114 protein-coding genes, 6 tRNA genes, 2 pseudogenes, 1 riboswitch and 1 other annotated feature (1 of these 124 running past the window's edge) are annotated in these 115,343 nt (G+C 40.7%); of the genes and pseudogenes, 106 read left to right on the forward strand and 16 right to left on the reverse strand.

What is annotated here, in order from left to right; translation table 11 throughout:
- Positions 1-87: 87 nt before the first annotated feature.
- From DWX96_RS05375 to aroB, 10 genes are all read left to right on the forward strand, one after another.
- Positions 88-160 (forward strand) — tRNA-Thr (locus DWX96_RS05375).
- A gap of 27 nt (positions 161-187) precedes the next feature.
- A tRNA-Tyr gene (locus DWX96_RS05380) sits at positions 188-269 on the forward strand.
- Between the two features lie 28 nt (positions 270-297).
- A tRNA-Met gene (locus DWX96_RS05385) sits at positions 298-371 on the forward strand.
- Positions 372-376: 5 nt separating this feature from the next.
- Positions 377-449 (forward strand) — tRNA-Phe (locus DWX96_RS05390).
- A 21-nt stretch (positions 450-470) separates the two neighbouring features.
- Positions 471-543 (forward strand) — tRNA-Lys (locus DWX96_RS05395).
- A gap of 294 nt (positions 544-837) precedes the next feature.
- Positions 838-1,005 (forward strand): hypothetical protein, encoded by a 168-nt coding sequence (locus DWX96_RS14420; protein WP_022242825.1) that lies wholly within the window; start codon positions 838-840, stop codon positions 1,003-1,005.
- A 75-nt stretch (positions 1,006-1,080) separates the two neighbouring features.
- Positions 1,081-1,560, forward strand: coding sequence for a hypothetical protein (locus DWX96_RS05400; protein WP_147337966.1), 480 nt, complete (start codon positions 1,081-1,083; stop codon positions 1,558-1,560).
- Positions 1,561-1,644: 84 nt separating this feature from the next.
- Positions 1,645-2,106, forward strand: a complete 462-nt coding sequence (locus tag DWX96_RS05405) for a GNAT family N-acetyltransferase (protein ID WP_118056956.1) — start codon at positions 1,645-1,647, stop codon at positions 2,104-2,106.
- 39 nt (positions 2,107-2,145) lie between these two features.
- Complete coding sequence (locus tag DWX96_RS05410) at positions 2,146-3,054, forward strand: NAD-dependent epimerase/dehydratase family protein (protein ID WP_330416147.1); 909 nt, start codon at positions 2,146-2,148, stop codon at positions 3,052-3,054.
- 141 nt (positions 3,055-3,195) lie between these two features.
- A complete protein-coding gene (gene aroB, locus DWX96_RS05415; protein WP_117842331.1) occupies positions 3,196-4,311 on the forward strand; it encodes a 3-dehydroquinate synthase in 1,116 nt (371 codons plus the stop codon).
- A 101-nt stretch (positions 4,312-4,412) separates the two neighbouring features.
- Here the strand turns inward: aroB and DWX96_RS05420 are convergent, their stop codons facing one another.
- A complete protein-coding gene (locus DWX96_RS05420) occupies positions 4,413-5,432 on the reverse strand; it encodes a LacI family DNA-binding transcriptional regulator (RefSeq protein WP_118056957.1) in 1,020 nt (339 codons plus the stop codon).
- A gap of 201 nt (positions 5,433-5,633) precedes the next feature.
- On the opposite strand from DWX96_RS05420, the gene DWX96_RS05425 reads away from it, so the two are divergent.
- The 5 genes from DWX96_RS05425 (at position 5,634) to DWX96_RS14240 (ending at position 10,679) form a co-directional block, all read left to right on the forward strand.
- On the forward strand, positions 5,634-6,896 hold the full coding sequence (locus DWX96_RS05425; RefSeq protein ID WP_118056958.1) for an extracellular solute-binding protein: 1,263 nt from the start codon (positions 5,634-5,636) through the stop codon (positions 6,894-6,896).
- A gap of 54 nt (positions 6,897-6,950) precedes the next feature.
- The gene (locus tag DWX96_RS05430; RefSeq protein WP_117842335.1) at positions 6,951-7,844 is read left to right on the forward strand and encodes a carbohydrate ABC transporter permease; all 894 of its coding nucleotides are present in this window, start codon (positions 6,951-6,953) and stop codon (positions 7,842-7,844) included.
- Complete coding sequence (locus DWX96_RS05435; RefSeq protein WP_022242817.1) at positions 7,837-8,682, forward strand: sugar ABC transporter permease; 846 nt, start codon at positions 7,837-7,839, stop codon at positions 8,680-8,682. The genes DWX96_RS05430 and DWX96_RS05435 overlap by 8 nt, the downstream gene beginning before the upstream one ends.
- Positions 8,683-8,689: 7 nt before the next feature.
- Complete coding sequence (locus DWX96_RS05440; protein ID WP_118056959.1) at positions 8,690-10,468, forward strand: glycoside hydrolase family 13 protein; 1,779 nt, start codon at positions 8,690-8,692, stop codon at positions 10,466-10,468.
- Between the two features lie 73 nt (positions 10,469-10,541).
- Complete coding sequence (locus DWX96_RS14240) at positions 10,542-10,679, forward strand: hypothetical protein (RefSeq protein ID WP_158561817.1); 138 nt, start codon at positions 10,542-10,544, stop codon at positions 10,677-10,679.
- Between the two features lie 79 nt (positions 10,680-10,758).
- On the opposite strand, the gene DWX96_RS05445 is transcribed toward DWX96_RS14240, so the two are convergent.
- Entirely contained in the window at positions 10,759-13,080 is a 2,322-nt protein-coding gene (locus tag DWX96_RS05445) for a GGDEF domain-containing protein (protein WP_118056960.1), read from the reverse strand.
- Positions 13,081-13,248: 168 nt separating this feature from the next.
- Between DWX96_RS05445 and DWX96_RS05450 the strand changes: the two genes are divergently transcribed.
- Positions 13,249-13,322 (forward strand) — tRNA-Pro (locus DWX96_RS05450).
- Between the two features lie 217 nt (positions 13,323-13,539).
- Positions 13,540-14,013: a methylglyoxal synthase gene (locus DWX96_RS05455; protein WP_117947404.1), complete on the forward strand. Its 474-nt coding sequence runs from the start codon at positions 13,540-13,542 to the stop codon at positions 14,011-14,013.
- Between the two features lie 104 nt (positions 14,014-14,117).
- On the opposite strand, the gene DWX96_RS05460 is transcribed toward DWX96_RS05455, so the two are convergent.
- Genes DWX96_RS05460 through DWX96_RS05465 form a run of 3 tightly spaced genes read right to left on the reverse strand, consistent with a single transcriptional unit; the run spans position 14,118 to position 15,233 of the window.
- Positions 14,118-14,558: an Hsp20/alpha crystallin family protein gene (locus DWX96_RS05460; protein ID WP_118056961.1), complete on the reverse strand. Its 441-nt coding sequence runs from the start codon at positions 14,556-14,558 to the stop codon at positions 14,118-14,120.
- Between the two features lie 31 nt (positions 14,559-14,589).
- Positions 14,590-14,715 (reverse strand): hypothetical protein, encoded by a 126-nt coding sequence (locus DWX96_RS14740; RefSeq protein ID WP_022242811.1) that lies wholly within the window; start codon positions 14,713-14,715, stop codon positions 14,590-14,592.
- A 50-nt stretch (positions 14,716-14,765) separates the two neighbouring features.
- The gene (locus tag DWX96_RS05465) at positions 14,766-15,233 is read right to left on the reverse strand and encodes an Hsp20/alpha crystallin family protein (RefSeq protein ID WP_117698326.1); all 468 of its coding nucleotides are present in this window, start codon (positions 15,231-15,233) and stop codon (positions 14,766-14,768) included.
- A gap of 382 nt (positions 15,234-15,615) precedes the next feature.
- Between DWX96_RS05465 and DWX96_RS05470 the strand changes: the two genes are divergently transcribed.
- Positions 15,616-16,989 carry a sodium-dependent transporter gene (locus DWX96_RS05470; protein ID WP_118056962.1) on the forward strand — a complete coding sequence of 458 codons (1,374 nt, stop codon included), beginning with the start codon at positions 15,616-15,618 and terminating at the stop codon, positions 16,987-16,989.
- 181 nt (positions 16,990-17,170) lie between these two features.
- Here DWX96_RS05470 and thiT read toward each other — a convergent pair whose 3' ends face one another.
- Positions 17,171-17,827: an energy-coupled thiamine transporter ThiT gene (gene thiT / locus DWX96_RS05475; protein ID WP_118056963.1), complete on the reverse strand. Its 657-nt coding sequence runs from the start codon at positions 17,825-17,827 to the stop codon at positions 17,171-17,173.
- 34 nt (positions 17,828-17,861) lie between these two features.
- A riboswitch (TPP riboswitch) is annotated at positions 17,862-17,961 on the reverse strand.
- 256 nt (positions 17,962-18,217) lie between these two features.
- On the opposite strand from thiT, the gene DWX96_RS05480 reads away from it, so the two are divergent.
- The 18 genes from DWX96_RS05480 to DWX96_RS05565 all read left to right on the forward strand — a co-directional run bounded on the left by DWX96_RS05480 (position 18,218) and on the right by DWX96_RS05565 (position 42,675).
- Positions 18,218-21,016 (forward strand): hypothetical protein, encoded by a 2,799-nt coding sequence (locus tag DWX96_RS05480; RefSeq protein WP_118082974.1) that lies wholly within the window; start codon positions 18,218-18,220, stop codon positions 21,014-21,016.
- Positions 21,017-21,433: 417 nt separating this feature from the next.
- Entirely contained in the window at positions 21,434-26,341 is a 4,908-nt protein-coding gene (locus tag DWX96_RS05485) for a GBS Bsp-like repeat-containing protein (RefSeq protein ID WP_118082976.1), read from the forward strand.
- Positions 26,342-26,637: 296 nt separating this feature from the next.
- Positions 26,638-26,907 (forward strand): TM1266 family iron-only hydrogenase system putative regulator, encoded by a 270-nt coding sequence (locus DWX96_RS05490; RefSeq protein ID WP_022242806.1) that lies wholly within the window; start codon positions 26,638-26,640, stop codon positions 26,905-26,907.
- A complete protein-coding gene (gene hydE, locus DWX96_RS05495) occupies positions 26,897-27,952 on the forward strand; it encodes a [FeFe] hydrogenase H-cluster radical SAM maturase HydE (RefSeq protein ID WP_118056966.1) in 1,056 nt (351 codons plus the stop codon). The genes DWX96_RS05490 and hydE overlap by 11 nt, the downstream gene beginning before the upstream one ends.
- An 85-nt stretch (positions 27,953-28,037) precedes the next feature.
- A complete protein-coding gene (hydG, locus tag DWX96_RS05500) occupies positions 28,038-29,456 on the forward strand; it encodes a [FeFe] hydrogenase H-cluster radical SAM maturase HydG (protein ID WP_117842320.1) in 1,419 nt (472 codons plus the stop codon).
- Between the two features lie 13 nt (positions 29,457-29,469).
- Positions 29,470-30,660: a [FeFe] hydrogenase H-cluster maturation GTPase HydF gene (gene hydF / locus DWX96_RS05505; protein WP_118056967.1), complete on the forward strand. Its 1,191-nt coding sequence runs from the start codon at positions 29,470-29,472 to the stop codon at positions 30,658-30,660.
- Positions 30,661-30,683: 23 nt separating this feature from the next.
- The gene (locus tag DWX96_RS05510; RefSeq protein ID WP_118056968.1) at positions 30,684-31,151 is read left to right on the forward strand and encodes a YbaK/EbsC family protein; all 468 of its coding nucleotides are present in this window, start codon (positions 30,684-30,686) and stop codon (positions 31,149-31,151) included.
- A gap of 5 nt (positions 31,152-31,156) precedes the next feature.
- A complete protein-coding gene (locus DWX96_RS05515; RefSeq protein ID WP_118056969.1) occupies positions 31,157-32,335 on the forward strand; it encodes an MFS transporter in 1,179 nt (392 codons plus the stop codon).
- A gap of 35 nt (positions 32,336-32,370) precedes the next feature.
- Positions 32,371-32,916, forward strand: coding sequence for an RNA polymerase sigma factor (locus DWX96_RS05520; protein ID WP_118056970.1), 546 nt, complete (start codon positions 32,371-32,373; stop codon positions 32,914-32,916).
- A complete protein-coding gene (locus tag DWX96_RS05525; protein ID WP_118056971.1) occupies positions 32,913-33,662 on the forward strand; it encodes a DUF4367 domain-containing protein in 750 nt (249 codons plus the stop codon). The genes DWX96_RS05520 and DWX96_RS05525 overlap by 4 nt, the downstream gene beginning before the upstream one ends.
- A gap of 109 nt (positions 33,663-33,771) precedes the next feature.
- A complete protein-coding gene (locus DWX96_RS05530; RefSeq protein WP_118056972.1) occupies positions 33,772-34,203 on the forward strand; it encodes a hypothetical protein in 432 nt (143 codons plus the stop codon).
- Positions 34,204-34,322: 119 nt separating this feature from the next.
- Positions 34,323-35,225, forward strand: coding sequence for a TraX family protein (locus DWX96_RS05535; RefSeq protein ID WP_118056973.1), 903 nt, complete (start codon positions 34,323-34,325; stop codon positions 35,223-35,225).
- 337 nt (positions 35,226-35,562) lie between these two features.
- Entirely contained in the window at positions 35,563-36,726 is a 1,164-nt protein-coding gene (locus DWX96_RS05540) for a starch-binding protein (RefSeq protein WP_158561818.1), read from the forward strand.
- Positions 36,727-36,782: 56 nt separating this feature from the next.
- Positions 36,783-38,009 carry an extracellular solute-binding protein gene (locus tag DWX96_RS05545; protein WP_147337967.1) on the forward strand — a complete coding sequence of 409 codons (1,227 nt, stop codon included), beginning with the start codon at positions 36,783-36,785 and terminating at the stop codon, positions 38,007-38,009.
- A gap of 4 nt (positions 38,010-38,013) precedes the next feature.
- On the forward strand, positions 38,014-38,913 hold the full coding sequence (locus DWX96_RS05550; RefSeq protein WP_117947383.1) for a carbohydrate ABC transporter permease: 900 nt from the start codon (positions 38,014-38,016) through the stop codon (positions 38,911-38,913).
- Position 38,914: 1 nt separating this feature from the next.
- Entirely contained in the window at positions 38,915-39,757 is an 843-nt protein-coding gene (locus DWX96_RS05555; RefSeq protein WP_117698341.1) for a sugar ABC transporter permease, read from the forward strand.
- Between the two features lie 17 nt (positions 39,758-39,774).
- Positions 39,775-41,583 carry a glycoside hydrolase family 13 protein gene (locus tag DWX96_RS05560; RefSeq protein WP_118056975.1) on the forward strand — a complete coding sequence of 603 codons (1,809 nt, stop codon included), beginning with the start codon at positions 39,775-39,777 and terminating at the stop codon, positions 41,581-41,583.
- 66 nt (positions 41,584-41,649) lie between these two features.
- A complete protein-coding gene (locus tag DWX96_RS05565; protein WP_117947381.1) occupies positions 41,650-42,675 on the forward strand; it encodes a LacI family DNA-binding transcriptional regulator in 1,026 nt (341 codons plus the stop codon).
- Positions 42,676-42,849: 174 nt separating this feature from the next.
- Here DWX96_RS05565 and DWX96_RS05570 read toward each other — a convergent pair whose 3' ends face one another.
- The 3 genes from DWX96_RS05570 to DWX96_RS05580 form a co-directional block, all read right to left on the reverse strand.
- Positions 42,850-44,844 carry a 2-isopropylmalate synthase gene (locus DWX96_RS05570; RefSeq protein ID WP_118056976.1) on the reverse strand — a complete coding sequence of 665 codons (1,995 nt, stop codon included), beginning with the start codon at positions 44,842-44,844 and terminating at the stop codon, positions 42,850-42,852.
- An 86-nt stretch (positions 44,845-44,930) separates the two neighbouring features.
- Positions 44,931-45,161 (reverse strand) — a binding site (T-box leader).
- Between the two features lie 76 nt (positions 45,162-45,237).
- Positions 45,238-45,933 carry a zinc ribbon domain-containing protein gene (locus tag DWX96_RS05575; protein ID WP_118056977.1) on the reverse strand — a complete coding sequence of 232 codons (696 nt, stop codon included), beginning with the start codon at positions 45,931-45,933 and terminating at the stop codon, positions 45,238-45,240.
- A gap of 409 nt (positions 45,934-46,342) precedes the next feature.
- Complete coding sequence (locus DWX96_RS05580; RefSeq protein ID WP_118056978.1) at positions 46,343-47,161, reverse strand: hypothetical protein; 819 nt, start codon at positions 47,159-47,161, stop codon at positions 46,343-46,345.
- A gap of 159 nt (positions 47,162-47,320) precedes the next feature.
- Between DWX96_RS05580 and putP the strand changes: the two genes are divergently transcribed.
- From putP to DWX96_RS05760, 36 genes are all read left to right on the forward strand, one after another.
- Positions 47,321-48,892 (forward strand): sodium/proline symporter PutP, encoded by a 1,572-nt coding sequence (gene putP / locus DWX96_RS05585; RefSeq protein ID WP_118056979.1) that lies wholly within the window; start codon positions 47,321-47,323, stop codon positions 48,890-48,892.
- 410 nt (positions 48,893-49,302) lie between these two features.
- Complete coding sequence (rpsJ, locus tag DWX96_RS05590) at positions 49,303-49,614, forward strand: 30S ribosomal protein S10 (protein ID WP_117698348.1); 312 nt, start codon at positions 49,303-49,305, stop codon at positions 49,612-49,614.
- 92 nt (positions 49,615-49,706) lie between these two features.
- Positions 49,707-50,390, forward strand: coding sequence for a 50S ribosomal protein L3 (gene rplC / locus DWX96_RS05595; protein WP_022242791.1), 684 nt, complete (start codon positions 49,707-49,709; stop codon positions 50,388-50,390).
- 27 nt (positions 50,391-50,417) lie between these two features.
- A complete protein-coding gene (rplD, locus tag DWX96_RS05600; RefSeq protein WP_022242790.1) occupies positions 50,418-51,038 on the forward strand; it encodes a 50S ribosomal protein L4 in 621 nt (206 codons plus the stop codon).
- Positions 51,038-51,337, forward strand: a complete 300-nt coding sequence (gene rplW / locus DWX96_RS05605) for a 50S ribosomal protein L23 (protein ID WP_022242789.1) — start codon at positions 51,038-51,040, stop codon at positions 51,335-51,337. The genes rplD and rplW overlap by 1 nt, the downstream gene beginning before the upstream one ends.
- 68 nt (positions 51,338-51,405) lie before the next feature.
- Positions 51,406-52,248 (forward strand): 50S ribosomal protein L2, encoded by an 843-nt coding sequence (gene rplB, locus DWX96_RS05610; RefSeq protein WP_022242788.1) that lies wholly within the window; start codon positions 51,406-51,408, stop codon positions 52,246-52,248.
- A gap of 18 nt (positions 52,249-52,266) precedes the next feature.
- Positions 52,267-52,548, forward strand: a complete 282-nt coding sequence (gene rpsS / locus DWX96_RS05615; protein WP_022242787.1) for a 30S ribosomal protein S19 — start codon at positions 52,267-52,269, stop codon at positions 52,546-52,548.
- A 27-nt stretch (positions 52,549-52,575) separates the two neighbouring features.
- Positions 52,576-52,962, forward strand: a complete 387-nt coding sequence (gene rplV / locus DWX96_RS05620) for a 50S ribosomal protein L22 (RefSeq protein ID WP_022242786.1) — start codon at positions 52,576-52,578, stop codon at positions 52,960-52,962.
- A 10-nt stretch (positions 52,963-52,972) separates the two neighbouring features.
- Positions 52,973-53,629 (forward strand): 30S ribosomal protein S3, encoded by a 657-nt coding sequence (rpsC, locus tag DWX96_RS05625; RefSeq protein WP_117698349.1) that lies wholly within the window; start codon positions 52,973-52,975, stop codon positions 53,627-53,629.
- Positions 53,629-54,066: a 50S ribosomal protein L16 gene (rplP, locus tag DWX96_RS05630; RefSeq protein WP_022242784.1), complete on the forward strand. Its 438-nt coding sequence runs from the start codon at positions 53,629-53,631 to the stop codon at positions 54,064-54,066. The genes rpsC and rplP overlap by 1 nt, the downstream gene beginning before the upstream one ends.
- Complete coding sequence (rpmC, locus tag DWX96_RS05635) at positions 54,056-54,265, forward strand: 50S ribosomal protein L29 (protein WP_022242783.1); 210 nt, start codon at positions 54,056-54,058, stop codon at positions 54,263-54,265. Before rplP ends, rpmC begins: the two co-directional genes overlap by 11 nt.
- Positions 54,266-54,329: 64 nt before the next feature.
- Entirely contained in the window at positions 54,330-54,587 is a 258-nt protein-coding gene (rpsQ, locus tag DWX96_RS05640; protein ID WP_022242782.1) for a 30S ribosomal protein S17, read from the forward strand.
- 18 nt (positions 54,588-54,605) lie between these two features.
- Positions 54,606-54,974: a 50S ribosomal protein L14 gene (gene rplN, locus DWX96_RS05645; protein WP_022242781.1), complete on the forward strand. Its 369-nt coding sequence runs from the start codon at positions 54,606-54,608 to the stop codon at positions 54,972-54,974.
- A 13-nt stretch (positions 54,975-54,987) separates the two neighbouring features.
- The gene (rplX, locus tag DWX96_RS05650; RefSeq protein ID WP_022242780.1) at positions 54,988-55,299 is read left to right on the forward strand and encodes a 50S ribosomal protein L24; all 312 of its coding nucleotides are present in this window, start codon (positions 54,988-54,990) and stop codon (positions 55,297-55,299) included.
- A 24-nt stretch (positions 55,300-55,323) separates the two neighbouring features.
- Positions 55,324-55,863: a 50S ribosomal protein L5 gene (gene rplE, locus DWX96_RS05655; RefSeq protein ID WP_022242779.1), complete on the forward strand. Its 540-nt coding sequence runs from the start codon at positions 55,324-55,326 to the stop codon at positions 55,861-55,863.
- A gap of 17 nt (positions 55,864-55,880) precedes the next feature.
- Entirely contained in the window at positions 55,881-56,066 is a 186-nt protein-coding gene (locus DWX96_RS05660) for a type Z 30S ribosomal protein S14 (protein WP_022242778.1), read from the forward strand.
- 115 nt (positions 56,067-56,181) lie between these two features.
- On the forward strand, positions 56,182-56,586 hold the full coding sequence (rpsH, locus tag DWX96_RS05665; protein ID WP_117698350.1) for a 30S ribosomal protein S8: 405 nt from the start codon (positions 56,182-56,184) through the stop codon (positions 56,584-56,586).
- Positions 56,587-56,776: 190 nt separating this feature from the next.
- Positions 56,777-57,316, forward strand: a complete 540-nt coding sequence (gene rplF, locus DWX96_RS05670; protein ID WP_022242776.1) for a 50S ribosomal protein L6 — start codon at positions 56,777-56,779, stop codon at positions 57,314-57,316.
- Positions 57,317-57,334: 18 nt separating this feature from the next.
- Positions 57,335-57,703, forward strand: a complete 369-nt coding sequence (gene rplR, locus DWX96_RS05675) for a 50S ribosomal protein L18 (protein WP_117698351.1) — start codon at positions 57,335-57,337, stop codon at positions 57,701-57,703.
- 18 nt (positions 57,704-57,721) lie between these two features.
- A complete protein-coding gene (gene rpsE, locus DWX96_RS05680; RefSeq protein ID WP_022242774.1) occupies positions 57,722-58,231 on the forward strand; it encodes a 30S ribosomal protein S5 in 510 nt (169 codons plus the stop codon).
- 13 nt (positions 58,232-58,244) lie between these two features.
- On the forward strand, positions 58,245-58,424 hold the full coding sequence (gene rpmD / locus DWX96_RS05685) for a 50S ribosomal protein L30 (protein WP_022242773.1): 180 nt from the start codon (positions 58,245-58,247) through the stop codon (positions 58,422-58,424).
- 25 nt (positions 58,425-58,449) lie between these two features.
- Positions 58,450-58,890, forward strand: coding sequence for a 50S ribosomal protein L15 (gene rplO / locus DWX96_RS05690; protein WP_022242772.1), 441 nt, complete (start codon positions 58,450-58,452; stop codon positions 58,888-58,890).
- On the forward strand, positions 58,890-60,206 hold the full coding sequence (gene secY, locus DWX96_RS05695) for a preprotein translocase subunit SecY (protein WP_117698352.1): 1,317 nt from the start codon (positions 58,890-58,892) through the stop codon (positions 60,204-60,206). The genes rplO and secY overlap by 1 nt, the downstream gene beginning before the upstream one ends.
- Positions 60,207-60,323: 117 nt before the next feature.
- On the forward strand, positions 60,324-60,968 hold the full coding sequence (locus DWX96_RS05700) for an adenylate kinase (protein ID WP_022242770.1): 645 nt from the start codon (positions 60,324-60,326) through the stop codon (positions 60,966-60,968).
- A gap of 3 nt (positions 60,969-60,971) precedes the next feature.
- Positions 60,972-61,754: a type I methionyl aminopeptidase gene (gene map / locus DWX96_RS05705; protein WP_022242769.1), complete on the forward strand. Its 783-nt coding sequence runs from the start codon at positions 60,972-60,974 to the stop codon at positions 61,752-61,754.
- Positions 61,736-62,002, forward strand: a complete 267-nt coding sequence (locus tag DWX96_RS05710) for a KOW domain-containing RNA-binding protein (protein WP_022242768.1) — start codon at positions 61,736-61,738, stop codon at positions 62,000-62,002. The genes map and DWX96_RS05710 overlap by 19 nt, the downstream gene beginning before the upstream one ends.
- 19 nt (positions 62,003-62,021) lie before the next feature.
- On the forward strand, positions 62,022-62,240 hold the full coding sequence (gene infA, locus DWX96_RS05715; protein ID WP_022242767.1) for a translation initiation factor IF-1: 219 nt from the start codon (positions 62,022-62,024) through the stop codon (positions 62,238-62,240).
- A gap of 170 nt (positions 62,241-62,410) precedes the next feature.
- On the forward strand, positions 62,411-62,524 hold the full coding sequence (gene rpmJ, locus DWX96_RS05720) for a 50S ribosomal protein L36 (protein WP_003022746.1): 114 nt from the start codon (positions 62,411-62,413) through the stop codon (positions 62,522-62,524).
- A 262-nt stretch (positions 62,525-62,786) separates the two neighbouring features.
- The gene (rpsM, locus tag DWX96_RS05725) at positions 62,787-63,155 is read left to right on the forward strand and encodes a 30S ribosomal protein S13 (protein WP_022242766.1); all 369 of its coding nucleotides are present in this window, start codon (positions 62,787-62,789) and stop codon (positions 63,153-63,155) included.
- Between the two features lie 50 nt (positions 63,156-63,205).
- Positions 63,206-63,598, forward strand: coding sequence for a 30S ribosomal protein S11 (gene rpsK / locus DWX96_RS05730; RefSeq protein ID WP_022242765.1), 393 nt, complete (start codon positions 63,206-63,208; stop codon positions 63,596-63,598).
- Between the two features lie 18 nt (positions 63,599-63,616).
- The gene (rpsD, locus tag DWX96_RS05735; protein ID WP_022242764.1) at positions 63,617-64,210 is read left to right on the forward strand and encodes a 30S ribosomal protein S4; all 594 of its coding nucleotides are present in this window, start codon (positions 63,617-63,619) and stop codon (positions 64,208-64,210) included.
- Between the two features lie 59 nt (positions 64,211-64,269).
- Positions 64,270-65,232: a DNA-directed RNA polymerase subunit alpha gene (locus tag DWX96_RS05740; RefSeq protein ID WP_022242763.1), complete on the forward strand. Its 963-nt coding sequence runs from the start codon at positions 64,270-64,272 to the stop codon at positions 65,230-65,232.
- 131 nt (positions 65,233-65,363) lie between these two features.
- Complete coding sequence (locus DWX96_RS05745) at positions 65,364-65,900, forward strand: bL17 family ribosomal protein (RefSeq protein ID WP_022242762.1); 537 nt, start codon at positions 65,364-65,366, stop codon at positions 65,898-65,900.
- Positions 65,901-66,069: 169 nt separating this feature from the next.
- Positions 66,070-67,503 carry a helix-turn-helix transcriptional regulator gene (locus DWX96_RS05750; protein ID WP_158561819.1) on the forward strand — a complete coding sequence of 478 codons (1,434 nt, stop codon included), beginning with the start codon at positions 66,070-66,072 and terminating at the stop codon, positions 67,501-67,503.
- Positions 67,504-67,729: 226 nt separating this feature from the next.
- Entirely contained in the window at positions 67,730-69,484 is a 1,755-nt protein-coding gene (locus DWX96_RS05755; protein ID WP_118056981.1) for a hypothetical protein, read from the forward strand.
- An 86-nt stretch (positions 69,485-69,570) separates the two neighbouring features.
- Entirely contained in the window at positions 69,571-70,248 is a 678-nt protein-coding gene (locus tag DWX96_RS05760) for a TIGR00266 family protein (protein WP_118056982.1), read from the forward strand.
- Between the two features lie 214 nt (positions 70,249-70,462).
- Here DWX96_RS05760 and DWX96_RS05765 read toward each other — a convergent pair whose 3' ends face one another.
- Genes DWX96_RS05765 through DWX96_RS05775 form a run of 3 tightly spaced genes read right to left on the reverse strand, consistent with a single transcriptional unit; the run spans position 70,463 to position 75,002 of the window.
- Positions 70,463-71,884, reverse strand: a complete 1,422-nt coding sequence (locus tag DWX96_RS05765) for a HAMP domain-containing sensor histidine kinase (RefSeq protein WP_117698357.1) — start codon at positions 71,882-71,884, stop codon at positions 70,463-70,465.
- A complete protein-coding gene (locus DWX96_RS05770; RefSeq protein WP_117698358.1) occupies positions 71,881-72,582 on the reverse strand; it encodes a response regulator transcription factor in 702 nt (233 codons plus the stop codon). Before DWX96_RS05770 ends, DWX96_RS05765 begins: the two co-directional genes overlap by 4 nt.
- A 41-nt stretch (positions 72,583-72,623) precedes the next feature.
- Positions 72,624-75,002 (reverse strand): endonuclease MutS2, encoded by a 2,379-nt coding sequence (locus DWX96_RS05775; protein WP_118056983.1) that lies wholly within the window; start codon positions 75,000-75,002, stop codon positions 72,624-72,626.
- A 214-nt stretch (positions 75,003-75,216) separates the two neighbouring features.
- On the opposite strand from DWX96_RS05775, the gene DWX96_RS05780 reads away from it, so the two are divergent.
- The 10 genes from DWX96_RS05780 (at position 75,217) to DWX96_RS05825 (ending at position 86,431) form a co-directional block, all read left to right on the forward strand.
- Positions 75,217-76,491 carry a S1C family serine protease gene (locus DWX96_RS05780; protein WP_117841531.1) on the forward strand — a complete coding sequence of 425 codons (1,275 nt, stop codon included), beginning with the start codon at positions 75,217-75,219 and terminating at the stop codon, positions 76,489-76,491.
- 13 nt (positions 76,492-76,504) lie between these two features.
- Positions 76,505-77,452 carry a 3'-5' exoribonuclease YhaM family protein gene (locus DWX96_RS05785; RefSeq protein WP_022242746.1) on the forward strand — a complete coding sequence of 316 codons (948 nt, stop codon included), beginning with the start codon at positions 76,505-76,507 and terminating at the stop codon, positions 77,450-77,452.
- Positions 77,453-77,457: 5 nt separating this feature from the next.
- The gene (rlmD, locus tag DWX96_RS05790) at positions 77,458-79,134 is read left to right on the forward strand and encodes a 23S rRNA (uracil(1939)-C(5))-methyltransferase RlmD (RefSeq protein ID WP_118056984.1); all 1,677 of its coding nucleotides are present in this window, start codon (positions 77,458-77,460) and stop codon (positions 79,132-79,134) included.
- A gap of 22 nt (positions 79,135-79,156) precedes the next feature.
- The gene (locus DWX96_RS05795) at positions 79,157-79,561 is read left to right on the forward strand and encodes a hypothetical protein (protein ID WP_055169603.1); all 405 of its coding nucleotides are present in this window, start codon (positions 79,157-79,159) and stop codon (positions 79,559-79,561) included.
- A gap of 25 nt (positions 79,562-79,586) precedes the next feature.
- The gene (locus DWX96_RS05800; RefSeq protein ID WP_118056985.1) at positions 79,587-80,618 is read left to right on the forward strand and encodes a PDDEXK nuclease domain-containing protein; all 1,032 of its coding nucleotides are present in this window, start codon (positions 79,587-79,589) and stop codon (positions 80,616-80,618) included.
- Positions 80,619-81,111: 493 nt separating this feature from the next.
- The gene (locus DWX96_RS05805) at positions 81,112-81,321 is read left to right on the forward strand and encodes a helix-turn-helix domain-containing protein (protein ID WP_118056986.1); all 210 of its coding nucleotides are present in this window, start codon (positions 81,112-81,114) and stop codon (positions 81,319-81,321) included.
- On the forward strand, positions 81,314-82,924 hold the full coding sequence (locus DWX96_RS05810; protein ID WP_118056987.1) for a DNA cytosine methyltransferase: 1,611 nt from the start codon (positions 81,314-81,316) through the stop codon (positions 82,922-82,924). The genes DWX96_RS05805 and DWX96_RS05810 overlap by 8 nt, the downstream gene beginning before the upstream one ends.
- A gap of 180 nt (positions 82,925-83,104) precedes the next feature.
- Positions 83,105-83,341: a hypothetical protein gene (locus tag DWX96_RS05815; protein ID WP_117909149.1), complete on the forward strand. Its 237-nt coding sequence runs from the start codon at positions 83,105-83,107 to the stop codon at positions 83,339-83,341.
- An 11-nt stretch (positions 83,342-83,352) separates the two neighbouring features.
- The gene (locus tag DWX96_RS05820; protein ID WP_118056988.1) at positions 83,353-85,656 is read left to right on the forward strand and encodes a hypothetical protein; all 2,304 of its coding nucleotides are present in this window, start codon (positions 83,353-83,355) and stop codon (positions 85,654-85,656) included.
- Positions 85,657-85,666: 10 nt separating this feature from the next.
- Positions 85,667-86,431: an ATP-dependent helicase gene (locus DWX96_RS05825; RefSeq protein ID WP_118056989.1), complete on the forward strand. Its 765-nt coding sequence runs from the start codon at positions 85,667-85,669 to the stop codon at positions 86,429-86,431.
- Between the two features lie 30 nt (positions 86,432-86,461).
- On the opposite strand, the gene DWX96_RS14945 is transcribed toward DWX96_RS05825, so the two are convergent.
- Positions 86,462-86,677 (reverse strand): ATP-binding domain-containing protein, encoded by a 216-nt coding sequence (locus DWX96_RS14945; protein WP_442970042.1) that lies wholly within the window; start codon positions 86,675-86,677, stop codon positions 86,462-86,464.
- Here DWX96_RS14945 and DWX96_RS05835 point away from each other — a divergent pair.
- The 13 genes and pseudogenes from DWX96_RS05835 to DWX96_RS05900 form a co-directional block, all read left to right on the forward strand.
- A pseudogene (locus DWX96_RS05835) lies at positions 86,650-86,856 on the forward strand (recombinase family protein); the annotation flags it as partial. The gene DWX96_RS14945 and the pseudogene DWX96_RS05835 overlap by 28 nt on opposite strands.
- Positions 86,857-86,953: 97 nt before the next feature.
- Positions 86,954-87,403, forward strand: a complete 450-nt coding sequence (locus DWX96_RS05840; RefSeq protein ID WP_199535173.1) for a replication initiator protein A — start codon at positions 86,954-86,956, stop codon at positions 87,401-87,403.
- Between the two features lie 225 nt (positions 87,404-87,628).
- Positions 87,629-87,865 (forward strand): hypothetical protein, encoded by a 237-nt coding sequence (locus DWX96_RS05845; protein ID WP_118056990.1) that lies wholly within the window; start codon positions 87,629-87,631, stop codon positions 87,863-87,865.
- Between the two features lie 73 nt (positions 87,866-87,938).
- A complete protein-coding gene (locus tag DWX96_RS05850) occupies positions 87,939-88,304 on the forward strand; it encodes a helix-turn-helix domain-containing protein (RefSeq protein WP_117658848.1) in 366 nt (121 codons plus the stop codon).
- 2 nt (positions 88,305-88,306) lie between these two features.
- Positions 88,307-89,033 (forward strand): annotated as a pseudogene (locus DWX96_RS14875) (KilA-N domain-containing protein); the annotation flags it as partial.
- A 661-nt stretch (positions 89,034-89,694) separates the two neighbouring features.
- Positions 89,695-89,859 (forward strand): helix-turn-helix domain-containing protein, encoded by a 165-nt coding sequence (locus DWX96_RS05865; RefSeq protein ID WP_118056992.1) that lies wholly within the window; start codon positions 89,695-89,697, stop codon positions 89,857-89,859.
- Between the two features lie 31 nt (positions 89,860-89,890).
- Positions 89,891-90,622, forward strand: coding sequence for a LytR/AlgR family response regulator transcription factor (locus tag DWX96_RS05870; protein ID WP_158561820.1), 732 nt, complete (start codon positions 89,891-89,893; stop codon positions 90,620-90,622).
- Between the two features lie 67 nt (positions 90,623-90,689).
- Complete coding sequence (locus DWX96_RS05875; RefSeq protein ID WP_158561821.1) at positions 90,690-91,862, forward strand: sensor histidine kinase; 1,173 nt, start codon at positions 90,690-90,692, stop codon at positions 91,860-91,862.
- Positions 91,863-92,022: 160 nt separating this feature from the next.
- Positions 92,023-93,180, forward strand: coding sequence for a hypothetical protein (locus DWX96_RS05880; RefSeq protein WP_118056995.1), 1,158 nt, complete (start codon positions 92,023-92,025; stop codon positions 93,178-93,180).
- A 2-nt stretch (positions 93,181-93,182) separates the two neighbouring features.
- Positions 93,183-93,938 (forward strand): hypothetical protein, encoded by a 756-nt coding sequence (locus tag DWX96_RS05885; protein WP_118056996.1) that lies wholly within the window; start codon positions 93,183-93,185, stop codon positions 93,936-93,938.
- Positions 93,931-94,776, forward strand: coding sequence for a hypothetical protein (locus tag DWX96_RS05890; protein ID WP_118056997.1), 846 nt, complete (start codon positions 93,931-93,933; stop codon positions 94,774-94,776). The genes DWX96_RS05885 and DWX96_RS05890 overlap by 8 nt, the downstream gene beginning before the upstream one ends.
- Before the next feature lie 42 nt (positions 94,777-94,818).
- Positions 94,819-95,412, forward strand: a complete 594-nt coding sequence (locus tag DWX96_RS05895; protein WP_147337968.1) for a hypothetical protein — start codon at positions 94,819-94,821, stop codon at positions 95,410-95,412.
- Positions 95,413-95,416: 4 nt separating this feature from the next.
- Positions 95,417-96,064 carry an ABC transporter ATP-binding protein gene (locus tag DWX96_RS05900; RefSeq protein ID WP_118056999.1) on the forward strand — a complete coding sequence of 216 codons (648 nt, stop codon included), beginning with the start codon at positions 95,417-95,419 and terminating at the stop codon, positions 96,062-96,064.
- 339 nt (positions 96,065-96,403) lie between these two features.
- Here the strand turns inward: DWX96_RS05900 and DWX96_RS14555 are convergent, their stop codons facing one another.
- Positions 96,404-97,336 (reverse strand): DUF3800 domain-containing protein, encoded by a 933-nt coding sequence (locus DWX96_RS14555; protein ID WP_330416156.1) that lies wholly within the window; start codon positions 97,334-97,336, stop codon positions 96,404-96,406.
- A 639-nt stretch (positions 97,337-97,975) separates the two neighbouring features.
- On the reverse strand, positions 97,976-98,818 hold the full coding sequence (locus tag DWX96_RS05910) for an AraC family transcriptional regulator (protein WP_117841541.1): 843 nt from the start codon (positions 98,816-98,818) through the stop codon (positions 97,976-97,978).
- Between the two features lie 169 nt (positions 98,819-98,987).
- Here DWX96_RS05910 and DWX96_RS05915 point away from each other — a divergent pair, with 169 nt between their 5' ends.
- The 5 genes from DWX96_RS05915 to gtfA are packed head-to-tail and all read left to right on the forward strand — an operon-like array spanning position 98,988 to position 106,297.
- The gene (locus tag DWX96_RS05915) at positions 98,988-100,289 is read left to right on the forward strand and encodes an ABC transporter substrate-binding protein (protein WP_118057001.1); all 1,302 of its coding nucleotides are present in this window, start codon (positions 98,988-98,990) and stop codon (positions 100,287-100,289) included.
- Positions 100,286-101,161, forward strand: a complete 876-nt coding sequence (locus DWX96_RS05920; protein WP_118057002.1) for a carbohydrate ABC transporter permease — start codon at positions 100,286-100,288, stop codon at positions 101,159-101,161. Before DWX96_RS05915 ends, DWX96_RS05920 begins: the two co-directional genes overlap by 4 nt.
- A complete protein-coding gene (locus tag DWX96_RS05925) occupies positions 101,161-102,000 on the forward strand; it encodes a carbohydrate ABC transporter permease (RefSeq protein ID WP_442969663.1) in 840 nt (279 codons plus the stop codon). The genes DWX96_RS05920 and DWX96_RS05925 overlap by 1 nt, the downstream gene beginning before the upstream one ends.
- Positions 102,001-102,021: 21 nt before the next feature.
- Positions 102,022-104,829 (forward strand): alpha-galactosidase, encoded by a 2,808-nt coding sequence (locus DWX96_RS05930; RefSeq protein ID WP_118057003.1) that lies wholly within the window; start codon positions 102,022-102,024, stop codon positions 104,827-104,829.
- Positions 104,819-106,297 carry a sucrose phosphorylase gene (gtfA, locus tag DWX96_RS05935; protein WP_118057004.1) on the forward strand — a complete coding sequence of 493 codons (1,479 nt, stop codon included), beginning with the start codon at positions 104,819-104,821 and terminating at the stop codon, positions 106,295-106,297. The genes DWX96_RS05930 and gtfA overlap by 11 nt, the downstream gene beginning before the upstream one ends.
- Positions 106,298-106,327: 30 nt before the next feature.
- On the opposite strand, the gene DWX96_RS05940 is transcribed toward gtfA, so the two are convergent.
- Positions 106,328-106,681 (reverse strand): helix-turn-helix domain-containing protein, encoded by a 354-nt coding sequence (locus DWX96_RS05940; protein ID WP_147403791.1) that lies wholly within the window; start codon positions 106,679-106,681, stop codon positions 106,328-106,330.
- A 158-nt stretch (positions 106,682-106,839) separates the two neighbouring features.
- On the opposite strand from DWX96_RS05940, the gene DWX96_RS05945 reads away from it, so the two are divergent.
- The 6 genes from DWX96_RS05945 to DWX96_RS05970 all read left to right on the forward strand — a co-directional run.
- Entirely contained in the window at positions 106,840-107,307 is a 468-nt protein-coding gene (locus DWX96_RS05945; protein ID WP_118057006.1) for a hypothetical protein, read from the forward strand.
- Between the two features lie 168 nt (positions 107,308-107,475).
- Positions 107,476-108,753 carry a substrate-binding domain-containing protein gene (locus DWX96_RS05950; protein WP_118057007.1) on the forward strand — a complete coding sequence of 426 codons (1,278 nt, stop codon included), beginning with the start codon at positions 107,476-107,478 and terminating at the stop codon, positions 108,751-108,753.
- 88 nt (positions 108,754-108,841) lie between these two features.
- A complete protein-coding gene (locus DWX96_RS05955) occupies positions 108,842-110,350 on the forward strand; it encodes a sugar ABC transporter ATP-binding protein (protein ID WP_117698237.1) in 1,509 nt (502 codons plus the stop codon).
- A 19-nt stretch (positions 110,351-110,369) separates the two neighbouring features.
- Positions 110,370-112,022, forward strand: coding sequence for a galactose/methyl galactoside ABC transporter permease MglC (locus DWX96_RS05960; RefSeq protein ID WP_117698266.1), 1,653 nt, complete (start codon positions 110,370-110,372; stop codon positions 112,020-112,022).
- A 167-nt stretch (positions 112,023-112,189) separates the two neighbouring features.
- A complete protein-coding gene (locus DWX96_RS05965; RefSeq protein ID WP_117841665.1) occupies positions 112,190-113,788 on the forward strand; it encodes a response regulator in 1,599 nt (532 codons plus the stop codon).
- A 71-nt stretch (positions 113,789-113,859) separates the two neighbouring features.
- On the forward strand, positions 113,860-115,343 hold the 5' portion of the coding sequence (locus DWX96_RS05970; RefSeq protein WP_242988743.1) for a cache domain-containing sensor histidine kinase. 340 nt of this gene lie beyond the right edge of the window; 1,484 of the gene's 1,824 nt are visible here — the first part of the coding sequence; its start codon is at positions 113,860-113,862; its stop codon lies beyond the right edge, outside the window.

Here is a 115,343-nt window from a genome sequence, read left to right on the forward strand (position 1 = left end):
AGAGCATCTGCCTTACAAGCAGAGGGTCACAGGTTCGAGCCCTGTAGGTCCCACTTTTCTTGTAGTTATAAGTGTAGCGCAAGATATGCCGATGTGGCTCAATTGGCAGAGCAGCTGATTTGTAATCAGCAGGTTATCGGTTCGAGTCCGATCATCGGCTTTATACAATTTTATATTGTATAGAAATGGGCAGATTCCCGAGTGGCCAAAGGGGACAGACTGTAAATCTGCTGCAAATTGCTTCGGTGGTTCGAATCCACCTCTGCCCATTCTTCTTTTTAGAAGATAATTGAATAACGCGGGATGGAGCAGTCTGGAAGCTCGTCGGGCTCATAACCCGAAGGTCACAGGTTCAAATCCTGTTCCCGCAACTCTTGCCCAGTTAGCTCAGTTGGTAGAGCAGAGGACTGAAAATCCTCGTGTCTCTGGTTCGATTCCGGAACTGGGCATTCTCAGAAAACCTGAGAAATGGGATATTAGCTCAGTTGGTAGAGCACTTGACTTTTAATCAAGTTGTCCGGGGTTCGAATCCCCGATGTCTCAGTAGTTAAAAATGGCGGAAATGCTGATAAATATAGTATTTCCGCCATTTTTGTGAGTAATCGGAAGTAGTGCTAAGTAAGCCTAAATATTCATCTTCACCCCATCTTCAAGGGCATTTTTGAATCCCTTCGTCTTTATTTCATTAAAAAAAGAAAGTCAAAAAGTAATTCATAAAAGAAAGCTAAAGATAAGCTATATACATGCGAAACAATAATAAGTATAATATGATATGTAAATTGTTGTGGGTAAATAGAAGTTAAAAACAAGAAGAACGCAAAAAACGGAGGTATTTTTATGAGAAAATTTAAAGCAGTGGATGCAGTTTGTATTATGGTACTTGCGGGAATTGTAGGTTTCTTTATGGGGGCTTTTTTGGACAATTCAATGGGAGGAGCTATTTTATTTTCGATGGTTGCGGGATTTGCCTGCGTTGTTCATGCAATCGGTGATAGAGAAGAGTGAATGAAGAGGAAGAGTGAACGGAAAAGAAGAGAGAACGCAAAGGAAGTGTAAATGAAAAGGAAGATTAAAAATAGAATGAAAAACAAGATTACAGGGAAAATGAAAAGATTTGGCATAGTATGTATTTTAGTTATAGGGCTATTGCTTACTGGCTGTAATAATAAATTTGCAAAAGAGCAGTACGATTCAGATATTCAGATAGCAGAGGGTGGGGACCGGTATGCTAAAACAAATAGTGTATTGAATAATTATGGAAATAATGTGACATACACCGTTGGAAAATTTGATGGCAGGGAGACACTCTGGGAAGCGAATTGCAGCAGCGCGACGTGGGTAGATATAACGCTTGTGTTTACGCTGGATGAAGGAAAAGCAAAGCTGGTGCAGATTGATGAGGATGGAAATGTGTCAACGGTGGTGGAATGTACGCCGGATTCTGAAGTGAATGAACTGACTACCTATTCTATTCAGTTGAAAGAGGGAAAAAATCGACTGAAGTTCGTAGGATATGATTGTAAGAATGTGACATTTTATATGGAAATCAAAGAATCATAAAAAATTAAGTATTATTTCCTCCGTTCTGTGATATGATACTGCTGTACGAAGAAGACAGAAAAAATGCGACCTGGAGGAATGATTATGATAACATATATGAATGCGTCACGAAGAGATATGGAGAATCTGATGAGTACCCGGCTGGAGATGCTGCGGGAAGTAAATGATTTGTCAGAGGATGATACATTTCCGGATAATCTGGTCGACAGCAGCAGACTGTATTTTGAAGATGGTAATCAGACGACAATTCTGGCAATGGATGGAAGAAAAGTAGTTGGCTGTGCGTCGGTCAGCTATATTGAGGTCATGCCGACATTTACCCATCCTACCGGAAAACGTGGACATATTATGAATGTATATACAAAGAAGGACTATCGTGGACAGGGGATTGCCCACCATATGATGGAACTTCTGATAAATGAAGCCAAATTGCGTGGCGTGACAGAACTGATTCTGGATACAACGGAGAGTGGCAGAGCCTTGTATCATGCCTGCGGATTTACCGAATCTAAAGAATGTATGGTTTTAACAATAGAGCGGGAATAATAAAAATTTCATAGAAACCCATGCACAAGGAGGACAAGTATGACAAGTATGAGAAAAATCTTGGTAACTGGTGGCACTGTATTTGTGAGTCGGTTTATTGCAGAGCATTATGTGGCAAAAGGTGATGAGGTTTATGTGTTAAATCGAAACACCAAACCGCAGTCGGCGGCTGTAAAACTGATTCAGGCAGACCGGCATGCGATCGGTGATGCACTGCAGGGACTGCATTTTGACCTGGTAATTGATACCGCATATACCAGGGAAGATGTGGAGGATTTGCTGAATGCATTGGAAAGTTACAAAGATTATGTTCTTATAAGTTCAAGTGCCGTATATCCGGAATATGCGCCGGCACCATTTACGGAAGAAATACAGCTTGCAGAAAATGTGCACTGGGGTGCATATGGAACAAATAAAATAGCGGCTGAGGCAGCACTGATGCAGAGAAATCCGAAGGCATATATCCTTAGACCGCCTTATTTATATGGACCGATGAATAATGTATACCGGGAAGCCTTTGTATTTGACTGTGCATTGGAAAACCGGAAATTTTATCTGCCACAGGAGGGCGGCATGAAGCTGCAATTTTTTCATGTGGAGGATTTGTGTAGATTTATAGATATTCTGGTGGAAAAACAACCGGAGCAGCATATTTTCAATGTTGGAAATAAAGAAAACATATCCATTCGTGACTGGGTAACTCTGTGCTATCAGGCGGCAGGAAAGCAGCCGGAGTTTGTGGAAGTTCCAGCGGAGGAAGAACAGCGCAATTACTTCAGCTTTTATAATTATGAATATGCACTGGATGTCAGGAAACAGCTTGCACTTATGAAAGAAACAAAGCCATTGGCGGATGGGTTAAAAGAAGCTTATGACTGGTATGTGGCAAATCAGGATAAGGTAAATAAGAAGCCATATATTACATACATAGAGGAACATCTGACATGAAATAGGATATTTCACAAACTGGGAATTTCTTTCGATTAGAGTTTCGGTGGTTGCAGAGAAAAGAGCAAAATAGTATAATAAACGAAATAAAAATCTGAGACAGACGCAGATTTACAAGACACAGGATAGAACGGAGAAAACATGAGCGTATTTCAGGTAGAATTGAAGAAGGTAGTTGATGACAGTTACGAAATCGAGATAGGCTACCAGCTTGAGAACCGGTTAATAGAAGATTTGAAAAACGGTTTGGTTGGAAAGATTAAGAAATTTGCAGTAATTACTGATAGCACTGTAAAGGAACTTTATGCAGATCACATTGTAACATTGTTGCAGGAAGCCGGATATCAGGCAAAAGAATTTGTCTTTGCGGCAGGAGAGACCAGCAAAACCAGAAAGACGAAAGAGGAAGTAGAAGATGCCATGTTAGAGGCAGGTTTCCGGAGAGACTGCTGCATCATCGCCGTTGGTGGTGGTGTGGTAACCGATTTGTCTGGATTTCTGGCAGGAACCTATGGCAGAGGAGTGCCATTCATTAACTATGCTACGACACTTTTGGCGGCGGCAGATGCATCTGTTGGTGGAAAAACCGCAGTAGACACACCACTGGCAACGAATCTGATTGGACTTTTTAACCAGCCGGAGAAAGTATATCTTGACATTGCAGCATGGAAAACACTGCCACAGCGACAGTTATCCAGTGGTATGGCAGAGACAATCAAACATGCCTGCATGGCAGATAAGGAAATGTTTGAATTCCTGGAAAAACATATGGAAGATATTTTTGCGGGAGATAGAGAAGCCTGTGAATACATCGCAAAGAAGAATTGCCAGATTAAATATGCTGTGGTAATGAAGGATGAAAAGGAGCAGGGCTTAAGAGAAATCTTGAATCTAGGACATACGGTAGGGCGTGCCATTGAGACAGTCAGTGACTACAGACTGCTTCATGGAGAAGCACTTTCCATTGGAATGGTAGCTATGACAGAACTGGCACACCGACTTGGTTACATGACAGAAGAAGAAAAAACAGCAGTAAAGAATCTGTTAGAGAAAGCGAAGCTGCCGGTAGAGATTCCGGAATACATTGACCGGGAAGCCCTGGTTAAGAAATTATATACGGATAAGAAAGTCCGGGACGGAAAACTCCGTTTCGTTGTAGAGAAAGGAATCGGTGGAATCGTAGAGTTTGAGGAAGGCGTATTTGCCACACCGGTGGACGAAGCCGTTGCAAGAGATATCATTATGAAAATGAAATAGTGAGCGATGAAAGTTAATGATAAGCTGATTGGCGTATCATTAATTATCATATAATGAGCGCAAAAGGGAACAAGCCCCTGTCAGATTGACAGGGGTATTTTTTATGTCAGTGGTCTGGTGCTTTCTCCCTGGATGATAACAGGAAGCGTTGTATAGCTTTGGATGAGAAGTTCCGGGTTCTGAAGCTTACGGATCATCATGGAGCCAGCCTGCACACCGGTATCATAGACATTGATATCTACAATGGTAAGCTGTGGGTCGATGATGCTGGAATATGGGTAGACGTCAAAGGTAAGTATGGCAATGTCATCCGGGATGGAAAGCTGCCGGTCTTTGACTGCCTGGATGACACCTAATGCGAGGGTGTTATTTTCACATACAATAGCGCGAGGCGGTACAGGCTGTGTCAGCATATCAGAAGTAACGGAATAAGCGTGCTGACGGCTGGAATCAGTATTTCCGGTACGGGAAGCAGGAATATGATAACCCCGGTCTAACATTCCTGCCATGAAGCCTTTCTGACGCTGGGCGGAAATATAATCAGTTTTGCGTTCTCCGATAAAGGCAACATCTGTATAACCACAGGCTATCATGTGGGCAGCGGCATATTCACCGGCAAGGGCGTGGTTGGTATCTACCCAGCACAGCCGGCTTTCAAATCCCGGATGACCGATGATAATATGTGGAAAGCCGGCATCCAGGATGAGATTTGCAATCTCTTTATTAATAGCGGAGCCATGGATGATAAGACCATCGGAGGAACCGCTTGTGATAACTTCACTGACTTTTTCTCCGGGATAGTGTTCTTCAGAAGTGTTGACAAGCGTCAGGGAATAGTTGTTTTCGGACAAGGTATGGTGTACGCCGCACATAATGTCAAACATATGCGGATTCCGATAAGCAGTATCTTTCCCCAGATTGGTAAGATAGACAATATTGGAAGTAGCACCTTTTGCAAAGCTTACAGCCCGGGAGTTAGGGGTATAATGAAGCTTTTCAATTGCTGCATGAACCTTTTCCACAGTGGCTGGGGATATGGTGGTCCAGTGATTTAAAACTTTAGAAACAGTGGATTTGGAAACACCGGCTTCATTGGCAACATCATTGATGGTAACAGACATAAAATACCTCCTGAAAAAATGTATAAATTTACAAATATAGTATAGCGGTTTCCTAACAAAGTCAATCATTTTTGACAAATAGACATTGTAAACAAGGGAAAAAAGTGATAAATATAGACTTAGCAAGAGGAACCAATTGCAGGAAAAAAAGAAAATAAAGAAAACGGTTTCCTAAAGAAACCGGAAAACGGAGGTATTTTTATGAAGAAAAGGGTGTTGAGTCTGTTGCTCTGTACCGCAATGACAATCGGCACATTATCCGGTTGTGGAAAAGAAGCAGGAAATGACGAAGGAAAGACTACAGAAGTACTTGGAAATGATGCAGAGGATGAAATGACAGAAGTAAAAATCTGGCATGATGGGGATGAGAATATCATGCAGACCATTGCGGATTGTGCGAATGAGAAACTGGCAGAGGATAATATCAAGGTTACCTTTGAAAAGAAGAGCGGTCTGACCGACCAGCTTCAGTTATATGGAAATGATGAATCCAACGGACCGGATATGTATCTTTATGCACATGATTCATTGGGAACATTTGCAGAAATGGGGATTTTAGCTCCGATTACGGATGTTATCAGTGAGGATGTAATGGCGGATTTATTACCGATGACCGTAGAAGCAGGTAATTATAAGGATACCCAGTACCTGATGCCGGTTTATTATGAGACATTGCTCTTTATGTATAATAAGGCAAAATGGGAAGGTGATGTGCCGGAAACAACAGATGAACTGTATGATTATATGGTAGCGCATACCGATGTGGATGCAGGAACTTATGCGCTGGTAAATCAGCATTCTACCGCATACAATGTGGCACCGGTGATCAATGGTTTTGGTGGATATATTATTGATAAAGATGCAAATCCTGGATTAAATACACAGGAAACCAAGGATGCTATCGCATACAATCAGAAATTTGCAGCATTGGAGGCAGATGGAGATTACAACACTGTAACTGCATTATTCAATGAAGGCCAGGCAGCAGCAATCATCGGTGGACCATGGCTGGTATCCGGAATCAAGGCAGCGGGCATTGACCTTGGTATTAAATCCTTGGCGGATTTTAAACTTCCGAATGGAAACGGACTGGCACCATATTCAGGTGTACAGAGCATTGGTGTCTTAAAATATGCAGCAGAAAATAAGAAAGAAGCAATTGCAAAAGTATTAGAGACAATTGCAAGTCCGGAAGTAGGTATTGCATTGGCAAATAAATCAAACTGTGCACCGGCAAACAGCAAAGCATATGATGACGCAGATGTTGCTGCAAATGAGATGATTATGGCAATGAAAGCAACTGCAGAAACTGCACAGCCTATGCCAAACATTCCACAGATGAGCGTTATGTGGGGACCGACAGAAGAATTTTTGGCGGCAGTCAACAAATCAGGGGAAGATATTGACACTGCAGCAGAGACTTATCAGCAGGAGGCATTGAATGCCATTGCAGATATGCAGTAAGCAGGAGTTTATTTAGAAGCAATAAAGAGGAAAATTAGGAAGAGAAGTGTGTATATGAAGAACAAACGGAAATTAACACCATGGCTTTACAGTATGCCGGCACTGATATTGATTGGAATGGTTATTGTATTCCCGATTATTTATACGGGCTATATATCACTGACCAATATGAATCTTTTTCACTGGTCAAATTATGAATTTATCGGACTATCCAACTATAGCAGGGCATTATTAAAGGCAGACTCCGGTTTCCTTGGAGCACTGTTTACAACATTACTTTGGACCACATTAAATATGGTGATACAGGTAGTTGTGGCATATTTTATTGCATTGGGATTTCAAAGAGAAGATTTAAAGGGAAAACGTGTATACAAGACTCTTTTGATGTTCCCGTGGGCAATGCCTGCATATGTGTCCATTCTTTTGTGGAGGGTAGGCATTTATAACACAGAGTTTGGTCTTCTGAATAAGATTCTGGTGGCACTTGGCTTTGGAAAGGTAAATTTCCTTTCCACCAATGTGCCGGCATTTCTCTCCTGCATGACTCTAAACCTGTGGATGGCATTGCCGTTTATGATTATGATGATAGACGGTGCACTGTCCAGCATTGACCGCAGCTATTATGAAAGCGCAGAACTGGATGGAGCAGGTTTCTGGTCAAAGAACATCCATATTACCGTTCCGGCAATGAAAGGAATTATTGCACCGGCGGTTATTATGACGACATTTACCACATTTAAGCAGTTTGATATCGTATATCTTCTTACGATGCAGAAGGGAGCATATTCAGGGGCAACCTTACAGACCGTAATTACTTATGCACAGCAGAATGCGTTTGTTTCAAATAACTATGGGCTGTCCTCTGCGGTATCTATTATTATCTTTTTCCTTATCATGGTATTTTCGCTGTTTACCAATCGAGGGGTAAAGGAGGAAAATTATGACTAAGAAAAAGAGAAAACAGATTTTACAGCTTAGCGGTTTACATATTTTTTATATTATACTGTGTCTGCTGGCACTGGTACCGATTTTATATGCGTTGAATCTTTCCTTTGAAAGGGGAAGTGGAGCATTGTCCTCCGGATTATCTTTGTTTCCAAAGGAATTTACACTGGATAATTATAAAAATATACTGACGCAGAAGCCGTTTTTGCGGTGGTTTTATAACTCTGCCGTATTAAGCTTCTTTACAATGGTTATTGCTATCGGATTTGCCATGGTGTCATCTTATGCATTTTCAAGATACCGTTTTAAGGGAAGAAATGGCATTTTAAAATTACTGCTTCTCTTAAATGCATTCCCGCAGATTCTGTCCATGTTTGCATTATTCCGTCTTTTAAAACAGATGAATATGCTGGATACGAAACTGGGACTGGTGATTATTTATGCGGGAAGCATGTGCATTTTCTCTATCTGGAATATGAAAGGGTATTTTGATACCATTCCGATAGAAATCGAAGAAGCATCGAAAATTGACGGTGCATCGGATTTCCAGCTGCTGTGGAAGGTAGTAATGCCGCTGGCTCGTCCGGCAATCATTGTAACTTCTGTGATGGTACTTATTTTTGTATGGAATGAATATCTGTTTTCTACAACATTTCTACTGAATGAAAACAGTTATACACTGGCAGGTGGATTATATCAGTTACAGTCCAACGATTACACCAGAAGCTGGGGAATGTTCTCCGCAGCCGCTATCCTTGTATCTGTTCCGGTGTTGATTATTTTCTTCTGTATACAAAAGTATATGGTATCCGGTCTTACTGCAGGTGGTGTGAAAGGATAGAAATAAAATGGAAAAAGAAGCAATTTTGCATATTCCACTGTCACAATTTGCCTTTGCAGAAAAAGAAGACCGGCTGGTAATAAGAATCCGTTGTAAAAAGGGCGATTTAAAACGGTGCGTGCTGCTTTGGGGAGACCGGGTGGCGATGGAAGAGCCACTTCCGGTGAAACAAAGTGAAATGGAACATGTGGCATCCGATATGCTTTATGATTATTATGAAGTTAAGATTACGTCTCCGTATACCAGGGTATGCTATTATTTCCGGTTAGAGGACGATACAGAAAGCCTTTATTATTATGGAAGAGGATTTGCAGAGAAACTGTCCTGTGGCAGGGCAGAATATTTCCAGTTTCCATATATTAGAAGAGAGGATATTTTAGATATCCCGGAGTGGGCAGAAGACATTGTTATGTATCATATTTTCCCGGACAGTTTTGCAAATGACAGACGGGAACTGACGGAAAAAGCGACAAGGCATATGCTTTTGCCGGATGAAAAAAGCGACAGCAATGGAAAAATTTTACCGGACCGGATTTGCAAGAATCATCTGGGTGGTACACTGAAAGGAATTTGTGAAAACCTTGACTATATCGAAAAGCTTGGAATTAACTGCATTTATCTGAATCCGATTTTTGAAGCAGCGTCTTATCATAAATATGATACCATTGACTATTTTGAAATCGACCCCTGTTTTGGAAATAAAGCGGATTTAAAAGAACTGGTGCAGCAGTGCCACAAGAGAGGAATCCGGGTTATTTTAGATGGTGTATTTAATCATTGTGGAGCAGATTTCTTTGCATTCCGGGATGTGCGGCAGAAGGGAAAAGCATCAAGATATTATAACTGGTTTTATCACCTGCCGGAAACGATACAGTACGCTGATCCGCCGGATTATGAGGCTTTTGCCTATGTAAAGGAAATGCCAAAGCTTAATACCGGAAATCCTGAAGTAGTGGAGTACCTTTGTAATGTTGGAACTTACTGGATTCGGGAAGCAGATATTGACGGCTGGCGCTTGGATGTGGCAAATGAAATCAATCATGAATTCTGGAGAGCCTTCCGTCATGCGGTGAGAGCAGTAAAAGAGGATATGTTTCTAATAGGCGAAATCTGGGAAGAAGCAGGCATCTGGCTTCAGGGAGACCAGTTTGATTCTACGATGAATTATACTTTTTCTTATCTGTGCCGGGACTTTTTTGGAAGGGGAGAACTTTCTGTCAGTGAATTTGATGCCCAGATGCAGCAGATGATTTACCGTTACCCATGGCAGGTGAGCCTGGCACAGATGAATTTTCTGGATTCCCATGATATCCCGAGATTTTTAAGCTATTGCAATGGAAATAGAAAGAGAATGGAGCTGGCATTTTTCTATCTCTTTATGGGGGTAGGCGTGCCGTCAGTATTTTATGGGGATGAGGTATATATTGATGGTACGGAAGAATCAGAATACAGGGCAGCCATGGACTGGCAGAGAGCATCCGGACAATCAGATGAAACTGAACCACAGTCTTTATTGCCGTATCAGGATAATTTAATCGGAAAATTCAAGGAGTGGATAGCACTTCGGAGAGAGCATCTGGCATTACGCAGGGGAAATTATCGCACCATCTATTGTAATGATGTTACCGGTGTTTATGCATTTTCCCGCTGCTATGAAGAAGACCGGGTGCTGGTAGTGCTGAATACAGGCCCTGACAAAGTGGAACTTACTTCGGCAGAAATACAGGAGCTGCAGGAAAAAAATATAGAACTGTCTTCTTATGAAGGAAGACTCGTGGCATTCTGAAAAAGACAAGTGACATTACAAAATACTTGTGTTATACTTTGAAAAACAAAGTGACGCAGGGAGGGTGTTTGCTATGGTTATTTTAATTGGAATTATTATATTTGCAGCCGTTATTGGATTTTATGCCTGTTTCGGACGCAGAATCAATGAAAATATTGGCTCTGGATTCGGAAAAGAGTACATGAAAGACAAATGGGGAATGGACGAATAATGAAAGAATGCCGGGTGGTTTACCATCCGGCATTTATATATGTCATATATATTCTTTCCTTCGGAAGGATGATACGAAATCAGACTTTCTTGATGCTGCTGCGACGTTTTGCTTTCTCCTCGTAGAGGATTGCATCAGAGTGCTTGAGAATGTCTGTTAAGTCCATCTGCGGATTACAGTAGAAGTCGTAGATGCCGACAGAGATTTCTACATAAAAAGGTTTATCGCATACGGCATTAAAAGCATCGCTCTCTGCTTTCAGATTCTTTAAAAGCTGCTCCTTGAAATCCGGTATATCGGTTAAAATAAAGGAAACAAATTCGTCACCGCCCAGTCTTGCAGTAATGGCATCCTTTGGCAGGCATTTACGCAGCCGTTCGGATACTGTGCGTAACGCAAAATCCCCGGCAAGATGGGAGAAGCAGTCGTTGATTTCCTTTAAGTGATCCAAGTCACCAAAAAGAAGATAAGCTTTTTTGCCGGAATTGGATTCAATTGCATGGGATGCCCGTTCCATAAATCCACGGCGGTTCAAAAGCTGGCTTAAATCGTCATATTCAGAGATATAACTTAAGATGCTGTTCTGCTCCTGAATGACTTTCATGGAATCCTGCAATTCTTTCTGAATCTGGCGTTCGCTGGCATTTAACTGGATAAAATGCAGGAGTGCACCAATCTGGAGGCTGCAAATCTGCATAAAGGAAATATCTTTCTGTTCCACTTCGCAAAGCAGCAGACCGAACTGTTCATCTCCGGAAAAGAGGATAAATGATGTATAGCAGTGGCTGTGTTCCTTTGGAAGAAAACTGGAAAATCCATTGGCAGTCGTTACTTTTGGACGTTTGCCCGGTTCATGGTAGACTGATTTTTCATCATGGTAATATGCTGCCAGATAGATTTCGTCCGGATACTCTGCAAGCTCATTTTCCTGATGAATGACCGGTTTGTCAAAGAAGAAAAAGAAGGAACTTTTGACATTCATCAGATGCAGCCGCTCCATGATATGTGTAATCGTTTCTTTGAAATTGGCACCGGAGTTAATCAAATCTCTTGTAAAGGAAGGTACAAACCAGGCTTTCCGGTTAGAATCCATGATTTCTTTTTCTAGCTGGAAGACATCCGCAGAATGAACGTATTGCTGGGTAAAGGATAAAATGCCGGAAAGCTGTGTCTGCAGCAGTTCTTCCTCCGAGAAGTTAATCAGTGTACGGAGTAATGAAGTAAGTTGCTCTAGGAGCATTTCTCCGGAAATATGGGGATATGCAGTAAGCTTTCTCAGATAACGAATCAGAGGCTCGTTGGAGAAGTCAGTTCCCTTCCGGATAAAGATTTCTTCATATATATTTTCAAAATATGCATGTAGAACTTCGGTATAGTAATTACGATCTTTTTCGTATGAAATGGAAGAGAATAATTCCTCAGCCATAGCATCGACCTGCTGGTGTATAAAATCGTGCAGCTGCTCCATGCTGATATGACGCAGTGTGGTAAAGCGGGTGTGCAGCTGGCAGCCGCAGGAGCTTCTCTGGTGAAAAATGGCTGACATCCGGCAGGATTGTGGCTTCTTTCCCTGACAGAGCATAAGCGCATTCTGTAATGCCTGGTAGCTGAACTGGAAGCTGCTGTGGGAAACACTGGTCAGTGGTGGCTCCATGGTTTTTGCGTGGTCAATGTCGTCAAAACCGGTAATGGCAATGTCATGTCCCACCAAAAGGTCTCTTGCAGCACAGACGCGGTATCCTGCCTTTGCCATATTATCATTTGCAAAAGCAATTGCCTCTAATTCCGGGTTGTGGTCTAGAATATATTCCACCTGCTCGGTGACAAGCTCTGAGTAGTTGCCATAGACGACCATATCATTCGTGACCGGAAGCTGATGTTCCGCCATAACATCGCGGTAGGCTTTCAGCCGTTCATTGGAGTCTTTGTTGTTAGCTGGTCCTGCTACAAAAGCAATCTTACGATAGCCATGGACATTCACAAGATGTTCGATACATTGCCGCATGCCGTTGTAGTTGTCAGCAATCAGGTATGGAATGTCAGAATCGTCCGGTGTGTCCTCTAACATCAGAAATGGAATATCTTTATAATGGGAAAGAAAGTCTGCCTTTACCTGGTTGCTTTTAAAAATAGAAAGAGAACCATAGGTAATAATGAGTGCATCTGGTTTGGTAAAATGCACATAATCATAAATCGTATCAAACTGATAATTATAGTCCCCGTCAAAACTGCAGGATAAAATATCTTTACAATATTGTGGCATCTGAGGTCCCATCAGAAAAATAATATTGATATCTTCTTCTCTGGCACAGGTATAGAAGCCTCGAAGTAAGTCTTCTGAGTAGCTGGACTGGGTGTCACCTAACATAATTGCAATTGTTGGTCTCTGGTTGTTCTCCATAATGTGCCTTTCTCTGGTAAAAAAAGTTGCTTCGGCATTGTAAAAGCCGTTCTTATGATTGACTTAAGTATAACATAAAACGATTAAGTAGAAAAGAAAATAAAAATATTACTGGACAAAAAATGTGATATATGCTAATATAGTTGAGCGTGTGAAAGAACTGAATAACGATGCGTGGCTCAGCTTGGTAGAGCGCTGCGTTCGGGACGCAGAGGTCGCAGGTTCAAATCCTGTCGCATCGACGAAAAAAACGAGTACACTGTTAGGTGTGCTCGTTTTTTATATGAAGATTTCTACCCAAACATTGTCTGGAATCATCCTGTCATGTTATAATGAGCGTAAGCAAGTCAACATATAAGCGTGATTGGCGAGCTGCAATTGTTTATCAGGAGTTGATTTTCACTTGATAAATGAAATGGTTGGAAAATAATACAATAAAGGAGAAGACACAATATGAGTATGGAACCGGATTTTCTTACTTTGACAATCGGAAAACAGAAAAATATTGCATTGATTGCCCATGATGGAAAGAAAGCAGAACTGATCCAGTGGTGCAAAGACAATGCAGAAATTTTAAAGAAGCATTTCCTTTGTGGAACCGGAACAACGGCAAAAATGATTACAGACCAGACGGGACTGCCGGTAAAAGGCTATAACAGCGGTCCGCTGGGCGGAGACCAGCAGATTGGTGCTAAGATAGTAGAGGGAAAAGTAGACTTCGTGATTTTCTTTTCAGATCCGCTTACTGCAGCACCTCATGACCCGGATGTAAAAGCGCTGCTTCGTATTGCACAGGTATATGACATCCCGATTGCAAATAATAAGGCAACTGCAGATTTTATGATTCATTCCGAGTTGATGGATGAAGAATATAATCACAATGTGATTAATTTTAATAAGAATATCAGACAGCGGGCATCGACGATAAAGTAATGTCAGCTAAACTACGAGAAACACGCAAAGCGTGTTTCTCACATAAAAAGGAGAGGCGGTGTGAATACTCACACCGCCCCTTTTTCCTTTTAATTATCCTGGTATTATCCCTCAATGGAAATATATTTCTTTTCTTCCACAGCAGGTTTTACTTCTTTCTTCGGAACGGTCAGAGTCAGGATACCATTTTCAAAACCGCCTTTGATGTCATCCTGAGTAACGCCATCTCCGACATAGAAACTACGCTGGTAAGAGCCATAGTAACGTTCTTTACGGATATATTTGCCATCTTTGTCTTTTTCGTCCTTGTTGTCCTGGTGTTTGGCATTGACGATGAGGTATCCGTCTTTCAGCTCAGCCTGGATATCTTCTTTCTTAAAACCTGGAAGTTCAAATTCCAGTTCATATCTGTCGTCAAATTCCTTAACGTCAGTGTTCATGGCAGCGCGGTTGTCTGCAGCAGGAGCATTGTAAGCTCCGAATGGAAATACATCATCGAATATATCATCTACAAAGTTGTTTGAAAAAATACTTGGTACTAACATAAGTCATTCCTCCTGAAATAGTCTATTGTAATTAGTAATAATGTTTCTTGCTTCTGTGAGCTTCTCTGGCTTCCTCAACAGCCTCATGGTCGGCTACATTAATTTTAGCTTTTACTTTCTTCTTTTTTAATGGATGTTTTGGATTTTTGTCTGACATAATAACATGCTTCCTTTCTTAATCTGAATCAGATACTATATAAAGTTCTGTTATCCTTCAATGGCGATGTACTTGTGGTCTTCCACAGCAGGTTTTGCTTCTTTCTTCGGAACGAAGAGTTTTAAAATACCATGTTTAAATTCGCCTTTGATATCCTCTTCGGTAATGCCATCACCCACATAAAAGCTTCGGCTGCAGGCTCCGGAATAACGTTCCTTACGGATATATCTGCCGGATTTCTTATCCTCATTTTTTTCATCCAGGCCTTTGGCAGCGCTGATGGTCAGGTAACCGTTCTCTAAGGAAGCACTTACTTCGTCTTTCTTAAATCCAGGTAAATCGATTACCAGTTCATAACCATTATCTTGTTCCTTGATATCTGTCTTCATCAGACGTGCGGCTCTACGACCGTAAAGTTTTTTCTCAGTTTTTTTCATATCCATGTTATCGTCCATCCATGGAAAATCCTCAAAGAAGTCATCAAATAAATTCTCTCCAAAAATACTAGGCATCAACATAAGTCATCTCTCCTTTTTTAATAAATCATTTTATGCTTGTTTACCTTGTTTCTTTGGAACCGGGATGTTTTAGGAACTCTTTTTTTGTTCCTCTCCTTTGTTCTGACTACGTTATAGCACCAATTATTAGCACTGTCAAGATGTGAGTGCTAATAAAATTGTGAAAAATTTGTGAAAAAACACAAATTGTGCAAAAACAAAGAAAAAACATGGAAATGCACTGTAAAAACAAATGAAATATAAGGAGATATAATGCAGAAATATAGGGGGAAATAAGGGGTAGCATGATAAAAAGGAAAGAATATTGCAGGAACTATGAGACTGTGTTATGATTTCTATAACTTTGCGTCATGGAAATTATGAGTTTAGGAGAAAAAACAAAATGAAGACACAGAATGAGAAAAGAAGTACATTTTCGGGGAAGATAGGGTTTGTATTATCAGCAGCAGGCGCTTCTGTGGGACTGGGAAACATATGGAGATTCCCATATCTTGCGGCAAAGTATGGGGGAGGAATCTTTCTGCTGATTTATATTATACTTGCACTGACTTTTGGATATACGATGATTATGGCGGAGACTTCTATCGGAAGAATGACGAAGAAGAGCCCGGTGGGAGCATATCATACCTTTGGAAAATCCCGCTGGCTCTCTTTCGGTGGCTGGATAAATGCGATTATTCCGGTTTTAATCGTGCCATATTATTCTGTAATTGGCGGCTGGGTAATGAAATATCTGGTGGAATATATCAGGGGAAATGGCAGTAAACTTGCATCGGATGGATATTTTTCCGATTTCATTTCCAGCGGACTTTCCACAGAAATCTGCTTTGCTTTTTTTGCAGTATTTACGTTGGGGATTATCTTTGCCGGCGTCCGGAATGGTATTGAGCGGGTATCCAGATTTATGATGCCGGTGCTGGTTGTTCTTTCTATATTAATAACGATTTATTCTGTGACAAGACCCGGAGCTTTAGAAGGAGTAAAATATTTCCTGGTGCCAAATGTAAAGAATTTTTCATGGATGACGGTAGTAACAGCCATGGGACAGATGTTTTATTCCCTGTCCATTGCCATGGGAATTCTCATTACTTTTGGTTCTTATATGAAGAAGGAAGTTTCTATTGAGGAGTCCACGAAGAACGTGGAAATCTTCGATACAGCGATTGCCATGATGGCAGGGCTGATGATTATTCCGGCAGTCTTTGCATTTTCCGGTGGAAATCCGGAAACACTGCAGGCGGGGCCATCATTGATGTTTATTACGATTCCAAAAGTATTTGACAGCATGGGGCTTGGAACCGGAGTCGGAATTTTGTTTTTTGTACTGGTGCTGTTTGCAGCAATAACAAGTTCTATTGCATTAACGGAAAGTGCAGTATCGACTTTTGAAGATGAACTGGGCTGGGAAAGACGGAAAGCAACGGTAATTGTCGGCATTGTAATGCTTCTTCTGGGAAGTCTTTCCACACTGGGATATGGACCATTGGCGAACGTAAAAATTATCGGAATGCAGATTCTTGATTTCTTTGATTTCCTGACGAACTCCGTGATGATGCCGATTGCGGCTATTGCAACCTGCCTTCTGGTATCAAGAGTGGTGGGAGTGCAGCGGATTGAAGAAGAAGTAACCCGGGGCGGCAGCCCGTTCCGCAGGAAAAAGATATTTACAGTGATGATAAAATACCTTTGTCCGATCTTTGCAGCGATTATTTTAATCAGTTCCATAGCAAATGCTTTCGGCTGGATTCAGATGTAATGAATGACAAATTAAGAAAATACAGAAATGCAACTACGAGAAACACGCTTTGCGAGTTTCTCGAGTTATCGCGGTGCTCGTCAAATCTGCATGCAAGCATGCGATTTTTCTCGCTACTCGCGTAATCAAAAAGAGCGTTCTTTCCTAATTAGGAAAGACGCTCTTTTTGGACAGAATCATATTATGAATTTGCCATATCCTTAACGGCATTCAATGCCTTCTGGACTGGTGGCAGACAGATAATGATTAATGTAATAAGTGCTTCTGCACCAAGGTATGCACCGTTGTAAGCAAGAGAGTATACCACTGCATTCGGGAATTCTTCCGGAGCATACATGCCGAAGAAAATCCAGCCGGAAAGGAATGCGAAGAAGTATCGGCCTAATACACCAGCGATATAACCTTTGATAAGTCCATGTTTGGATTTGCTGAAAAGTCCGGAAAGTCCTAATGCACCAAAGGCGAAGAGGTAGTCCACTAACATCTGTGGAACACTGATGATGTAAGGGTCAACGACTAACTGCAGAATTCCGTAAGCAAAAGCTGCGGTTAAGCCGGCACCCAGACCATACCAGTAACCAATCAGAACGATGAATAACATGCTCAGTAAAGTAACGGAACCGCCCATTGGCATATCGAAAAGTTTAATCATGGAAGTTACCATGGCAAGGGCAATTGCCATAGCTGAAAATGCAAGCTGCTTTGCACTGAATTTCTTCTTTCCACCGAAGATAGCACAGCCAATCAGAAGAATGGCAATCATGATGATAACGAGGGCTGTAAAACCTGCGGTGGTAAGCTGGTAAGATGAGCCGTCGTATGTTGCAAAAATTGACATAAAAAAATCCTCCTTAAAGATGATACTCTGCCAGGAGGTTGTATATGTGCTTCCTTACGCCGGTATTATCCGGTTCAAGTAATAAGGGTCAACGCAGATGCGTTTCTCAGCCAAAGGCGCCCCTAGCAAAGTGATATTTTGTTTTCAGTTTGTAATGGTAACAGTGGTAGTATAAAATGTCAAGTGTTAATTTTCTGAAAAAGATTTTCTAAAAAATGAAAAAATCCGCTGGAAAATATAAAGAAAAAGTAACTTCCGGTCGATAAAAGGTTTAGAAGTGTCTTTTTCTGCGCTTTTTTAGAAAAAAGGGTTACTCTTGAATCTGAAAAGCAAAAGGAATATAGTAAAGATAAAAAGATGAGGAAACAACAAGCAACAAGGAGAGGTTCTATGCGTAAGTACAAGGATGTTGGAAAAAGAATACTGGTATTAGTTTTAAGTGTTTGTATGATTGCAGGCGTTCTTCCGGCAATACCGGCAGAGGCGGCGGATGCATTTCCGAGCAATGGAAGCATTACATTAGGAGCGGATGCAAATGGTGCAACTGCAACCGGAAATGATACCTATACTTATACCGGACAGGAGGTTAAGCCGGCAGTTACGGTCCAGATTGCTGGAGAAACTTTGAAAGAAAAAGAGGATTACTCCGTTTATTACCGTAATAATACCAGCGCAGGAACAGCATATATTGATATCGTTGGTATCGGAGACAGCCACAGATGGCAGACCACCAAGAGCTTTACGATTGCACAGCAGAAGTTAAGCTATATCGGTGTTAATTATAAAGGGGTGGAAGGAACCGGTGAAGACGGATATGTATATTATACAGGAAGTGATGTATTACCGACGATTACAGGGGTGTATGGTATCATAAGCGGTACTCCTACCATGGTAAACCTTTCAGCAGATGATTATAACGTAGAATATACATCCGGAAGCAATACCACAGTAGGAACACATTCCTTTAAAATTGTATTAAAGAGCAGCAGTAACTATACATTTTCCGGAACAATTGCAGAGAACCGTTACAATATTTACTATAATATCGGGGCAGATTCTGTAACTGTTTCCAATGGACTGAGTGATTCTACTTATACCGGAACTGCACAGAGACCGGAATTTACACTGGTTGACAGCCAGAACTCCGCAGGAATCCAGGCGTCTGACTATACCACCAGCTGGGCAGACAATACGAATGCCGGAACAGCGAAGATGACAGTAACAGCGAATTCTTCTTCTCTGTACCGGGGCAGCAAGACCTTTAATTTCCTGATTGGCAAGGCAGATTTAAGTGCAGCAGGCATCAGTGTTTCCTTAAAGAGTGATAAATATTATTATGTAAAGAATAGTAAACCGGATATGACCAATGAGGTAGTAGTGAAGTTGAATGGCGTTGAGATTCCTGCCGGCAACTACAACGTGGCATACCGAAATGAAACTACTGCAGGACAGACCGGAACCAATAACCTGATTATTACCGGAACCGGAAATTTAACCGGAAACGCATTTATCAACTTTGAGATCTATGACAAGCTTGGTAAAGCAGTATTGGATAAAAATGAACTGGAATATAATGGAAAGAAAAATGTGCCAAACATTACCGTTTCCAATACATCCGGTGATGTCATTAGTAATTCCAGATATAAGATTACTTATTATAAAGATGCAGAATATACTCAGGCAGTATCTGAACCGACTTCCATCGGAAGATATTATGTAAAAGTTACCGGTCTTGATTATTATGAAGGAGACCTTGGAACCAAGGCAGAGCCGATTTATTTTGATATTGTAGCAAAATCTTTAGATAAATGTACCTTTAAGCTGGCAATCAACGGAACAGAAGCAGGTGTCATTAATAAAGATACCAGTTATTCCAGTTTCTTTGACGGCAAGAGCAAGGTATTATCCCTGACAGCAACCGATGATGAGGGTAATGCCTTGAAAAAAGGAACGGATTTTGACTATGCTGTTTATCGTGACCCGGAATGTACCGAGCCGGCAGACGATAAGGAAGAGACTACGGGCGTACAGGAACTGATTCATGCAGCAACCTATTATCTTAAGATAACCGGTCTGGATGGCAGTAATTATGCCGGAGGCGAAAGAGTATATACTTATATGATTAAGCCAAAGAACATCAGCCCGACAGATATTGTAATTACAGACCAGACTTATACCGGTAGTGCTGTTGTGCCGGATCCTGCAAATATTACCGTTTATTATAAAGAAGGTAGTAAAAATGTCACCTTGGACAGCCAGTATGTAGAAGTGGTTTCCTGTGAAGATAACATCGAAATTGGAACCAACAATGCAAAGGCTTATATCAGACTGACTGGAGATTATGCACTGGCAGAGGGTGGCGTGAACCGTGGAACCTTCAGTATTGTGCCAAGAAAATTAAATGAATGCGAGTGTAATATCGTTGCAGGTTCTGCAAACTATGATCCGACACAGGTTACCTTTGAATACAATGGCAGCATGCAGGTACCGGCAATCCGTATTACTGATAATAACGGCGCCAAAGGCCTGGTACAGGGCGAAGACTTTAAGGTTACTTATTTTACGGATTCTGCATACAAGAAGGTCATTGCAGAGCCGGTGGACGCAGGTACTTATTATGTATTAATCAGCGGTCTTGGAACTTATGCTAATTTAGGCGGAAGTATCCGTACTTCTTATAAAATCACACCAAAGAACATGAGCACGCTGACCGTAACTGCAAGCAACTGCGGTTATACCGGAGAAGCAGTGGAGCCGGGTATCAGTGTATCTGATGGAAACCGTGTACTGGTTGCAGGCGTGGATTATGAAGTTGAAGGATATTATGACGATGAATTATGTAAACAGGTTTCAGAACATAAGAATTCCGGAAAAGTATATGTCAGAATCAAAGCAGTAGACGGTAAGAATTATACCGGAACCGCAACAACCACATTCTTTATTGGAGCAAATATTGCGACCGTTGTGCCGGCATTTAATATTTCCGGTGGAACCTATAACCGCAATTCCCATAAGGATGAAATGATTCAGGCAATTGAGACAAAAATGATGGATGCAATTCCGGAACCGTCGTCCTATAGCATTTCCTTCTATAGTGATGCAGCACACAAGAATGTTGTAAGCTCTGAGACAAATGAGGCATTTATCAATGCGGGGACGATTTACTTCGTAGTATCCGGCAAGGGTTAGTATTATGGAGATATTTCCGGATATGCAGTCATTGCAAAGAAGGATATATCTGAACTGAATGCAAGAGTAAATGGAACTTATACATATAATGGAATTGAGCAGAAAGTTGTAATTTCTACTACCGCAGACGGAGATGGTGTTGTATTACAGTACCCTACCACCAATGGCTATATTCTGACCGATAAGGAATACAGTATTGAAAGCAGTGAAAATGCAATCAATGCGGGAATTGCAACTCTGACCTTAAAGGCGGCAGAAAACAGCAACTATACAGGAACAACAACCGTAAGCTATACCATTAATCAGAAGGATATCAACGAATTAAGCAAACTCCGGGTAGATGTAAATAGTCCGGTTTATGCCAATAAAGTACTGACTCCTTCCGTAAAAGTAAGCTATGGAGATTCTTCCAGCTTATTGTCAACGAATAAGGATTATCAGTTTGAAGTATATTCTGATGCAGATTTCCAGAATGTTGCAACAGCAGCCGAGAAGACCAATGCAGGAACAACTTATGTAAGAATCCAGGGTATCGGAAATTACACCGGTGTGCTGGAAAGTGCAGATTATACTGCAGATAAGATTGCAGGCTCTAATCAGTTTATTATTCAGCGGAAGAGTATTGATGGTGTAGGCGTATCTTTGCAGGGAATGAGTTACATTTTTAAAAAGAATATTCCGGATTTCACAGTAACACAGAGTTTTCCGAATGAGTCCGGAATTGGAGAATATTCATATACACTGCAGCCTGGCGTAGATTATACCTATACTCCGACCCAGGTAGATAAATTTAAAGTAGGACAGCAGGATATTACCATTGAAGGAACCGGTAACTTTAAGGGAACCAAGAATAGTTACTTCTACTATGATGGAGATATGAATAATTCTGCTGACCAGATTGAAGTGAAGTTAAGCTATGATACCATTGAGTATGATAAGGCACAGGCAGCATCCGGCGGAATGAAACCTACCGTTACCGTGTATGTAAAAGGCAGCGATACCCAGGAACGTCTGATAGAGGGAACACATTACAGCGTGTCTTATAGAAATAATACTGTTCCAGGGCAGGCCAGTGTACTCATTACCGGAATTGAGAAGAATCACTGGGTAGGCAGCTATGTTGCGAATTTTGCAATTACCGGTAAAATTGAAGATGCTGAGATTACGATTCCGGCACAGAAATATACTGGAAGCGAATACAATACAACCACACAGCCAATTGAAAATATGACTGTGGTATGTGATGGCAAGACTTTGGCACTTGGAACAGACTACAACATTAAGAGCATTGTAAACGGTAAATCTGTTTCACTGACTGACCCGACCGTAACGATTGAGGGAACCGGAACTTATTTCAGTGGTGAGAAATCGGCGAAGTTTGCGATTAAATACGACCTGGGCAGTGATGATTTAAGTATTGACTTAGGTGGAGATGTATTCTCCTATACCGGACAGGAAATCAGACCGGTTCCGGTTGTGAAATATGCATTAACCGGTTCTACCTTTGATACCTTGGAAGAAGGAAAAGATTATACGGTAACTTATCGTAAGAATACTGCAGTTGCAGCAGCAAATGGCGAGAACGGACCATGTGTAGTCATTCAGGCAACAGCAAACGGTAAACTGATGGGAACCACCAAGGCGAAAGCATTTACCATTGATTCCATTCATATGGAAGATTATGAGATTACCGGAATTGCGGACAGCTATGTTTATACCGGTAAGCTGATTAAGCCGGATTCTCTGGTCATTAAGAAGATTGGCGGTTCAGAAGTAATTGATCCGGCAAACTATAGTGTGTATTACCAGACGGATGCAGATAATCCATCCAGTGCACCGGCAGGCGCAACCGAGACCATTACCGTAATCGGTAAGGGCAATTACAAGGGAACACTGACTAAGACCTTTACGATTACAAAACGTGATCTGTCTACGGTAAGCAAGACAATTGCTGACGTAACCTACAATGGTGAGGCACAGGAGCCTGAAATTAAATTAACATTTAATGATGAAAATAACAAAGAACAGACCCTTACGTTAGACACAGATTATGTAGTGGATGAGTATCGCAATAATATCAATGCAGCGAACGCCGGCGGGGCAAATGCACCATATGCAGCAATCCACGGTGTGGCAAGCTGTACCGGAACTGCAACGGTAGAGTTTAACATTTTAAAGAAAAATGTTGAGGATTTAGTATACTCTAAAATAGAAGATCCACAGTATGTACCATTAAAAACCAAGTATGAACCGGAATTAAATGTTTACATGACATCCACCAGTGCAGAACCGCTGGTTCGCAATGTGGATTATACAGCAGCTTACTTTAATAATGAAGCTGTAAAAGATGCAAATGGAACTTCCGGACCGTTTGTTCAGATTACTCCGAAGGATACCACCAACTATACCGGAAGCAAGACAATTCCGTTCTCTATTCTGGCAAGGGATCTTTCTTCTGAAAATATCAGCGCGGCGTTATCCGATGCTTCTGATACAGGATTTGACCCGGCAAACCGGAACTATCCTTATATTCAGGGTACTACTTATACACCGAATATCAGCCTGAAAGATAATTCGGAAAATGGAATTGTAGCACTGGTAAATGGAACAGACTTTACTTATGAATATTCTACCAATAACAGTCAGGTGGGAACCGCATGGATTAAAGTAACCGGACAGGGTAACTACAGTGGAACACGAATTGAGAAGTTTACCATCGGTACCTTACTTTCCAATGATACTTTAACGGTAACCGGAATTTCCGATACTGTATATAACGGTCTTGATACCAAGCCGAAGAACATTCAGGTGAAGTTCAATAAGACCGGAAGCTATCTGACAGAAAACGAAGATTACATCGTAAAATACTATATTGATAAAGATTGTACGACGGAAGCAAGTGCCATTGACCTGATTCATGCTGGAACAGTATATGTTGGAATCGTTGGTACGGAAAATGACCAGACCGGATATGTAGGAACAGCTGTATATCCATATCAGATTGCAAGAAAGTCACTTACTTCTGCAGATATTGAGATTACCGGAACCGATAACGTAGATTATACCGGAAGCGAGATTAAACCGGTACTTACTTTAAAAGATACTTCTACCGGATTAACCATTGATTCTTCCCAGTATGAAGTAACTTATGAGAACAACACTGCAATCGGAACCGCAAGTGCAACGGTAACTGCAACCGAAAGCGGTAACTACAAAGACAGCATTACGGTATACTATAAGATTACCAAACATGATATTGGAAATGCTGTGGCAGAAGCAATCCCGGATCAGAAGTATACCGGCAATTACATCCGCCCGGCACTGACGATTTATGACAACGGAAAGCTTTTGGTAGAAGGGAAGGATTATCAGGTTGTCAATGGCAACAACTTAAGGGCAGGAGAGTCATGGGTAGTAATTAAAGGACTTGGCAACTATGATGAGACCAAGCGCGTTTACTTCAATATTGTGGCAAGCCTTGAGGATGCAATTATTGACAGTGTTCCGGAACAGCTTTATACCGGAAGCCCGATATGTCCGTCTATCCATGTGGCATGTGGTGGCAATACCTTAACGCTGAATGAAGATTATGAAACAACGTATGCAAATAATGAGCTGGCAGGCGATGCATCCATTACTGTGCGTCCGCTGACCCAGTATTATACCGGAACAATTGTTAAGAAATTCAAAATCAGCAACAGCTTATCCAAGGCAACAGTTACCGGAATCCCTGCTTCAGAGCAGTATACCGGACAGACTTATAAGCCGGTTCCGGTCGTTAAGATGGGAAGCAAGGTATTAACAGAAGATGTTGATTATACGGTAAGCTACAGTAACAATAGAAATGTGGGAACTGCCAGGGTAATCATTTCCGGTATTGGTGTATACTCCGGAGAAAAAGTTGTTACCTTTGTAATTAAAGAAAAGAGCATTGAAAATTGTACGGTTCTGGCAGTTGCATCACAGACTTATAATGGAAGACTGCTGACTCCGCCGGTTGTTGTCAAAGATGGGACAACAATGTTGAAAGAAAATGTAGACTACAAGCTTTCCTATCGTGACAATTATTCTGTAGGAACAGCTTATGTAACCATTACAGGAATTGGAGACTATAAGGGCAGCGTGACAAAGTCCTTTGCTATCACAGAACCAGTGCTGACTTCTGACGTAATCGTTCAGAGCAGGAATGCAGCAGCAGGAACCTTTGATATTGTTGTGGATGGAGTCCCAAGTTATGTGACTTCTGTTAGTGTTCCGGTCTGGACAAAGGCTGATCAGAGCGATATTGTATGGTATAACGCATCCAGAGTAGATGCAGATACCTTTATCGTGCATGCCAATATTGCAAATCATAAGAATAATGTGGGTGTATATAATATCCATGTATATGTAAGTGGTGGCGGATATAAAATGCGGTGTGCATATGCAACGACTACCGTATTTGGTGCAGGCTATGAAAGGGTCTTTGACTTAAATTATTACATAAAGAATAACCCTGATGTAGCAAAAGCATTTGGCGGCAATACAGAAGCAATTTTTGCACATTTTGTAAATAATGGTGAGGCAGAAGGCCGTCAGGCAATTGCAAACTTCAATGTTGCATCTTATCGTGCCCGGTATGCGGATTTAAGAAGTGCATTTGGAAATAATCTGAAAGCATATTATGATCATTATCGCATCAATGGATATGCAGAGGGACGAGTAGCAACCGGAAGTACAGAACTGCAGAATCCGACAACCGTATACAATGGCGTGGATTACAAGCTGGTATATGACTACAATTACTACATCAACAAATATCCGGATATTAAAGCGGCATTTAATGGTGATGAAAATGCAACCTTACGTCACTTTGTGGAATGTGGTATGAATGAGGGGCGTCAGGGAAAAGCATCCTTTAATGTAGCAGCTTACCGTGCTAATTATGCAGACTTAAGAAGCGCATTTGGAAGAAATCTGAAAGCATATTATATGCATTATATCGGCAGTGGCTATCGGGAAGGACGTAAAGCAACAGGAAATGGCGTGCTTAAGAATCCTGTAACCGTATACAATGGAGTGGATTACAGTCTGGTATATGACTACAATTATTACATCAGCAAATATTCTGACCTTAAGGCAGCGTTTTATGGTGATGATACAGCCGCATTGAGACATTTTGTGGAGTGTGGTATGAATGAAGGAAGACAGGCAAAAGACTCCTTTAATGTGAAAAAATATAAGAATAGATACAATGATCTTCAAAACGCCTTTGGAAATGATTTAAAATCCTATTATATGCATTATATTGGAAGTGGTTATAAAGAAGGACGTAAAGGAAATTAAAAAGTGTGAAAGAAAAGGGATTCTGTTTCGGATGAAAGGAAGGAGCAGAATCCCTTTTTGCTTTACAGGAAATTGCTTTCCTGTAAAGTAAAAAACTCGCAAAGCGTATTTCTTGTAGATTGCAGCCGGTCATACATAAAAAGCTGCCGGCAACAGGTCTGGTATGTAAAAAAATACAATAAATACGCATAAAACCAGGGCTTAACAATTGTAATCCCAAAATAAATCTCTTATACTAGAAACGTAAAATAAGCGTTGAAATTGTATTGATTCAGAAAAACAAGAGGAACGAAGAAATGGCAGCAGATACCAGAGTGGCTGTAATCGGCATTGTAATAGAAAAGGACGAATCCGTCGGAGCATTAAATGAAATTTTACATGAATATGCAGCTTATATTATCGGAAGAATGGGAATTCCATACCGGGAGAGAGGCATAAATATCGTAAGTATAGCAATCGATGCACCGCAGGATACCATCAGTGCACTGACCGGTAAGATCGGAAAATTACCGGGAATCAGTGTAAAAACAGCATATTCCAGTGTGGTGACCAGACATGAAGAATAGAGGAAAAGAATTATTTGATAAGCTGTATCAGGATACTCAGCTTACAGAGACAGAATATAAAGAATTATTAGAACTGCATACCGATAAAGAAATTGCAGAGTACGGCTTTGAACTGGCGAGAAAAAGACAGAAAGAGACCTTTGGAAATGAAGTCTATACCAGAGGACTGATTGAAATATCCAATTACTGTAAGAATGACTGCATCTATTGCGGCATCCGAAGAAGCAATCAGAATGCAGAACGTTACCGTCTGAGTGAAGAAGAAATCCTATCCTGCTGTGAAAGTGGTTATGCATTAGGGTTTCGTACCTTTGTCCTGCAGGGTGGCGAAGACGGCTACTACACAGATGATTTACTGGAAGATTTACTTCATAAGATAAAAGCTGCTTACCCGGACTGCGCCATTACACTGTCCTTAGGAGAGCGGAGCCGGGAAAGCTATGAAAGACTTTACACGGCAGGAGCAGACCGCTATTTATTGCGTCATGAGACCGCGAATGAAGTCCATTATGGGAAGCTTCATCCGGCAGAAATGTCTCTTGCAAATCGGAAACAGTGCCTGTATGCTTTAAAAGAAATCGGTTATCAGGTAGGATGTGGCATTATGGTTGGCTCCCCATATCAGACCATAGACAATCTGGTGGAAGACCTTGTCTTTATGAAAGCATTCAATCCGCATATGGTAGGAATCGGCCCGTTTATTCCGCAAAAGGATACGCCGTTTGGAGAGATGGAGCCGGGAAGTCTTGAAATGACGCTGTTTTTACTGGCAATTATCCGCCTGATGCTGCCGAAGGTATTGCTTCCGGCAACTACAGCGTTGGGAACCATCCATTCAAGGGGCAGGGAGCTTGGCATTTTAGCAGGAGGAAATGTGGTAATGCCGAATCTGTCACCGGTAAAGGTGCGGAAGAAGTATGCCCTTTACGATAATAAAATCTGTACCGGGGAAGAGGCAGCGGAATGCCGTGGATGTCTTGGCAACCGTATGGAATCCATTGGATATAAACTGGTGGTCTCAAGAGGAGATTCGCCATTTATATAAATAAAGGAAATACAAGAGGTATTTCTTAAATCACCATATAATAACCAACGGGAAAGAGCTTCTGACCCGGAAGAAAGGAAACATTATGTATAACAAAGCATCATTAAAGGCAGAAGAATTTATCTGCCACGAAGAGATTGAAGAGACTCTGGCATATGCCGAGGCAAATAAGGACAATCTTGCCCTTATTGACGAAATCATTGCAAAGGCAAAATTACGGAAAGGGCTTACTCACAGAGAAGCATCAGTATTGCTGGCCTGCGAGAACGAAGAGAAAATCCAGGAAGTATATGACCTTGCAGAACAGATTAAGAAAGATTTCTATGGAAATCGTATTGTAATGTTTGCACCATTGTATTTGTCCAATTACTGTATCAATGGATGTGTGTATTGCCCGTACCATGGAAAAAATAAGCATATTGCCCGTAAGAAGCTGACACAGGATGAAGTGCGTCAGGAAGTAACGGCATTACAGGATATGGGACACAAGCGTCTGGCAATTGAAGCAGGCGAAGACCCGGTGAATAATCCAATCGAATATATCTTAGAGTGTATTAAGACCATTTACAGCATTAAGCACAAAAACGGCGCAATTCGTCGTGTTAATGTAAATATTGCTGCAACAACCGTAGAAAATTACCGGAAATTAAAAGAGGCCGGAATCGGAACTTATATCCTTTTTCAGGAAACTTATCATAAAGAAAGCTATGAAAAATTACATCCAACCGGACCAAAGCATGATTATGCATATCATACCGAAGCCATGGACCGTGCCATGGAAGGCGGCATCGATGATGTTGGCTTAGGTGTACTTTTTGGACTGGAACTTTACAAATACGAATTTGCAGGACTTCTGATGCATGCAGAACATTTGGAGGCAGTGCATGGAGTAGGACCACATACCATCAGCGTGCCACGAATCAAACGTGCCGATGACATTGACCCGGATGTATTCGATAACGGAATCAGTGATGATATTTTTGCAAAAATCTGTGCATGTATCCGTGTGGCAGTTCCATATACCGGAATGATTATTTCTACCAGAGAGAGCCAGGCGGTACGTGAGAAAGTTATCCGCCTTGGCGTATCCCAGATTAGTGGTGGTTCCAAGACTTCCGTTGGTGGATATGACCATCCGGAGCCGGAAGACGAACGTTCCGAACAGTTTGATGTCAGTGATACCAGAACACTGGATGAGGTAGTGCACTGGCTGATGGATATGGGTTACATTCCAAGTTTCTGTACGGCATGTTACCGGGAAGGCAGAACAGGAGACCGTTTTATGAGTCTTTGTAAGAACCAGCAGATTTTAAATTGCTGTCATCCGAATGCGCTGATGACATTGAAGGAATATTTGATTGATTATGCTTCTGAAGATACCAGAAAAATCGGAGAAGCGTTGATTGCTAAGGAGATAGAGAAAGTACCAAATGAAAAAACAAGAGAAATTGCAAAACGTCATCTGAAAGAAATTGAGGAAGGACAGCGCGATTTCAGATTCTAGGAGGTCTTTAGCGATGTCATTGAATGAAACACCAAGTGCAAACCGGATACATATCGGTTTTTATGGCAAAAGAAACAGCGGAAAATCTTCTCTGATTAATGCATTTACCGGACAACAGGTAGCAATTGTATCGGATGTGGCGGGAACGACAACGGATCCCGTCTACAAAGCGATGGAGGTACATGGCATCGGCCCCTGCGTATTTATTGATACAGCCGGGGTTGATGATGTGGGTGAGTTAGGAAAAATGCGTGTGGAGAAGACGGAAAAAGCTGCAGAGAAAACGGATATTGCAGTATTGCTGTTTTCAGGAGAAGAATATAGCGCAGAGTTAGAATGGTTCCGTTATTTTAAAGAGAAACATACGCCGATTTTGTGTGTATTGAGCAAGGCGGATACTCTGACCGGTTCAGATGCTATAGCTGCACAGCTTAAGGAAGAGACAAAACAGGAAATTCTTGTTATCAGCTCAAAAAACAAAGAAGATATAGAAAAATTTAAAGAAGAATTAATAAGACTTGTGCCGGATGATTATGGCGAAGAAACCATAACCGGAGCATTGGTAGAAGAAGGAGATTTGGTTCTCCTTGTTATGCCGCAGGATATACAGGCACCGAAAGGCAGACTGATTCTGCCACAGGTACAGACAATCCGGGATTTGCTGGATCATAAATGTCTGGTCATGAGCTGCACAACGGATAAACTGGAAGATACACTGGCAGCACTGGCGCGACCACCGAAGCTTATTATTACTGACTCCCAGGTATTCCGTACAGTATATGATAAGAAGCCACGGGAAAGTCTTCTGACCTCATTTTCCGTATTGTTTGCAGAGTACAAGGGAGATTTCGCTTACTACAAAGAGAGCGCAGCAGCCATTAGCAGTCTTACGGAAGAATCAAAGGTACTGATTGCAGAATGCTGCACCCATGCACCACTGAAAGAGGATATCGGCAGGGAGAAAATTCCGAATATGCTGAGAAAACGTATCGGAGCAGGACTGACAGTGGATATCGTCAGCGGAACAGATTTTCCAAAAGACTTATCTAATTATGATTTAATAATTCAGTGCGGAGCCTGTATGTTTAATAAAAAATATGTCATGACGAGAATTGAACGTGCAAAAGAACAGAAAGTTCCAATGAGCAACTATGGTGTTGTCATTGCGTATCTGTCTGGAATTCTTGATAAAATCAGCTATTAGAAATGAGGAAAGGAAGCGTAACTATGTCAATCGAACGCGCAAGAACATATTTAAAGAAATTTGGAATGGAGGAGCGGATTATGGAGCTGGCAGAATCCAGTGCGACAGTGGAACTGGCAGCAGAGGCACTTCATTGTGAACCAGAGCGTATTGCAAAGACGCTTTCTTTTCTGGTGGGAGAACAGCCGATTCTGATTGTAGCTGCAGGAGATGCCAGAATCGACAACCACAAATATAAGACAACCTTCGGAACCAAAGCAAAAATGATTCCGGCAGCGGCAGTGGAAGACTATATCGGACACGCCGTTGGCGGAGTCTGCCCTTTTGGAATCAAAGAGGGTATAAAAGTATATCTCGATGAAAGCCTGAAAAAATTTGAAACAGTATTTCCGGCATGTGGCAGTGTAAACAGTGCCATTGAGCTGACAATTCCGGAACTGGAGCAGTGCTCCGGATATTCAGAATGGGTTAATGTCTGCAAGGAGGAGTAACAGCTATGACGCAATTACTGTTGGCAATTATTTATCTTGCGTTTATCAGTCTGGGACTGCCGGATTCCCTACTGGGATCTGCGTGGCCAACCATGTATATACAATTTGATGTGCCAATTTCCTATGCCGGAATTATTTCTATGATTATCGCCGGCGGCACAATCATATCCAGTCTGCAGAGTGACCGATTGACGAAATGGCTTGGAACCGGAAAAGTAACTGCAATCAGCGTAGCTGCAACGGCGGTGGCTTTGTTTGGATTTTCTTTTTCCCACTCCTTCTGGGCATTGTGCCTGTGGGCAATTCCTTACGGACTTGGAGCAGGAAGCGTGGATGCCTCTTTGAATAATTATGTTGCACTGCATTATAAGAGCCGCCACATGAGCTGGCTGCATTGTATGTGGGGCGTGGGTGCCACAACAGGCCCTTATATTATGGGGATAGCATTATCTGCAGGACATGGCTGGAATATGGGATATCGATATATTGGTATTATACAGGTGATATTAACTTCTGTTTTAATATTTAGTCTTCCGTTGTGGAAAGGAAGGACAGAAGAGACTGAGGTGGAAGAACTACAGACAGACCAGGCAGAAAACGGAAAGAAGGTTTTATCGGTTCGCGAAATACTAAAGATTAGCGGAGCCAGGGAAGTAATGCTCTGTTTCTTCTGCTACTGTGCATTGGAACAGACTACCGGATTATGGGCAAGCAGTTATCTGAGCTTACATAAAGGGATACCGGCGGAGACTGCGGCAGCATTTGCAAGCTTATTTTTTATTGGAATTACTGTAGGGCGGGCTATAAGCGGCTTTGTTACGATGAAGTTAAATGATATACAGATGATACGACTGGGGCAGGGAATCATCGTAGCTGGAATCGTGGCAATGATATTGCCGGGAAGCAATATACTGGCAATGGCAGGATTGGTTCTTATCGGATTGGGATGTGCACCGATTTATCCATGCGTCATTCATTCTACTCCGGCTCATTTTGGGGCAGACAAATCCCAGGCAATTATAGGTGTGCAGATGGCATTTGCTTATATCGGAACCATGCTTATGCCGCCGCTGTTTGGGATGATTGCCCGTGGAATTTCGGTGGCACTGCTGCCGTTTTATTTATTTGCAATACTGGTTGTAATGATAATCATGCATGAACTTTTAACAAAGAAAACGGCATAAGCGTCGGAAAAGTACAGCAGAGGAAATGGGAGAGTATGATGTTTCAGTTACTTGAACTAATCGAAAATGAAGAGGACAGGGAATTTTGCAGAAAGCTGAGTGAGCAGTTTGACTCTGCAATGTACCATGTGGCATATGGAATTTTAAAGAATTCTGCAGATGCGGAAGATGCTGTGCAGGAAAGCTATATTGCAATTATAAATAATTTAGATAAAATTTCTCGTGAAAACTGTCATAAAGCGTGGAACTATATTGTTACTATAGTTAGGAGCAGAGCAATTAATGTATATCGTAGGCGGAACCGCGAAAGCAAAATGGACGAGGATACGATTGAAAATCTGCTGCAGGAGTCTCAGGGAGACGGAGAAATCTTTGAACTTCCGGATGGCAGCAGCATGTCAGAACTTATCGGCAGAATGAAATATCCATATAAGGACGTATTATATTTACGATATTATAATGAATTGAGCTATGAAGAAATTGCAACTGCTCTTGACACAACAGTTGACAATGCAAGACACATTTCCAGCAGGGCAAGGAAGAAACTGCAGGAAAAGTTAGAGAAGGGGAATTCATTATGACAGAACAGGAACTGAAGGATGCCATCACATCGGCGTGTGAGGCAGATTATAAGCACGCAATGGCTGCACCAAAGCATCGCTTTTCAAGGATATTTCGAAAGAAAATAAAAGTGCTGCTGCAACCGGGCATGGGAAAACGCACGATACCGGCACTTTATCCGGTGCATGGCAGACGGCGCGTCATTGTGGTTGTGGCAGTACTGGTATTGCTTCTCGGAACAACTGTAGCGGGCAGAAGCTTTTTCCAGAGCCTGCTTGGAAAATATATTCTGACTGGCTATACTGACCATGTGCAACTGAATCTGGGTGAACCGGAGAATCTGGAAATGGTGGCAATAGAGGACAACGCAAAGAACACAGCGGAGATTGGAGCTGAACCGGATTCGGAGGAAAATTTCGAATTTGTCTGCAAGAAACCGCAGTGGGTGCCAGAAGGGTATACACTGGAAAGGGAGGCATATTACGAAGATATAGGAGAATGTGTACAATGTTATATGGGGAACAGGGGAAAATCTCTGTGGTATCAGCAAATGCGCAATGATAGAGTGGATAATATAGGAATCAGTTCTAGTGGAAGTGAGCAGCAGGAAGTTATGATTGAGGATGTCAAAGGATACTTTATTCCAGATGACGCATTGAATGAAGAAAGAGGAAATCTTGTTTGGAAAGATGGAAAGTATCTTTATCTGATTGCAGGAGGTTTGACGAAAGAAGAGTTAATCAGGATGGCAGAAACAATAAAATAGTAAGTGAAATGAAATATTATTACAAAAAATAAAAAAATTGGAAAAAACTGTCATAAAACCTCTTTGTCATTTGTTACATAAGTAGAACAGGTGGAAAGGAGGTTTTGTAATGGAAAGAAAAACATTAAAAAAGAAAATCCTGGGTATTTTTTGCACGCTATGCCTTTGTATATGTATGGCAAGCAGCAGTGCGATAGTGTATGGTGCAGATTTGGATAGCTGTGTGGACAGAATCGCAGAAGCAAGATATGCCAATATTTCATCCTATAATACGGGATTAAGGCTGGATGGCTCTATGTTTAAGGCACATGCGGCTGTGTATGCAAAAGCAAAAGCATCCATATCAGTTACCATGACATTACAGAGACAGTCCGGTACAAGATGGTCGGATGTAACAAGCTGGTTTGATTCAACAACAGGTTATGATTTGGTTTTGTCCAAGAGTTACGTCGCTGGCACAAGAGGAAATTATCGTGTGCGTGCAGTTTATACTGTGAATGGTGAAACAATAACAACATATAGCAGTACAGTCACCTATTAGCAACAAAGGGAGAAAGTTATTTCGAGATATAAGAATGAACAGAAAATACGGGAGAAAAGCACGAGAGGCATGAGCAATATTTATATCGACGGTAAAATCGGTATATCAGAGGATGAAAAATGAACATATTCACAATCAAAATCATAGCATTAATCTTGATGCTGATGGACCATATAGGCGAGTTCTTTCCGGACTCGCCTATATGGTTTCGGTGGCTGGGAAGATTAGCAGCACCGCTGTTTTTCTATGCACTGGCGGTGGGGTTCCGTCATACAAGAAATCGAAAGAAATATCTGTTGCGCCTGTATCTGGCGAATGTCGGAATGGTATTTTTTAATCAGATTATGTGTATGCTGCAGAGAAAACTGGACTATGTGGCGTATCAACCGAAAAATCATAATATATTTACAACCCTGTTTTGTGCGGGAGTGCTTATCTGTATATGGGAAAGCCGGAAAGAGAAGAAAAAGTTTTTTACATACATTGGAATATATATCTTCTGGCAGGCTATGGTAATGGGACTTGCAATTCTGGCAGAGGCGTTTGATTACGTATGGCGCGGTAATGCACTGTTGCAAACAGTCTTGCGGACAAATTATATTTTCCCACTACTGGGTGGAATCTGGGATGCGGAAGGCGGCGTGTTCTTTATTGTGCTGGGAATATGGCTGTATTGTGCAGTAGAGAAAAAGGGGAAGCTTGCGCTGCATTATATCCTGTTCTGTGGGGCATATATGTTTATGTGTCAGGGAGATATTCTGTATCGGATTATGAGCAGGTTTTCTTTTTGGGGCTATCATAAATTAGCGGATGTCATATATTTTGGCAGTTCGTTTGTGGGTATTCCTCTTGGAACATCGGATTTATCCCTACTTACGGAGTTCTATCAATGGATGATGATAGGCGCATTGCCAATTATGCTGGCGTGCAACGGAGAGCGTGGCAAAAGCCTTAAATGGCTGTTTTATGCGGCATATCCGCTGCAATTTCTGGTATTGTATGGCATAAGTTATTATAAATAAGAAAGGTATATCGGCTGCTGCCGGTATACCTTTTTTGCGAGAAATTCGCAAAGCGTATTTCTTACATTTTCCGGTATCTGCTAAGGAAACAACAGGGAAACTGTTTCGTTAATAATTCACAAAAATTTCCTCTTTGTGCACATTGATAAGAAATCACTGTGAAACATCTACAAAAAAACCAAAACAAATTAGTAAAAACCACCATAAAATAAGGGAAAACGATTACCTAAATAAGAATTGACCGACAATTTCGGGTGAAATATAATCAGCTTATCAAACAAAAAGCGCGCAGATTGTTTTGGAAGATACTGATGAAGGATGTATAGGAGGAATGTTTATGAGTAAAGTGATGAAAAAAATAATTGCATTTTGCTTTATGGCAGTATTGACGATAGCCATGATACCGCAGACAATAAAAGCAGACGAAGCAACGGATGCAAAGAAAGCAGTATATGTACAGGTGCCGCAGGACTGGGAAAATCCATGTGTCTGGGCATGGGATGATGATGGAAATAATGCATTTGAGGCGTGGCCGGGCGAAGAGATGGAAGCAGACAGCGCAAATGAAGGCTGGTATTACATCTGGGTTCCAACCTGGGTAAATCATGTGATTGTAAATGCCAATGATGGAAATGTCCAGACTGCAGAGCAGGTACTGGATGGAGAAAAAGACTGCTGGATTACCGTAACAGATGCAGATAATGCAGAAGTAACCTATGACAAGCAGACCACCGGTGAGACACCGGAATATGTGGAGAAATTTGCAATCCATGCAAAAGTAGATGCAGGCTGGGAAAATCCTTGCCTCTGGGCATGGTCAGCACCGGATGGAACTAACGCATTTGAAGCATGGCCGGGCATGGAAATGAAGCAGGATGACAACGGCTGGTATACCGCCAAAGCTCCAATCTGGGTAAATTCTATCATTGTCAATGCCAACGAAGGAAGCGTTCAGACCGATGACATTTCTATTGATGCCGCAGAAGTCTGGGTAACAGTAGATGCAGACGGAAAAGCAGATTTTAGTTATACAGACCCGGATAAAGCAGAGGTAGCAAATATAACCGTACATGTAATCACACCGTCTGACTGGGATGCACCTTGCCTTTGGGCATGGTCGGCACCGGACGGAACCAATGCATTTGCATCCTGGCCGGGCGAAGCCTTAGAAGAAGGCGAAAATGGATGGCTCATAAAAGAAGTACCGGGCTGGGTAAATTCCATTATTGTCAATGGAAATGAAGGAAGTGTTCAGACCAGTGATATTTCTGTGGATACAGGAAAGGATATCTGGCTTGTGGTAAAAGATGCCGATAACTTTGAAGTAAGCTATGAAGAGCCACAGGTAGATGTGGCAGCAGAACCGGCAACCGAAGCTCCGGCAGAGACAGCAGAAGCAGGAAGCAACAATACTGCTCCGATTGTAATCGGCATTGTGGTTATTGCTGCAGTAGTTGTAATTATAGTGGTTGTAGCAAAGAAAAATGCAAAAAATAAATAAAGATTAAATAAATAAGAAACAAGAAAAAGTCACAAGTAAAAGACAGGAGGACAGAAGTGAGAAGAAGAGTTAGAAGTAAATTGATGTCAATGGCACTTACACTTACCATGGCAGCAGGATTGTTAAGCGGCTGTGGTGGAAACAGCGTGTCAGAGACGGATAAGACTACCATAACAATCTGGCATGATAAAGAAGATGCAGTGGCGGAAGTCCTTCAGAAGAAACTGGAGGAACTGGAACCGGATGTACATGTTGTGCTGGAGAAGAAAAGTGATTTGACAGAAAGCCTTAAGATGGTGGGAAGTGACCCGAAAGCAGCACCGGATATGTATTTCTTTGCCCATGATAAAATTGGAGTATATGCAGAGATGGACATTCTTGCACCGATTACAGACATTATCCCGGAAGAGGAGCTGGATGTATATATGGATAATACCTTAGAGGCAGCAACCTACAAGGGAGAAATCTATCAGCTTCCTGTCTATTACGAGACTTTGTTATTCATGTATAACCGGCTTTATATGAAGGATGATGAAGTGCCGCAGACTACGGAAGAACTGTATCAGTATATGCAGAATAACACTGCCGGCGGACATTATGGCTTTGTGGAACAGCACAGTACGCCATACTATGCAGCAGGCTGGATCAATGGCTTTAACGGTACGATTCTCTCAGCTGATGGCACACCGGGGCTGGATTCCAAAGAAACCATTGCAGCCCTGGAATATCACAAGAAATTTGTGGATTTGATGCCGGGCGAGACGGAGTATGCAACGGTAAATACCCTGTTTAAAGAAGGTATGGCACATTCTACCATTGCAGGGCCTTGGCTGGTGCCAACCGTAAGAGAAAGCGGAATGGACGTTGGTGTGGCAGCAATGCCGGTAATTGACGAGACCGGAAATCCGATTTCTCCATATATGGGAGTGCAGGGAATTCATGTGCTGAAAAATGCTGCAGAAAATAAGAAGGATGCGGTAGAAAAAGTACTTCGTGCCCTGATGGATCCGGAAGTAGAGGTGGATCTTGCAAAAGCAAGCGGCTGTGCACCGGCGATGGAAAGCTGCTATGAAATGGATGAAATCACATCAGATGAAGTGGTTATGGCAATGCACGATACCGCAGAACATGCAGTACCGATGCCGAATATTCCGGAAATGGATGTAATGTGGACGGTGGTTGGTAATCTTTTAACCGATGTCAACATGAGTGGAAAAGATGTGACAGAAAGTGCAGAGGCGGCGCAGCAGGAGGCGTTGCAGTTGATTGAAAGTATGAGGTAACAAATTGAAGAAAAATAAGAAAAAAGAAATCCTGTTTGCCTATTCCTGGTCGGCACCATCCCTGATACTGATTTTGCTCATCGTAATCTTTCCAATCCTGTATACCGGGTACATTTCACTGACCAATATGAATGTGTATCACTGGAATAATTATGAACTGATTGGACTGAAAAATTATAAGGATGCCCTGCTGGTGCTGGATAATGGCTTTATACAGGCATTTCTGGTAACGATTTTATGGACAATTATAAACATGGTGTTGCAGCTTATCATAGCATTCTTGCTGGCAAATCTGCTGAACCTAAAGCGGCTCCGCCTGAGAAATCTATATAAGACGCTGCTGATTTTCCCCTGGGCAATGCCGGGTTATGTATCCATTCTTCTGTGGAAAACAGGAATGTTTAACTCCCAGTTCGGTTTGCTCAATCAGTGGCTGGCAAAGTACAACATCGGGCCGGTAAAATGGCTGGGCAGCGATGGTATGGCATTTTTATGCTGTACCACCGTAAACCTCTGGCTGGCACTTCCATTTATGATAACGATTATGGACGGTGCATTGCAGAGTATTGAAAAGAGCTTTTACGAAAGTGCTGTTTTGGACGGAGCAACCTGGTTACAAAAAATGTGGTATATTACGATTCCGATGATTAAGCCAATCATTGCACCATCGGTTGTAATTACAACATTTACCACCTTTAAGCAGTTTGATATCCTGTTCCTGCTGACACAGCAGGTGGGTGCCAAGACCGGTTCGAATCTGCAGACAATCCTGACCTATGCCTATGAAAAGGCATTTATAACGAACAATTACGGCTACAGTTCTGCAATTTCCATGATAATATTTGTCATTCTGATTGTATTTTCTGTGCTGACCAATATGAAGCCAAAGGAGGAGACGGACTAACATGAAGAAACGAACCAGAGAAAATATTGGACTCGTCTTTGCAAATATCTTTCTTATCCTGCTTTGCTTTGTGGTATTGGTGCCGGTATTGTATGCATTTTCCGTGTCCCTAAATGCGGATAACAGCTTATTGAGTACAAATTTTTCTTTCCTTCCGAAACATTTCACCCTGGCAAATTATAAAGCAGTATTTACGGAAAAACCCATTATGCTGTGGCTGAAAAACAGTCTGATATTAGCAGTAGTAACCCTTGGAATTTCCCTTGGAACAGGAATTCCGGCGGCATATGTTTTCTCCAGAAAGGAATTTCCGGGCAGAAAAGCAATCCTTCGGACACTGATACTGCTCTATGCATTTCCATCCCTGCTTTCCATGACGGCGCTGTATAAGCTGCTGTCACCCATGGGACTGATTAATACCAGAACAGGTCTGATTATTGTATACACGGGAACCATGGCAGTATTTGCCCTGTGGAATATGAAAGGATATTTTGACACGATTCCGGTAGAAATTGAAGAGGCGGCAATGATTGACGGTACAACACCGGTGCAGCTTGTGACGAGAATCGTACTGCCGCTTGCAAAGCCGACCATCGCAGTAACAGCCATGATGGTGCTTATCTATGTATGGAATGAATACATTTTTGCAATTAATTTTATGACAGGTTCCGATACCTATACGTTAGCAGCAGGCTTATATTCCCTGCAGGCAACGGAAATGAGCGGAAGCTGGCCGATATTTGCGGCAGCGTCCATTGTGGTATCGATACCAATTCTGATTGTGTTCTTTGCACTTCAGAAAAATATGACAACCGGACTGACCTCCGGAGGTGTAAAAGGTTAAGAAAGGCTGGACAGAGAATGAACAAAAGTGCAATTTTACATATACCCATGTCACAGTATGCATATGGAACAGACGAAGAGCATGTGACAATCCGGCTCCGTACAGCCAAAGATGATATCAAACGCTGCAGGTTGTATTTCGGAGACCGGGCATGCCGCCTGACACCGGTAATTTTCACGGAAGCAGAAATGCATGTGGTGGCAGGCAGTGAATTATTTGACTATTATGAGGTGAAGCTGGTGCGCCCCTATAAGCGGCTGTGCTATTATTTCAGGCTGGAAAGTGGGACGGAAGAAATCTATTATTACGGAGACTGCTTCAGTGCAAAACTGGTGGATGACCGCTCCGAATATTACCAGCTTCCTTTTAATCACAGAGCAGACATTGTAAGACCGCCGGAGTGGGCGAAGGATGCCGTTATTTACAACATTTTTCCGGACAGCTTTGCTACAGGAAAAACGTATATCAGCGGCAAGCCAACAGAAGCCGCCTTTGAAGGAAATGTGGTAAGAGGAAAGCTGGGAGGCTGTCTTAAGGGCATTACCGAAAATGTGGATTACCTGAAAAACCTTGGCGTCAATGCCATCTACATTAATCCGATATTTGCAGCAGGCGAATATCATAAATATGATTTGCTGGATTATTTTCACATTGACCCATGCTTTGGAACAAATGATGATTTTAAAGAGCTGGTGGACACCTTCCATGCCAACGGAATCCGGGTGATTATTGATGGCGTATTTAACCATTGCGGCTGGCATTTCCCGGCATTTGAGGATGTGGTGCAGAAAGGCGAAGCATCCGATAAAAAGGACTGGTTCTATGGATTGCAATTCCCGGTTATCCGCCCCGAAGACCCGGAGGAGTATCCGAATTACGAGTGCTTCGGTTACGAGCGGATGATGCCAAAGCTTGATACGGCAAACCCGGAAGTAGCAGATTTTATCTGCAAAGTAGGGAGATACTGGGTGGAAGAATTTCACACAGATGGCTGGCGGTTAGATGTGGCAAGTGAGATTAATGATGCATTGTGGCGCAGATTCTACCGGGAGGTAAAAGAAGCCAATCCGGAGGCAATCTTAATTGGTGAAGTCTGGGAGACTGCCAATCACTGGCTGGATGGAACCATATTTGATTCAACGATGAATTATGATTTCCGGAAACACTGTAAACGCTTCTTTGGAGAAGAGAGTATCAGCAGTGCAGCATTTGACAGCCGGGTTACGAATATGCGGATGCGTTACCGGGAACAGACGGTATTTGCACAGTTAAACCTTTTAGACAGCCATGATGTGAGCCGGTTCTATTCCCTTTGCAATGAAAATGAATGGCAGTACCGGCTGGCACTGATTTTCCAGATGACATTTCCGGGTATGCCATCCATTTTCTATGGTGATGAGCTTGGCGTAACTGGAATTGAAGAGGCGGACTATCGGCAGGCAATGCCATGGAAAAAGGCATGCAAAGCAAAAACAATGGAAGAAAAGGGACTCCGGGAAAAATCTGGTGAACAGAATTCGGGCGATACTCTTTTTGACTTTATGCAAAGCCTGATTCGGTTGCGCCTGCATGAAGAACTGCTGCGAAGAGGTGATTTCCGCACGGTTTATACCCAGAAAAAAGGCGGGTTCTATATTTATGAAAGATATAGTGACACAGAACGGATTCGTGTTATGATAAACAGGAATGAAGAACCGATGGACGTTGCAGCATTTCTGGCAGAGTCGGGCAGTGGACAGAGTGAGATTCTGTTGGTGCATGGACTGCTGGGAAGCAAATTAGACGGCTACGGTTATGTAATAATGAAAGGCAGAGTGGAAGAGTGATAGCACGCATTGCATGGTAACAGGATATCGGGCAATAGCATGCAGATATGATGGCGGAAAATTATTTTGGCGCAGAAAGGACAGAAAATGGCGGTTACGATTAAGGATGTGGCAAAGCAGGCGGGAGTGTCTACGGCAACGGTCTCAAAGGTTATGAACGGCTCTTATTCCATTTCTCAGGAGACCATAGACCGGGTGAAAAAGGTCATGCAGGAACTGGATTACCATCCGAACCTCCGCGCGAGAAATTTTGTCACACAGTCTACAAAGACCATTGTCTTTGTGACCTCGCTGGGGAAGAATGCAGGATTTGCCAACCCGCATATGTTTGAAATGGTGTGTGGGATGGAGCATGTCTTAACGGAAAAAGGCTATAGCCTTGTAATAAAGAATATGTCATCTGTAGAAGCGAGGGATTATATCCACAAAGCAGCAGAAGAGAAGGCGGCAGACGGCTATATCATTCATGCGGCTGTTATTTCTAAAGAACTGGATGAAATGATTTTTCAGGAATCCATTCCCCATCTGGTGATTGGCAATCCTAACTTTACCAGCCATTTCTGCTGGATTGATATTGATAACCGCCTGGCGGGTGAACTGGCAGCGAAACATCTGCTGGAGCAGGGCTGCCAGTCCCTTGCATTTATTGGCGGAACGGAAGAGGATAAGATTTCCATGCACCGTCTGGACGGCGTGTTGTCGGTTCTGAATGAGCATGATGTGCTGGTGCCGAAAGATTATGTGCAGCGAGGGGAATCCCAATGTGACAGTGGATATGAGATGACCAAAGAGATTCTTTCCAATAAAGTAAGACCGGATGGCATTATCTGTGCCAACAATTACATTGCCTATGGCTGCGTCAATGCATTACATCATGCCGGAATAGAGATACCTTCGGATATCAGGGTCATTACTTTTGATGATTATCCATTTTCACAGATATTGAAGCCGCAGCTGACCGTAGTAAATATTGATATGTATGACATGGGAATACAGGCGGGAAAATACATCCTCCAGAAAATCAGAAAACCGAATCTGTATGCCCAGTCTTATATTACAATCCCGACATTGATTGTAAGGCAGTCGACCTGATATCGTAGCTGACTGATATCGCTGCAATCAGATACGGCAGTTAATCAGACCCGATGGCCGGTTGGAAATAACAGTTTGCCGGGAAGATAGAAACTACGAAAAAACGCTTAGTCCGAGTACTTTTTTAGTACAAGGTCTAAGCGTGTTTCTTTGATTAAATTCTTAAATCAGGATTTATTTACTACAGGAATTGCGGTACTGTACCGGTGTCATCTCGTATTTCTTTTTAAAGAGGCGGTTGAAATGCTCTACATTCTGATAACCCACGGAGTATGCAATGTTTTCAACAGTCATATTTCCGTTCTTTAAAAGAGTTCTTGCTTTTTTCATGCGGACACCCTGAACCAGTTCAACGAATGTTTGACCGGATTTTTCCTTAATATATTTGGAAATGTACGGCTCAGAGAGGTGGAACTGTTTTGCCATATCCTCTAAGGTGACGGTCTGGTAGTTTGTCTGAATGTAATTCTTCATTTCCATTAAGCGCTTATCCTGAATCTCAACACTGGATTTTATGGAAGGAACCTGATTTACTGCAACAACCAGTGCGCTGATAGAGGATTTGATGATATCGTCGTCGATACCAACACCCCAGTACATCTGACCATAGCAGGTGATTCCTACATAGGACATAGCCTTGGAAGAGGAACCATGGCTCAAAGCGTGTTCTTCGTATATGGACAGCTCATAGCTGATGCCGAAGTACTGTTTGATAATGTTGCTGACAGCATCCAGACGGCCATTTCCGTTGGCGCTTACCAGGCGGTTCTGCCCACCATGAACAATCGCAGCTTCTGCCATAATACCATCCACCTGTTTGAAGTGGCATTCTTCGATCTGGAAGTAAGGCTGGCGTTTTACATACTTATCTTCAAAGATTTCATATACCCACTGTGGAGACAGCTCTTTGTGCTCTTCATCGGAAACATGTTTTACCAGATAGCCGACTTCCTCACGCATTTTCTCTGGCAGAGAAATGCCAAAGTTCTGTTTCAAAATGTAGTTTACGCCACCTTTACCGGACTGGCTGTTGATACGGATAACGTCAGAATCGTAAGTTCTGCCCACATCCATTGGGTCAACCGGAAGATAAGGGACAGACCACTCGTTGAGCTTTTTCTCTTCACGCCATGCCATACCTTTGGCAATGGCATCCTGATGGGAACCGGAGAAAGCGGTAAATACCAGATCACCGGCATATGGCTGACGTTCGTAAACGTGCATTCTGGTAAAATTTTCATATTTCTCACGGATTGCAGGCAGGTTGGAGAAGTTAAGCTTCGGATCAACGCCGTGTGAGAACATGTTCATGGCAAGAGTGATGATATCTACATTACCGGTACGCTCACCATTACCGAAAAGAGTTCCTTCGATACGGTCGGCTCCGGCAAGAATACCAAGCTCTGCGTCACAGACACCGCAGCCACGGTCATTGTGTGGATGCAGGGAAAGTGTTACGGCATCACGATATTTCAAATGCTTGTGAATGTATTCTACCTGAGTGGCAAATACATGCGGCATTGCATTTTCAACAGTGGTTGGAATATTAATGATTGCTTTATTAGAAGCCTTTGGCTGCCATACATCAAGTACTGCGTTGCAGACTTCCACGGCATAGTCCACTTCAGTTCCCGGGAAACTTTCCGGGCTGTATTCAAAGGAGAAGTTTCCTTCGGTCTCAGAAGCCAGTTTATTCAAAAGCTTTGCCCCGTCAATGGCAATCTGTTTTACTTCCTCTTTGCTCTTTTTAAATACCTGCTCACGCTGTGCAACAGAGGTAGAATTGTAAAGATGAATGACTGCGTGCGGAGCACCTTTTACCGCTTCAAAGGTTTTCTTGATGATATGCTCTCTTGCCTGGGTCAGAACCTGGACGGTAACATCGTCCGGAATCATATTGCGGTCGATTAAGGCGCGCATAAAGTTGTATTCTGTCTCGGAAGCAGCAGGGAAACCAACTTCAATTTCTTTGAAACCGATTTTAACCAGCATTTCAAAGAACTGCAGCTTTTCCTCTAAGCTCATCGGCTCAATCAGAGCCTGGTTGCCATCACGTAAATCAACGGAGCACCAGATAGGCGGATTGTCGATATAATCCTTCTTTACCCAGTCATAAGTACATTCAGGCGGCATAAAATATGCACGCTGATATTTTTCGTATCCTTTCATATTGAACCTCCAAAAAAATATTCTGATTATGTTGCAGCGTAACCTGCGTAAAAAAAATCTTCCGTCTCTATCATTCGAAGATGAATCATAGAGACGAAAGAAAACCTTCGCGGTACCACTCTGTTTCATGTTGTTACATGCACTCATTAGCACTATCATGCTATTCCCGGGTAACGGTGGGAGTCCGTCGCGACCTACTATAGGGTTCAGCCGGCAGCTTCAAGGCGAGTTCACTGTATTCCTTCTGCCGTCTTGCATCAACCGGCGGCTTTCTGAGAGAATTCCTGACAGTTACTATTCCTTTTCATAGCCTTTTTCAAATGTCTTTGGTAATACTAACACAAAAAAGTACATTTGTGTATGATTAAATTTAATCACTTATATTGATATATTTTAATAAGGAATCTGACCACTCTTGCTATATTTATTCCAAGCACCCTGATACTGGAAAGTTGCCACAATAGCATAAATTGCTGCCACAAGAATCAGCCATCCGCCAAACTCTCCCGACGAAAGGAATACGAAAATGGTATTAATGACGCCATAGACACAAAGTAAAATGGAGCATACACGGCTCTGCGCAAGATGAATAGCAAGTCCGAGTCCGAGCATAATTGCAGCATCAATCAGTGAGGTATAATTATGTAAAAAAGCAATAAGAAGCAGATTAATTCCTACACATATATAAATGATAACAGAAGAAGCAATAATATTTCCTCTGTATTTCTTGCAGAGTGGAGAATGATAGAAATCGTGTTTACTCATTCCCTGTGGAACCTGATTCGGTGCAGCGTATGGATTGCCATAAGGATATTGCTGAGCATTGTTAAACTGAGGCTGTCCATTATAAGGGTTCTGCTGAGCATTGTTAAACTGAGGCTGTCCATTATAAGGGTTCTGCTGAGCATTGTTAAACTGAGGCTGTCCATTATAAGGGTTCTGCTGAGCGTTATTAAATTGGGGCTGTCCATTATAAGGATTTGGCTGTCCGTTGTATGGACGCTGGTTTGGCATTGGAGCCGGTGCACCGCAGTTCGGGCAGGTTCTAAAGTTATCTGGATATTGTGTTCCGCATGATTGACATTGCATAAAATGTCTCCCCCTTTTGTATTCATTATATTATATAAGGTAATGCAGATGTATTGTATTCAGGTCGTTGACAGAAAGATATGATTTGATTCACCAAAATGTAAATACATAATAAGAGCTGCCAGAAGCACTTGAATTTCGTCTGATAACAGGCAACGCTGGTACATGGATGTACCGGCGAGCCGCAGATGAGCATGGATGCGAATTTGCGGCGGTTGCCAGATAAAACAGAAGATAAATCGAAATTCGTAGTGCTCTTTGCAGCTCTTATGTAGTATTCAGTTTTGGTGAATGAAATCATCTTTCTCTCAAAAACCTTAAAAATATCATCGAATCACCTATATCATATCATTCTATCTGTTTTCCTGATATCTGTAAACAATAAAATAAGAAGAAATCCCCATCTGCCTTACACGCTGGCATCAATATGAGCTGCTTTTTTGCGTAGCCCGGAAAGATGGATATTAATTTCGCGTCGTACAGACTGAGCAGTGACAGGTTCTTCACCAGACTTATCGTCATGCTCTGCTTTGACCAAATTGGCAGTGTGCTTATCTGAGCCATCATCCGCTGCACCCACAGACTCTTCGGCAGAATCTGAACCGGAAGAGATTTCTGCATTATCGGTAGAATCGGATGTCGTTGCATCGGTTGAATCGGCAGAACTTTTGTCCTTATCGGCTGGACTTACATCTTCGTAAGGCTCTTTGTCCGGTTTTGTCTGATATTCCGGCGTCTTGGTATAATCATTGTGTTCTTTTTCAATGGCATAGGTACGCTTTAAAATCTGCTCTAACATAGCCTTTTTCTTGGCTTTTGGAATGTGGGGGTCATTGGAAACCGTCTTAACCTCAGACATAAACTGCCCCATTTTATAGAGTTTTAGCTTCTCAACGTCCTTTTTGGTACGGCAGTTTTGAAGCTGTTTACGGTAAGCTGCCACTTCTTCCTTTAGCTTTTCATGTTCTTTTAGGGCATCCGGATTGACTTTTTCTAAATACTGTTCTTCCTCCGGAGTTAATTCCTGACCGGAATCTAATTTTGCCTGAAGCTCCTGCTGGAAATTACTTTCATGCATCTGGGAAATCTGTTCCTGATAATGCTGTAACAGGCGTTCCTCCCGGGTCAGCTCCTGGTTCCGTTCTTTTTTGGTGGGACGCTGCGGAAGTCCTTGTTCCTTTTTCCGTTGGGAAAGAACCACAAGTGAATTTTCGAGTTTGAGATTCATATCTTTTCCTCCTTGAAAAGTTCTGTGAAAATCCATTTTCACATATGCCGTTTATGAGAATCTACTATATAAATAATATCGGCAAAATAAAATAAGACTTTACAACAAAACAAACAATTGCTATTCTAAATATTAAGTAATTTAAGAGGAGGACATTTTATGTTTAACAGTAACGTGCTGTGGATTCTTGCAGCATTTGTGGTATATATGGGTGTGATGATTGCCATAGGTGCGAAATATATGAAAAGTACAAAGAATTCAGAAGATTATTTTCTTGGAGGAAGAGGCTTAAGCGGCTGGGTGGCAGCATTAAGTGCACAGGCATCTGATATGAGCGGATGGCTTCTGATGGGACTTCCGGGTGCGGTATATGCATTTGGAACCGGTCAGGCATGGATTGCTATTGGACTGTTTATTGGAACGGTCTGCAACTGGATATTTATTTCCGGAAGACTGCGCAGATATACCATCCGTGCCAATAACTCCCTGACTTTACCGGAGTATTTCCAGAATCGTTTCCATGATAAGAAGAATGTGTTGTTGTGTATTTCTTCTATAGTAATAGTCGTATTCTTCCTGGTATATACTGCATCTGCATTTGCAGCAGGCGGAAAATTGTTCCATGCAGTAACCGGTGTTGATTATACCGTAGCTTTAACCATCGGTGCAGTTGTTATTTTACTGTATACCTTCATGGGAGGTTTTATGGCAGTATGTGTAACAGACTTTATCCAGGGAATGCTGATGCTGGTTGCGCTTCTTGCAGTGCCTCTGATGGCATATGCGGTGGTAAGTGGCAATGGCGGATTAAGAGAACTTTTAGATGCCAGCGGAGTAGCGGGAGGAAGCGATTCCTATATGAGCCTCTGGCAGAATGGTGGAGAGCCATATCGTGCCATCGATATTATTTCGCAGCTCGCATGGGGATTGGGATATTGCGGAATGCCTCATATCCTGACTAGATTTATGGCGGTAAAGAGCCAGAAAGAATTAAAGAAATCCAAAGGTATTGCAATTGTCTGGGTAGCATTATCCTTAACCTTTGCCTGCATCATCGGTGTGGTTGGAAGAGCGTACCTGTATCCGGAAGTGCTTGGAAGCGCCGGGGCAGATTCTGCGGAAAATGTATTCATTAATATGATTACACATTTGTTTACGAAGCAGTATGCATTGCCGTTTGTTGCAGGAATCTTCCTGTGCGGAATCCTTGCAGCAATTATGTCTACTGCAGATTCACAGCTTTTAGTAACCGCATCTTCCGTATCAGAAGATATATACAAAGGTGTAGTAAATAAAGAAGCAAGTGATAAAAAGGTCCTTATGGTCAGCCGTATTACCGTAGTGGTAGTTGCGATTATTGCTTATATCATTGCACTGAATCCGAACAACTCCATCATGGGACTGGTATCCAATGCATGGGCAGGCTTTGGCGCCGCATTTGGACCACTGGTAGTATTATCCCTGTTCTGGAAGCGTACGAACAAACCGGGAGCAATTGCAGGAATTATATCCGGCGGTCTGACAGTTATCATCTGGGATTATATTCCTTTGATGAAAAACGCAGACGGTGCCATGGTAACACTTGGAACCGGAACCGGAATCTATTCCCTTCTGGTAGGATTCTTCTTAAGTTTAATCTGTATCGTAATTGTGAGTCTTTGCACCAAAGCACCAAGCGAGGAAATGCAGAAAGAATTTGCAGATGTTGCTGACAAGAGCATAGAATTATAATAGAAAAGAAAAGCTGTTTATTTGCAATGGCAAAAGGATGCCGGCAAGTAAACAGCTTTTTATAATGAAAAAACAAGGCAGAAGTGAAAAATACCGTAAAAAAGATAGGAAATGGATTGTACACAAAAAAATACAATTTTTCTAAAAAAAGTATTGCAAAAGCGTAACCTGTCGTGTATACTAATCCTTGCTGTGACATTGATAGCGTAGAAGCGTGAGGTTGCTGCCCACTGTGGCAGGTTTTCCGTGGAGCGAATGTCAAGTTAGGAAACTGGCGACAAGTCACTGTATCACGAATATGGTCTACAGAGGTAGAAACAACGTGTGTAAAGCTTATGACACACACGGAGAAGTGTACAGTCACCGCTTGTCGTACTGAATTAAAGTGCGAAAAGGAGGCGACTTTTTTTATGGCAAGTCAAGTAATGAGAATCACATTGAAAGCTTATGATCACGAATTAGTAGATTCATCAGCAAAAAAAATCATCGAGACTGTAAAGAAAAACGGATCACAGGTGAGCGGACCGGTGCCGCTGCCAACTAAGAAAGAGGTAGTTACCATTCTTAGAGCAGTACACAAGTACAAAGATTCCAGAGAACAGTTCGAGCAGAGAACTCATAAGAGACTGATTGATATCATTGCTCCGACACAGAAAACAGTTGATGCATTATCAAGATTAGAAATGCCGGCTGGTGTCTACATCGATATCAAAATGAAATAAAGTCAAAACAAGTAGTAAATCCTGAGGGGCCGCAAGGCTTTCTAGGATGAACGGGAAACCGTTCCGCTGTAGAAAAAACAGGAGGAAAGATAATGAAGAAAGCAATTTTAGCAACAAAAGTCGGAATGACTCAAATCTTCAATGCAGACGGCGTATTAGTGCCGGTAACTGTATTACAGGCTGGTCCTTGTGTAGTAACACAGATTAAAACTGTTGAAAACGACGGATACAGTGCAGTACAGGTTGGTTTTGTTGACAAGAAAGAAAAAGTTGTAAACAAAGATGCCAACGGTAAGAAAGAAATCAGAAACAGACATGGCGTAAACAAAGCTGAAATGGGACATTTCAAAAAAGCTGGTGTGTCTGGAAAGAGATTTGTAAGAGAGTTCAAGCTTGAAAATGCAGCTGATTATAATCTTGCAGATGAAATCAAAGCAGATATCTTTGCAGAAGGCGATCATGTAGACGCAACTGCAATTTCTAAAGGTAAAGGATTCCAGGGCGCTATTAAGAGACTTGGTCAGCATAGAGGACCTATGGCTCACGGTTCTAAATTCCATCGTCATCAGGGTTCCAATGGTTCCTGTTCTACACCTAGCCGTGTATTCAAGGGCAAAGGAATGCCAGGACATATGGGAAGCGTTAAGATTACAACTCAGAACCTTGAAGTTGTAAGAGTAGACGCAGAGAACAACCTGCTTTTAATCAAAGGTGCTGTTCCAGGACCTAAGAAAGCTTTAGTAACAATCAAAGAATCAGTAAAAGCAGCAAAATAGTGCATTTAAGAAAGGAGGAACACACAGATGGCTAAAGTATCTGTTTATAATATGGAAGGCAAAGAAGTTGGCAATATGGACTTAAACGATGCTGTATTCGGTGTAGAAATTAACGAACATCTGGTACACATGGCAGTAGTTCAGCAGTTAGCTAACAATCGTCAGGGAACTCAGAAAGCTAAGACACGTTCTGAAGTATCCGGTGGCGGAAGAAAACCTTGGAGACAGAAAGGAACTGGTCATGCAAGACAGGGTTCAACAAGATCTCCACAGTGGACTGGCGGTGGTACAGTATTCGCTCCAGTACCAAGAGACTATTCTTTCAAATTAAACAAGAAAGAAAAGAGAGCAGCTTTAAAATCTGTTTTAACATCTAAAGTTCAGGAGAATAAATTCATCGTTGTTGATGAGCTGAAATTAGACGAAATCAAAACAAAGAAATTCGCAGAGGTTATGAACAATCTGAAAGCAGACAAAGCATTAGTTATTTTAGGCGATATGGATACAAACGTAATCAAATCCGCTGCAAACATTGCAACTGTTAAGACAACACAGACCAGCGAAATGAACGTATTTGATGTATTGAAATATGACACAGTAGTAGCAACAAAGGCTGCTGTTGAAAAAATCGAGGAGGTGTATGCATAATGGCAAACGTACAGTATTATGATGTAATCCTCAAACCAGTAGTAACTGAGAAGAGTATGGCAGCTATGGGAGAAAAGAAATATACTTTCTTAGTACATCCGGAAGCTAACAAAACCATGATCAAAGAAGCAGTTGAGAAAATGTTCGAAGGCGCTAAGGTTGCCAAGGTTAACACAATGAACCAGGAAGGCAAGAACAAAAGACGTGGTGCTGTAGTTGGAAAAACTGCGAAAACAAAGAAAGCTATCGTTCAGTTAACAGAAGATAGTGCAGATATCGAGATTTTCTCCGGACTGTAAAATCCGGGAAACTCAGCTAGGCACAGAAAAGTGCGATAATAAACTTATTTATTGAAAGGAGAAAAACAATGGGAATTAAGACATACAACCCATATACACCTTCCAGAAGAAATATGACTGGATCTGATTTCTCTGAAATCACAAAGAAGACTCCTGAGAAATCCCTTACAACTTCTTTAAAGAAGAACTCCGGTCGTAACAATCAGGGTAAAATCACAGTAAGACACCAGGGTGGTGGAAACAGAAGAAAATACAGAATCATCGACTTCAAGAGAAGAAAAGATGGTATCCCGGCAACTGTAATCGGAATCGAGTACGATCCAAACAGAACAGCTAACATCGCTTTAATCAGTTATGCAGATGGCGAGAAAGCATATATCCTTGCTCCAGAAGGATTAACAGACGGAATGACTGTTATGAACGGAGCAGAAGCAGAAGTAAGAGTTGGAAACTGCTTACCACTGGAGAACATCCCGGTAGGTACCCAGGTACACAACATTGAGTTATACGCTGGCAAGGGCGGACAGTTAGTACGTTCTGCAGGTAACAGCGCACAGTTGATGGCTAAAGAAGGAAAATACGCAACACTTCGTCTTCCTTCAGGAGAAATGAGAATGGTTCCTCTGAACTGCCGTGCATCCATTGGTGTAATCGGTAACGGTGACCACAACCTTGTAAATATCGGTAAAGCAGGACGTAAACGTCACATGGGTATCCGCCCGACAGTCCGCGGTTCTGTTATGAACCCGAATGACCATCCACATGGTGGTGGAGAAGGTAAGGCACCAGTTGGACGTCCAGGTCCATGTACACCTTGGGGCAAACCTGCTCTTGGACTTAAGACACGTAAGAAGAAAAAAGCTTCTAACAAGTTAATCGTAAGAAGAAGAGACGGCAGAGCTATTAAATAGTAGATAGGAGGAAATAAAATGGCAAGATCACTTAAAAAAGGACCATTTGCAGACGAAAGCTTACTGAAAAAAGTAGATGCTATGAACGCAGCAAATGATAAATCAGTTATCAAGACATGGTCACGTCGTTCCACAATTTTCCCATCCTTCGTTGGACATACAATTGCTGTTCATGACGGAAGAAAACATGTTCCTGTATATGTCACAGAGGATATGGTTGGACACAAACTCGGTGAGTTCGTAGCAACAAGAACTTACAGAGGCCATGGAAAAGACGAGAAGAAATCAGGCGTTAGATAAATAGAATTTTGAAAGGAGGTTTCACTCATGGCAAAAGGACATAGAAGTCAGATTAAGAGAGAAAGAAATGCAGTAAAAGATACTAGACCTTCCGCAAAGTTGTCTTATGCAAGAATGTCAGTTCAGAAAGCTTGTTTCGTATTAGATGCTATCCGCGGTAAAGATGTTGAGACAGCACTTGCGATTGTAACTTACAATCCAAGATACGCATCAAGCGTAATAGAGAAGTTATTAAAATCTGCTATTGCAAATGCAGAGAACAATAACGGAATGAGCACAGAAAACCTTTATGTTGAGGAGTGCTACGCAAACAAAGGACCAACAATGAAGAGAATCAGACCAAGAGCACAGGGTAGAGCTTACAGAATCGAGAAGAGAACAAGCCACTTAACAATTGTGCTGAATGAAAGATAGGAGGGCAAACATGGGACAGAAGGTTAATCCTCATGGCTTAAGAGTCGGCGTTATCAAAGACTGGGATTCCAAATGGTACGCAGAATCTGATTTTGCTGATTTCTTAGTAGAAGACTATAACATCAGAACATTTCTGAAAAAGAAATTATATGCTGCAGGTGTTTCTAAGATTGAAATCGAAAGAGCATCCGACAGAGTAAAGGTTATCCTTTACACAGCTAAGCCGGGCGTTGTAATCGGTAAAGGCGGAGCTGAAATCGAGAAAGTAAAAGCTGAATTACAGAAATTTACAGACAAGAAACTTGTTGTAGATATCAAAGAAGTAAAGAGACCAGACAAAGATGCTCAGTTAGTAGCTGAGAACATTGCACTTCAGTTAGAGAACCGTGTTTCCTTCCGTAGAGCGATGAAATCCTGCATGGGAAGATGTATGAAAGCTGGAGCAAAGGGTATTAAGGCATCCGTATCCGGACGTCTTGGCGGAGCTGATATGGCTCGTACCGAGTTCTATTCAGAAGGAACTATTCCACTTCAGACATTAAGAGCAGATATCGAGTATGGATTTGCTGAAGCAGACACCACATACGGTAAAGTCGGTGTTAAAGTTTGGATTTATAAAGGAGAAGTACTTCCTACAAAAGGAAATAAGGAAGGAGGAGTTCAGTAATGTTAATGCCTAAGAGAGTAAAACATCGTAAACAGTTCCGTGGTTCTATGGCCGGAAAAGCGATGAGAGGAAATAAAATTACAAATGGTTCCTACGGTATCGTAGCACTTGAACCATGCTGGATTCGTTCCAATCAGATTGAGGCAGCCCGTATTGCTATGACAAGATATATCAAGCGTGGTGGCCGTGTCTGGATTAAAATTTTCCCAGACAAACCAGTAACTGCAAAACCAGCAGAAACCCGTATGGGTTCCGGAAAAGGAACTTTAGAGTACTGGGTAGCTGTAGTAAAACCAGGACGTGTATTATTTGAAATCTCTGATGTATCTGATGAGGTTGCAAAAGAGGCATTACGTCTTGCTACACACAAATTACCTTGTAAATGCAAAGTGGTTTCTCGTGCAGACTTAGAAGGCGGTGAATCAAATGAAAACTAGTAAATATTTAGAAGAATTAAACACACAGTCCGCTGCTGATTTAAAAATGCAGTTGGTTGAAGCTAAAAAAGAACTTTTCAATTTGAGATTCCAGAACGCAACAAATCAGCTGGATAACACGAGCAGAATCAAAGAAGTTAGAAAGAATATTGCCAGAATCCAGACCGTTATTACTCAGAAAGAAAAAGTTGCTGAATAATTTCAAAAGAATCATACCTGCTTAAGCAGGCAAACAGGCAATCATAAATGAAAGGAGATTCGTCGTGGAAGAAAGAAATCTTAGAAAAACACGTGTAGGCGTTGTTGTAAGTGATAAAATGGATAAGACCATTGTTGTTGCTGTTAAAGATAACGTAAGACATGCATTATATAACAAGATCGTAAAGAAGACATACAAATTAAAAGCTCATGATGAGAACAACGAGTGTAAAATCGGTGATACCGTCAGAGTAATGGAAACAAGACCACTCTCTAAAGATAAGAGATGGAGACTTGTAGAGATTATGGAAAGAGCAAAATAATAGAAGGAGGCTACCGGCATGGTACAACAGGAAACCAGACTTAAGGTTGCTGATAACACTGGAGCAAAAGAATTGCTGTGCATCCGTGTTATGGGCGGTTCAACCAGAAGATATGCAAATATTGGTGATGTAATTACAGCTACTGTTAAAGATGCAACACCAGGCGGCGTTGTTAAAAAAGGTGACGTTGTAAAGGCAGTCGTTGTTCGTACAGTAAAAGGTGCTCGTCGTAAAGATGGCTCTTATATCAAATTCGATGAAAACGCTGCAGTTATTATCAAAGATGATAAAACCCCAAGAGGAACTCGTATTTTTGGACCAGTAGCAAGAGAGCTTCGTGAAAAACAGTTTATGAAAATTGTTTCTCTGGCTCCGGAAGTATTGTAGGAGGTACCCGAAAATGGCAAGCTTGAAAATTAAAAAAGGTGATACTGTAAAGGTAATCGCTGGAAAAGACAAAGACAAAGAAGGCAAAGTAATTGCTGTAAATAAGAAAAACAATACTTTACTTGTTGAAGGTATCAATATGGTAACAAAACATGCAAAACCAAGCATGGCTAACCAGCAGGGTGGAATCATCCATCAGGAAGGACCTATTGATGCTTCTAACGTAATGTATCTTCACAAAGGAAAAGCTACCCGTGTAGGTTTCAAAATGGATGGAGATAAGAAAGTACGTTATGCAAAATCTACAGGTGATGTAATCGATTAATCGTAAGAGAGGAGGAGCAGCAAGTTGAGTAGACTTAAAGATCAGTACCAGAACGAGATCATTGATGCAATGACCAAAAAGTTCGGCTATAAAAACATTATGGAAGTACCAAAGCTTTCTAAGATTGTTATCAACATGGGTGTTGGTGAAGCAAAAGAAAACGCTAAAATCTTAGAGTCAGCTATGAAAGATATGGAAACAATTTCCGGTCAGAAACCAGTTACTACAAAGGCAAAGAATTCCATCGCTAACTTCAAGTTAAGAGAAGGAATGCCGATCGGATGTAAAGTTACTTTAAGAGGCGAGAAGATGTATGAGTTCGTAGACCGTCTGGTAAACTTAGCTTTACCACGAGTACGTGACTTCAGAGGAGTTAATCCGAACGCTTTCGACGGTAGAGGTAACTACGCTCTTGGTATCAAAGAGCAGATCATTTTCCCTGAAATTGAATTCGATAAGGTTGATAAAGTAAGAGGAATGGATATTATTTTCGTAACAACTGCAAAGACAGACGAAGAAGCACGCGAATTATTGACATTATTCAATATGCCATTCGCTAAATAAGACAGGAGGGAATTTAAATGGCAAAGACTTCTATGAAAGTAAAACAGCAGCGTAAACAGAAATTCTCTTCTAGAGAATACAATCGTTGCAGAATCTGTGGTCGTCCACATGCATATTTAAGAAAATATGGAATCTGTAGAGTTTGCTTCCGTGAACTGGCTTACAAAGGTCAGATTCCGGGTGTAAAGAAAGCAAGCTGGTAGGCTGTAAAGCCATTCTCTTAAATTGAGTGAGACCGAAGCCCTTGTGGTGTAGGTCGAACTTGACGGAGAACATCTACAACAAAGAAAGAGAAGAATAATAGGAGGCAGACACATCATGACAATGACAAGTGATCCAATTGCAGATATGCTTACAAGAATCCGTAATGCAAACACTGCAAAACATGATACAGTTGATATCCCGGCTTCTAAAATCAAAGTGGCAATCGCAGACATTTTAGTAAGAGAAGGATACATTGCAAAATATGACATCATTGAAGATGGAATCTTTAAGACCATTCGTGTAACCTTAAAATATGGTGCAGATAAGAATGAAAAGATTATTACCGGACTGAAGAGAATTTCTAAACCAGGACTTCGTGTATACGCTGGTAAAGATAATCTTCCTAAGGTACTTGGTGGACTTGGAATCGCAATTCTTTCCACAAACCAGGGAATCATCACTGACAAAGAGGCTAGAAAGCTTCAGGTTGGTGGCGAAGTATTAGCATTTGTTTGGTAGGCATTGAACACTTGATGAAATCGAGCCGCAGGCGAAGATTGAGGCTAGTGTGAAAGCCGTTCTGTGAGATTACTGAGCGCAAGCCCTTTGGGGTGCAGCGCGAAGTTAGCGAGCAGAACTACCTTAAGAGTATATTCTTAAGGCATAGCGCAGGTAACAATAAACCACAAATTATACAGGAGGTACGGGCATGTCACGAATTGGAAGAATGCCAATCGCAATTCCAGCAGGTGTTACTGTGGAATTAGCAGAAAATAATCAGGTGACTGTAAAGGGTCCAAAAGGAACATTAAGCAGAGTATTACCATCCGAGATGGAAATCAAAGTAGAAGGTTCTGAAGTAACCGTTACAAGACCAAATGATTTGAAGAAAATGAAATCCTTACACGGATTAACAAGAACACTGATTCACAACATGGTTGTTGGTGTAACAGATGGATTTACCAAAGAACTTGAAGTAAATGGTGTAGGTTACAGAGCATCTAAAGCAGGAAAGAAACTTACATTAAACCTTGGATATTCTCATCCGGTAGAGATGGAAGATCCAGAAGGATTAGAGTCTACAGTAGATGGTAACAAGATTATCATCAAAGGTATCGATAAAGAAAAAGTTGGCCAGTACGCAGCTGAAATCAGAGATAAGAGAAGACCTGAACCTTACAAAGGAAAAGGTATCAAATATGCTGATGAAGTTATTAGACGTAAAGTTGGTAAAACTGGTAAGAAATAATTAAAGGAGTGACGAGAGATGGTTAATAAAGAATCAAGAACAGCAGCTCGTGAAAATAAACATAGAAGACTGCGTAATCGCCTGGCTGGAACAGCAGAGAGACCACGTTTAGCTGTGTTTAGAAGTAATAATCATATGTACGCTCAGATTATTGACGATACAGTTGGCAATACCCTCGTAGCAGCATCTACAATGGATAAAGATGTAAAAGCAGCTTGCGAGAAGACTAATAACGTTGATGCAGCAGCACAGGTTGGTACTGCAATTGCAAAGAAAGCATTAGAAAAAGGTATTACAACAGTTGTCTTTGATAGAGGCGGTTTCATATATTCCGGAAAAGTAAAAGCATTAGCTGACGCAGCAAGAGAAGCTGGATTAGAATTCTAATAAGGAGGAAAACAGTACATGAAACGTACAATTATTGATGCTAGTCAATTAGAATTAACAGAAAAAGTGGTATCAATCAAGCGCGTTACGAAAGTTGTAAAAGGTGGACGTAACATGCGTTTCACAGCTCTTGTTGTTGTTGGTGACGGCAATGGTCATGTGGGCGCAGGACTTGGAAAAGCAACTGAAATTCCTGAAGCAATCCGCAAAGGAAAAGAAGATGCTATGAAAAAACTTATCACTGTAAAATTAGATGAGAACAATAGTATTACTCATGATATCAGCGGAAAACATACTGGTGCATCTGTTTTATTAAAGAGAGCTCCAGAAGGTACCGGTGTTATCGCAGGCGGTCCGGCTCGTAACGTATGTGAGCTGGCAGGAATCGAGAATATTCGTACAAAATCTCTTGGTTCCAATAATAAGCAGAACGTAGTACTTGCTACTATCGATGCTTTAAGCAAACTGAAATCCCCGGAAGAAGTTGCAAAACTTCGTGGATTATCTGTAGAAGAAGTAGTAGGTTAAGGAGGAATAAGAAATGGCAAATTTAAAAATTACACTCGTAAAATCTACTATCGGTGCAGTGCCAAAGAATAAAAAGACAGTAGAAGCATTAGGTCTTAAGAAAATTGGCGCATCAGTTGAACGTCCGGATAACAAAGCTGTTAGAGGAATGATTCAGCAGGTAAGACATTTAGTGAAAGTAGAAGAAATCTAATTATAGAGATAAGGAGGTGCCAGAAATGGATTTATCCAATTTACAGCCGGCATTAGGTTCTAAGCATAGTGATAATTTCAGAAGAGGCCGTGGTCACGGTTCAGGAAACGGTAAGACCGCTGGTAAAGGACACAAGGGACAGAAAGCTCGTTCCGGAGCTCCAAGACCAGGCTTTGAAGGTGGCCAGATGCCTTTATACAGAAGATTACCGAAGAGAGGTTTCAAATGTATTAATTCCAAGACTATCGTTGGAATCAATGTATCTGCTCTTGAAGTATTTGACAACGATGCAGTAGTATCTGTTGAAACTTTACTGGAAAAAGGTATCGTAAAGAATCCAAGAGATGGAGTTAAGATCCTTGGAAACGGCGAACTTACTAAGAAGCTCACAGTTCAGGCTAATGCATTCAGCGCAAGCGCAAAAGAAAAAATCGAGGCTCTTGGTGGAAAAGCTGAGGTGATCTAATGTTTGATACAGTTCGTAACGCATTTAAAGTAAAAGATATTAGAAATAGAATTTTATTTACCTTTTTTATGCTGATTATCATCCGAATCGGTTCACAGTTACCGATTCCGGGTGTTGACCGGAATGTGTTTGCAGACTGGTTTGCTAATCAGAGTAGTGATGCGTTTAACTTTTTCGATGCAGTAACAGGCGGTTCATTCTTACAGATGTCCGTCTTTGCATTGAATATCACACCATATATCACATCTTCCATCATCATGCAGCTGTTGACGATTGCAATTCCAAAACTGGAAGAGATGCAGCGTGACGGCGAAGAAGGAAGAAAGAAAATTGCAGAGATTACACGTTATGTGACTGTTGCTCTGGCTTTAATCGAAGCAATTGCAATGGCAATCGGATTCTCCAGAAGCGGTTATCTGACCGATAAAGGATGGCTTACGGTTCTTCAGGTAATTGTAACCTTGACAGCAGGTTCTGCAGTACTTATGTGGATTGGTGAGAGAATTACGGAAAAGGGTGTTGGAAACGGTATTTCTATCGTACTTGTAATCAACATTATTTCACGAATTCCTAGCGATTTTGGAACACTGTATGAGCAGTTTGTAAAAGGAAAGATTCCTGCAAAAGCAGTTCTTGCAGTAGTAATTATCGCAGCAATCATTTTAGTAACCGTTGTCTTTGTCGTTGTCCTTCAGGCAGCTCAGAGAAAGATTCCGGTACAATATTCGAAGAAAATTCAGGGAAGAAAACAGGTAGGCGGTCAGTCTACGCATATTCCTCTGAAAGTAAATACCGGTGGAGTTATCCCGGTTATCTTCGCACAGTCTTTAATGCAGTTCCCGGTTGTTATTGCGTCTCTCTTAGGAAAGGGCAATGGAACAGGAATTGGCAGTAAGATTTTAAAGGGATTATCCCAGTCTAACTGGTGCAACCCACAGGAGCCAATCTACAGCATTGGTTTGGCTGTATATCTTGTATTGATTATTGCATTTGCATACTTCTATACATCCATTACATTCAATCCGCTGGAGATTGCGAACAACATGAAGAGACAGGGTGGATTTATCCCGGGTATCAGACCTGGAAAACCAACCAGCGATTATCTGAATCGGATTTTAAATTACATTGTCTTTATCGGTGCGGCAGGCTTATCCATTGTTGCAGTTATTCCAATCTTCTTCAATGGAGTATTTAAAGCAAACGTATCTTTCGGTGGAACATCTATCATCATTATCGTAGGTGTTGTTATCGAGACAATTAAACAGATCGAATCCCAGATGTTAGTTCGTTACTATAAAGGATTTTTGAATGACTAATGTGTACCAGAAGGGGGTGCTGCAAATGCAGCGTCTCCTGTGGTGCACTAAAGTTGTTTATAGAAGAAAAAGCAGATTAGCTTGCAAAGAAGAAGGTAAACAGGAGGTTTTCTTTATATGAAAATTATTATGTTAGGAGCGCCGGGTGCTGGTAAAGGTACACAGGCAAAACAGATTGCAGATAAATATTCTATTCCACACATCTCAACAGGAGATATTTTCCGTGCAAATATCAAAAACGGAACAGAATTAGGCAAGAAAGCAAAACAGTATATGGACCAGGGAGCTTTAGTTCCGGATGAATTAACCTGTGATCTGGTAATGGACAGAATACAGCAGGATGACTGCAAGAACGGCTTCGTACTGGACGGTTTTCCAAGAACCATTCCTCAGGCAGAAGCATTGGATGCAGCACTTGGTAAAATAAACGAGAAGATGGACTATGCAATTGATGTAGATGTTCCAGACGAAAATATCGTAAATCGTATGAGCGGCAGAAGAGCCTGCTTAAATTGTGGAGCAACCTATCATCTTATTTCCATTCCACCAAAGGTAGAAGGAATCTGTGACCGTTGTGGCAGCGAAATCGTATTACGTGAAGATGATAAGCCAGAGACAGTTCAGAAGAGATTAAAAGTATATCATGAGCAAACACAGCCATTGATTGATTATTATAAGAATCAGGGCATTTTAAAATCTGTAGACGGAACACAGCCGATGGATGAAGTATTCAAAGCCATCGTTACAATCTTAGGAGCGTAAATAATGTCGGTTACGATTAAATCAGCAGAAGAAATAGAGCTGATGCGTCAGGCAGGAAAGTATCTTGCTAAAGTACATCAGGAACTGGAACGTGCAATCAAACCTGGAATCAGCACATGGGAGATTGATAAAATCGGAGAAGAGACCATCCGCAGCCTTGGCTGCGAACCGAATTTCCTGAATTATCAGGGCTATCCGGCATCCGTCTGTGTATCGGTCAACGACGAAGTTGTTCATGGAATTCCAAGAAAAGACCATATTATTAAGGAAGGCGATATCGTAAGCCTTGATACCGGTCTTATCTATAAGGGATATCATTCCGATGCGGCAAGAACCCATGGAGTTGGTGAAATCAGTAAAGAGGCTGCTCTTTTAATAGAAAGAACCCGGGAAAGCTTTTTCCAGGGAATGCAGTATGCAAGAGCCGGAAGAAGGCTTTATGAAATCTCAGGAGCAATCGGAGATTATGCAGAAAGCTACGGCTACGGAGTTGTATATGATCTGGTAGGGCATGGCATTGGAACCCACCTTCATGAGGAACCGGAGATTCCGAATTTCCGTCAGTGGAGAAGAGGACTGAAGCTGAAGGCAGGAATGACATTGGCAGTTGAGCCGATGATAAATGCCGGAAGCCCGGATGTGGAATGGATGGATGATGAATGGACAGTAGTAACCTACGATGGTTCCTTATCTGCACATTATGAAAACACCATTTTGATTACAGAAGGAAGACCGGAAATCCTTACATTGACAGAGGAGGAAAGAGAATGTATCTGGCAAGAGTAAAGGCAGGTCACGACCGGAATCAGTACTATGTAGTGCAGTCACAGGATGAAAAATTCGTCTATCTTGTAAATGGAACCACAAGAACCTGTGACCGGCCGAGAAAGAAAAGCTACAAACATGTACAGCTTGTAAAAAAGCTTCCGCAGGAAGTCTTAGAAGCAGTAAATAAACCGGGGCTTACAGAAAATGCAAAAGCAGCAAAGCTGATTAAGGCTTATGAGCAATATATATTAACCAGAAAAGATTGATTTAGCAGGAGGAAAGAAAATGTCAAAGGCAGATGTAATTGAAGTAGAAGGAACAATTTTGGAAAAGCTTCCAAACGCAATGTTTCAGGTGCAGCTTGAGAATGGCCATCAGGTACTGGCGCATATCAGCGGCAAATTAAGAATGAATTTCATTCGTATCTTACCAGGTGATAAGGTTACGATTGAGATGTCTCCATATGATCTGACAAAGGGCAGAATTATCTGGAGAGATAAATAAGGAGAAAATTCGAGAAAAGTAGTTGATTTTTCGGATTCTCTATGCTAAAATGCTAAATGGACGCTTTTGTGAAAACAAGGGCATATTATGCTGTTTAGCAGAAAGAAAAGAGAAATACCCATGGAAACAGGTTTTCCGGGGCGCAGGCAAGTAGAAAGGAGGATTATGCTGTGAAGGTAAGATCATCAGTTAAACCTATTTGCGAGAAGTGCAAAGTTATCAAAAGAAAGGGAAGCATCAGAATCATCTGTGAAAACCCTAAGCACAAACAGAGACAGGGTTAATTTCCGCTTTGTTTGAAAAATTATGTGCGGCTGCAGCGCATGAGAATGTGCTGTTCATAATATAACGCGAACGCGCGTGGTCTGTTGCGCAGTCCTTACATACCGAGAGGATGCAGCAGATTGTGGCTGGGATTGCTAAGCAATCATTACTATAGGAAGAAAAAGGTGTATGCACACATTTCAGGGCGGGAAACCGCAGCTGCATGGGTCTTTGGAATTCCTTACTATTAACAAAGAAATCTATATGGAGGTGTAAACACACATGGCTCGTATTGCAGGTGTAGATTTACCAAGAGAAAAACGTGTTGAGATTGGTTTGACTTATATCTATGGAATCGGCAGAGTTAGTGCTGACCGTATCCTTGCTGAGGCAAACGTTAATCCTGATACCCGTTGCAGAGACTTAACTGACGACGAGGTAAAAAGAATTAGTGCAGTAATCGATGAGACTCAGGTTGTAGAAGGTGACTTAAGACGTCAGACAGCTCTTGATATCAAGAGATTACAGGAAATCGGATGCTATCGTGGAATCCGTCATAGAAAAGGACTTCCGGTTCGTGGTCAGAAAACAAAGACCAATGCAAGAACAAGAAAAGGTCCTAAGAGAACTGTTGCAAACAAGAAAAAATAATTCTTGGCAACTTTATAATTTTAAATTTAAGAAAGTAGGTTAGTTTAGATATGGCTAAAGTTACAAAAAAAGTGACAAAAAAGCGTGTAAGAAAAAACGTTGAACATGGACAGGCACATATTCAGGCATCCTTCAATAACACCATCGTTACATTAACAGATGCTGAAGGTAATGCATTATCATGGGCAAGTGCCGGTGGTCTTGGATTTAGAGGTTCAAAGAAATCTACTCCATATGCTGCACAGATGGCAGCAGAAACTGCTACAAAAGCAGCTCTTATACATGGATTAAAAACAGTTGATGTTATGGTTAAAGGACCAGGATCAGGAAGAGAAGCAGCAATCCGTGCCCTTCAGGCAGCCGGACTTGAAGTTCTTTCTATTCGTGACGTAACTCCAGTTCCTCATAATGGATGTCGTCCACCAAAACGTCGTAGAGTATAATTAGGAGGGATATCTAAAATGGCAGTAAATAAAGTTCCTGTTCTGAAAAGATGCAGATCTCTTGGTTTAGAGCCAAGTTATTTGGGATATGATAAAAAATCTAACAGAGAATTAAAGAGAGCGAACAAGAAGGTATCTGAGTATGGCCTTCAGCTTCGCGAAAAACAGAAAGCAAAATTCATTTACGGAGTATTAGAGAAACCATTCCGTAACTATTATGATAAAGCAGACCAGATGAAAGGTATGACAGGTACAAACCTGATGACTATCTTAGAGAGCCGTCTTGATAATGTTATCTTCCGTCTTGGATTTGCAAGAACCAGAAGAGAAGCAAGACAGATCGTTGACCACAAATTCGTTACAGTTAACGGAAAGTTAGTTAACATTCCTTCTTACCTGGTAAAAGCTGGCGATGTAATCGAAATCAAAGAGAGCCGTAAAAATTCCCAGAGAATGAAAGATGTCGTAGAAGTAGCTGGCGGCAGATTAGTTCCGGAATGGCTTGATGTTGATGCAGAGAAAATGCAGGGAACCGTAAAAGAGTTACCTTCCAGAGAAATGATTGATGTACCAGTAGACGAGATGCTTATCGTCGAGTTGTATTCTAAATAATCATAAACTAGCGGGCTGAAAGAAGAAACAAATTACCCGAAAGAAGGAGGGGCTTTGTAGTGTTCGATTTTCAAAAACCAACAATTGAAATTGCTGAAATTTCTGAAGACAAAAGATATGGAAGATTCGTATGCGAACCTTTGGAAAGAGGATATGGTACAACACTTGGTAATTCTTTGAGAAGAATCATGTTGTCATCCCTGCCAGGTGCAGCAGTAAGTCAGGTTAAAATCGATGGTGTACTTCATGAGTTCAGTTCTATTCCTGGCGTAAAGGAAGATGTTACTGAAATCATTATGAACATCAAAGAGCTTGCAATCCGTAATAACAGCGCTGATGATGAGCCTAAGGTAGCTTACATTGAGTTCAGTGGTGAAGGCGTTGTTACAGCAGCAGATATTCAGGTAGATCAGGATATTCAGATTATGAATCCGGATTTAGTAATTGCACACTTAAACGGCGGTGCTGATTCCAAATTATACATGGAATTAACCATTACCAAAGGTAGAGGTTATGTCAGCGCAGATAAGAACAAAGATGCAGATTTACCAATTGGTGTAATCGCAGTAGATTCTATCTATACGCCGGTAGAGCGTGTGAACTTATCCATTCAGAATACCCGTGTGGGTCAGATTACCGATTACGATAAACTGACACTTGACGTATATACCAATGGAACACTTGCTCCAGATGAAGCAGTCAGCTTAGCTGCAAAGGTATTAAGCGAGCACTTAAGTCTTTTCATTGACCTTTCCGAGAATGCTAAGACAGCAGAAGTCATGATTGAGAAAGAAGACAATGCGAAGGAAAAAGTTCTTGAGATGAACATTGACGAACTGGAGTTATCCGTACGTTCTTACAACTGCTTGAAGAGAGCAGGTATCAATACTGTTGAAGAACTTACAAACCGTACACCGGAAGATATGATGAAAGTTCGTAACCTTGGACGTAAGTCTTTGGAAGAAGTATTAGCAAAATTAAAAGAATTAGGCCTTCAGCTCAATCAGGGCGACGAGGTTTAAGATAACTCAGTGCAGCAGCACCAGTAAGTCCGACGAGCGTGGTGATGTTGGTTCATGAGTGGCACAAAACAAGCATTCGGTAAGTAAGTCCGATGAGCATGGCCGGATGTACCACAAATGGAGGAATAAAAATGGCAAAGTATAGAAAATTAGGAAGAACATCTTCCCAGAGAAAAGCATTACTGAGAAATCAGGTAACAGCATTATTAAACAATGGTAAAATTGTTACCACAGAAGCAAAAGCAAAAGAAATCCGTAAAATTGCAGAAGGCCTTATTGCAATGGCAGTTCGTGAGAAAGATAACTTCGAAGAAGTTACTGTAAAAGCTAAAGTTGCAAGAAAAGACAAAGACGGCAAGAGAGTAAAAGAAGTTGTAGATGGTAAGAAAGTTACTGTATATGACGAAGTTGAAAAAACAATCAAGAAGGATAATCCTTCCCGTCTTCATGCAAGAAGAGAGATGTTAAAAGTTCTTTATCCTGTAACTGAAGTTCCTACAGAAGCAGCTGGAAAGAAGAAAAATACAAAGAAAGTTGATTTAGTTGCAAAATTATTCGACGAAATCGCACCTAAGTATGCAGACCGTAACGGTGGTTACACAAGAATCGTAAAGATTGGTCAGCGTAAAGGTGACGGAGCTTTAGAAGTTCTTATCGAGTTAGTATAATTAACATCGTTTTATATGAATCAAAAAAGAGTCAGGACATTCGTGTCCTGGCTCTTTTTTTGCTTGTTTACAGGAAATGAGACATTTGTCAACTTGATGGAAAGAGACAATTGTATATAATGAAATTAAGACAAAAGAATGGAGCAGGGAACAGACGATGAGACAATTTATGAAACCAGAAAGAATTCGAATCATAGCAGTGCTGGCTATTTTCAATTATATATTTTTAGGCTCGGAGTATCTGTTTGACAATATGATACGCTATGCAACAGATTCCGCAGGAGTAGTAAGGGCACAGAACTATGTGCTGGGAATCAGCGTAATAGGATTCCTGTTATTCCCATGCATTAACCGTTATTTTAACCAGAAGATGCGGGAGATAGGTTTATATTTATTGCCGATAGCAGGAATCATCTGCATTTTCGTAATTCAGGAGCATTTGTCCTATCGAAGTATGCTTTTATCCGGATTCCTGCTTTATATTTTATATGGCATGATTGGAAGTGCTGTACATTATTATGCTGTGGTAAGCCTTTCGACAGAAAAAGGACTTGCACAAACCGTTGGATTTGGATATGCCTTTGGATTATTGCTTCAGTTTATCAGCAATAATCTGATACATAACAGCACTGTAGAGTCTGTTGTACTTTCCGTTTTTCTGGCGGCAATGGTATTGCTGGTTCGCAGACTGAGTCTGGAATGCAGCCGGGGGGGAGTAGGAGCAGAGGATTCAGGGTCAGATTCAGATACTGATATCCGGAAGAATAACAGGCGAAGCCTCCGGCATCCGATGCTTGCGGCATTGCTTTTGATTTCAATAGTGGTACTGATGACATGCATTTTTTCCAGTCTGGACAATGCAGTAACTTTAGTACATGCAGGTGGAAGTATAGATATTGGTCAGTGGCCGAGATTATTGCTTGCGGTAAGCGGACTGTTGGCAGGAGTGCTTTTTGATATAAAAGAGCATAGATTTATGCAGATTATGATGTACTGTGTGACACTGCTTTCAACAATGTGTGTAGTGATAATAGTCTGGGGCGGACCATTTATGGCAGGTCTTATTGTGTTCTATTTGTCCGCAGGCTTCTTTGTGGTATATTTTACCACCAGTTTTATGGACCTTTCCTATTATATGAAAGTACCGGAGTTATGGGCTGGACTTGGAAGGGCAACAAATAATATCTGTGTCGGGATTACAGGAACTATTTCCCTGATGCTGATAGAGACCGGGGATGGAATGCGCATCAGCATCATAGCATTGATTTTATTTGCAGTTATCAGTATGCTGGTATATTTGTATATGGTACAGTTTCGTATGGATATACAGGAAGAAAATATGGCGAAAATGCTGGAAAAAGAACGTGAAAAATTTTTGGAGGATAAATTTCAGGCGTTTGTGAAGAATTATGCACTTACAAACAGGGAGCAGGATGTGTTAAGGTTATTGCTTTCTTCTGATGAAAGTGCGCAGGTAATAGCAGAGCAGCTATATATTTCAAGAGCAGCATTGTACCGTTATATGGCATCTTTAAATGAAAAGACAGAGACGAAGTCGAGAATTGGGCTTCTTCAGTTTTATTATAGCTGGAAACAGCCATAAATCGTGGAAAATCCCTAAAATGAGACAAATGTAAACTTATCAAAACAGGTAGGAAAAGCGTATATTCATATAGTAAAAGGACAGAAAAGGAAGGAGGAAAAACGTGAGAAAAAAATCCATTAGAGGATTGCTTTGTCTGCTCATACTGGTGGTACTGGGTGGCAGCGGAGCCTGCAATGTGTGCGGTGGAAGTGGCAGTTTATAGAAGAAAGTAAAGGAGAAAAAAATGAAGATGCGAAAGAAAATTTCCTGGTTGTTAAGCTTTTTTATGGTATTTTCATTATTTATGGGAAGTGCCGGCATGATTGTAAAAGCTGATGGACAGAAAGCAGTGGTCAGAATTGCAAGACAGGACAGCACAGCGACCGGAACCGTGTATTATAAATGGGATACGGCGGCTGAATGGACAGAAGTAAACCAGACTGCATATAATGATACACCAATAGAAATAAACAGACCGGATGACAGTCTTGATCATACGGTACATTTTAAAGTAGTATGTGGAACGGATACAATAATCAATCACTGTCAGGTGAATAAAAATGGTGCACAGGATGCAAGCCTTGACAAGAATATACTTACATCAGAGGGAGGACAGGCATTTTCTGTAAGTGCCTCAGAGCAGGTGGAACTGATTCTGGAATTTCGTACTGCAGCATCCGGAGGCGGTGGTTCCACAACGGGTCCGGCATCCGGAGAAACAATTGCAGTTACAGCAACTGCAGTGGGAGGAGCAATTGGAGACTTACAGATAGATGGCATGAGGATTGGTTCCGGAATGGGAACGAATATATCGGGCAGCTTTGCTGGAGATAAGACGCAGCAGCACAGAGTGGCAATTGCAGCAGATTTTGGTTATGCATTTGCATCCATTATGGTAAATGGAACAGCAATTCCATTAGGTGGAACGACAGACAATCTGGAATTTGAAGTGGCTCCGGCAGATTCCTATCAGATTGAAGTAGCACTGACTACGAACAGCAGCCGTAATTATAATATTATATGGGCACCATCCCTTACAGTAGCAGAACAGCATGGATTTGGAAATGACTGCGTTATTGAACATGGAAGCGCGGAAATAATCAGTGCACAGTTAGAGGATGGAACTGTAGTAAATGCAGCAGAACTGGCAGGTGGAAATATAGCAGATGCATCCACAAGACTGGATGGAGACTTTGGCTATGCCGAATTTAAAGCAGGCACCAAAGTAACCATTAAGTTTACACCGGATTATGGTTATCAGTTATTAAGCGCATCTTTAAATGGTGGAAAGCTGACAGCAGTAGATTCACAGGTAGGTACCTTTGTATTGGATATGCCTGCAACAGATTTACATCTGAGTGCATTATTTACAAAGTCAGAGGATAAAGTAAATACGGCAAGTACAAAAGTAGACGGTGCAACCCTTGGAAATGCAGAAAACATTATTGGTTCCGGAAATCTTCAGTTAAATATTGCAGATATCAGTGGAACAGAACTGAATCAGATACAGGGTGGCATGCAGGCACAGGCAGGAAATGGAGAGATTCAAAGCTATCTTTCCATGGATTTATTCCAGGTCGTAAACAAAGGAAATTCCAACGATGCATGGGAAACGCAGTTGACCGATTTAAATGCGAAATTAAATGTAACCCTTCAGGTAAAAGATGAGATGAAGAACCAGCAGGGAACTTATTATGTGATTCGAGAGCATGATGGTGCCTATGAAAAACTTCCTGCAACGTATGATGCAGCAAGTGGAACCATAACCTTTGCAACTGATAAATTTTCGGCATATGCACTGGTATTTGAAGCCGGAACTTCATCAGGTACAACAACGCCGGGAAGCGGAACAACAGGAAATACCACCGCAGGAAACACATCACAGACCGCAACCGTGAAAACAGGAGACATGACTCCGGTTGGCATCTGGTTTTTACTGGCACTGTGCAGTGGCATAGGAGCTATTTATTTTGGATGCAGAAAACGGATAAAAAATTAATAGAATATATTGGCAGACCACTCCGATATTGTTATAATGAAGAAGGTTCATGAAAATGTTATGCAAATCAGCAGGAGGGTTTAGAAATGAGATTTAATATTGAAGGCGAACCAATGCCGGTTGTAGTCTGTGAATTAGAGTCAGGCGAAATGATGATTACCGAAAAGGGAGCAATGTCCTGGATGTCTCCGAATATGCAGATGAATACTGTTGGCGGCGGAATTGGAAAAATATTTGGAAGAATGGTTAGTGGAGAGAGTATGTTTGTAAATACATACACTGCAATGAATGGTCAGGGAACCATTGCATTTGCATCCAGTTTTCCGGGATGTATCCGGGCATTTGAGATTCAGCCAGGTTCAGATATTGTATGTCAGAAGTCAGCATTTTTAGCATCTACTTCAGGAGTTGAATTGTCCGTATTTTTCCAGAAGAGAGTAGGAGCTGGTTTCTTTGGCGGAGAAGGATTTATTATGCAGAGACTTTCTGGACAGGGAATGGCATTTGTTGAATTTGACGGCTATATCAAAGAGTATATGCTTCAGCCTGGCCAGTCAATTATCGTAGACACAGGATATCTTGCAGCAATGGATTCTTCCTGTTCTATCGACATACAGACCGTACCTGGCCTTAAGAATATCGTGTTTGGTGGAGAGGGAGTATTCAATACCGTAGTAACCGGACCGGGTCGTGTATTCTTACAGTCCATGCCAATCTCACAGATGGCAGGATGTCTGCGCCCATATCTTCCGAGCGGAAAATAAATCTCCGAGGGAAGAATGAAGCACCAACTGGAAAGTAAATCATAGAAGTATGTAGAGAAAAACAGCAGCCTATGAACAGGATAAAGTTCATGAGCTGCTGTTTTCAATTTGCATGAGTAGCGTGAAACTCACAAAGGGTGTTTTTCGTAGTTGCCAAGCCATTATTATTTGTAAGAAGCTGCCGGTGGCGGGCTCTGTAGGTTATAAACTGGCGTTATAACTCTTCCCGCTGGGCTGCCGGCAGGGTGAAGATAAATTCGGTGCCGACTCCTTCGGTGCTGATGACGTTGATATTTTCATCATGTGCCTGAATAATTTCTTTTACGATAGAGAGTCCAAGACCGGAACCCTTCTTGTCCTTTCCACGGGACAGGTCGGTTTTGTAGAAACGCTCAAAAATTTTGTTCTGGCTGTCTTTTGGAATTCCGATGCCGGTATCCTTGACAGAAACAAATACTTTTTCGCTTTTCTTGGTGGTCTCAATGGTGATTTCAGAATCATGGTGGCTGAACTTGATGGCATTGTCAATCAGATTATAAACCACCTGCTGAATCTTGCTCATATCCGCTTTTACATAAAGTGTTTTACCGGCAAGAATCAGGTGAAAGGAAATCCGTTTGGCTTTGCAGGTTCCCTCAAAGGTAAGACAGGTCATTTTAATTAACTGGTTAATGTCAAATTCGCTGACGTCTAACATTGTGCCGTGGCTGCCGTATTTATTTAACTCTAAGAGGCTCTGGGTGAGCTTGGACAAACGGTCTGTCTCGAAAACAATGATATTTAAATATTTTTCCTGCATCTCCGGTGGAATCGTTCCATCTAACATGGCTTCCACATAACCTTTGATGGAAGTAAGCGGAGAACGAAAATCATGGGAGACATTGGAAATAAATTTACGCTGGTCATCCTCCAGGGTATTCAGCTCGTTTGCCATATAATTTAGAGAAGCGGCAAGATAGCCGATTTCATCATTTTTATGTACCGGAATTTTATAACTGAAATTGCCCTCGGCAAAAGCATCAGCACCCTTAATCATTTTGCGGATTGGGATGTAGACCTCGAAGCCAATGATAATCAGTAACAGGGTTGCACAGATAAAAATCAGAAGCAGAGTCAGGTACATAATATTCAGTAAATGTGCATGATGGTGCGTGATTACGGAAAGCGGCTGGTGAATCAGCACATATCCACGCACCTTGTAATTAATCGTAATCGGCGAAAATACCGTAAGATGCGTATCGTCATAATAATTATAAAAAGAACCGGTGGTGTAATATTTGCTGCCAAAATCTGCCACATTAAATCCGTCAATGTGTGTCAGGTGGTCCATGTCCACAGATGCATTGGAGTTAATCAGAATATCACCATCTGTATTCATGACCCATATTTCTGAAGAAAGATAAGTGCTAAGGGTGGCAAGACTGTCATGCAAGTCATCTACCGTAATATCTTCATTGAAATAGTTTGAAGCATAGGTAGATGCAATCATATTGGCTTCCTTGTAAAGCCGGTCAACTTCGGTATCTTCAATATATTCATAAGTATAGTGGGAGCTGAAGGTGGATACGAGAATAAAGCCGAGAATGCCAAAAATCACATATCCAATCAGCAGCTTCAGATAAAGTCGTTTCTTCATTCTTTAACCTCGAATTTGTATCCGATGCCCCAGACCGTAGAAATGCTCCAGGCGGTATGATCGTTAATTTTCTCACGAAGTCTTTTTACATGAACGTCAACGGTTCTGGTATCGCCTACGTATTCATAGCCCCAGATATGGTCTAAAAGCTGTTCTCTGGTAAATACCTGATTCGGTGAGGATGCAAGAAAATAAAGAAGCTCTAACTCCTTTGGCGGCATATCAATTGTTTTGCCGTAATATTCTACGGAATAGTTGGAAAGATTGACCACCAGATCCGGATAAGTAACACATTTTAAATCCGGCTGTACAGGCTCCTGCTTCACCGGCTGGTAACGGCGGAGCACTGCCTTGACTCTGGCAACCAGTTCTTTGGAATCGAAGGGCTTCATGATATAGTCGTCTGCACCCAGCTCCAGTCCGAGAACCTTGTCAAAGATTTCACCTTTGGCAGATAACATGATAATCGGAACATTTGCTTTTGCCCGGATTTCACGGCATACCTGATAACCATCAATGCCCGGAAGCATCAAATCAAGAAGAATCAGATTTGGTGCATAGGTTTCAAATTCTTTCAAAGCAGATTCCCCATCATGAACCATCTTTGTATCAAAGCATTCCTTCGTGAGATACAGGGAAATCAGTTCTGCGATATTAACATCATCATCTACAATTAAAATTTTCTGTTTTGCAGCCATAGGAAACTTCCTTTCTGTTTTACGTAGTTCATATACTTGATTTATTTAAATTCTGCAATGGTAACACCGGCATCACCTTCACCAAATTCTCCTAAGTGGAAGGATTTGATATAGGACTGCCGCTTCAGATGACTCTGTACGGCACTGCGCAGGGCACCGGTTCCTTTTCCGTGGACAATGCGCACGGAAGGAAGATGGGCAAGATAGGCATCATCCAAGTATTTGTCCAAAAGAGCAATAGCTTCATCCACTGTTTTTCCAATCAGATTGATTTCCGTGGAAACAGAGGCAGATTTACTCATCTTAAGTTTTCCGGCACCGGTCTTGGCATATTTCTTGCTGCCCGGAGCAGCATCTTCAATCAGTACTAAATCCTTGATGTTTACCTGCGAGCGGAGAATTCCCATCTGTACAAAGAGGTCACCCTTTGCATTCGGCAGGGAGTGTACCGTTCCGGTTAAATTCATGCTTAAAACTTTTACACTGTCACCGATACGAAGCTTCTTTGGAACCTTTGGATTGTAGATGGCAGTGTCTTTTTTCTTTGAACTCTTTTTCTCATTGGCAGCCATTTTCTCGCGGATATTGGTACGCTGTTTTTCCATTTCCTGAATGGAAGGTCTGGTGGTTCCATATTTATTGAAATTACGGATTGCCTCATCTGCAGTATCTTTGGCTTCCTGCAGAATCTGGTTTGCTTCTTCTTTTGCTTTACGAAGAATGGCATCCCGGCTTTCATCTAATTTTTCCTGCTTGTTCTTTAACTGCTGTTTTAATGTAGCAATTTCTGATTTGTAACGGTTGATTTCTGCCTGTTCTTTCTCTATGGTGATGCGGCTTGCTTCCAGGTCAGAAAGTAAATCTTCAAAATTCTGTTCATTACTGCTGATACGGGTTCTGGCATCCTCAATTAAAGTATCGGAAAGACCGAGTTTTTTGGAAATTGCAAAGGCATTACTTTTTCCCGGAATACCGATGAGAAGACGGTAAGTCGGACTTAAGGTCTCTACATCAAATTCGCAGCAGGCATTTTCAATGCCACTGGTAGTTAAGGCATAAATCTTAATCTCACTGTAGTGGGTGGTCGCCATGGTACGGATGCCTCGACTGTGAAAATAAGATAAGATAGAAACCGCCAGGGCAGCGCCCTCCGTAGGGTCAGTTCCGGCACATAACTCATCAAAGAGAACCAGGGAATGTTCATTGGCTTCTTTTAAAATGTGGATAATGTTGGTCATATGGGAAGAAAATGTGCTTAAGTTCTGCTCAATACTCTGTTCATCTCCAATATCTGCAAAAATATCGTCAAAAACAGCAAGCTCACTGCGGTCTCCGGAAGGAATCGGAAGTCCCGCCTGTCCCATCAGAGTGAGAAGTCCCACAGTTTTTAAGGAAACGGTTTTACCACCGGTATTCGGTCCGGTAATGACAAGCTGGTCAAAATCGCTGCCTAAGGAAATGTCGATAGGAACTACTTTTTTTGCGTCCAGCAGAGGGTGTCTGCCCTTTAAAATACGAATTTTCCGTTCCGTATTAAAATGCGGTGTAATTCCATTGTATTCCAAGGCATAAGCGGCTTTTGCAAATATAAAATCAAGCTCTGTTAAAATCTGATAATCGGTTTCAATGGCAGGAATATATTCCCCTGCTTTTGCCGATAAAGTGGCAAGAATAACGGCAATTTCGTCCTGCTCTTTGATGGATAATTCTTTTAATTCGTTGTTCAGATTTACCACAGCCATTGGCTCAATGAAAAGAGTAGAACCGCTGGAGGACTGGTCATGCACCATACCGGTAATCTGGGATTTGGCTTCAGCTTTTACCGGAAGACAGTAGCGGCCGTTACGCATGGTAATGACAAAATCCTGCAGGCAGCTTCTGACATTCTGGTTATTTAACATCTGGTTTAACTGCGCATGGACGCGGTCACCGGTTGAGCGGATGGAACGGCGGATGGATTTTAAATTACTGCTGGCATCATCACTGATTTCATCCGCAGAAATGATGCAGCGGCAGATTTCATCACAAAGCGGACTAAGAGGCTCCAAACCATCAAAGAGTTCATTCAGGGAATCAGATGGAATATCTTCCCGTTCCTTTCTGCCATAGGCTTTGACCCGGCGGGCAGTCTCTAATAATTTACAGAGGCCGAGAAGCTCTTCGATATTCATGGTTCCGCCGATTTCCACACGCCGGATGGCGGAAGAAAGCGGTTTGATACCGGAGCAGTCAAGCCGTCCCTTTTTCAGGCTGCGGTTCATGGCATCCTTAGTCTGCTGCTGTGCATTGGTAATCTCTGAGAGGCTGGTGGAAGGAAGCAGGGAAAGACAGCGTTCCTTGGTATCCGCACCGAAAGCATACTCTGCGAGCCGCTCTACAATTTTATTATATTCTAATGTTCTTAAAACCTTTTGATTCATAAATATTCTCCGTAAAATGTACTAAAAATCACTGCTTCTATTATACCCCAAACCGATTGTGGTGAAAAGGGCGGTTGAAAATAAGTTTCCGGATAAATGACGAAATTGGCACGTTTTTTACATTCCGGCATCTTTTTTAAAAAATGTTGCAACATAGGCAGATAGAAAGTATAATTAAAATTGGTTGTATTTACAGTAGAAAAGAGGATTCCCTATGTCAGAAAATGAAAAAGAGGAATTTGCATTTATCAAAGAGAAAATCAAGAACAAGCCGTTAAATAAGAGACGTATTATTTTAAAAACGGCATTTACGGTTGTGCTTGCGGTTGTCTTTGGACTTGTATCCTGTTTTGTATTTACATGGATGCGCCCGGTGATGGAAGAGTGGCTGAATAAGCCGGAGGATACCAGGGTGAGCATCCCGAAAGATGAAGAGGTACAGCCGGATACGGAAGAAGAGACAAATTCCACGGAGACAGGTGTAGACGAGCCGGATGTAGAAGAAGGCTTAAAAGAGCTTACACCGGAGGAATATCAGAAATTACAGAGTAAGCTTTATGCGATTGGAAGCGAAGCAAATAAGTCCATTGTTACGGTGACAGGTGTGACCAGTGATGTGGACTGGTTTAACACGCCTTATGAGAGACAGGGACAGGCAAGTGGAGTCATTATTGCGGATACCGGTCAGGAGCTTCTGATTATGACAGAGCGCAAGGTCATAAGCGGAGCAAAATCCATTCATGTGACCTTCCTTGATAACAGCACCGTAGAAGCGGAGCTTAAAAACTATGACGGAAATACCGGAATTGCGATTTTAAATGTAAAACGTTCCGACATCGAAGAAAGCACTCTGGGCAGAATTAAAGTGGCAGTGCTTGGAAATTCACTTCAGACCACACAGGGCAGCGTTGTGCTGGCACTGGGCAGTCCGCTGGGAACGAATTTCTCCATATTGACAGGAAATATTACATCGACTTCTAACAGCATTTCCACCTTTGATGCAAACTACAATGTACTGACAACAGATATTGTGGGCAGTAGTCAGGGAAGTGGTGTACTGGTCAATCTCTCTGGTGAAGTGGTTGGAATTGTTATGCAGGATTACAGCAGCGGCGATGAGAATACGCTGACCGCAATTTCCGTTTCCCAGTTGAAAGACATTATCGAGAAGCTTTCCAATGGACAGGATATTCCGTATCTTGGACTGAAACTGACTTCTGTAACATCTGACATTGAAAAGGAATATGACATACCAAAGGGCGTATATATTAAATCAGTGGGAATTGATTCCCCGGCGATGGCGGCAGGCTTGCAAAGCGGTGATGTTATCGTAAAGATTGCCGGAGAAAATGTAGAGACAGCGCAGGCATATAAGAATGTGTTATCCGGGCAGACTCCGGGAGATGTTGTAAAGATTACCATAAAACGCCAGGGGGCAGCAGGCTATGTAGAAATCGAATGTTCTGCAACCGTTGGTGTACTAAAATAGAAAGAGGAAAATTATGCATTATATTGAAACATTACGCGAAGGCGAAAGAGTAAATGAAATCTATCTTTGTAAAAATAAGCAGTCAGCGCTGACGAAGGCAGGTAAGCCTTATGAAGCATTGATTTTACAGGATAAAACAGGCACACTGGATGCAAAAATCTGGGAGCCGGGCTCTGTGGGAATTGATGATTTTGACCGCTTTGATTACATCAATGTAGTGGGAGATATCACAAGTTTTCAGGGCGCATTACAGTTAAATGTAAAGAGGGTCCGGAAAGCAACCGAGGGAGAGTATGAACCAAAGGAATATCTTCCGGTCAGCGAATATAATGTAGATGAAATGTATGAGCAGTTACTTGGATATATTAAGCAGATGGAAAATCCATATCTTAAGAAACTGGCAGGCAGTTTCTTTATCGAGGATGCAGATTTTGCAAAACGTTTTAAATTCCATTCTGCAGCAAAAAGCGTACATCACGGTTTTGTGGGCGGACTTTTAGAGCATACTTTAAGCGTAACGAAGCTTTCTGCTTATTTTGCTGACAACTATAAGATTCTCAATAAAGATTTACTGGTTTGTGCCGCCATGTTTCACGATATCGGAAAGTTAGAAGAGCTTTCTACTTTCCCGGAAAATGATTACACCGATGAGGGACAGCTTTTAGGACATATCATGATTGGAGCCATGGAAATTGCAGAGCGCATCAAGACCATCGATGGTTTCCCGGTGAAACTGGCACATGAGATGGAACACTGTATTCTGGCACATCATGGAGAGTTAGAGTATGGTTCTCCGAAGAAGCCGGCATTACCGGAAGCTGTAGCATTAAGCTATGCAGATAATATTGATGCAAAGATGGAGACCATGCGTGAGCTTTTGGCAAACGTACCGGAAGGAGATACTCAGTGGCAGGGATTCAACCGTCTGTTTGAATCGAACATCCGCAGATCGAGTATATAAGAAATATGAAAAAAGATGACATTGTTACACTGACCATTGACGATATCGGAACTAACGGCGAAGGTATCGGAAGAACGGAAGGCATCACACTTTTTATCAAGGATGCTCTGCCGGGAGACATGGTTCGTGTCAAAATCATGAAGATGAAAAAAACTTATGGCTATGCCCGCCTGATGGAAATTCTTAAGGAATCCACCATGCGGACAACCCCGCCATGCCCGGAGCATAAGCGGTGTGGTGGCTGCCAGATTCAGGCACTTTCTTATGGGAGCCAGCTTAAGTTTAAGGAAAATAAAGTACGCAACAACTTAAAACATATCGGCGGATTTGAAAATCCAAAGGTCTTACCAACACTTGGCATGCAGGAGCCTTACCGCTACCGGAACAAAGCACAGTTTCCGGTGGGTTATGATAAAGAAGGCAACCTGGTGGCAGGCTTTTTTGCGTCCAGAACCCACAACATTATTCCGGTGCAGGACTGCCTTTTGGGAAAGGAAGGCAACGGAAGAATCCTGTCCCTTATTTTAGACACCATGAAAGCCTATGGTGTCAGTGCCTATGATGAGAAAACCGGAAAAGGCTGTGTCCGCCACATCTTAATCCGTTACGGTGAAAAAACAAAAGAGTGGATGGTCTGCTTTGTGATCAATGGCAAGAAGCTGCCGCATGCAGAAAGTTTTATCGAAGTATTAAAGGATTTGCCGGGGATGACAAGTATTACTGTAAATATCAATGAAGCCCGGGGCAACGTGATTTTAGGGGAAGAGACTTATACCCTCTATGGACAGGGGTATATTACAGATTATATCGGAACAATTTCATTTCAGATTTCCCCACAGTCTTTTTATCAGGTAAATCCGGTGCAGACAGAGGTGCTTTATAATAAAGCTTTGGAATATGCCAATCTCACCGGCGAAGAGACGGTCTGGGATTTATATTGCGGCATCGGAACCATTTCCTTATTTCTCGCACAGAAAGCGAAGAAGGTTTACGGTGTGGAAATTGTACCGCAGGCAATCGCAGATGCCAAAGAGAATGCCCTTCGAAATCACATTTCCAATGCAGAATTTTTTGTTGGGAAAGCAGAGGAAGTCTATCCGGCATACTGTGCCGCCCATGGCGAAGAAGCCCGTGCAGAAGTTATCGTAGTGGACCCGCCACGCAAAGGCTGCGAGGAATCCCTCCTTGCCATGATGTGTGAGATGGCACCACAGCGTATCGTCTATGTGAGTTGTGATTCCGCAACCCTGGCCCGGGATTTGAAATATCTTTGCAGCCATGGATATGACCTCGTGGAGGTGCAGCCGGTAGACCAGTTCGGTCATACGGTACATGTGGAGACGGTAGTACTGCTTTCCCACAAAAAGCCAGACGGACATATCAACGTAAAAGTTGAGTTTGGCGAGGGTGAGGGTAAAAATCCTCTTGATAATATCGAAAAGAGAGCAGAAAGCTATAAGCCAAAAGAGCGAGTAACCTACAAGATGATTAAAGAGTACATAGAAGCAAAATACGGCTTCAAAGTACATACCGCATATATCGCAGAAGTAAAACGAGATTTAGGTTTGCCGATGTATGATGCTCCTAATGCGGTAGAAGAATTGAAACAGCCAAGGAAGCATCCGACAGCGGAGAAAGTGGAAGCGATAAAGGATGCGTTGAAGCATTTTGAAGTGATTTAATTGTAGCAGGGAAGGGGTGCAAATGAGTATAGATAATGTAATTTCCATAATTATTAGTATATTAGGTTCTTCTGTAATAACGTTGATATTGTCCACATTTATTTTTCAACCATTGCAAGATAAGAAAAAGTATGTTTTTGAGGAAAAAAAGAGAGTATATGAATCTATAATTGTATTTGCGCAAATTGTACTTTTTCCAGCCGAAGCGAAATTTTCTTTAGGAGTTGCAAGGTATAATATACAAGAGCTATCAGATGATGAAAATAGAAATAATGCAATAAATGATTTGAAGATGGCAATTCCTAAGTTGAAGTTAATTTCAAAAGATGATGGTCTTGTCAAGGAATTAGAAAAATTTATTTACCAGAAAAGTGAGGAACAATTTAATATACTTGTAAATCGATTGAGAAAGGATTTATACAAATAAAACTAGGTGTCTTGCGGAGGTTTTTATGGAACAAAAATTTTATGATGAGATAAAGAACATCTTGATAACAGCAAGAAATAAAGTCTATCAAACAGCCAATTTTGCAATGGTTGAAGCCTATTGGAATATCGGAAAATCAATCATTGAAGAACAGGGCGGTAACGAAAAGGCGGAGTATGGGACAGGTTTATTGAAAGAATTATCGAAACAAATGACTCAAGATTTTGGAAAAGGATTTACTGTTGCCAATTTGAAAAATATGAGGCAGTTTTATTTGACATTTCCAAATGGCTACGCACTGCGTAGCGAATTGAGTTGGACTCATTATCGGCTTTTGATGCGTGTGGAAAATGATAAAGCACGAGAATTTTATATGCAGGAAGCTGTAAAATCACAATGGAGTACCAGACAGCTTGAAAGACAGATAAATTCTTTCTTTTACGAAAGACTATTATCCAGTAAAAATAAAGAGCAGGTTGCGGCAGAAATTCAGACATTGGAGATGGAAAAAAGCCCAGAAGATGTTATCCGTGACCCATATGTATTGGAATTTCTTGGACTGACACCCAATGATGATTTTTATGAAAGTGATTTAGAGCAAGCGTTAATTACACATTTGCAGAAATTCCTTTTGGAACTTGGCAGAGGCTTTTCATTTGTCGCAAGGCAGAAAAGAATAACGTTTGATGGACGCCATTTTAGAATTGACCTTGTATTTTATAATTACATCTTAAAATGTTTTGTATTGATTGATTTAAAGGTTGGAGACTTAACACATCAGGATTTAGGACAGATGCAGATGTATGTTCATTATTATGAGCGAGAGCTTATGAATGAGGGAGATAATCCGCCGATAGGTATTGTGTTATGTGCAGACAAGAGTGAGTCTGTAGTTAAATATACATTGCCGGAAAATGAAACACAAATTTTTGCTTCAAAGTATAAATTATATTTGCCAAGCGAAGAAGAATTGTTGAGAGAATTAAATCAGGAATATCGAGCATTGGAAACTGGCAAGACAGATGAAGAATATATTGACGGTATGAAAAAAGAATAAATTTTACATCAGGGTGGTGCAAAATTTATGGAACTAATATTTTGTGGGAAAGAGAATGCACGTGAAGTATTAGTACTGTATAACTATTGATCATATTTCTGTGGTTTTGTGGAGATATGTTTTAATTTGGTATGCATGTGGAGTGCGTAGTATTGATGTCAAAGGTGAACCCTAACAAGTAAATAAAGTGTAGTAATTACAAGGCTTTCTGAAAGGCTATCGTTAAAAAGTATAACGAGCCTCTCGGAAAGCCTTATTTTCTTGCTCAGATATAGCTAAGTAAGAACATATCTACAAGGGAGAGTTGACACTACAGAATGGATAACAAGGATTTGAAACCTCAAGGGGTTCAAAATAAATATTTATAAAATGCAATCATGATTTTAGCCGTTATTAGTAGATATTAGTAATAAATAGTGAATATTAGTTATAAATCCACTTGAATTCTGCTGATATATGAGTTAAAATAGAATGATGTTTTTGGAGGGATGATATGACTGAAGAAAAATGGGTTTCAATGGAAGAAATATGTAAACATCTTGACAGTAGCAGAGACACGGTAAAAAAAATGATTAAAACTCAAGGGCTTCCAGGATATAAGATAGATAGGAAATGGAAATTTAAAATTAGCGAAGTAGACTCGTGGGTGCGTAGTAAGAATCGAGTTACTGGCGCAGAAGGTCGAGGTAAATCAGATGATTAAGACTATTGATTTATTTGCGGGTGCGGGTGGCCTAAGCTATGGTTTTTATTTAACCGGGGAGTATGAGCTTGTTGCAGCAGCAGAGATAAATGAGAATGCCAGAGCAACATATAAACAGAATATTGCAAAACACGCAGAGAAATTTGAATTCATAAACAATGTGATAGGATATGATTTTGGCGCGTTAAACCAGAGAAAAGGAGGTGAGATAGATGTTGTAATTGGTGGCCCACCTTGCCAAGGATTCTCTAACGCAAACAGACAAAAAAACCATCTTATTAGCATGAATAATAGTCTTGTGAAAGAATATTTCAGAGCGATTAAACAGATAAGGCCGAAAGCATTTGTTATGGAAAATGTGAGTATGCTAGAGTCTGATACACACAGATTCTATGATTCATATAAAGACAACGCTGAAATCGAAGCATTGATTGCAAACGGATTTAAAATCCCGAAGAGAATGGATTCCTTAGTATTGGCTGACCGAGTGTTTGCTGATATAGATTTGGAACAGTTACCACAGGAAAATTTAGTGTCGTATGATATACCATCACAATTAAAGCATTTATTAAGTGTTCTGAGAAAAAATTTAGGTAACGATAGAAGACTTCCGAATTTTTTAATCAAGAATGCATCACTTATTAAAAGAATGATTTCAGAATATCTAGCTGAGAATCAGGCTACCACAGATAATGGAACCATAATAATGACGAATAAATTATCGACAATTTTGACATCGCTGGAAGAGGAAAATTGGGATACTATAAAGACTGATCTTGATTATGTGGTTGATTTACAAAAATTGATAGAGTTTATTCGTGAAATAACAAGTAATGAACTGATAGGGGAATATGAGTATTCGGTAGAGCACGGATTAAGATTTATTACTCAATCGTATTCTGTAATTGATTACGTGAATGCAATTCTCGGAAACGAGTATATACAAAAGGGCAATGTGTTTAATGCGGAGTGGTTTGGTGTTCCGCAAGAACGTAGAAGATTTATTGTGCTTGGAATTAGAAAAGACATATATGATTTAACAGGAAAGGAATTAGACTATAGCGAGATACAGAAGGCTGAAGTGATTCCTACAGTCGGAGATGCAATCGCCGATTTGACAGACTACGAAGTTGGGTATGATAAAAAACAGGAGTTGCAACCATATAAGAAAGATGATGACTTATGTGAATATGCAGTGTTGATGAGAACGGGTAGTGAGGGCGTAAAAAACCATATTACTACCAAAACAACAGAAAAGGCGTTAGACAGATTTAGAAAAATAAAGCAAGGGAAAAATTTTCACAGTTTGGATGTTGAGGATAAGGATACTTATTCTAAGCCAGAGAGAACACAGAATACGATTTATTTGAGACTGGATCCAAGTAAACCAAGCGGTACAGTTGTGAATGTAAGGAAGTCCATGTGGATTCATCCAACATTGGATAGGGCGATATCTGTAAGAGAAGCTGCTAGATTACAATCATTTCCAGATTCATTTGAGTTTATAGGAACAAAGGATTCCCAATATCAGCAAGTTGGGAATGCTGTTCCACCTCTTCTGGCAAAGGGTATTGCTGAAATATTACTAAAATATTTAAAATAAATCTAAAAAAGAACAATATGTGTAGCCGTAGATTGTATTTATTCTACGGCTATTTTTGTACTTCGATGTTCTTTGAAAAATAATATACGAAAAATGTTGATAATATTTGAAAAATAATATTGACAGAAACGCGTATAAAAAATATAATGTAGCTAAGATATCAAAAATGGAGGTTACTATATGGCAAAAGAACGTGAAACTAAAAGAGAAAAATTTGTGAGACTTGCAGAAGCACGTACTAACAAAATAATTGATATGCTACAACTTCTTGGAAATTGTTCTAATTCAAGTGCGTATGATTATTCGCAAGAGGATGTGGACAAAATCTTTTCTGCTATTGAATCTGAGGTTAAAGAAGCAAGAAAGAAATTTAACAAGATTGAAAGTAAGAAAAGTACAAGATTCACATTAGATTAAGGAGGGTATATATGGGACTTACACCTATTCCGCAAAATTACAAGCGAAACGTTGATTGGATTATCGGTGCATATGAAGATGCTGGAGTGGATTTTCCTAATGGATTCCAGAAAGATGCTATACAAAATGCTGTAGGAGCAAGACGGACCAATAATTGGAAAAATTGGAAATGCGATATCTCATATATTGAAAACAATAAAGGAAAATTTATTGTTGTATCAGATAGTGGGACAATGGGGTTAACTGGTAAAAATACTCCAGCAGAAGAAATTAATGAAATGATGGCAAGAGAAGAAACCTTGCCGGCTGAAGAAAGATTATCTCGTTTCACATCTATGTTTAACTCTGGTGGTAATGCTACCGGAGGCGGTTTGTATGGAGCAGGAAAGAGTGTGTACTCTGTTGCTTCTGAAGATTATACTTACTATTTTGATTCTTTACGTGAAGACGGAATATACGTGGCTAATGTGAATAAAAAAGGCCAAGTAGAATCTGTTGCTTATGAAGGGGATGAAGCTAAGAAATTTATTTTTGAAGAAACTGGTCTTAGTGAAAAAACAACCGTTGGAACGAGAGTTATTATAGTTTCACCAAAAGAAGAACTTGTGAATGCAATAAATGATGGAACTATTATAAACGATATCCAAGAATCATGGTGGATTATCATTGAGCGATTAAAGGATGATGCTGCCATTACGGTAAATGGGAATAGGATTACCGTTCCGAACGATATTAAACAATGTACTCATGCATATGAATTGCCTTCACCAGAGAAATATCTATCAGGTTATAAAGTAAAGCATTTTGGATTATATGTTTTTGATGACGGAAGTAATAGATGGCAAGGTATTTCATATTATAGAAAAGGCATGAAAATCGGGGAGATTGATCTCAAAGAGATACCTAAGAAAGTAGATGGTAAGTATTGGGGATATATTGAGGTTGATGAACAGTGGGAAGAAGAACTCTCTGATATTGAAGACAAAGTTCACTTTGGCGTAAGTAAAGGCAAAAAGAGGATGCTACAATATCAAAACCTCAAGAACTATACACAAAGCAAAGTAACAACTTGTTTAACTGAATGGGGATACATTAAAGATAAAGAAAGCGACGATAAGAAACTAAAAGATGAATTAAACCAAATAAAAGAAGATATTCAGGAACTGTTTAGAAAGCTTGATTTTGAGGATCTTGGCAAGGGACCTAAGAGGGCAGATTTTGATGTTCGTTGGCAGAATATTAGATACCCTGAAGAAAATTCTGAAAGAGTAACTGGTGGGGATACTATCAAATTTTCTGTAAGAATGAGTAGTTCATATACAGTTAGTAAGAGATTTGAATATAACTTATCTGTTGTGAACCCTCAAACTGGTTCGGTTGTTTCGGTTATAAAAAAAGACAAAATATCTATTGAATCTGGTGTAGTGAAAAAGCTTGACTTTGAGCATCGAATTACAAAGGATAATTCTGTTCAGTTCGCAGAAAATAGAATATTACTTTCTGTAAAAGTAATAGGAAGTGGAAAAGAAAAACGGAAGGAATTACCTTATTTCTTTGATATTGACAGACCAGATAATAGCAGGGAAGAGGTTAAATTAGCTCTTCATGAATGTATTTTTCCAACGGAGAGCAGTCGTAGGGTAAACTTCGGAGAAAAATTAAGAAATATAACCTATTTGATTGAGAATAAGAGAAATGAGGCATTAAATTACCGTCTTAATATCAGTATTCATAATGCAAGCGATATTACTAATCCTAAGATTATTGATGTGGTGCAGCTTACAGGAGTATTGGCTCCGTTTGAAGAGGTAGTTACGGATCCGGTTAAAGAAATTGTTTTTGACGAGGCTATATATTCAAAATATCTAACGGAGGGTGTGTTGGAACTCAGAGCAAGATTGATTGCTAATGCGGATGATTCACAGTATGAAAAAGGTGACAAGATTACGTTTTATCATTATAAAATTTTCTTGAATTCAGATGAAAAACACGGAAGTGCAGATTCATTTGATATCAATCTTGTAAAATCCCCGGAAGATTACAGAAGATCTTGGAATACTCCTGGAAATGGAAGAACTATTACGCTAAATATCGGACATGCTGCGTATACCAATTTGGAGGATTATGCAGACATTCAGCATGATTATCTGCGCGAGCAAATGTTAAAACAGTTCGTGCTATTGTATCTGTCTGAAGGAAGATATGATATGTTCGGGGATGTTGGAAAGGACTTTGTGGAACTTGAACCACAGGAAGCGGCAGAGCAGGTTTTACAGAAAATTGAAAGTGTATATTATCAAAGTTTGAAATCATAGGTGATGAAGAATGGGACATATAGTTAGATTGGATGCTGAAGGGCATTTATTATATGAAGGACTTTTATCATCTCAAGAAATTGCAACTATAGATGAGATTCTTCAAGCTTTAAAAGAAGAAATTCCTCAGATAGAAGCTGATTTAGAAGAGACATATGGTAAAAGTGTATTATACAAGTATAATCTAGGTAAAATCCTAGGAGAACTTTTGACAAAGTATGATATATCATTTGCTGAACGTAGGAAGTTCTGGGATGAGATAAAGAATTTTGCTACAAAAGAAGATAGAAAAAGAAACGAAGGCACTAATGCGGAGACGCGTAGCTTTTATGGCCAGTGCTATAGACTTTCACAATATGATCAAGAGATTGTTGAAAAGCTATCATGGAGGCAATGGCAGGATATATTAGATCGTGTTGGAAACAGAGAAGATGAAAGAATCTTTGAATGGATTCGCCATAAAAGTGAAAAAATTAGAGAAGACGATTGGCGTGAATTTGAAAAAGGATTACATCTATATCTAAAAAATAAAGATACATCTGTTTTTACGGATAAAGAGTTGTTTGCAATATATGAATCGATTCTTGAGATGGCTAAATACTGGAGAATTTCATTTGGGCAGTTCTCTAAAGATTTTCCAAATAGCGCAAAAATAAAGAGTAAGGTGAGACGATCAAAGAAATACCAAGCAGAATGTTTCAGAATAAAAAAAGATTTGAGAAGAGACCTTGATGAAGAGATTTTTTCACAAGCATTTGAAAATGCGATGAAATAATATGAGACCGTTTCAAGTTTTGTGTAAACGTTAAAAACTGATATAAGATTTGTGAATAGTTACAAATGGGCAGAGCCGCTTTTTCAGGTTCTGCCCATATCTGCATTCTCTGGCTCTTGTGATAGCAGTGTAGAAGATATTGTGAGTTACTAATTCTTCCACCTCATCGGTAATAACTATCTTTACAGAGTCATATTCAAGACCTTGTGCTTTGTGTATTGATACAGCATGGTATTCCAACCGCAACCGGAAATATGAAATGGCGAAGTGATGGAATAAGAAAAATTCTCACAAATGAAAAGTATATGGGAGATGTTCTTTTACAGAAGACCTATACGGTTGATGTTCTTACAAAGAAGAGAGTTGCTAATAATGGAATTGTTCCTCAGTACTATGTTGAAAATAACCATGAAGCAATCATTCCAACTACAGCATAATATCGAAGATGTACTAAATGGTGATTCTACGGCAACACTTGAATACATAGACCAAAGAATGACGGAATTGCAGGAAAAGCTTGTAATGTGCGTAAACAAAAATGCGGAGTATGATGTTATAGCAAGGGAAATAGATGCTTTGAGGGAAAAGAAGGCAACAGTTGTCACTAAAGATTTAGAAAAGGTATATATTCAACCGAAGTATAACTATTGTACCGGGGAGGAGCGTTTTACTTTCATCAAGCTGCCAAAATGTCTGGTAGAGAATGAATGCTTTATTGAACTGTCAATGGATGCAAAGCTTTTACACGCATTCTTTTTAGATCGAGTTTCATTGTCAATAAAAAATGGATGGATTGACAACCAAGGGAGGGTGCTTATCTATTATTCAATAAAAAATATTTGCGAGGATTTGAATTGTGGAACTCAAAAGGCATGCAAGTTATTGGATGAATTGGAAAAGGTGGGAGCACTTGAACGGAAGAGACAGGGATTGGGAAGACCTAACAAGCTGTACCTTAAGAAAATGTTTTGAGAAATAGCCATACCGTAAAAATCAAAATACAAAAGATGGAGAAATCACAATTAAGAATTTTGATTTTGACGCATACAGACTTTTGGTATTTATAGGTTTTGAACAGTAAAAATCAAAATCTAATAAGACTAATAATATCTATCTTATCCTATCAGAAAGTGAAGAAACATCACTATGGATGGGATACGATGGATTTCAATGACAATGTCAGAAAGGATTTTAATTATGGTTAAGAATAAAGTGGTTTTAAAAGAAAGAGATGCCTGGAGTGATTTAGCAAATTTTATTGGAGAAATGGTAGCAAAGTATGCGGAAGCAATGGACTTGGATAATTTGCCTGATCCGGATTTTTATCTTCGTAGGGAAAGAATAAGACAGTTGTACACGGAGCTATATAAAGAGAAGAATATAACAAAGTTCAGAAATACAAAAATCTCTATTGAAAGAAAAGTTGTAGCATGACACTATAACCGTATAGACGGATGGAGAAAATCATAAATACGGATATGTACGGAATGTTGGTGGAGGAAAAATCATGATTATCAGTGAAAGAATTTTTTGTGTGATGGAGCAGAAGAACATAACGCAGTTGGAACTCTCAAGAAGGACCGGGATCGCAACAAGTAACATCAGTGACTGGAAGAAGAAAAAGACGAATCCCAAAGCGGACTGTCTGTTGTCTATATGTGACGCATTGGAGATTACTCCCGAACAGCTTTTGACTGGAAAAGGAATTGATCCGGAATATAAAGATGCAGATATGGATTATGAAGTTACCAGGTCGGATATTAAGATTTTAAAGCAGATTCACAGCCTTGGAGATGCGCAGTATAAAAGATTGATGGCGTATATGAAAGCCTTGCAGAAGTTGGAACAGATGGAGAACATGGTGGAGGAATAGAGATGGCAAATAAAATAGTTAGGGAAATTATTCACGCAAAAGGAATTGATATTGGGATTTACACGAAAGATTTTGAAAATGAATATATTTCGTTGACAGCTATTGCAAAATATAGAAATGATAATGATCCCAGATTTGTCATTCAGAACTGGATGCGAAACAGAAATACAGTTGAGTTTTTGGCTGTTTGGGAAGAACTTCATAATCCAGATTTTAACCGTGTGCAATTCGAGGCGGTTAGAAGTGAGACGGGATTAAACAGGTTTGTTATGACGCCAACCAAATGGATTGAACAGACCAATGCTATTGGAATAGTGTCAAAAAGCAGGCAGATATGGTGGAGGAACTTATGCACATAGCGATATTGCAATGGCATTTGCTACATGGATTTCTCCGGAATTTCAACTGTATATTATGAAAGATTACCGCAGGTTAAAACAAGATGAAAATAGTCGATTTTCATTGGACTGGAACTTGAACAGGGCTTTATCAAAGGTGAACTACCGTATTCACACAGATGCGGTGAAGGAAAATTTGATTCCACTAGAGCTAACACCAGAACAGATTGCTTATACATATGCCAGTGAAGCAGATCTTTTAAATGTTGCTTTATTTGGTCAGACTGCAAAGCAATGGAAAAATAATAATCCGGGTAAAAAGGGGGATGTGCGTGATGATGCAAATTTAAATCAGTTGTTGGTGCTGGCAAATATGGAAAGTTATAATGCTACGTCAATGCAGAGGACTTGTATCATCACCTGTTGGATAAATGGAAATTCTGCTGGATTGTGGATAAGGCAAAGGTCAACGGGACAGAAGAATTTGAAGATTATAAACGGTCATTGACAAAGAAACAGCGGGCAGAAAGGGATAAGGCTTTAGCACATTTTGAAAAAGCATTTCAGCAGATACAGACGGAATAAGAAAGTGTCACAACATCTGAGGGGCAATCAGTTTGAACACTGATTGCCTTTTCTGGCAGGAAATGGACGATTTAAGCGATTCCTGATGAAGTGACAGAAATATGCCTTGCATATGTTTTGACATGCTTAGAGGGCATAAAAAACGGAAAAAGGCTACATAATTTGAACATTTTGAAGGAGCGTATCGCAGTGGCGAGGATGGGAAAAAAAGAAAAACGATTGTGGGTGTTCTTTTTGAATGATAAGAACAGGATACAATATAATGACCAGTGCAAGAAGTGTGTGCATGACTGTAAGCAGAGCTTCCGGTGCAGGATTGTGTGGTGCGGGAAGTATCACTCTAAGCGGAGTAAAGGTAGAAATTTGATACGTTTGTTTTAGAAACTCTTGAATGATATATTAGCATAGAGAGTATAGTCTTGCTTTGTTCGAGAGAACGAATTATAATAACATTCGGAGGGATAGATATGGATTATATGACATTAAAAGAAGCTGGTGAAAAATGGGGTGTAACACCTCGTTGGATAAATTATTATTGTTCTGCCGGACGTATTCCAGGTGCTGTAAAGATGGGAACGGTTTGGCTGATACCCAAATCAGCGCAAAAACCTAAGGATGGTAGAAGAAAGTGATTGATGCTACGTTGACTGAAAGGAAATGACCATGTATAAGATTGGAATTTGTGATGATGATAAGATTTTATGCTCTGTTTTGGAAGAACAAATCTATGAAATTTCAAAAAAAATAGAAATAAAAGCTGATGTTGAGGTATGGTATTCTGGGGAAAGCATACAAAATGATTTGAAAAAGGGAATAGAATTAGACCTGCTTTTTCTTGACATAGAATTAGTCCAAAAGAATGGTATTGCAGTAGGAAATTTTATTCGCAACGAAATGGAGAATATGCAGACGCATATCGTATATATTTCTTCAAAGGAAAGTTATGCCATGCAGTTATTTAAGGTTCAACCATTAGATTTTTTGATTAAACCTATCTCTAACGAAAATATAAGAGAGGTGCTGATAAGAAGCGTAAAGCAAAAAAGCAGTGCGGATACCTATTTTGAATACCAAAAAGAAAATTCTGTTTTCAGAGTTCCAATAAGAAACATTGCTTATTTTATGAGCATGGATAAGAAAATAATAATTGTAAAAAAAGATGGAAAGGAAGAATTTTATGGAAAGTTAAAAAACATAGCAGAGATTCTTCCTGCTGATTTTATGATGATTCATCAATCCTATATTATTAACCAAGCATATGTAAGTGAATATTCTTATGAAATGGTAAAAATGGTAGATGGTGAAAATTTAAATATCAGTAAGCCGTATAGAAAAGAAACCAGAAGTAAAATAATACAGCATCAGAAAGCGAATATGAGAGATGGTATCATATAGTCCAATAATTGTATTAATTGTAAATGTTCTTAGAGTTTTGCTATTAAAGAAAGTCATGGATGTATTTTTGTCAGCAGATGATATAGAGGAAAAATCATTAAAAATTGGTTTGGGGATATATTGCCTGCTAACTACAACAGTGTATAGCATATTCCAGGTATCTATTGTGTATGAGATTTGTAATTGTTTAGGAATCATAGGAATTACTTGTTTTTATCAGGAAATGTGGAAAAAAAGATTATGGGTATCGTTGGTATTATTTAGTTTGGATATGGCAAATTCCCTGATAGTCCTTTTTGTTTTTGGGGATATTGCAAAATTTCAGCAGCCGGCAGTTCAAGTTCTGTTGATGTTGATTTTTACAACGATTATAAATCATATTTCTTATCTACCCGAAACAAAAGAGATAGCTTTTGATAGAAAGCAGACATTATTGCTGTTGGTGATTCCAGCAATGAGTATTATTGTCTTAAGTGTGCTAATGCTGGGAGAACTTGAGAAAATGTTTGCAATATTGATTAGCGGCTGTATGTTAATTATCAATATCAGTGTATTTTATTTATATAATATCCTGATAGAAAATTATATACATTTAAGGGATAATGATATATATAAACAACAAACATATGCATACCAAAACCAGTTAGAAGTCATTATGGAATCTCAAAACCGAGTTCGCGCTTTAAGACATGATATGAAAAACCACATTTTAGCGTTGCAAGTCTTAATACAAAGGAAAGAGGTAGAGGAAGCAAATCAATATTTAGATTCTATGAAGAATTTTATGACCAATCCGGAGGAGTATGTTAAGACAGGAAATGATATGGTTGACAGTTTGTTAAACTATAAGATACAAAAGGCGAATGAGGTCTTAAATGTGGTAGAAACAAAAATCAGCATACCAGAACAGTTGCGATTGCATTCGTTCGACTTAAATGTACTTTTGGGGAACCTATTGGATAATGCAATAGATGCTTCTATGCAGACAGAAAATAAGAAACTGAAAATAACGATAAAGCTTGATAAGGGAATTTTATTTTTGAATATTTGTAATAGCTGCCAGAGAATTGTAGGCGGTAGAAAGAATTTTTTGGAAACGACAAAAGAAGATAAAGTAAATCATGGGATAGGACTTAAAAATGTCCATAGAATTGTAGAAAAGTATCATGGAGATATAGAGTTTATATATGAAAATGATTCTATGGAAACGGATGTTATGATGTATGTAAAAGAGATGTAGCAGAGGGCTGTTGCAAATTCATGCTGAAAGATGCGATATGATTTTGTAACAGCTCTTTTGGGTTGATTTCGGCAATAATGTGGTCGAATTTCGCAAAGCTGAAGAAAAAGATAAAATTGCATTTATAATATGCTCATAATAAATCGTACAGGAGGCAATTATGAAAAATAAAGTTTTTAGATTGGTAGTTGTAACGATACTGATGTCAATTGGTATTTGTGGCTGTCAGAAAGCTCCGGAAAGATCAGCTAACAGGGATATTCTTCACGCAAAAGATTCCGTAGAGGATGAAATGGCTGCAATAGTGAATGAGTCTGAAAGCGCAATGGAAAATGATATGCAGGAAATTAACAGTACCATTGGTACTGGAGATAATGTGATCACAATTCGGGCACAGATGCCGGATGTTCCACAGAATGTTTATAACATGGTGCTTGGCGAAAATGAAACACTTACAAAAGACGTTTTGACAGAGTTTTTAGGAAGTGAAACAGGGAATATTAAGGATTTATCAGAGGAAGCACAAAAGGAAATGGAACAAATTAAGGAAGAAAACGAGCAAGGAGAAGAACGGGCAGAATATTCGGTCTTTGGAAATGCACCTATTTATAAATTATCAGATGAACAAAAGACAGCAAGTTTTTCATATGGAACAGGTGCATATTATCAGGATGAACTTTTGTATGAAAAGTGCGCATCTATTTATAAATCTGCAGATGAAACTGTATTAAAGGAAGCAGATAGTAAAAATGTTTATATGAATGCTGAAAAAATATTATTGGCAAAGCTTTCCTTAATTGGTATGACAGAAATTGATATTTACAAGATTACGCAGTATCAGAAAGAAAACGTCACATTTTATGAAATTGAGTTTACTCCGTCTTACGAGGGCATGGGGATTGTACATGAATTTGGTTCTATAACGTCAGGAGAAATTTTCCCGTCAGGAAAAGCATGGATATGTGAAGAAAGCATTGCAACCTTAAGTTTGGATGCTTGTATTGGCAAAGTGGAAACGCAGGAAAAATGCGAGACAGTATTGTCATGGAGTCAGATTGAAAAGATTCTGGAAACAAATCTGAATAGTGGAAAAATAAATGGAAGTAATAAAGCGGTTCTGACGGAAGTTGAATTTTTATATTATCCAATCTATAAAGAAGATGAAAATAAATTAGAATTGGTTCCCGTATGGCATATTTATACGCCTATGTCTGTATGGACGAAGAATGAAGAATTAGCTGAAGCGTTCACGGAAAATGGATCTATATGGAGTATTTGTGTGAATGCGGTATCGGGAGAAATCGTTAGGAGTGAGTAATTATGAAAGGGTTCTTTTTACAGGATTTGAAAAGAAGCTTCTTAAATAAAGGTTTTTTTGCAGGTCTTTTAGTAGTGACATGGATTTTAGTGTCAGCAGCATTCCATGCGCCACTTAACAGGAGCAGAAGCAGTTATTTTATTATGATGGAAGTATTTGCAGCATCAGGATTTACGCCGTTTGCGGCTATATTTCCGGGACTTGCTTATGCTTCTGCCTTTTGTGAAGAGTATAGCAGTGGATATATAAAAATGATTTATTCGAGAATGTTACCGAGAAAATTTGCTCTTACCCGTATTGTTACGGTCGCACTTTCAGGCGGGACTATGCTGGCTGTCCCATTTATCATTGTTTTGGGTATTGCTTACTGTTTCGGAATTCCTGGAATACCAACAGGAAGTGATGAGGGGCTTATGGCGGGAACGACATTGATTTTTTACATAGAACACTATGGAGAGTGGTATATCTTTCTTTGGAAGGTGATATTAGGTTTTCTATTTGGATGTATATGGGCATTGGCAGGTCTTGCATTTGCAGTATGGCTTCCCAATAAATATGTGGCGTTAATTGCACCATTTGTATTGTATGAGGCTATGTGGCTGGCGTTAGGAAAAATTTCGGTACTGAATCCGATTTATCTTATGCGGGGGGATGATTTGAACAATTATCCATTGTCTGGGTTTATGGAATGTGTTTACATTTTGCTCATATCACTTGTAGTTATGTGGGGATTGAAAAGGAGGTATCGAAATGGATAGGATAAAGCAGGTCTTTTACATGACGAAAACTACTTTTTTGGAAGAACAGCATAATAAGCGGGTAATTATGGGTTTTATTTTGGGAATAGCATTGTTTGGATACTGGTTAAATTTGTTTTTACAGTATGCATTGGATATCGGGGAACCGGTTAATGTCTTGGAAGCATTCATTGTAGTGGAACATCATCATAAAAGTATTTTGTTTCTTGTTGTTGGCTGGTTATTGATTATATCAGATGCTCCTTTTATTAAAAAGAATACATATCTGTCGCTATGTAGGAGCAGTCGAAAAAAATGGGATGCAGCTATGCTGCAATATATTATGATTCAGGCATTTTTATATGTTTCCAGCATAGCTGCTGTATCGGTAACTGTCAGTGCATTGCTTGGATTTTGGGGAAATATGTGGAGCAGTCCGGTTTATAATTTGGCGATGGATACGAATAATCATTTAGGAGTGAAATATAATATTTCATTTCCATGGGTGAATGTTATGCAAGCAATGACAGTACCACAGGCGTTTATGATTACTTTTATCCTTCTATTCTTTTATTTGGTATTGATTGGATTTTTGCTTTATGTGTGCAATCTTTTGCTAAAAGAAATTTATGGAATATTGCTCGTATTCGGTATACAAATTTCAGAATACTTATTACAACAAGAGGGAGTTACATATTTATCTCTCATGGCAAAAGCAATTCCCGGATATGCCATAGATGGAAATGGCGGACAATGGAAAGTCGTAGTTTTGTTTTGCACTATCATATTGGTTTTAGCGTTGATTTCTTTGTGGTTAATTGGACGGGTAGATTTTAAGGATGCAATGGAGGAGGAATAGACGGGAATGTCTTTGTTTTTTCAATTATTTGCAGGTGTTCCTATGGATGAAATGGATACATTTCCGTTAGTTCCTTTGGGATGCTGGCTATTTCCGATAGGTATTTATTTATTGATAATTAGTTTTCGCCTTGACAGGGATAAGCAGAATAGATGTTTTGTTATTGCTCGATATGGGTGGATACAGAAGTGGTGGAAACATTATTTCTTGAGAAACTTGTTAAATGGAATATTTGTAACGGTTAGTTTATTGACACTGTTCAAGCTGATTGATTTGTTTGTATTACATATGTTTACAGGAAATCTAAAGGAAATGTCAGTGATTTTCGTATTATGGGCAGTTCATACAATGACTTTATCGGCATTATTTCTTTTTTTGGAAACTTTAAGGATAAAAAAAATGATACCTGCAGGTCTATTGTTATTAGAAGGCTTAACTTTTCTGAGCGGTTTCCGTTTTAGAAAGAGTGCGAGATTTATGTTTGGAGTATGGGGAATGTATGTACAAAGTAATTTATATGAAGATATGTACGGCTTCTCTATTATAAGTGTAATTATTGTACAGGGCACAATCATTATTGCCTGTTATTGGCTTGGTAGCTATTTACTGAAAGGCAAAGAAATGGAAGGAGTTTAAGATTATGGAAAGCATTATAAAAGTTGATAAAGTAATAAAAAAATTTGGCTCAGATATTGCTCTTAGCAATGTTTCCATAGAATTTGAGAGAGGAAAAATTTATGGGATCATTGGAAGAAACGGTGCCGGAAAAACTGTTTTATTTAAGACAATGATAGGATTTTTAAAACCTACTAGCGGCAGAGTCATTGTAGACGGTAAAGAAATCGGCAAGGATACAGATTTTGCCGATAATATAGGAATTATCATTGAAACTCCCGGTTTTCTCAGCTCTTATAGTGGATATAAAAATTTGGAGTATCTTGCAAGTATTAAAAATATGATTGGGGAAAAAGAAATAAAGGAGAGCATGGAACGAGTCGGACTTGATCCGAACAGCAAAAAGAAAGTTGGCAAATATTCTTTGGGGATGCGTCAAAGACTAGGGATTGCTCAGGCCATTATGGAAAATCCGGACATTCTGATTTTGGATGAGCCGATGAACGGTTTGGACAATCAGGGCGTGGAAGATGTTAGAGAAATCCTTCTAAATTTAAAGGATGAAGGGAAATCTATTATTTTGGCAAGTCATAACAAAGAGGATATAGAAGTGCTGTGCGATGAAGTGTATGAGATGGATCATGGAAAGCTGATTACTGACAGAGGCAGATAAATATAATTATGAAAACAAATGTCCGTTTCAAATCATTTTAACAACTGGCATTGATACTTATCCAGAAGATTATAAGAAATTTGTATTTTTTAAATTGGAAGGAGAAAAGTATTTATTACAAGAGAATATTCTCGAAGAGAAATGTTAGTGTATATAGAACTCTCGAGGCTAAAGACAGTAGGTTCTCCTACTGTCTTTTCTTTGTGTAAAAAATCGCACCTGCTAAACTGCAAGTGCGACACTTTTGTTAATATTACGAGTCCTACGCAGCTCCAAGACGGAACAACATATGACTTTAGTAATATTATACACCATATTTGTATGAAGTCAAACAAAAAATTATTCAGATAAATCATTAGAAAATTCTTCACTTAAAAGGTTTTCATCATTATCAGAAGTAGTAAATTTCTCGCTTACAGGATAGGAGAAGTTTTTTCCTATTTTCTGAAAGCCATATTCCAGATAATGTGATTTGGGGATGAAGTTGTTTTCCGTAAGATTATGTAGTTTGGTGAAAAGCTCTACAAGCCATTCCTGAAATTTTGTTCCTGGTTCTTTTTGGTCGAGCTCATTTTCGTAATAATGTCTCACGATACCAGCAAATATATCGGCGAACTGTACTGCAGGAGTTACAGCAGAGCTGACAAACAAGGGCATTTCTAATATGTGATGGAAAGAACGCCCAAACTTCGTTTTGAACAGAAAACCTGTAATTGCCTCAGCAATTTTTCGGTCAGCATCCTCATGTACCTCATCAAATATCATCATTGCTTTGCCATAGTGATGATGGTTACAGTAAAACTCAACCTTTTTTAAAAGAAGGTAATACTGCTTCGGAAGATGATGTTCTGGAACAATAATTGGTTCATCTGGCTTGTCCATAATTACAGCGAAAATAGCAGCGTCATAAGAGGTAATGATGTCTACCATGCCCTCAACATATGCTTTATTATTTGTACGATTCTTGGTAATTGTCGCTTCACGAATAAGTTTTGTAGACTTTATTTCGTCCTGTTTTCCATAAATAGAATCTTTTAACTTGTATATCTGATTTGTGATTGGTTTAATATCATTCTCATGGATACAGACACCAAGCAGGATAGGATTCTTGGCTTTTTTGTAGCCGATATGATAGGAGCGGTTGTCTTTGTACGGATGTGCGTATTTGATGATTTCCGCAATGGTGCTTTTGATCAGAGAGTGGAATCCGGACAGGTTGAACGTGTTGTTCAGCGAATGATAAAATTGCTTGAAAAATAAGGAAAGGTTTATTTATAGCATTTAACTGCAACAGGATTCAGTTATTCGAAAAATTCGAATAACTCATAATTACAAGAGTGGTCCGTTATCCGATAATTTTGGATAACTGCTGGTAGCGGTTATTCACAGGGTGAAATTGGAAAAACAGTATTTACCCAATTCGCAAATCAGTTTAAATGAACTATTCGGAATTTCCGGATAGTTCAAATCTAATGGAAGCTAGGGCATATGTGATACCGATAAAATGATGATCAGATACCAGGTCGAGACGGTGAAATCCGGCAACTCAACTCCCTGCGAGTGAATGGCCAACTTGTGCTCAGAGCGGATGAATTGTGTAGAAGTTGAGCGGCTTTCACTGTCTCAACTGTCGAGACAGTGGCAGGGAGCGGCAGTGTAAAATTGCCTTGCATTATATAGGTAGAAAAGACCTTATGCTGATTTGTTCCCATAGACTGGGGTGGTTAAGACCTTGATATGGATGTCAATTTTGCTACAGATTGCATCTGTTTGCATCTGTGAATGTGCGATTTCAGAAGCTGTGGACATGTTTCCGTTTTGACAGGATATGTTTCCGCGAACGGGTACAAAACCTGACATTAATCAGAAGGTATCTAAAACTGATAGGAATGATATCTATCTTATCTATTGTTACTTGTTCTGATTTCTCCATTCCCGTGGGGAGACACCATAAATATTTTTAAATGCACGGGAAAAATGAAGCTGATTTTCGTATCCGACAGCAGAGCCGACATCTGCAATGGATAAGGAAGTCAGCTTTAATAATTCCGTAGCCTTTACCATGCGGTAGTTCATAAGAAATTCCTGCGGGGAGCGGCCAATCGAGTTGCGGAAGATTTTTCCGAAATAACTCCGGTTGATGCCACATACCGCAGCGATATCTTCAATCGAAATATTATTCTGAAAATTCTGTTCCATATAATTGATCGCTTCTTTTATATAATAATCACTCATGCGTCCGCTGGAGACCAGCTTTGTCGATTTTGCCGACTGTAGCAGATAATCCAAAAACAGATACAGATGCCCAATCAGATGGAAGGAGGATTCCTGCGGATGATTGACGATATAAAGCATTTCATCGGCAAGTTTTTCCCGTAATTCTTTGGAGTGTGAATGATAAATGGGCGCGTCTTTGCACAAATCTGTGACACTTAAAGCCTCTTTTACACGTAAGCCGTCAAATTCGATCCACATATATTCCCATGGAAGCTGTTCATCGGAAATGTAAGTATTGATCTGCCCCGGGAAAATCATAAATCCCTGTCCGCTTTTTACGGAATAGGTCTGTGTATCCCCGTTTGCATTGTCTGCCATGAGAGTTCCGGTTCCGGAAAGAATGTAGTGGAACAGGTAGTGGTTGCGTGTTGCAGGCCCGAATGAATGGCCGGGATCACATTGTTCATATCCAAACTGATACATGCACAGATCGATAAAATTTTCATTTGGAAAAATATTAAAAAATGTATTACTCATAAAACACTCCGTATATACCAAAATGCGATATTTGTATCTATTATAGCACAAAATATTGCATTTGGGTATAAAATTAAAAAAAAACTGGTATTTAAGGATGCATAAAGGTATGTTATAATCAGATTATCAAAAAGGTAAGCGGATATATTTAAGAAAAGGAGAGAAGAATATGGCAAAAAGAAGTATTTTCCGCAGTGTTGCGGTGGTGCTCGCACTTGGCATGTGTATGATGGGTCTTGCCGGATGCGGAAGTGAAAAAAGGACAGACGGGAAAACCGAAATCGAAGTGGTTTCCTACAAACCGGAAGCAGTTAAGGCATTTGAAAAGATTGAAAAGCGGTTCAATGAAACACATGATGACATCCATCTGACGATTTCATCTCCAAACGAAGCAATGACCATTTTAAAGACACGTTTTATCCGGGAGGATTATCCGGATATCATCGCAATCGGAGGAGACATCAACTATTCCAACTTTTTAGATGCAGATCTGTTTGATGATATTTCCGATCTGGATGAAGTCCAGACCGTAAAACAGGCATATCTGGATATGGATAAGGAACTGGAGTTTATTCCAAAGGATGGCACGTATGCACTTCCATATGTGGCAAACGCGGCAGGAATTTTATATAACAAAGATATGTTTGAGGAAAATGGCTGGAAAGTTCCAACCACCTGGCAGGAATTTACCACACTGTGTGATGAAATAGAACAGAGCGGAACACTTCCGCTGTATCTGGGCTTTAAAGATACCTGGACCTGTCTGGCTCCGTGGAATGCGCTGGCAGTCGGACTTACCGATTCGGATACCTGCAATCAGGTAAATATGGGAAATACCACATTTTCCGATACGTATGGACCGGTAGCAGAAAAGATGCGTGCGCTTTTGGATTACGCAGAAAAAAATCCGTATGCATATGGTTATAACGATGCATGTACAGCATTTGCCCGCGGGGAAGCTGCCATGTATCCGATTGGAAGCTATGCGATCCCGCAGATCAAATCGGTCAATCCGGATATGAATATCGGCTCTTTTACATTTCCTGCAAATGATGAGGAATCAGACAATGTATTAAATTCAGGAATTGATCTGCAGTTTTCCGTAATGAAATCATGCAAAAATAAAGAGGCTGCATATGAAGTTTTAAAATATCTGTATGACGATGAGACCATTCAGATTTATCTGGATGATCAGGGCGGAATTGCCTGCAAAGACGGGGATTTTGCAATTCCGGAAACACTCGAGGATATGCGTCCTTACATTGAAAACAACCGCATGGCAGATTATCAGGATCACCATTATCCGAGTGAGATGAGTGTGGATGCCATGATCCAGACGTTCCTGCTGGATACAAGCGACAATGCACAGGAAAAGTTTTTGAAAAAATTTGATTCCGACTGGAAGCGCTACAACCGGGATCTGATTCGGAAAGTACAGGATTATCAGAAAGAACAGGGGGATGCGCAATGAAAAAGAAAATGTCAAACAGGGACAAAACATTCTGGGCAGTTATCATACCAGTTGTGATCTTATTTTTTGCATTCAATACACTTCCAATGATCAAAGGTGTGATTTACAGCTTTACCAATTATAAAGGATACGGAACGTACGATTATGTCGGATTCCGGAACTATGCAGATTTGTTTACGGATTCCCGCGTGGGAAAAAGCTATTTGTTTACGTTTAAATATGCACTGGCCGGAACGATACTGGTAAATGTGCTAAGTCTGATCATGGCAGTTGGATTAAACAGTGCAATCCGTTTTAAAAGTGCACTGCGCGGTATTTATTTTGTACCGAATATTTTAGGAGGACTTGTCATCGGCTATATTTTCAGTTTTATTTTTACTTACATTCTTCCAACTGTGGGAAATGTGTTCCATATTGGATTTTTACAGAACAGTATTCTTGCAAGTGAAAAATACGCATGGATTGGTGTGCTGATTGTTGGTGTATGGCAGGCAGTTGCCATGAATACCATCATCTATATTTCCGGTCTGCAGACTGTACCGGAGGAAATCTACGAGGCGAGCATGCTTGACGGAGCCAGTAAATGGAAGCAGTTCTGGAAAGTAACATTTCCACTGGTGATGCCGTTTGTGACGATCAATCTGGTACTGAGCACAAAGAATTTCCTCATGGTATTCGACCAGATCATGTCATTGACCAAGGGAGGCCCGGCACAGAGCACCGAATCCATCTCTTACCTGATTTATAAAAATGGTATGGATGGCGGACAGTTTGGATTCCAGAGTGCAAATGCAGTCATTTTCTTTATTGTGATCGTGGCGATTTCACTTTTCCAGATGACAGTCATGAATAAGAAGGAGGAGCAGCTATGATGAAAGAAAAACAGAAAACAAACTGGGTACTTACGATTGTTCTGATTTTGGGGACGGTTACGGTATTTTTCCCGCTGTATATGGCAGTGATCATTGCGTTTAAGAAACCGAGTGAGATGACAAACGATGTGGCGGGTGCACTTTCTTTCCCGAAACAGTGGAGTTTTGAAAATTTCCGTCAGGCAATGGAAGTGACCGATTTCTGGCACTCTCTTGGAAACAGTTTACTGATCACACTGGTAACAATCGTACTGGCAATCCTGATCCACTCAATTGCAGGCTACGTGATCGGACGCGGCATGGCAAGAAGAAAAAGTTTCCGATTTATCTATCTGTATATTGTCAGCGGAATGTTTGTTCCGTTTTCCATCTTAATGATGCCTCTGGTAAAGCAGACGGCGCATATGGGACTTGGAAACCGCGCGGGTGTCATTCTGTTGTATCTGGTATTTTATATGCCAATGAACGTCCTTCTTTACAGTGGGTACTTAAAAAATATTCCGATAGCGCTGGAAGAGGCGGCAGATATTGACGGAGCAAGCACATGGACTACTTACTGGAAAGTGGTCTTTCCAATGATGATGCCAATGCATGCAACAGTTGCAATCCTGACAGCTCTTGGAACGTGGAATGATGTTATGACACCGCTTGTGATCATGTCTGGAACCGGACAGAATACGCTGCCGCTTGCACAGCTTAATTTCCAGACACAGTTTGGAACCAATTACAATCTGGCATTTGCTTCCTATATTATGGCACTGATTCCAATCCTTATTTTCTATGTGATTTGTCAGAAACAGATTTTAAACGGTGTGGCAAACGGTGCAGTCAAAGGATAAAAATAAAACGAGGTGACTTCTATGGCAATTATATACAATCCAAATAAAAAAATATTTAACCTGCATACGGTGCATACAACTTATCAGATGCAGGTCGATTCACTGGGATATCTGCTGCATCTGTACTATGGAGATAAAACAAACAGCCCCATGGATTATGTTTTAACCTATGCAGACCGTGGATTTTCCGGAAATCCTTATGCAGCGGGCATGGACCGCACCTATTCGCTGGATGCGCTGCCACAGGAGTATCCTTCCATTGGAACTGGGGATTACCGCAATATTGCGCTGAATATCAAAAATGAAAAAGGGGTGGAAAGCGCAGATCTGCTTTTTAAAAGTTATGAGATCCGAAGCGGCAAATACCAGTTACAGGGACTTCCGGCTGTCTGGGCAGACAAAGAGGAAGCACAGACACTGGAAATTGTCCTTGCAGACGAAAACGCACAGGTTGAAGTTCATCTGTTGTATGGTGTTTTGGAAGAAAATGATGTTATTACAAGGAGCGTCCAGATTAAAAATACGGGAACTGGGCAGATTACGATCGAAAAGGCAGCGGCAGCCTGTCTGGATTTTGTACAGGGAGATTTTGATGTCCTGCGGTTTTATGGAAAGCATGCCATGGAGCGCAATCTGGAGCGTACGCCGCTGGGGCATGGAACCATTGCGTTTGGCAGCCGCAGGGGAACGTCCAGTCATCAGTATAATCCGGCAGTGATTTTGGCAGAAAAAGGAACAACAGAGACCGCAGGCAGCTGCTATGGAATGCTGTTTGTATACAGCGGAAATTTCTCCTGTGAGGCAGAAAAAGATCAGTTCAACCAGACGCGCCTGCTACTCGGATTAAATGAAGAACTGTTTTCCTATCCGCTTGCGGAAGGAGAAACCTTTACGGTACCGGAAGTCATTTTGTCTTATTCGGCAGACGGATTGTCTGCACTGTCGCAGCAATATCATAACTGCATCCGCAACCATGTGTGCCGCAGCAAATATGTACATATGCAGCGCCCGGTGCTGATTAACAGCTGGGAGGCAGCATATTTCGATTTTACGGGAGATACGATCGTGGATCTGGCAAAAGAAGCTGCTTCCCTTGGAATTGATATGGTAGTGATGGATGACGGCTGGTTTGGGAAAAGAAACGATGATAATTCTTCCCTTGGGGACTGGCAGGTCAATGAAAAGAAACTGGGGGGAAGCCTGGCAGAGCTTATTACCCGTGTGCATAATCAGGGGGTGAAATTTGGCATTTGGATTGAGCCGGAGATGGTCAATGAAGACAGCGACCTTTACCGGGCACATCCAGACTGGGCAATTCAGATTCCGGGGAAAAAGCCGGTACGCTCGAGAAACCAGTTACTGCTTGATTTTTCCAGAAAAGAAGTGCGCGACTGTGTATTTGATCAGATTTGTGCCGTGCTGGATCAGGGAAAAATTGATTATGTCAAGTGGGATATGAACCGCAGTATGGCAGATGTCTATGCCGGAAATCTTTCCTATGATTACGTGCTTGGTGTCTATGATTTTATGGAGCGCCTGTGCAGCCGGTATCCGGATCTTCTGCTTGAGGGATGCAGCGGTGGCGGCGGCAGATTTGACGCAGGAATGCTTTATTATTTCCCACAGATCTGGTGTAGTGACAATACCGATGCAATCAACCGCACAAGGATCCAGTACGGAACGTCGTTTTTCTATCCGGTTTCCGTAATGGGGGCGCACGTTTCAGCGGTGCCGAACCACCAGACCGGACGGGTAACAAGTTTCCACACCCGAGGGGTGACGGCGATGGCTGGAACCTTCGGTTACGAATTAAACCCGGCGCTTTTATCCGATGAGGAAAAACAGCAGATCCGGGAGCAGATTAAAACATACAAGAAGTATGAAACGCTCATTAACGAGGGAACCTACTGGCAGCTGTCCGATCCGTTTATGGATGAAATTGCGGCATGGATGACGGTGTCAGAGGAACAGGATCATGCATTAGTCAGCGCAGTGCGTCTTAGGGCAGAGGCAAATCAGGCAGCCGTTTATGTCCGCCTGCGTGGGTTAAAACCGGATGCCGTGTATCTGGAAGAACAGAGCGGCAGACAGTATTCCGGTGCAGCACTGATGCATGCGGGAATTCCGCTTCCGCCGTTTACCAGAGAATATGAGGCGTATCAGTTTGTTTTTACAGAGCTGAAAGAGGCTGGAGCATTATACGAAAAAGTACAGAAATGGTGTGAGAGGAATACCAAAAATCGCATGGTCATCAGTATTTATGGTGGCTCCGGTTCCGGAAAAACAACACTTGCCACGGCATTGCAGCAGTATTTTTTAAATGACGGCAGGGGCTGTTACCTGCTCTCGGGCGATGATTATCCACACCGGATTCCAAAACGCAACGATGAAGAACGGCTGCGTGTGTATAAAGAAGCCGGGGAAGACGGACTGCGTGGATATCTCGGGACAAAGAAAGAGATTGACTTCGACCGGATCAATGAAGTGCTTGCGGCATTTCATGAGGGAAAAGATTCAATCACATTGCGGCATATGGGACGGGAAGATGGCGAGATTTCATCGGAAGAAACCGATTTTTCCGGAATATCCGTATTACTTCTGGAGTGGACACACGGAGGCAGTGACGATTTACATGGTGTGGATCTGCCCGTCTTTCTGGAAAGTTCCCCGGAGGAGACCAGGGAGCGGCGCATCCGCAGAAACCGCGATGAGAATGCCGCAAGCTCGTTTATCTGTCGCGTGGTAGAACTGGAACAGGAAAAAATTGAAGTGCAGCGCAAAAATGCAGGATTAATCGTGGGAAAGGACGGAAGAGTTTATGAACCATAAACCGATGCTCAATGCATATCCCGACAGCCTTGGAGGAAATCTGGGAGATATCATAACATTGCTGAAAACTGAGGCTTTGCAGGATGTATTTTCTTCTTTTTACATTCTGCCGAGCCTGTACCATTCCGATCTCGACCGGGGATTTTCCGTGATTGACTATGACCTGAATGAGCAGCTTGCCAACCGGAAAGACCTTGAACAGTTAAAGGATATGGGAATTGATCTGAAACTTGATTTTATTTTAAACCATGCTTCCGCACAGTCCCCGCAGTTTCGGGATCTTGTGGAAAAAGGGGAGGCTTCTGCGTACCGCGATTTCTTCATCGATTGGAACCATTTCTGGGAAGGGCATGGAACCATGACGGAGGAAGGCTATATCCAGCCGGATGAAAGCTGCCTGAAGCAGATGTTTTTCCGCAAACCCGGGCTGCCGATCCTAATGGTGGAATTTCCGGATGGAAAAAAAGTGCCGTACTGGAATACCTTTTATCAGGAAGTGCATGGCAGACAGTATCTCGGACAGATGGATGTAAACATCCAGTCACCAAAAGTGTGGAAGTTTTATCGTGAAACACTGGAAAAAATAGCCTCTTACGGCGCAGCGATTGTGCGGCTGGATGCCTTTGCCTATGCGCCGAAGACACCGGGAAAGAAAAACTTCCTCAATGATCCGGAAACGTGGGAACTTTTACAGAAGATCCATGCGCTGGCAGAACCTTTGGGACTTACGCTTTTGCCGGAGATCCACGCAGCGTATGATGAAAAAATATATGAGACACTTGCAGAAAAAGGCTATGCAACCTATGACTTTTTCTTGCCGGGACTGGTCATTGATGCGATTGAGAACCGGCGGGGAACGTACCTTGCGGCATGGGCGAAGGAGATTGTGGAAAAGAAGATCTCCACGGTCAACATGCTCGGCTGTCACGATGGCATCCCGCTTCTGGACTTAAAGGGGCTGCTTCCTGAAGAGGAGATCCAGTCGTTAATTGACCGGATTGTATCCCGCGGAGGCATGGTCAAAAATTTACATGGACAAAAGAATCTGTATTATCAGGTAAATGCCACGTACTACAGTGCATTGGGAGAGTCGGATGAAAAAATGCTTCTGGCGCGGGCAATCCAGATGTTTATGCCGGGCAAACCGCAGATCTGGTATCTGGATCTGTTTGCCGGAAAAAATGACCATGAAGCGGTGCAGCGCGCGGGAGAATCCGGACATAAGGAAATCAACCGGACAAATCTTTCCACTGATCAGATCACGGAAGGGTTGAAAAAAGATGTGGTTCAAAAACAGCTTGCGTTAATCCGCATGCGAAATACCCATAAGGCATTTTCGGAAGGCGCAGAGGTAGCAATCTCCGGAGGGGAGAGGTCTCTGGAAATCCGCTGGGAATATAATAGTGCATTTGCAACATTATATGTAAATTTTGAATCAGGAACATATACAATAGTAGAAAGCAGATAGTTAAGTTGGGCTGTCGATTGTACATGAAACCTAAACTTTATAATGGAAGCTTTCATGAGAGAGTAATTCTGATAATAACCGTGGATTATATTTTTCATCAGTCAGTATTTGAACTGCATCATCATTGAGATGCAGAGCGGATACTGACTTATTTGTATGTTCACGTAGTTCGGTTCGGCAAAGAAAATAATCGGTGCTTACTTGATAAAAGTCTGCAAGCGTCAGTAGATTGCCAAGCGACATATCTACATTTTCATCTTTCTCATAGTTGTCGAGTGTGGAACTTGGGATGCCGGTAGCATCAGACAATTCCTGTAATGACATTCTTTTTTCTGCGACTCTCAAATCTTTCAGCCGTTCCGGTATGGTAAGCCTTGTGTGCATAGTACAAAGGAAGTGTGGGAAGCAGGTAATCGGAAGAAAGCAATAAGGACTTGTCAAAAAAATTTTAAAAAAATAAAACCTGCCATAATATTATTCCGTCATATAAGTGAAAACAATAATAAAAACCGGTGGAACATCGGAGAAAAGAGGAAAATATTATGGCAAAAGAAAAAAGAAATCTTTATGAAGAAGTAGAATTTGGTAACGATTATGGTTATGCAATGCAGGTAAAACGGGAAGCGGAGACACAGTTATATGAGATTCAGAAAATCTGGGGACTGGCAATTGCCGGAACGGTCTGTGGAGGTATCGGAATGGTGCTGGCATTCCATCCGATTTTTATTATGATAGGATTTGTTATGGGCTGTGTTTGTTACAGCAAAGTGGGTGGTTTTGGAATAGCGGCAAAATGGGCTTGGAACATTGCAAAATTTGGCTGGTTTGTAGTCCCGTATTTTCCGATTGATTTATTAGTCGGTGCCATCGCATTGTGTTTAGGTTTCCTTTCCTTATTTTTCCTGCCTTTTTTCGTGGTTAATCATATCAGAAAACAGGCACAGCAGAACCAGCAGCTGGCAGAGGCATTCCTGCATACATGCCAACAGAATGATGGCGCAGCTGCATAGTTGTTCGTCAAAATACATATAAAAATTACAGATTATCAAAATATTTTGATATTTCATCCAAAAAAATTCTATTCTTTCCAGATTGGTTTGTGATTATAATGAATTTAGTCGATGAGACAGGTTCGGAGAAACCAAAATCAACAAATTGCAAACCAGGAGGAAAAAAGAATGAGAAGGAAAAAATTATTAACTGTATTGGTAGCAGCAACACTTGCATTATCCATGGTTGGATGTGGCTCTTCCGGAGGAAGCGGCTCTGGTGACTCAGGAAGCACCAGCAGCGTAGCAAACAAGGATAAACCACTTTGCTGGTTTAACCGTCAGCCATCCAACAGCTCCACAGGAGAACTTGACATGGATGCATTAAATTACAACAAAGATACCTATTATGTAGGCTTTGATGCAAATCAGGGTGCTGAACTGCAGGGACAGATGGTTCTTGATTATATCAAAGAAAATGCAGCGTCCATTGACCGTAACGGAGACGGAGTAATTGGTTATGTACTTGCAATCGGAGACATCGGACATAACGACTCTATTGCACGTACCCGTGGTGTCCGTTCTGCACTTGGAACCGGAGTAGATGCAAATGGAGCAATTGATTCAACACCGGCTGGTACAAACGTAGACGGTTCTGCAAAAGTTGTTCAGGATGCAACACTGGATGTAGATGGAAAGACTTATACAATTCGTGAACTTGCTTCACAGGAGATGAAGAACTCTGCTGGTGCAACATGGGATGCAGCTACAGCAGGAAATGCAATCGGAACATGGACCGCATCTTTTGGCGACCAGATTGACGTAGTTGTTTCTAATAATGATGGTATGGGAATGTCAATGTTTAATGCATGGGCAAAAGATAACAAAGTACCAACCTTCGGATACGATGCAAATAGTGATGCTGTTGCAGCTATCGCAGAAGGATATGGCGGAACAATTTCACAGCATGCAGATGTTCAGGCTTACCTGACATTAAGAGTGCTTCGTAATGCATTAGATGGAGTAGACATTGATACCGGTATCGGTACTCCGGATGATGCAGGAAACTGCTTAACAGAAGGAGAAGATTACAGATATAGTGAAGAAGAAAGATCCTACTATGCATTAAATATAGCTGTTACAGCTGATAATTATCAGGATTTTACAGACTCAACCAAGGTTTATGACAAAGTATCCAATCAGCTGGACGCAGGCAAGAGCCCAAGCAAGAAGGTATGGCTTGATATTTACAATGCTTCCGATAACTTCCTTAGCTCAACCTATCAGCCACTTCTTCAGAACTATGACAAACTTTTGAACCTTGAAGTAGATTATATCGGTGGTGATGGACAGACAGAGTCTAACATTACAAACCGTCTTGGCAACCCGGGTGAGTATGATGCATTTGCAATCAACATGGTTAAAACAGACAATGCATCATCTTATACATCACTTCTTTCAAAATAAGGTTATTGCCTGGAAGAAAACAGCATAGATACAGAAGGGCATCAGATAAAAATGGTGTCCTTCTTTTCAAAGAAAAGGAAGTAGAATTATGGCAGAGGATAAGAATAAATATGTCTTATCGATTAACGGCATGAGCAAATCGTTCGGAAGAAATAAGGTTCTGAATCATATCAATCTGAATGTCAGACCTGGAACAATCATGGGACTTATGGGTGAAAATGGTGCCGGTAAATCGACAATGATGAAATGTCTCTTCGGAACTTATCAAAAGGACGAAGGAACAATAATATTAGATGGAAAAGAAGTTAATTTTTCTGGCCCAAAGGATGCACTTGAAAATGGTGTCGCAATGGTTCATCAGGAATTAAACCAGTGTCTGGAGCGCAGTGTCATTGACAATATGTTCTTAGGACGCTATCCGAAGAATTCATTGGGAATGATTGACGAAGGAAGAATGAGAAAGGAAACTTCCGATTTATTCCGTAAACTTGGTATTACTGTTAATCTGACACAGCCAATGAAAAAAATGTCTGTATCACAGCGCCAGATGTGTGAAATTGCAAAAGCAATTTCTTATCATTCCAAAGTAATCGTATTAGACGAGCCGACTTCATCGCTGACAGCACCAGAGGTTGCGAAACTTTTCAAGATGATGCGGCAGTTAAAAGAACAGGGAATTTCATTGATTTATATTTCACATAAAATGGATGAAATTTTTGAAATTTGTGATGAAATATCAGTTCTTCGGGATGGCAGCCTTGTTATGACAAAGGCAAGTAAAGATACCAATATGAATGAACTGATTTCTGCAATGGTTGGCCGTTCTTTGGATAACCGTTTTCCACCGGTAGATAACCAGCCTGGTGAAACGGTTCTTTCTATACAGAATCTTTCAACTAAGTATGCACCAAAATTACAGAATATTTCTTTTGATATTAAAGAAGGAGAAATTTTTGGACTGTATGGTCTGGTTGGAGCCGGTCGTACGGAACTATTGGAAACTATTTTTGGTATGCGTACCAGAGCGGCAGGAAATGTAATTTATAATGGAAAAGTAATGAATTTTACATCCCCGAAAGATGCAATGGATCATGGATTTGCTTTAATTACAGAAGAACGAAAAGCAAATGGACTTTTCCTGAAAGCAGATATTACATTTAATACTACAATCGCCAATATGAATCATTATAAAAATGGATTCGCACTTTCCAATGATGATATGGTTCGTGCGACGGCAGAAGAAATTAAAGTCATGCATACAAAATGTATGGGACCAGATGATATGATTTCCAGTTTGTCCGGAGGAAATCAGCAGAAGGCAATATTTGGTAAATGGCTGGAGCGCTCACCAAATATATTTATGATGGACGATCCTACAAGAGGAATTGATGTAGGTGCCAAATACGAAATATATGAATTAATTATCAATATGGCAAAACAGGGAAAAACAATCATTGTTGTATCCTCTGAGATGCCGGAAATCCTTGGAATCACAAACCGGATTGGTGTTATGTCAAATGGACATCTTGCCGGAATTGTTAATACTAAGGAAACAAGTCAGGAAGAGTTATTAAGACTCAGTGCGAAATATTTATAATCAGGAAGGAGCATTGGATATGGCAGACAGTAGTATTATTCTTTCATCCGCTGCAGAGGCAGAGCTTTTGAAGCCGATTGATGAATATGTAGGAAAAATACAGGCACAGATTGATGAACTTCGTAAGGATGGTTCAGATAAGGTGCGCAGCTTAAAAAATCACATTGCAATCGTAAAGGAAAATAAGAATTTAACAAAAGAAGAAAAGAGCAGAATGATTGCAAAGGACAAGGAAGCCTTAGAAAAGGCAAAAGCGGTAGAGTCTTCGAATAAAGACAAAGTATCAAAGCTTATCGCAGATGCAGAAGGTTATCTTGCAAAACATTATAAAAATGATTACTATCAGAAAGTTGCTGATAGCTGCAAAGCTGAGAAAGAAGCTGAAAATGCAGAATACAAAAAGATATGTGCTTCCATCAAAGCAGAGCATGAGCAGAATATGAGCAGACTCAGCGATGCAGATGAGAAAAAAGACGAGAAGTATGTTTATAAGAATAAATTATTTGATGCCCAGATGGCACATGAGTCCAGACTTCAGGAGATTAAGGACAGAAAGCATGATGCATATGCACATAAGTATCATCTGATTGACTTACTCCGTATGTCAAGATATACATTTGCACAGAAGAGAGCACAGAAATTTGAAAATTACAAATATACCTTTAATACCACACAGTTCCTTTATAAAAATGGATTGTATATTGTCATTATTTTAATCTTCATTGCTTTATGTATTATTACACCGGTTGTAAAGAATACACAGTTGCTGACAACGACAAACATCTTAAATATTCTGCAGCAGGCTTCACCAAGAATGTTCTTGGCATTAGGCGTTGCAGGACTGATTCTTTTAACAGGTACTGACCTTTCTGTTGGACGTATGGTTGGTATGGGTATGGTAACAGCAACCATCATCATGCATAACGGAATTAATACAGGTGGTGTATTTGGCCATATCTTTGACTTTACCGGTATCCCGGTTGCTGCAAGAGCAATTCTTGCATTGGCAGTCTGTATTGTACTTACAACAGCATTTTCTATGCTGGCAGGCTTCTTTATGGCGAAGTTCAAGATGCATCCGTTTATTTCAACCATGGCAAACATGCTGATTATTTTCGGACTTGTAACATATGCAACAAAAGGTGTTTCCTTCGGAGCTATTGATTCTGCAATCCCGGCTATGTTTATTCCGCAGATTGGAAAATTCCCGACAATTATCCTTTGGGCTGTTGTTGCAGTTATCGTAGTATGGTTCATCTGGAATAAAACAACATTTGGTAAGAATCTGTATGCGGTTGGTGGAAATCCTGAAGCAGCAGCAGTTTCCGGTATATCCGTATTTAAAGTAACATTAGGAGCATTTATTCTGGCAGGTATCCTGTATGGATTTGGTTCCTGGCTGGAATGTAACAGAATGGTTGGTTCCGGTAGTGCAGCATATGGACAAGGATGGGATATGGATGCTATTGCAGCCTGCGTAGTTGGTGGTGTATCCTTTACCGGTGGTATTGGTAAGATTTCCGGAGTTGTAACTGGTGTACTTATCTTTACATCCCTTACATATTCCCTTACCATTCTGGGTATTGATACAAATCTTCAGTTTATTTTCGAAGGAATCATCATTTTGGCAGCAGTAACACTTGACTGTCTGAAATATGTACAGAAAAAATAAGTAATTCGTAATCAGAATCATTCATATATAATCACCATAGGCCGCCCGCTCATCGCCAGAGATGAATGGACGGCCTAAACAATATCAGGTATTCAGAAAAAGACATTTGTCTGATATAATAAGAGCAGGAGAAGAAAGAGCTGAACATGCTGAAAGAGGAACGTCATATGGAAAAGTATAAAGTGATTTTAGTTGATGATGAAATAGAAGCAATCCAGGCAATGGAGCATAAGATGGACTGGGATGGACTGGGCTTTGAGGTGTCAGGCAGTGCAACCAATGGAGTGAAAGCCCTGGAACTGGTAGAAAATATACAGCCGGATGTTGTGATAACCGATATAAAAATGCCTTATATGAATGGCCTGGAACTGGCGCAGAAGTTAAATAATGATTATCCAAATATACATATTATTATTTTTACAGGATTTGATGAATTTGAATATGCCAAAGAGGCAGTACATCTGGAAATTGAAGAATATATGTTAAAGCCGGTAAATGCAGTTGAATTATCTGACTGCATGGAAAGATTGAAAGAGACTTTAAACAGGGAAAGAGAAGAAAAATTAAATGTTAAAAAACTGCAAAATTATTTCCAGGATGCACTTCCGGTGCTAAGGACGAATTTTTTTGTTTCGTTAATTGAAGGCAGGGTAAATGAGACAGAATATGAGAAATTTTTATCTGCCTATCAGATTCCACTGGAGGGACCCTATTATTGCAGCGTGGTATTTCATACTTCAGAGCACCATGTGCCGGAAGGAATGAATCCATTGTTGTTATCCATGTCTGTCGAGCATGAAATAAAGGAAAGGATTGCATCAGAACTCAACTGTCAGGAATTTATGTATCTTGGGAATACAGTTTTGATAGTATCGCTTGATTCAGAAGATAAGGCAACAGAACTGACAGATTTTTGCGATAGATTCTGCAGATGGGCGAACCGTGTGATTGGTGCAGTTGTAACGGCCGGTGTTGGAAGATATTGCGATAGTCTTTTGAATATCAGTAATTCTTATGAAGGTGCAAGAAAAGCAGTATCCTACCGGGTTCTTTATGGAACTGCAAGGGCTATAAATATTGCGGAAGTAGTTCCACGGGAGCAGACGGTAGCCGTACAGTCAGAAGATACGAAAATGCATGAGTTGTTTAAAACGATTTATCTTGGAAATGTAAAAGACATTGAGTCAGCAGTAGAGAGGGAAGTGGAAAAACTTCATAAAAGTGCTGCCACAGTAAATCAGTATCATTTATCAGTTATGGAGATGGTAGGTGCTTTTTACCGGTTCTGCGCCAATAATTTTATGGACTTTAATGATTTCTTTGAAGAAAAAGAAAATCTCTATGAAAAGGTGCCGGAACTGGATAAAGCAACTCTGATGAAGTGGATGAAAAAAGCAGCAGTGGCAATTAGTGAAAAGTTGAAAAGTGCAAGAAATAATACTTCAAGGCGGCTGATTACAGATGCAAAGAATGTTGTGGCAGAGCGTTATATGGAACCTGATTTTTCCCTGGATACGGTATGCTCAGTGCTTGGTGTATCCAATTCGTATTTTTCAACTATATTTAAAAAAGAAACCGGGAAATCCTTTATTACATATCTGACGGATTACCGGATGGATGTCGCAGTCAGGCTTATTGTAGAAACCAATGATAAAAGTTATGAAATTGGAGAAAAAGTAGGGTATCTGGACGCAAATTACTTCAGTTATGTGTTTAAAAAGAAATTTGGAGTATCTCCGTCAAAATACAGAAAATCACCAGAATAGGAATGTGGAGAGGTATGAATCAGAAAAAAAACAGAAAGAAAAAGCACGAAAAAAGGAATATAATTCAAAATATGATGCAGAATATTTCAGCCTGGATGGATATACAGTCACTGCTTATGACAGTTCTTTCTGCCATGACCATTGTTACAACAATAGTTATGGGATTACTGATTTATAGCCGTTTTAAAATGTCAGTAAAAGAAACCGCAATTTCCAATGCAGAAAGCCGGATAGAGAGTACAGTGGATCAGGTAAATAATGAATTGCGGAATATGAGACAGATTTGTAATGCTGTTAATTATAATATCGTACAGGAATATGATATTTCTGACCAGGAATTCAGCAGGCAGTTCAGTCTGTTGTATGAAGTAAATAATGATAAGCTGCAGAGTATGGCCCTTTATGACAGTGATGGGAAAATTATTGCAGCAGAACCAGTAGCTACCAGAGAAAAGAATCAGAAAGTAACAGAGCAGGACTGGTATAAAAGCGCTATAGATGAGATAGAAAATATACATATATCAACACCCCATATACAGGATTTGTTTGAGAATGAGACATATCAATATAACTGGGTGGTGTCTTTAAGCAGTCTTGTGGATATGAATCATGGTGACACTCCGGACAGTGGAGTATTGCTGGTTGATATGAAGTATTCCATGATAGAAGAGGTTTTAGATAACCTGAATGAAGCAGCGGGAGAGACGTATTATTATTTATGTACAGATGATGGGGAAATTCTTTATCACCCAAGAAAAGCAGAAATAGACAGGGGATTTTTTACAGAAGATAGCAGTACGGCTGCCGGTTATGCAGATGGTACATATGAGATTTCTGTGAATGGGGTAAAAAGTAATATAGTTGTGAACAGTCTATCTTATACCGGATGGAAACTGGTAGGAGTTGTACCGGAGGGGGTACAGACGGCAAGCATTAATAAGTTCCGGTATTATATAATTGCCACGGCAATTATTCTTCTGATGATGCTTTTTGTTGTGAATAAAATTATGGCAAGAAAGATTTCGAAACCGATTTTGAAATTGGATGAATCCGTAAAGTCTTATGAAACAGGAGAAAAGACTGAAATATATATAGGGGGAGCTTCAGAGATAAGGCATCTGGCATATTCTGTCCAAAATTCATATAAGCAGATAGAACAATTGATGGAAGAAATTATCCGGCAGCAGAATAAGCGGAGAAAAAGTGAAATGGATGCACTGCAAAGCCAGATTAATCCACATTTTCTTTATAATACACTGGAATCCATCACCTGGATGGTAGAGGCAAATAAGAATGAAGAAGCTGTTTTTATGATTTCGGAACTGGCAAAACTGCTTCGCATCAGTCTTTCAAAAGGAAAGACAGTGATAAGGATTTCGGAAGAATTACAACATAGCAAAAGTTATATGAACATACAGCAGATTCGTTATAAAGACCGTTTTCAGGTGGAATTTCTGATTGATAAAAACGTAGAGGAATGCTGTACTGTAAAACTGGTAGTACAGCCATTGCTTGAAAATGCAATTTATTATGGAGTAGGAAATATGGATGAAGA

The organism is Roseburia sp. AF22-2LB (genome assembly GCF_003461125.1).
Classification (GTDB): Bacteria; Bacillota; Clostridia; order Lachnospirales; family Lachnospiraceae; genus Roseburia_C; species Roseburia_C amylophila.

What these genes read in the sequence shown, in the direction of transcription:
- DWX96_RS14420 (WP_022242825.1), top strand. Translation starts at nt 838, where the DNA reads ATGAGAAAATTTAAAGCAGTGGATGCAGTTTGTATTATGGTACTTGCG.
- DWX96_RS05400 (WP_147337966.1), top strand. Translation starts at nt 1,081, where the DNA reads ATGAAAAACAAGATTACAGGGAAAATGAAAAGATTTGGCATAGTATGT.
- DWX96_RS05405 (WP_118056956.1), top strand. Translation starts at nt 1,645, where the DNA reads ATGATAACATATATGAATGCGTCACGAAGAGATATGGAGAATCTGATG.
- DWX96_RS05410 (WP_330416147.1), top strand. Translation starts at nt 2,146, where the DNA reads ATGACAAGTATGAGAAAAATCTTGGTAACTGGTGGCACTGTATTTGTG.
- aroB (WP_117842331.1), top strand. Translation starts at nt 3,196, where the DNA reads ATGAGCGTATTTCAGGTAGAATTGAAGAAGGTAGTTGATGACAGTTAC.
- DWX96_RS05420 (WP_118056957.1), bottom strand. Translation starts at nt 5,432, where the DNA reads ATGTCTGTTACCATCAATGATGTTGCCAATGAAGCCGGTGTTTCCAAA.
- DWX96_RS05425 (WP_118056958.1), top strand. Translation starts at nt 5,634, where the DNA reads ATGAAGAAAAGGGTGTTGAGTCTGTTGCTCTGTACCGCAATGACAATC.
- DWX96_RS05430 (WP_117842335.1), top strand. Translation starts at nt 6,951, where the DNA reads ATGAAGAACAAACGGAAATTAACACCATGGCTTTACAGTATGCCGGCA.
- DWX96_RS05435 (WP_022242817.1), top strand. Translation starts at nt 7,837, where the DNA reads ATGACTAAGAAAAAGAGAAAACAGATTTTACAGCTTAGCGGTTTACAT.
- DWX96_RS05440 (WP_118056959.1), top strand. Translation starts at nt 8,690, where the DNA reads ATGGAAAAAGAAGCAATTTTGCATATTCCACTGTCACAATTTGCCTTT.
- DWX96_RS14240 (WP_158561817.1), top strand. Translation starts at nt 10,542, where the DNA reads ATGGTTATTTTAATTGGAATTATTATATTTGCAGCCGTTATTGGATTT.
- DWX96_RS05445 (WP_118056960.1), bottom strand. Translation starts at nt 13,080, where the DNA reads ATGGAGAACAACCAGAGACCAACAATTGCAATTATGTTAGGTGACACC.
- DWX96_RS05455 (WP_117947404.1), top strand. Translation starts at nt 13,540, where the DNA reads ATGGAACCGGATTTTCTTACTTTGACAATCGGAAAACAGAAAAATATT.
- DWX96_RS05460 (WP_118056961.1), bottom strand. Translation starts at nt 14,558, where the DNA reads ATGTTAGTACCAAGTATTTTTTCAAACAACTTTGTAGATGATATATTC.
- DWX96_RS14740 (WP_022242811.1), bottom strand. Translation starts at nt 14,715, where the DNA reads ATGTCAGACAAAAATCCAAAACATCCATTAAAAAAGAAGAAAGTAAAA.
- DWX96_RS05465 (WP_117698326.1), bottom strand. Translation starts at nt 15,233, where the DNA reads ATGTTGATGCCTAGTATTTTTGGAGAGAATTTATTTGATGACTTCTTT.
- DWX96_RS05470 (WP_118056962.1), top strand. Translation starts at nt 15,616, where the DNA reads ATGAAGACACAGAATGAGAAAAGAAGTACATTTTCGGGGAAGATAGGG.
- thiT (WP_118056963.1), bottom strand. Translation starts at nt 17,827, where the DNA reads ATGTCAATTTTTGCAACATACGACGGCTCATCTTACCAGCTTACCACC.
- DWX96_RS05480 (WP_118082974.1), top strand. Translation starts at nt 18,218, where the DNA reads ATGCGTAAGTACAAGGATGTTGGAAAAAGAATACTGGTATTAGTTTTA.
- DWX96_RS05490 (WP_022242806.1), top strand. Translation starts at nt 26,638, where the DNA reads ATGGCAGCAGATACCAGAGTGGCTGTAATCGGCATTGTAATAGAAAAG.
- hydE (WP_118056966.1), top strand. Translation starts at nt 26,897, where the DNA reads ATGAAGAATAGAGGAAAAGAATTATTTGATAAGCTGTATCAGGATACT.
- hydG (WP_117842320.1), top strand. Translation starts at nt 28,038, where the DNA reads ATGTATAACAAAGCATCATTAAAGGCAGAAGAATTTATCTGCCACGAA.
- hydF (WP_118056967.1), top strand. Translation starts at nt 29,470, where the DNA reads ATGTCATTGAATGAAACACCAAGTGCAAACCGGATACATATCGGTTTT.
- DWX96_RS05510 (WP_118056968.1), top strand. Translation starts at nt 30,684, where the DNA reads ATGTCAATCGAACGCGCAAGAACATATTTAAAGAAATTTGGAATGGAG.
- DWX96_RS05515 (WP_118056969.1), top strand. Translation starts at nt 31,157, where the DNA reads ATGACGCAATTACTGTTGGCAATTATTTATCTTGCGTTTATCAGTCTG.
- DWX96_RS05520 (WP_118056970.1), top strand. Translation starts at nt 32,371, where the DNA reads ATGATGTTTCAGTTACTTGAACTAATCGAAAATGAAGAGGACAGGGAA.
- DWX96_RS05525 (WP_118056971.1), top strand. Translation starts at nt 32,913, where the DNA reads ATGACAGAACAGGAACTGAAGGATGCCATCACATCGGCGTGTGAGGCA.
- DWX96_RS05530 (WP_118056972.1), top strand. Translation starts at nt 33,772, where the DNA reads ATGGAAAGAAAAACATTAAAAAAGAAAATCCTGGGTATTTTTTGCACG.
- DWX96_RS05535 (WP_118056973.1), top strand. Translation starts at nt 34,323, where the DNA reads ATGAACATATTCACAATCAAAATCATAGCATTAATCTTGATGCTGATG.
- DWX96_RS05540 (WP_158561818.1), top strand. Translation starts at nt 35,563, where the DNA reads ATGAGTAAAGTGATGAAAAAAATAATTGCATTTTGCTTTATGGCAGTA.
- DWX96_RS05555 (WP_117698341.1), top strand. Translation starts at nt 38,915, where the DNA reads ATGAAGAAACGAACCAGAGAAAATATTGGACTCGTCTTTGCAAATATC.
- DWX96_RS05560 (WP_118056975.1), top strand. Translation starts at nt 39,775, where the DNA reads ATGAACAAAAGTGCAATTTTACATATACCCATGTCACAGTATGCATAT.
- DWX96_RS05570 (WP_118056976.1), bottom strand. Translation starts at nt 44,844, where the DNA reads ATGAAAGGATACGAAAAATATCAGCGTGCATATTTTATGCCGCCTGAA.
- DWX96_RS05575 (WP_118056977.1), bottom strand. Translation starts at nt 45,933, where the DNA reads ATGCAATGTCAATCATGCGGAACACAATATCCAGATAACTTTAGAACC.
- DWX96_RS05580 (WP_118056978.1), bottom strand. Translation starts at nt 47,161, where the DNA reads ATGAATCTCAAACTCGAAAATTCACTTGTGGTTCTTTCCCAACGGAAA.
- putP (WP_118056979.1), top strand. Translation starts at nt 47,321, where the DNA reads ATGTTTAACAGTAACGTGCTGTGGATTCTTGCAGCATTTGTGGTATAT.
- rpsJ (WP_117698348.1), top strand. Translation starts at nt 49,303, where the DNA reads ATGGCAAGTCAAGTAATGAGAATCACATTGAAAGCTTATGATCACGAA.
- rplC (WP_022242791.1), top strand. Translation starts at nt 49,707, where the DNA reads ATGAAGAAAGCAATTTTAGCAACAAAAGTCGGAATGACTCAAATCTTC.
- rplD (WP_022242790.1), top strand. Translation starts at nt 50,418, where the DNA reads ATGGCTAAAGTATCTGTTTATAATATGGAAGGCAAAGAAGTTGGCAAT.
- rplW (WP_022242789.1), top strand. Translation starts at nt 51,038, where the DNA reads ATGGCAAACGTACAGTATTATGATGTAATCCTCAAACCAGTAGTAACT.
- rplB (WP_022242788.1), top strand. Translation starts at nt 51,406, where the DNA reads ATGGGAATTAAGACATACAACCCATATACACCTTCCAGAAGAAATATG.
- rpsS (WP_022242787.1), top strand. Translation starts at nt 52,267, where the DNA reads ATGGCAAGATCACTTAAAAAAGGACCATTTGCAGACGAAAGCTTACTG.
- rplV (WP_022242786.1), top strand. Translation starts at nt 52,576, where the DNA reads ATGGCAAAAGGACATAGAAGTCAGATTAAGAGAGAAAGAAATGCAGTA.
- rpsC (WP_117698349.1), top strand. Translation starts at nt 52,973, where the DNA reads ATGGGACAGAAGGTTAATCCTCATGGCTTAAGAGTCGGCGTTATCAAA.
- rplP (WP_022242784.1), top strand. Translation starts at nt 53,629, where the DNA reads ATGTTAATGCCTAAGAGAGTAAAACATCGTAAACAGTTCCGTGGTTCT.
- rpmC (WP_022242783.1), top strand. Translation starts at nt 54,056, where the DNA reads ATGAAAACTAGTAAATATTTAGAAGAATTAAACACACAGTCCGCTGCT.
- rplN (WP_022242781.1), top strand. Translation starts at nt 54,606, where the DNA reads ATGGTACAACAGGAAACCAGACTTAAGGTTGCTGATAACACTGGAGCA.
- rplX (WP_022242780.1), top strand. Translation starts at nt 54,988, where the DNA reads ATGGCAAGCTTGAAAATTAAAAAAGGTGATACTGTAAAGGTAATCGCT.
- DWX96_RS05660 (WP_022242778.1), top strand. Translation starts at nt 55,881, where the DNA reads ATGGCAAAGACTTCTATGAAAGTAAAACAGCAGCGTAAACAGAAATTC.
- rpsH (WP_117698350.1), top strand. Translation starts at nt 56,182, where the DNA reads ATGACAATGACAAGTGATCCAATTGCAGATATGCTTACAAGAATCCGT.
- rplF (WP_022242776.1), top strand. Translation starts at nt 56,777, where the DNA reads ATGTCACGAATTGGAAGAATGCCAATCGCAATTCCAGCAGGTGTTACT.
- rplR (WP_117698351.1), top strand. Translation starts at nt 57,335, where the DNA reads ATGGTTAATAAAGAATCAAGAACAGCAGCTCGTGAAAATAAACATAGA.
- rpsE (WP_022242774.1), top strand. Translation starts at nt 57,722, where the DNA reads ATGAAACGTACAATTATTGATGCTAGTCAATTAGAATTAACAGAAAAA.
- rpmD (WP_022242773.1), top strand. Translation starts at nt 58,245, where the DNA reads ATGGCAAATTTAAAAATTACACTCGTAAAATCTACTATCGGTGCAGTG.
- rplO (WP_022242772.1), top strand. Translation starts at nt 58,450, where the DNA reads ATGGATTTATCCAATTTACAGCCGGCATTAGGTTCTAAGCATAGTGAT.
- secY (WP_117698352.1), top strand. Translation starts at nt 58,890, where the DNA reads ATGTTTGATACAGTTCGTAACGCATTTAAAGTAAAAGATATTAGAAAT.
- DWX96_RS05700 (WP_022242770.1), top strand. Translation starts at nt 60,324, where the DNA reads ATGAAAATTATTATGTTAGGAGCGCCGGGTGCTGGTAAAGGTACACAG.
- map (WP_022242769.1), top strand. Translation starts at nt 60,972, where the DNA reads ATGTCGGTTACGATTAAATCAGCAGAAGAAATAGAGCTGATGCGTCAG.
- DWX96_RS05710 (WP_022242768.1), top strand. Translation starts at nt 61,736, where the DNA reads ATGTATCTGGCAAGAGTAAAGGCAGGTCACGACCGGAATCAGTACTAT.
- infA (WP_022242767.1), top strand. Translation starts at nt 62,022, where the DNA reads ATGTCAAAGGCAGATGTAATTGAAGTAGAAGGAACAATTTTGGAAAAG.
- rpsM (WP_022242766.1), top strand. Translation starts at nt 62,787, where the DNA reads ATGGCTCGTATTGCAGGTGTAGATTTACCAAGAGAAAAACGTGTTGAG.
- rpsK (WP_022242765.1), top strand. Translation starts at nt 63,206, where the DNA reads ATGGCTAAAGTTACAAAAAAAGTGACAAAAAAGCGTGTAAGAAAAAAC.
- rpsD (WP_022242764.1), top strand. Translation starts at nt 63,617, where the DNA reads ATGGCAGTAAATAAAGTTCCTGTTCTGAAAAGATGCAGATCTCTTGGT.
- DWX96_RS05745 (WP_022242762.1), top strand. Translation starts at nt 65,364, where the DNA reads ATGGCAAAGTATAGAAAATTAGGAAGAACATCTTCCCAGAGAAAAGCA.
- DWX96_RS05750 (WP_158561819.1), top strand. Translation starts at nt 66,070, where the DNA reads ATGAAACCAGAAAGAATTCGAATCATAGCAGTGCTGGCTATTTTCAAT.
- DWX96_RS05755 (WP_118056981.1), top strand. Translation starts at nt 67,730, where the DNA reads ATGAAGATGCGAAAGAAAATTTCCTGGTTGTTAAGCTTTTTTATGGTA.
- DWX96_RS05760 (WP_118056982.1), top strand. Translation starts at nt 69,571, where the DNA reads ATGAGATTTAATATTGAAGGCGAACCAATGCCGGTTGTAGTCTGTGAA.
- DWX96_RS05765 (WP_117698357.1), bottom strand. Translation starts at nt 71,884, where the DNA reads ATGAAGAAACGACTTTATCTGAAGCTGCTGATTGGATATGTGATTTTT.
- DWX96_RS05770 (WP_117698358.1), bottom strand. Translation starts at nt 72,582, where the DNA reads ATGGCTGCAAAACAGAAAATTTTAATTGTAGATGATGATGTTAATATC.
- DWX96_RS05775 (WP_118056983.1), bottom strand. Translation starts at nt 75,002, where the DNA reads ATGAATCAAAAGGTTTTAAGAACATTAGAATATAATAAAATTGTAGAG.
- DWX96_RS05780 (WP_117841531.1), top strand. Translation starts at nt 75,217, where the DNA reads ATGTCAGAAAATGAAAAAGAGGAATTTGCATTTATCAAAGAGAAAATC.
- DWX96_RS05785 (WP_022242746.1), top strand. Translation starts at nt 76,505, where the DNA reads ATGCATTATATTGAAACATTACGCGAAGGCGAAAGAGTAAATGAAATC.
- rlmD (WP_118056984.1), top strand. Translation starts at nt 77,458, where the DNA reads ATGAAAAAAGATGACATTGTTACACTGACCATTGACGATATCGGAACT.
- DWX96_RS05795 (WP_055169603.1), top strand. Translation starts at nt 79,157, where the DNA reads ATGAGTATAGATAATGTAATTTCCATAATTATTAGTATATTAGGTTCT.
- DWX96_RS05800 (WP_118056985.1), top strand. Translation starts at nt 79,587, where the DNA reads ATGGAACAAAAATTTTATGATGAGATAAAGAACATCTTGATAACAGCA.
- DWX96_RS05805 (WP_118056986.1), top strand. Translation starts at nt 81,112, where the DNA reads ATGACTGAAGAAAAATGGGTTTCAATGGAAGAAATATGTAAACATCTT.
- DWX96_RS05810 (WP_118056987.1), top strand. Translation starts at nt 81,314, where the DNA reads ATGATTAAGACTATTGATTTATTTGCGGGTGCGGGTGGCCTAAGCTAT.
- DWX96_RS05815 (WP_117909149.1), top strand. Translation starts at nt 83,105, where the DNA reads ATGGCAAAAGAACGTGAAACTAAAAGAGAAAAATTTGTGAGACTTGCA.
- DWX96_RS05820 (WP_118056988.1), top strand. Translation starts at nt 83,353, where the DNA reads ATGGGACTTACACCTATTCCGCAAAATTACAAGCGAAACGTTGATTGG.
- DWX96_RS05825 (WP_118056989.1), top strand. Translation starts at nt 85,667, where the DNA reads ATGGGACATATAGTTAGATTGGATGCTGAAGGGCATTTATTATATGAA.
- DWX96_RS05840 (WP_199535173.1), top strand. Translation starts at nt 86,954, where the DNA reads ATGTGCGTAAACAAAAATGCGGAGTATGATGTTATAGCAAGGGAAATA.
- DWX96_RS05845 (WP_118056990.1), top strand. Translation starts at nt 87,629, where the DNA reads ATGGTTAAGAATAAAGTGGTTTTAAAAGAAAGAGATGCCTGGAGTGAT.
- DWX96_RS05850 (WP_117658848.1), top strand. Translation starts at nt 87,939, where the DNA reads ATGATTATCAGTGAAAGAATTTTTTGTGTGATGGAGCAGAAGAACATA.
- DWX96_RS05865 (WP_118056992.1), top strand. Translation starts at nt 89,695, where the DNA reads ATGGATTATATGACATTAAAAGAAGCTGGTGAAAAATGGGGTGTAACA.
- DWX96_RS05870 (WP_158561820.1), top strand. Translation starts at nt 89,891, where the DNA reads ATGTATAAGATTGGAATTTGTGATGATGATAAGATTTTATGCTCTGTT.
- DWX96_RS05880 (WP_118056995.1), top strand. Translation starts at nt 92,023, where the DNA reads ATGAAAAATAAAGTTTTTAGATTGGTAGTTGTAACGATACTGATGTCA.
- DWX96_RS05885 (WP_118056996.1), top strand. Translation starts at nt 93,183, where the DNA reads ATGAAAGGGTTCTTTTTACAGGATTTGAAAAGAAGCTTCTTAAATAAA.
- DWX96_RS05890 (WP_118056997.1), top strand. Translation starts at nt 93,931, where the DNA reads ATGGATAGGATAAAGCAGGTCTTTTACATGACGAAAACTACTTTTTTG.
- DWX96_RS05895 (WP_147337968.1), top strand. Translation starts at nt 94,819, where the DNA reads ATGGATGAAATGGATACATTTCCGTTAGTTCCTTTGGGATGCTGGCTA.
- DWX96_RS05900 (WP_118056999.1), top strand. Translation starts at nt 95,417, where the DNA reads ATGGAAAGCATTATAAAAGTTGATAAAGTAATAAAAAAATTTGGCTCA.
- DWX96_RS05910 (WP_117841541.1), bottom strand. Translation starts at nt 98,818, where the DNA reads ATGAGTAATACATTTTTTAATATTTTTCCAAATGAAAATTTTATCGAT.
- DWX96_RS05915 (WP_118057001.1), top strand. Translation starts at nt 98,988, where the DNA reads ATGGCAAAAAGAAGTATTTTCCGCAGTGTTGCGGTGGTGCTCGCACTT.
- DWX96_RS05920 (WP_118057002.1), top strand. Translation starts at nt 100,286, where the DNA reads ATGAAAAAGAAAATGTCAAACAGGGACAAAACATTCTGGGCAGTTATC.
- DWX96_RS05925 (WP_442969663.1), top strand. Translation starts at nt 101,161, where the DNA reads ATGAAAGAAAAACAGAAAACAAACTGGGTACTTACGATTGTTCTGATT.
- DWX96_RS05930 (WP_118057003.1), top strand. Translation starts at nt 102,022, where the DNA reads ATGGCAATTATATACAATCCAAATAAAAAAATATTTAACCTGCATACG.
- gtfA (WP_118057004.1), top strand. Translation starts at nt 104,819, where the DNA reads ATGAACCATAAACCGATGCTCAATGCATATCCCGACAGCCTTGGAGGA.
- DWX96_RS05940 (WP_147403791.1), bottom strand. Translation starts at nt 106,681, where the DNA reads ATGCACACAAGGCTTACCATACCGGAACGGCTGAAAGATTTGAGAGTC.
- DWX96_RS05945 (WP_118057006.1), top strand. Translation starts at nt 106,840, where the DNA reads ATGGCAAAAGAAAAAAGAAATCTTTATGAAGAAGTAGAATTTGGTAAC.
- DWX96_RS05950 (WP_118057007.1), top strand. Translation starts at nt 107,476, where the DNA reads ATGAGAAGGAAAAAATTATTAACTGTATTGGTAGCAGCAACACTTGCA.
- DWX96_RS05955 (WP_117698237.1), top strand. Translation starts at nt 108,842, where the DNA reads ATGGCAGAGGATAAGAATAAATATGTCTTATCGATTAACGGCATGAGC.
- DWX96_RS05960 (WP_117698266.1), top strand. Translation starts at nt 110,370, where the DNA reads ATGGCAGACAGTAGTATTATTCTTTCATCCGCTGCAGAGGCAGAGCTT.
- DWX96_RS05965 (WP_117841665.1), top strand. Translation starts at nt 112,190, where the DNA reads ATGGAAAAGTATAAAGTGATTTTAGTTGATGATGAAATAGAAGCAATC.